The organism is Methanolobus sediminis, from assembly GCF_031312595.1.
GTDB classification, from domain to species: Archaea; Halobacteriota; Methanosarcinia; order Methanosarcinales; family Methanosarcinaceae; genus Methanolobus; species Methanolobus sediminis.
Genome location: NZ_CP133592.1, coordinates 1,268,775 through 1,384,117, shown reverse-complemented (window position 1 = coordinate 1,384,117; position 115,343 = coordinate 1,268,775). Strand labels below are relative to the sequence as shown.

The following is a 115,343-nucleotide window of genomic DNA, read 5'->3' as shown; positions in this document are numbered from 1 at the left end:
GTTGGAAGTTCAACTGCATGGTACTTCTTTTCCACCAGTATACCGTTTTACGTTTCAGTTGCAACCATTGCACTGCTTCTGGCGGCTGAGATCAACTGGTTCACCTCGGTTAAGATGACCTACAAGTTTGCAATACTGCTTGTTATCGTCACCACACTTGCAATATCAGGACTGTGGCATCTTATTGAATGGCTGCTGGACATCTATCTTGGGACCAGCTATCTACTTAGCGGTCTTTCACCTGATGCGATCAACGATGCCGTTATGCAACAGTTCATCTATGCCACAATAGCCGGAGTTGCTGCAGGAGTTTTGTTCGGGTGGTATTTCATGTCAGCCGGAAATTCATATCTTGTTGACGTGCCAACTCACATTTCAGTAGAAACTGATGATTATATCACACACAGGCCACCAGCTCCCATACGAAGACTTCTTGGCATTTCTGACAAAACACAAGTATTAGCAGTCAGAATGCTGCAAGGTGGATTAATACTGCTACTGCTGTTTGGAATTCTCAGAAAGGACCTGTCCACCACAATAAATGCAACAACCGGACTTATCCTCACTTTTGTACCTCATATGATCACACGCAAATATCATATCAAGCAGGACACAGGACTGGTACTATGGCTCACATTGGCTATCTTCCTGCATACTATCGGAACTTTTGAATTCTACAACTACATCGACAACTGGGACCACGTAACCCATGCACTTTCAGCCAGTGTGGTTGCTGCTGCCGGATATACCCTGATAAGAGCCATTGACATCTACGTTGATGAAATCTACATACCTCCAAGAGTGCTTTTTATTTTTATTCTCATATTCGTACTTGCAATGGGAGTAATATGGGAAATTATCGAGTTCCTTAGTGACGAACTCACATCGACACTTGGTTACAATGCCATACTTGCCCAGCATGGAATTGGTGATACTATGCTGGACCTTGTGTTCGATCTTTTAGGAGCGATACTTGCAGCAACCTGGGGAACTGCTTATCTTTCAAATATATCCTACAGGCTTGCAGATAAGTTTGAGGAGCTGGCAGATAAGAAGAATGCCAGATAAAACATCAGCGTTCCAGAGCCATAGGTTTATATCGTTCCTGCATGATACTATTTTTAGGGACTTTATTCTGCATTCCTGATAATATTTAATCTAAAATATGCTCAGAGATGCGTATCAGGGGAGATACCATGCAGATTTGTCTAAGATATAGATTCTCTGTAAATAATACAGGGGGAGTAGTTGGCAGACTTTGATATGAGCTTTGGCTATCAATAGTTTGCAAACCGGGAGGAAATATGACTAAAGAATTGTATAAGTTACCTGAACTGAAATATGGTTATGCAGACCTTGAACCATATATTTCAGAAGAACAACTCCGTATACATTATGAAAAGCACCATCAGTCCTATGTCAATAACGTTAACTCATTATTGCAAATGATGGATAAGGCTGTAGAAGACGGAACAGAATTCGACTCCAAGACCGCTGCAAGGTCTTTATCGTTCAATCTGGGAGGACATGTGCTCCATAGTTATTTCTGGTGGGAGATGACCCCTGCAGAAAAAGCAAGTGAAGAACCTGTAGGTGAATTATATGACGCGATAAAGGAGAGTTTTGGAAGCTTTGAAAGGTTCAAGAGTGAATTTACAAAGGTAGCCTCAAGTGTAGAGGGCTCTGGCTGGGCTGCACTGACTTTCTGTAACGATACTAAGAGATTAGGTATCATGCAAATAGAGAAACACAATACAAATCTGATACCGGATTTCCCAATCATTATGGATATAGACGTGTGGGAACACGCTTACTATCTTGACTACAAAAATGCAAGGAATGAATTCATAGATGCCTTCTGGAACATAGTCGACTGGGAGGCAATAAACCAGTGGTTTGTCAAGATAAAAAATTTCAGTATGGAATAACTGAAAATCTCTGATGAATGCTGTTTTTCCTAAGGTCTGGATTCCAACAGCAACAGAGATTTATCACCTTTTTGATTTAACCCAGTCCAAGAGCTGCAAATCCGGCACTTATTCCATTGCGGATAAGTTCCTGAGGATCAATTCCTGTGATCTGAAGCATTACATAAACGCCAAGGAAAGTACCGATCATACTTCCAAGATTGGCAAGGGCTGCCACAAGGACAACACGGAAGAGATTGTTCTTCATCATGTCTTCAGTTGTTTCAATCTCAATAAGCTCCTTGAAATTATCGGTTGTAGGAGGGCGATATTTTGCTTCGGTCAGACCTGCGAACCATCCTGCTGCCATCATCGGGTTAAGGGACGTGAGCCATGCGACTGAAAAAGCCGTCAGAACCGAATAAGGATGACCTCTGGCCAGAATTGTACCTGCTGCACTCAGCACTCCATTTATGATAAACCACCAGGCAAATGCAATTGCAAGTGTTTCCAGTGGAACTCCGGAAAGAATCAGCAATACAAATGTTCCAAGAGCAATTGCGACCACCAAAGCGCCGAAAAGCTTCATGATGCTGAATTTCTTCTTCGGGGCCTCGACTCCATAGTTAATTCTGGGAATTGTCTTCGGGTTCTCAAGATAACGCTGGATACCTGCCCTGTGACCAGCACCAATAACAGCTACGATCTTCTTGTTGCCGCCCATTGCTGCCTTTACAAGATTGTTGGCCATGTATGCGTCTCTTTCGTCAATAAGAACCTTGACAGCATTTGGAGATGTATCTCTGAACTCTTCCACAAGCATGGAAACTATATCCTGATTGGTTATTGTCTCCATGTCGATATCCTGAGTGCCACCAATACCAAGAACAGCAGCAATAAGTCCGGCGAGCATCTTCAGTTTCTCTATGAAACCCATCTTGCTCCAGAAACGTTGCAACGTTACCTGAACATTCCTGTCAATGAGAAGAACCTGTGCGCCACTGGCTTCAGCAGCCTCAATGGCACTGATCATTTCAGCACCTGGCTGCACACCCATCTCATCCGCGAATTTTTTCTGGATATGTGCCAGCAGCATATGAACAAGATAGAAATAGACCTTGCCTTCTTTGAGAAGCTCCTTTACCGGAATGTCAGAATTCTGAACATTACCTTTGAGAGCTTCATACCTGGCATGGCAGAGTTCAACTGCAACTATGTCCGGCTTTTCACGCTCGATTGTAGCATTAACTTCCCTGACACTTTTTTCAGAGACGTGGGCTGTTCCCACAAGAATGATCTCGCTGGGCCTGTCAGTATTTTCAGGTTCACCTTCAGATACAGGTTTTTCAGGTACATCGCCTTTGATAACCTCTTTTATAATCTGGATCTCAGAAGGCCCTGAACTGGAAAACGATGAACTCTCAGAATAGTCCTCAGAATACATATCATCGTTTGTTGATGTGTAACTGTAATCCGAAGAGCTTTCCTGGGAATCACTTAAATTATCATGTTTCAATGTAGATCCTCTTTAAGATTGTAGAACTACCTGGTCATTCGGTCAATAACATCAGAGATTTCATAAGATCGGTTCTTGAAAGGATGCCTGTAACGTTATCGCCATCCATAACCAGAATCCGTCCTATATTATTGATCGTCATAACTTTGAATGCTTCTGCCGCACTGGCACTTGATGGCAATGTTACAACATCCTTTGTCATGACATCGGATACAAGAACCGCATAGCGCTCATGTGGCAGTACATTACGTATGTCTGTAAAGGTTACAATCCCTTTTAAAGAATTGCCCTTTATTACAGGATATCCCAGATGTTTGTTCTCAAACATAAAATGCGAGAGTTGCTCAACTGTCATCTCCGGTTCAACTGAGATCACATCTTTAGACATAACATCTGAAACCTTATAATTCTCAAGACTGACTGTAACAGTAGTCGACTTGTCTTCTTCTGAAGCACTGAAGAAAACAAAAACAGCTATCAATATAAGCCATGGATTGTAGAACCATCCAATTACAGCCATCATGAAAGCGAACATCTTACCAAAGGAAGCAGCAAAATGAGTTGCCTGTACATAGTTCATCCTCTTCGCTAACAAGGCACGCAGAAGTCTTCCTCCGTCCATAGGAAAAGCAGGAATGAGATTGAAAATTCCCAGTATTATATTAATAGAAGCCAGGATGCCTACCATTAAAGACAACCAGGTTGAACTGTAAGACGGCACGTAAGCAGAAGCAACTACGTTTAGTCCCAGAAGAACGAAACCTATTATCAGGCTTACAAGTGGTCCTGCAAATGCCATCTTGAATTCCTGGGAAGGCTCCCTTGGAATTTCTTCCATAGATGATACGCCACCCAATAACATCAGTGTTATATCTTTAATCTCAACACCGTAGCCTTTAGCAATGTAGGAGTGACCAAGTTCGTGGAGCAGTACGCAAACAAATAGTAGTATGGTTGTTAAAAGCGACAATCCATAGGTCATTGCAGTCGAACCAATATTCGCAAAACCGTAAGGCTGTGGGTTTGTTGCGAATACAAGCGCAAAAATAGGAAGAATGAACAGAAAAGTGATGTGCACTTTTATGGGTATTCCCATTATGCTCCCGATCTTATATGAAGAATTCATGACAGTATTTTAGATGGGTTAATATTTAGTTTTAACTTATTTCTGAAAATAATCATTATTTTCTCTAAATTTTCCCTGAAAATTGTTCATGAGGACTTCTGAATACTTTCACTCCGCTTGGCTCAGGAGTATAAGTAACAAAGACATACTAGAATTTAGAACAGGCAAGATGAACACACGCCTTACACGCTTCAAGGCCAGGTGTCATCAAGCCTCATCCCCTCAATTTTTTGTTTTGATTTTCATTATTTCCTCTCTTTTTTTCTGTTTTGTGTTTTGCATTCTGGAAACTCATAAACAGAAAATCAAAGAGGATTTCAAAGAGTGTCAAGGACTTTTTTCAGATCAGAAACAAAAGAGTCTATCATTTCAAAACTGACATGTGGCATGATAACAAGACGAAGTCCGTGTGGATTCTGGGTTATGGAGACCTGCCAGTTGAATTCCTTCGCCAGCCTGCTTCTAACAATATCGCATTTTGGAACTTCCAGTGCAACTACATTCATAACTGGTTTGATAAGCGGATGAATATCCATCTCTGCAAGTTTATCCAGAAGATAATCAGTAAGCTCCATACATCTGGAAACTGTTTTCCTGTAACCTGCTTTTCCAAGATAGTTCATAACAGCATATGTTGCTGCAACTGCAGCCCCGCTTCTGGTTCCGGTTAATGTATACTGTGTTGAAACAGTAAGATATGGGGTATCAGCTTTAAGACTTTCAAGCTGATGAGAATCACGGAAAAGAAGAACCCCTGCCGGAATTGTGCTAAGACCCATTTTATGAGGATCAATAGCTATGGATGTTACTCCAGGTAATTTAAAGTCAAACTCATAATTTTTCTCCATGAAAGGAAGAACAAAGCCTCCAAATGCTGCATCGACATGAAGGAAAATATTTTTTTCTAGGGCAATATCCGAAAGTGTTTTTATAGGGTCGACCTGACCGAACTCTGTTGAACCTGCAATTGCAACGAGGCCAATGGTGTTCTCATCAATTAATGACTTTACTGATTCAACTGAAACCTTTAGCTCATCATCAAGACTTGCTTTTCTGAGTTCTACATCAAGAATATCTGAAACCTTGTCAAATGAAAAATGAGCTGAGTCTGGTACCACAAGATTTGGTCTTGCGCATTTTTGACCGTTGCTCGCAGATTTCTGATACTCTGGACTCTGTAAAAAGAGATTTCTCATTGAACGAATAGCCTGAATATTTGACTCGGTGCCGCCTGTTGTCATATAACCTACAGCATTGGTCTTATGGAGCAAATCTCCAATTGAACTCAAGATCTCTTTCTCAAGATTGTACGTTCCCCTGAAAAGACCAAAGTCACCCATATTTGATTCTATGAACTGCATGTGGGCTTCAATAGCTATTTTGTGCGGATAAGTGCACATGGAACTCAGCACACGTTCGTATTTCAGGTCCTTACCTTTAGAATCGTTTAAGATTTTACGTATTTCCTCTTCAGATAGGCCGGTTTCGTTCATTTGCTATATGAATAAAAGAAGATGCTTAAAAAAATTGTGTTACAAAATGGATTGAAAGAAAGAATTGGAAAGATTTTGTTATTTCTAATTGACTTTTTGATTTGGTTTAATGATATCATTTATTCTATCAGACTAACCCCATGATTTCAACTGGAAATCCGGATTTCAAAACATTTTTTTGATTTTTCTGTTAATAGGACTGACTATCAAATTTTATTTTCTAAATACTAATGGATTTTTATGGATATGTGCTACCCCATTATTTCAACTGGAGATTTCTAATTTAGCCTGATTTTGGAAAACTCAGTTAACTTCAACTATTTTTGATTTATTTTCTATAATTTATTTTAAAGTTAGTTGTTAAAATTAACTTAAAATAAAGAAAAGCTTATATAGTAATATATCGATACATACACTGCCATCTTTTTTTATAAATTTAAAAAAAAGATAGTCATATCTTTTTTTCAGCTTCCATACGAAATCATAGGGTCTCTGTTCTTTATAAACATTCCAGTCGAAATAAAGGGGTTTACTTCCACATGAAGTCCTCTCCTTTATAATCTTGTCATTTTACAAGTCAATAATAAAGTCCACTGATATCTTTTTCAAATCATTATGATACTTTTATATAACATTCCAGTTGAAATGGAGGGGTCTAAACCATAAACATTAATAAGCACCACTTCCATTGTATCACTTGGAATTGAGAGAGTAAATCCAATCAATCATTTCAATCATGCAATTTGATTTATATTTTTCAAATCAGATTTCAGTTGTTTTGATTTGTCTTGGTTGGTGGTTCTTATCCAAAACAAATCGGATGTTTGAGTTCGGTTTGTAAGTTTAAGGATAGGGTGAAATAAGTAAATGCAAAGTAAATCATTAGATGGCCTGTTCCAGGAATTACTGGAAAATGAACCTATTTTTAAAAATAAAGAGGTTTTAAGACATTCATACACTCCTGATTCGCTTGTCCACCGTGACGATCAGATCAATAGCCTTGCGTCTATTCTTGTTTCAGCGCTCAGGGGAGATACACCTTCTAATATTCTTATCTATGGAAAGACCGGCACAGGAAAAACAGCTGTAACAAGACATGTTGGAATTGAACTTGAAAGAAAAGGAGAATCACTTGGTCTTTCTTGTAAAGTTGTCTATCTTAACTGTGAAGTTATTGACACTCAATACAGGCTTCTTGCGAACCTTACCCGCCAGTTCGGTGAAGATGTTCCAATGACCGGATGGCCTACAGACCAGGTTTTTTTTAAATTCAAGGAAACAATCGACAACGAAAGACAGGTTGTCATTATAATTCTGGATGAAATAGACAAACTGATCAAAAAAGGCGATGACGTTCTTTACAACTTATCAAGGATCAACACTGATCTTGAAAATGCAAAGGTCAGTATGATCGGAGTTTCCAACGATCTGAAATTCACAGAATTCCTCGATCCAAGAGTAAAGAGTTCCCTTGGAGAGGAAGAAATAATTTTCCCGCCATATGATGCTGATCAGATTAGCGATATTCTTCATGAAAGAGCTCAGATCGCTTACAAGCCTGATGCCCTTGATGAAATGGTCATTCCTCTCTGCGCTGCTTTTGCAGCTCAGGAACACGGTGATGCAAGACGCGCTCTTGATCTTCTCAGAGTTGCAGGAGAAATTGCGGAAAGGGAAAATAAATCCCATGTCGAGGAACAGCATGTTAAAGGCGCTCAGGAAAAGATTGAAGTCGATCGTGTCATTGAAGTTGTGCGCACCCTTCCTACCCAGTCCAAACTTGCACTCTACAGCGTAATGCTTCTGAGGAACAACGGTTACAAGAACGTCACGACCGGGGAAGTCTACAATGTTTATCGACAGCTATGTCTTCAGGTGGATATGGATATTCTAACACAGCGCAGGGTAACAGATCTTATGTCCGAGCTTGATATGCTTGGTATTGTAAATGCTGTCGTTGTAAGCAAAGGAAGATACGGCAGGACAAAAGAGATTGTATTAAGTGTCCCGATAAACAGTACTAAAAAAGTATTGTTTGAGGATTACAGGCTTAAACCACTTGAGTTCTTCAAACCTGTCCTCACAACACAGTTGCATCTTTAAACTTAAATCTAAGTTTAAAGATCACAACTTTTATATTCCTGATTTTTTGATCTGATGTTCCTATTTTTCAGCTTTTTAGTGTTTAGTTCCTGATTTTCTATTAGAGACCGGAAAGTAGCAGTCTCAAATATCCTATATATGGAACTTTGTAGCGTGCAATACCTATTACCCATTCTTCCTTAACAGGCATCAGGTAACTCACCTGTCCCTGCTGGTCATAGTATTTATTGGTTACCTGGTTGTCACCTTTTGTAATATAACCGGCATAAGGCGCGGCAGGCCCACCGTCCCACATAGGCTCTCCTTCTTCAACATAATACATAGCCCTGTGAATAATTGGTGTCACACCTTCCTGTCCGTAGGGTTTGTAAAGAATTACATTACCGTAATTTTGGAAGGTAGTGTAGTTGTTATTCATGCCTTCTTCGTAAGTAACTATTTCAGTCCTGTCGATGTTCTGGATGAATATTATATCACCGATATTCATATGGGGTTGCATGCTTCCGGATTCTACCGCAACCATAGGTGTCCACATACCGAAAACGATCTGAGAGAAAGTTGCAAATATCAATACAGCTAACAGAACAGTCAGGATGTCCCGGGCAAGCGAAACAAAGAAATTGTCACTTTCTTTGAAAACATGGTAGGTTTCTTTTAAATTCATATTCTTACCTGTCTTCCGTCCAAATCAATGAAAGAATCTATTAATGAGTTATGGAATATAATTGCAAAAAATAAAATGTTTCCCCTTATAAAACATTTCTCATATTTTTATTAAAACAAAATATACTTGAATGCGAATCTCATCACCATGAATGAAATTGATGTCCTTACAGCCTTTATTGAAGAAGGCTATCAGATAAGTCCTGAAGCAGTGGACCTTATATGTTCTCATTGTTCCCCCGGGGAACTTGTGGCTTACGTACTTGAGCATATAGATCTTTCAGTGCTTGTTATTGATGTTGAGCACATCGATCTGGAAGGTTTCAATTCTTCCCTTCATGTAAATGAAGAAACCTTTAAGCTATCAGAAGAGCTTTCCCCGGAACCAGACAGTTCATTCGATGATTCGTATGATACATATGATTCATATTCTTCTTACCAGTCAACTTCAATGTATTCAGGTTTTAAGAGTAATTACTGTAATGTAGACAGTCCTCTTTCTGTAGTTTCTGATATTAGCGACAATTCAACATGTGTCGGTGAATACATGGAATTCGTTCAGTTCTTCAGGAACAGGTACACAAGACTCAGCGATATAATCCGTGGAAGAATAACGGCCCGCCCTATTGAGAGCCTGAAAAAAGGTAAAGGAACGAATTTCAGGGGCAGCCGCGAGGCAGGAGAAGTTTCCATTATCGGAATGATATCTGATATGAAAAGCACCAGCAATGGTCATAAGATCCTTGAGGTCGAAGACCCCACAGGTTCATTTTCCGTTCTCATACGCTCGGCTGACAAGGAACTTTATGAGCAGGCCAGTCACTTTGTACTGGACGAGGTTGTGGGATTTACGGGAACTCTCACAAATGACGGCAATCTTATGATAGCTCAGAAAGTCACACTTCCGGACCTTCCTGCAGTGAACCCGAAAAAGACCGGAAGCTTTGGAAAAGCGATTCTTACATCAGATATTCACATAGGAAGTAACACTTTCCTTGAAGAACCCTGGGACAGGTTCATTGATTTTCTAAACGGCGATACCGATAACGAAGCTCTGCTGGCAGTTTCAAAAGAAATACGCTATCTTCTTGTTGCAGGAGACCTTGTAGACGGCGTTGGCATCTATCCCGGCCAGGAAGAGGAACTTTCGATCATGGATGTTTACGACCAGTACAAGAAAGCTGGTGAATATTTCCATATGATCCCAAAACACATCAAGATCATTATTTCTCCTGGAAACCATGATGCAGTACGTCAGGCTGAACCGCAGCCAAGACTGCCCGAATGCATCAGGGATTATTTCCCTGAGAATGTCACTTTTGTAGGTAATCCATCCATTGTTGACCTTGATGGTGTAAAAGTGATGCTCTACCACGGACGTTCCATCGATGACCTGGTGGCTTCAGTTCCGGGTGTATCATACACCGATCCTACAAAGGCAATGGTGGAAATGATGAAGTTCAGGCACCTGTCACCAATCTATGGAAGTCGTGTTTCTATTGCACCTGAAAAAAGGGATTATTTTGTTATCAGTAATGTACCGGACATTCTCCACTGCGGTCACGTTCATACAGTGGGAGTTGAATGGTACAAGAATGTCCTGTTGATAAATTCAGGCACCTGGCAGGACCAGACTGAATTCCAGAAAAGAGTAAATGTTGTCCCGACACCTGCACAGGTGCCGGTGGTGGATCTTGAGACCCTTAAAACAACAATTTTGAAGTTTAACGAATGATCTGATAACCCGTCAATTTCCAGTGGAAACTTAATGATTTATCATTAACTATTCCTTTATCTTCAACAATGAATGTTTCATTGTCTGCTCAGGACAGATCGTTACACAACGTCTGCAGCTCGTACCAAGACAATGCTGACTATCGATATTGACGATCCTTGCACCGTTTTCCTCAATTATTTCCAGTGCATCCTCGGGACATTCTTCCACACACTCCTGACAGAGTATGCATTTTTCTACGGGAGCTTCAAGTGTGATTCCGATATCCTTTACAATATCAAGACCTAGATAGCCCACATCGTCGATATCTCTTGAAACCCTTTTTTCAATATCCACTTTTTCCAGGTCCTGCGGGAATACAGGAATACCATACATTTCCAGCATCTGAGCATACATCTCGGCAGGCATTCCATGCTGCCATGTTGAAAGTTCACAGACGTATATGTCCTTGAATGTCTCACTTGTGGCCATCATCAGATGGTCAGCCTGTATCTTCTTTGCAATATCTATGACCTCATCAAGCTTGGATCTGTCAATGGCTATCTTCCTTGCAAGGCCTATGGAGGTGTTACCGAACTGGACTATACCTTTTGAGAAACCGGGTACTGAACCGATATGTCTTGCCTTGTCAGCATCCACATAGGTACCTGTTGCTCCGGACATGTAGGAATATCTCAGGTCCTCATATTTCATTCCGGATTCCACCATAAGTGTCATGTGTGCGGCTCTGATAGCTCCGATAGCCTTGCCCACCTCCTCCACATCCTTATCACTGATAACGATATTATTTCCCAGTATGAGCTTGCCATTGGGAAGATGTGGCAGTTTTTCTATAAGTCCTTCCTTCAGGGCAAGTGCTATTGTAGAGATAACACCAGTGCCTGTGATTCCCTTTGGCCTCACAATACACCCTTCGATACAATCTCCGGTAATAGGGTCAACAAGCGGCCCCTTAATGGGAGTCATTGTATCATCCAGTATGGTGAGCCGCCACCAGTCACCTTCGCTATTCACATCACTGATAGCTCCCGGACCTGCAAGCATTCCGCATGCAATTCCCTGTCCCTCTATTGCAGGACCAGCGGCTGCACTTGCAGTTATTATTCTCTCGCCAATTTTGAGTGCCATCTCGGCATTGGTGCCGTAATCAGTAACAAGACAGGGTTCAGTCTGGTGAATAAAATCAGTTTCCAGCATCATTGCAAGGGCATCTGCACCTATCTCATGCTTGATGGCAGGTGGGACTATTATCTCACAGTTATCCATTGGATAGATATCCCCGAAGAGCTCGTTGGCAGGGAATATCCTCGCATCCCTTTTCACATCCTTGACTCCAAGAGATGCCTGTTTGTTCTCACCTGCGTATGCAAGGTCTCTTATCTCCATGTTCTGGAAAAGTGAGAGTTGTATGGGATTACCGCAGACCGCTATGCGCTGTATCTTCTCAGGCTCGACATTGAATTTTATCAGTATCTCCTTTACTGTTTCGATCATCAGCCTGTGGGCTACATCCGTTCCGGTGACAATAGCGAAATCAAGGTGGTCCATTACATTTCCACCAGGAAGCGGGTGTCCCATTGTGATCACAGTCTTTACAGTTTCCTGTTTCTCAAGATCGATAAGCTGTGACCTGAAACCACTTGTTCCAAGGTCAAGGGAAATCACATACATTTTCTCAGCACTCCATTTCCAATTTAGACTTAATACTTACAATTTTAATTCTGGATCACAGAATACAGCATTGAAGCCACTCCAATTACAAGAGGCTCCATTACAAGATCAACATGATACTTCTGTCCGATTTCAGGTGGAAGTCCGCAGGGAATTCCAGGGGTTGAGACAAGACACCTTTCCTCGATCATACCTTCGGATATGGTGTTTGCATTTGGTGTTGCCTCAAAGACCATTGAAAACTTCTTCCTGTCATCGCTGCAATAGGGATTGATTCCCAGTTCATTCACAGCCTTCTGCAGGAATTCCTTGTTCGGATCGCATGCATAGACATTGAATCCCTTATTCACAAGATGGCAGGCACCTGCATAACCTACTCTTCCGAGTCCGATTACAAGTATATCTTTTGATGTGGCTTCCTTGTATCTGGAAGCGATATCAGCATATACCACACCAGTTGCAACATGATTGCTAACTATCTTTTCATTTCTCAGGTTGTGGGCGGTGAAGATGTGGTCATCTGCCATCATTATAATATCAGCACCCTGAGAAACTGCTTCATAATAGCCTGTGACATCAGGGTGTTCTGTTATGAAACCTTCAAAGCCGAAATACCGGACTATGAACAGGAGTGAAGATGTGAAATTACTGATGACACCATTACCAGCAGTGATTGGAATAATTCCTACTTTCTCAGTACCGGGTTCTGTACCGTATAATGCTTCGCATATACCTCTGATATCAAGACCAGTAACCCTTTTTGCAATCTCATCGTTCTCTTCAAGTTGCATTGAAAGGTTCTCAAGGTCTTCCGGTGTTAAAAGTGCCATTTTTATTCCTCCTGTTCTCTGTTCAGGAAATGACCGATGATCATTTCCATTCCGCTCTGTCTTATTTTTTCAGTCTCTTCCCTGTCAGTTCCGTAGCTTATCAGGGTGAAAACACTGTTCTTGTTCTCTCCCTTGGATTCGAATATCTCAAGTCCTTCTGATTCATGGAACTGCACATATTCGTCTCCCTGTGAGAGCACATGCTCTCCAACAGGTTTCAGTTCTCCATTTTCAAGTAAAAGGTGCTCGTAAATGCAATAGTTAGTTTCAGGAACCATGTCAGTTTCCTGAACTTCTCCAAGAAATGCCTGCATGAGCATCTCCACAAGATTGACCCCGGTAGAATGATAAACAGCTGTGGGAGTCTGGCTTGGGAACCTTGCATCTATTTCCAGTACCTTGAGTCCCCTGGAGCTGTCTATTGCTTCAACGTCCATTATTCCCCGGAGATTGAGGTTCTTTGCGAGCTCATAGGTTATTTTCCTGAACTCAGGATAATTATCAATAGGAGTAACCATGTGGCAGTCGTAGGTGCCATCGATATGGATCTTCGTTTCCTTTACAACTGAAAAGTGAGTTCCATCACCAATCACTTCAAGGGAAATCACATCACCCTCAACATATTCCTCGATGAGCATTGAAGGGTCAAGTCCTTCCAGACCCTCGTCATCATATATTATAGATGTCCCGATGCTGCTGCTCTCACATGGAGGCTTCACGAAATATGGCGGGCTTGTTGGCTTGTCCGCAGGAGTTGGTATATTGATTGACTTAAAATAGTCCTTAGATCGCTTCTTGTCCATACTGATATGATAGGCATCAAAATCAAATAGCACAGGACATGCAAGCTTGTCCTTTATATCCCTGAGGAACTCTATTGTCTCAAGGTTCTCATTCACAGGGATGATAGCATCCACATTTTCTGAGAGTTCTATCAGTTTTTCAGGTTCTTTGACAACATCAAAGCATTGAAAACTGTCAACAACCTTGCGTATGAGAGGCTTTTCCCTGCGGTCCACAAGCACTACATTCATACCTGCCTTGTGTGCAAGATAAGTGAACTCAAAACCCTGGAGCTTGCCACCTATTATGCATATTGATGTCATAGTGCGGCCACCGGGATTCTTACAGGAGTTACATGCTGCTTTTCGAGTATCCTGTTAAACTCAGCCTGGCTTGCAGGTTCCATACCCATGCTTTTCAGGCGCTTGATAACGCTCTTTGAGTCCCTGTCCCTTTCCTCAAGTTCCCTGTCATAGTTGACAACGCCTTCAAGTGAGGAATCTGCGGATATTATAGATGTGACAACATTTGCACCTGCATTCAGGCGGTCTACCATGCCATCGATTCCTTCAAGGTCAAGGGATGCAGGTATGAGTTTGTCAGGGAACATCAGTCTCAGGACTGAGATAATCTTCAGCTCCGCAAGGCTGGACTGCTGTGTCACCAGTTCAAGAGGTGTTCCTTCCTGTGGAACAAAGGTCATGACACGAACCATGTCAGGATTTCCCTTTTGCATTCCTCTAAGTGAAATTATGGTTGATTCGATATCGTTTCCAACACCTGTGAGGATTCCGTCTTCAACACAGTAACCGTTGGTTCTGGCAAATTCCCTGGCATGGTTCCTTTCATCAAAGGATTGTCCTACCCTCAGTTTCCGGTAGAGTTCTTCATCATGTGTTTCCTGATAGAGTGCAAGGAAATTAGCACCGCTTTCATGCAGCCTGCTGAGAGTTCTGTCATCCATAACTCCAGGAGAGATCATTATTGGAAGACCTGTTTCTTCCTTTACTGCTTTTACAACATCAACGAACTTTTCAGGATTATTATGGAAATAAGGGTCCTCTCCCATGGTAAGGTCTACCATGTGGATGGTTTCGTTCTTGATGGCTCTTGCTATGCTGCGGATCTCTTCCAGATCAAGGCGATAGCGCTGTATTTCGTTGCATCTGTTGTAGTAACAGAAAGCACAGTTGTTCTTGCAGTGGGTTGAGAAGTAAACAAAGCTGTAGAGGAATACCCTGTTCCCGAAATAGCGTTCCTTCACTTTTCTTGCAACGTATTGCAGCTTTTCGATGTCTTCTTCTTCTGTCAGGGAAAGGAGCTCTCTTAGGTTGTCGTCGGTGAGCTTCTGTCCGTTTATTATATTTTCAGCAATAATGTCAAGATCCCAGTAATTAATATCCTTTATCATGGTTCCACCTCAAAGATTGATGCTTATTCCGTTGTAGTATGATTCTGACCTGGCTGCACGCTTTATGTTCTTGAAATCATGCTTTGCTTTAAGCAGTCTTTCAAGACCAAAACCGGCTCCTATCCAGGGTTTGTTTACTCCCCAGTCCATATCCATTGGAACGGGGCCAACAACGGCGGATGAGAGTTCCATATCTTTGTGCATCACATCGATGGTGTCACCATAGACCATGCAGCTGTCTGCAACGATCTCGAATTCAATTCCCAGGAAATCCAGGAGTTCCTTGATCAGGTACTCAAGTTCATCTCTGGTACAGTTCGATCCCATCTGGCAGAAATTGAGCATTGTAAATTCTTCAAGGTGGCTGTTTCCGTCAGATTCCTTACGGTAGCAGGGACCGATCTCAAAAATCCTGACAGGATCAGGAAGTACATTATCGAATTTTCTCAGGTGGTTGTAGAGTCCGGGAGCAAGCATTGGACGCAGACACATGTTGTCTCCGACCCTGAATATCTGCTCTGAGAGTTTCTTGTCCTCACCAACTCCCATCCTTTCCATGTATTCGAAAGGAATGAGTATCGGGGACTTGACCTCAAGGAAGCCCATGTCAACGAGGAACTCAGTAATTATTCTCTCAAGTTTTCCGAGATTATTTTCACGACTGTCCTCGTACATTTCCCTGATGTCCTTCTTACGCTGGAGGGTCAGGGTGGATTCAAGTTCTGCAAAGGATCTCTTCTCCTTTGAGAATGAAATCATTTCTCCGGGACCTAAAAGTGAGAGTATCCTGTTCTTTTGCAGTGGTGTGAACTCAGTCTTCTTTGACTTGGGTTGCTGTGGCTGGAAAGATGTTTTCTTAGCCTTAGTGTTGGAGTTAGCACTGGCATTAGAATTAGGTTTTGAAGGGCTGGAATCGCTTGTGTTGTGTTTCGAAGCTGATCTGTGGTAGGTGGAACTATCGGCAGTCACTCCAGCCCGTGATTCATTATGAATGTGAGTTGCAGGTGTATTATTTTCAACAGCTGCTGCGGGTTTTACGTTAACAGTCTCGGCAGGCTTTTCAGGTGGAAGTCTGAACGAGCGAACGATCTTGATCTCAGTTTCATCCCTTGAGATCTTCTTTGAGAATTCGTTAATCCTGTCATCTGTCAGACGACAGCGTTTGCAGGGTTTGTGGAACTTATGGTTCCTCAGGGCCCTTGCGGACCTGCTTGTTCTGGAATTGCGTACAGTGATAATCTCTCCGCAATCCATTTCTATTCTTACATACTTCTGTGATGTCTCACACTTCTTCACCCCGTGAAGATGTCCGTTGCGTGACACCCATAATCCATTTTTGCTAATAAGTGTATCAAGTGGCTTTCTTTCCATGCTAACAGCTCCTGGAGTCTAAGCTTTTTTCCGATCAATTCCTAAAATCCTAGGAATGCCAGTACCCAGTTGTGGGTTTTGTTGTAGTGGTTCATGATTTTGCTTCCGTTGATTTTGTTATCGGGTTAATTTCCTGAATCTTGTCAGATTACAGGAACATTTTAATCTTAGTCATCGACATATATATATATTGCTCATAATCTTCTGTATTTAAAGTTTTCTAAATGCAGAAAAATATTGTAGTATATATAGTTTTTGATTACGTTTTTTATTTGACTGAGATCAGGTCTGTTGCTACCGTATATTGACGGAAAAACCTGATCATTACTACTAAGAAGTAGAATCGTTTGTGGCTATTTATCCTAAACCTTACTTAAGATTACAACGGCGTTGTAATCTTACAAAGGCGGTTTAATATTTCGCTGCTACTGTCAAAAAACATGTGCAGTAGACTTTTTCTATACAGAGGATGAGAACACAATATCATATTTTACTTCTATAGAAAGGAGTATATAGTTATTCTTTCGTAATCCTTAAATATTAATGAAAGGAAGCATATATCCGCAAAATATAAGTAGTGTACTGGACATCGACTTATATATCTAGCGTTATTGAATGCTAATTGATTATACAATCATAGATTCTGAGGTAGAATTATGAGCAAAGAAACAACTATGAAGGAATTCATGGACTATGATGTCCTTGAGAATTGTCTTGTAAATGGAATATAGTTTGAAAACGGCAACCCGATGGGTATGCCCTTCTTATGCAACACAGGTGCGGAGTATCCCGGGGTGTGTGCATGAGCAACAAAACAGATTCATCCCCGGGAATAGACTGGGAACACGGTGCCCAGTGTGCTAAGAATATATGTGACCCACAGGAACTTGAGAGGTCAATTGACTGGAAACAGGGTCTTGCAATAGCACTTGGTGTTCCTTTGCTTATCCTTCCTTCCATCGGATATCTTACAAGTTACGTGTGGTCTTTTGCAATAGTTATCTGGGGAGCAACGGTTCTTCTTGGATTTTTGCAGAATTTCGCGTTCGGAGAACTTGCAACTGTCTTCCCAAAAGCTTCGGGTCTTCCAGGTTATACCCAAACTGTCTTTGGTTCAGATAAGGACAAGAACAACAAAGGAAAGTTCAAATTAGGTAAGTTCATAGGCGGTTTCAGTGCCTGGAGCTACTGGTTCGGCTGGAGTCCTGTCCTTGCTATCTATGCAATTCTGATCTCAGATTATCTTCAGGGAATGGTCCCTGCAATTGCAGGAATAAACTCAACACTTATGGCACTTGTAGTAGGAGGTTTCATTTTCGGTACCCTTGCGATCATTAATTCAAAGGGACTCAAGAACGGAGCAGCCGCTGGAATGATCTTAGCTGCTATTTCCCTGGTGCCTCTTCTGGTAATCACTATTGCACCATTCTTCACAGGCGATTTCCAGATGTCAAACATCACAAGTTCATGGTTCCCAACAGACTGGAGCTGGGACTGGGAACACATCCTGATCCTTCTCGGACTTCTTGCAATGGCTGAATGGAGTGCTGCTGCATGGGAAACCGCTGCTATCTATGGCCCTGAATACAAGAAGCCAAATTCCGATATTCCAAAGGCACTTCTTGTTTGTGGAGCAATATGCCTTGTTCTTTATGTACTCGTACAGACATCCGTAATCGGTGCTCTTGGAGTTGACGGGGTTCTTGCAGAACCTATCTCACCAATGCTTCCACTGGCAAACATGGCACTTGGTCCTATTGGTGCTTCCATTTCAATTATAATGCTGATAGGTGCAATGCTTCTCATTATCCAGACAGCTTTCCTTTCATCTGCACGTTCCATATATTCAATGTCAGTTGAAGGCAACCTGCCAGTATTTTTGAGTAAGTTGAACAAGCACGGCCATCCAATGAACGCAATGATAGCTGATGCAGCTTTCAACATGTGTCTCATTCTTCTTGGAACGCCAACAGCTATCCTTGCAGCCTCTGCCATCGGTTACATCTGTGCCAATGGTATCAGTCTTTACACCTATGTAAAGGTCAGGAACGACCCTGAACTTTCAAAGCTGGACAGACCTTTCAAGGCTCCAAGAGGATGGAAGGGTGTTGCTCTGGCAACTACTATACTGAACACACCATTCTTCCTGATAGGTATCATCTACCTTAACAGTCTTGAACTTGGATGGGCAACAACTGGTGTAGGATTCTCCATGCTCTGTCTCTTTATCCCACTCTGGATATACTCCCAGCGTGAGAGAAGGAACAGAATGCCTGCTGTTAGTGCAGTACACAGGGAGCATGGAATATTTGAACCAGAACCTGTTCCTGTAGAAGACTAAAAATAAAAAGAGTAACACTGAATCCTGATATTCAGTTATCAGGCACTTTTTCTTTTTTAAACAGCTATAAGTCATCAAAAGACAGAATTCTAGAATAGAATCAGTTTTTATCAACTACTTTTGACTTATCTTTGTAGTAATCGAATAGTTCCCTACTCCACTCAAGTGCATTGCTGTCAAAGCTCATGAGTATGGTGTGGTCGTATTGTCCCTGTTCGTTGAAGAAACAAAGGAACAGGAAACGGTCTGTACTTACTAAGGTTGCAAGTCCGGACTTTTCGTTGGAAACCCTCAGTTCTGTGGTTTCAAAACTATTGAACTTTGATATCTCCTCTGCAAAATCCTGTTGCATTCTCTCATAGACAGAATCTGTGAAAATAAGTGAGATATCGATTCCCTTCTCAGCAAGTTTAGAGTACATAGCAGGATATTCTGGATGGAAGTAGGCATTGAAAGCCATGATATATTCTGATTTTGCTATGTTCTCAGTGAACTCTTTTGGGAATTCGAACAGGTAATTCAGGTCAGGTTCTATAATTAAGCAGTTACCAAGTTCGCCGAATCTCTTCAGCAGTGGCTTGGGTATTCCGTTAAGATTGCGGTTCTGCCAGTAATCACTGTTTTCCTCAAAGACCTCTACAACATTCAGAAGTGGCAGCATGTTCTCTACAAGAACTTCTCCCATATTTGTCAATATATAGTAGTCTCCGTTCTGTATAACAAGCCCGTGTTCTTTGAGTATCTTGATCTGCGGAATAAGTGCAGTGGAAGTCACATTCAGACTTGTTTTGATCTCCTCACGGCTCTTCTGTCCTTCAATGAGGAGCAAAAGAACGTTCTTGCGTTTTTCAGAATTGAGGATAACATCGACAAGGGAACTTTTCATTAGAACCTACCGTCCGTTTCTTGAATTGGTAATTTAGCTGTCATTCCAGTTAAACTATTCCACGTTTTCCTTCCGGCCCATCCCAAACCTGTAAAGGGCTATCTCGATATTGCTTTTCAGATCATTTGCCTTGAACGGCTTGACGATATAGCCGTATGGTTCTGTTTTCTTTGCCCTTTCCAGCACCTTATCATCAGAATATGCTGTCAGGAATATGATAGGAATATCAAATTTCTTGCGTATCTCCTCAGCAGTCTGTATTCCATCCATATCACCTTTGAGCCTGACATCCATGAGTATCAGGTCAGGGAAAGTTATCTCTGCCATCTTTATAGCTTCCTCTCCTGTGGTTGCCATAGCCGGTACCGTATATCCGAAACTCTTCAGTTTCTTCTTAATATTCAGGGCAATAATGCTCTCATCTTCCACTACTAAAATCTTTACATCCTTTGCATCTTCCATCCTATCACCTTTTTATGATGCTTTTTATCTCATTTGTTTTTAATTATTCAGTTAATTTGTAATCTGTTTCTGAGCTAGTTGCTTAATTCATAATTATTTCAGTTTGATCCTGAATCTGGTACCCTCACTTCTGTCAAGTTCTATGGTACCGTTTATCTGTTTTGTCAGGGTCGTTACAAGCTGCAATCCAAGGGAATCTGTCTGTGTGAAGTCTATATCTTCAGGGAATCCTGTGCCGTTATCACCAACAGTCAGTGTGAGTTTACCATCTGTGAGGTCAAGATCAACTACAATCTCTCCCTCTTCTCCCGGAACAAACGCGTGTTTCAGTGAATTGGAAACAAGCTCGTTCACTATCATTCCCAGCGGAATTGCAGTTTCCATATCGATGAAAACAATATCAAGATCCAGTTTGACCTTGATGTTCTCTTTTTCTATCATATATGAGTATGAAAGCTCGTTCACAAGTTTCATCAGGTAGTCCGAGAAGTCGATACTTTCCATATCCTGTGACTTGTATAGTTCTTCATGGACAAGAGCCATTGAAATGACACGATTCTGGCTTTCCCTGAAAGCTTCAATTACACTATCATCGTTGAACTTCTCAGATTCAAGGTCAAGAAGACTTGAGATTACCTGGAGGTTGTTCTTGATACGGTGGTGAATCTCTTTTTTACGCACCTCTTCCAGTTTCTTGCGCTCTTCCATTATCTGGGCAAGAGTTATCCTGGTTTCCTCGATTCCTTCTGTCAGTATGCCAAAGTCACCTTCACCGTGAACCTCTATTTTCTGTGAGAAATCATTGTGCTGAAAGGCTGTAAGTACCCTGTTGGAATCCTTTATCATTGTATCCAGGGATTCTGCAAAGTTGTCCAGTGTATTGGATAGCTGCTCGAACTCACCCTTAGCTTCCAGTTTTGAACGTTCGGAAAGTTTACCCTCTGAAAGTGCTTTTGTGAGGGAGATCGTGTCATGTATTGGGTTGATAACTGCATCAAGGATTTCATTCAGACCTATGGGTATCTCCTTGAAGTCCTCTTCAACATCCGTCTTTGCTCTGGAATAAAGTCTGCCCATTACAGCGTCCTTTGATATCTTCTTGAAATCGTAGACGATCTCTTCAATGGTATTTGTAAATGAGAGTGCTATCAGGTAAGAGAAAACTCCCATGAAAACAATAGCTACCAGCGATATGAGCATCAGTTTGTGGGTGAGGTTCTGCACACCTGCGAATATCTCATCCCTTGGAACCACAAGTATGAATGAGAAACCACCTGCCTGGACAGGTTCGTAGAACATCACGACATCTTCTCCGGTATTGGAGTCCACTGTTTCCAGGTGGCCACTTCTTCCGTTGTAGATGTCATCAGCTATCAGTGAGTAATCATCTATTCCAAGGTCATAAAGTGTCTTTTTACCTATCCAGTCCTTGTTGTAAGGATATGTGACAAGTACTCCTTCCTTATCGACCACAAAAGCATATCCGGTATCAAATGCCTTTACGCTACTGATCTCTTCGTCAAGGTAATTGAGGGATACGTCCACACCTGCAATTCCGACAAACTCATCGTTCTTCAATATGGGGGAAACATAACTGACAATAAAGAGCTTCTCATAAAAATAAGGCTCAGTAATTACGTTTTTCTTCGTTTTCTTTGGTCCCTGATAGTAACTCAGGTCTTCATAATTGATAAGTGGGTAGAGCTTGACAGTTCCTTCCATTGTGTTCCAGTATGGAATGAAGCGCCCGGTTTCATCATGGCCGGTTGTATTAACATAAAGACTGTCCTGCCCATCAAACGCATTTGGTTCATAACCTACATAAACTCCGACAAGCTGGGGATGAGTCATCAGAGTTTCCTTGAGCATTGCATTTGCTTCATCCCTGCTTAATGAGTCAAAGCTTCCGACAGAGGCTGCAATTGTTTCTGCTATTGCCTGGTACTCTTCCATGTCACCATTGAAGTCGTTGGCGTATTTTCCTGCTATCTGGACAGCCTGCTCATAGGCAAGTTTCTCTTCCTGGCTTGTTACTGTGGAAATTGTCATGGCGGTGCTGGCTGCCAGCACTATCATGGTTCCGACCACAATGTACAATATAAGTTTGAATTTAAGGGACATATTTTTCCATATCATATGAACGAGTCTTACTTGCAATTCTTTGAACTTTAAATACTCGCATGCAAACGTTGCATTAACATAGTATCATTACAACGGCGTTGTAATCATCAAACGATAGCGCAATATTTTCTTTGTAAACACATATTCAGTCAAAGCGGATGCATTTTGCTGAGTTTATGATATATAATGTCTTTGACTATTGAGAATTGTCCCTTCAAGGCTCAAACCTTGAAAAACGTATGACTGGGACAAAACGGAGGCTAAACATGTCAAATCAGGAAATGTTAGACACACTCAGAGACACAATCGTGACTCAGAACATCAACGGTTGTGCCGAAGCTACAAAGGCAGCACTTGATGCAGGACTTACTGCAGTTACAATCATAAACGATGGTCTTTCACCAGGAATGAAGATCGTCGGAGACAAATTCGAAGCAGCAGAGATCTACCTCCCACAGATCATGATGTCTGCAAAGGCAATGAATGCAGCAATGGAAATTCTCTTACCAGTTCTTGAAGAGGAGAAGGGAAACACTGACGGTGTAGGTCTTGCAATCACCTACGTTCAGGAAGGAGACATTCACGATATCGGTCACCGCCTCGTAACAACCATGCTTGAAGCAAACGGTTTCAAGATCGTTGACATGGGCGTAGACGTACCAAACGAAAAGGTTGCAGAAGAAGTTGCAAAGAACAAGGGCAAGAAACTCCTGCTTGTCGGTTCAGCACTCATGACAACCTCAATGCTCGGTCAGAAGGACACAGTATCCATGCTCGTAGAAGAAGGTCTTAGAGATTCAGTTAAGATCATGTTCGGTGGAGCACCAGTATCTGACGCATGGATCGCAGAGATCGGAGCAGACGCAACCGCAGAGAATGCAGCAGACGCTGCTCGTGTAGCACTTAAGCTTATGCAGTAATTGAGGTGAAATAATATGACATTCGCAAGATCACTTGATTGTTTTGAGTTCTATGAGAGAGCAAAGAAGGGAGAGAAGACAACCCAGGATGACTGGGACCTTATGACAATCCCAATGAAGGCAATGGAACTCAAGCAGAAATACAACCTTGACTTCAAGGGCGAGTTCGTACCAACTGACAAGGACATGATGGAGAACCTCTTCAAGGCAGGTTTTGAGATGCTCCTTGACTGTGGTATCTTCTGTACAGACACAAGCCGTGTTGTAAAATACACAGAGGACGAGATCTGGGACGCTATCAACAACGTCCAGAAGGAATTCACACTCGGTACCGGCAGAGAAGCTGTAAGGGTACACAAGAGAAGTGTTGGTGACAAGAGAAAGCCAATAGTTCAGGGTGGTCCAACAGGTTCCCCTATCTCCGAAGACGTATTCATGCCAGTCCACATGAGCTACGCTCTTGAGAAAGAAGTAGACACAATTGTTAACGGTGTCATGATGACAGTCCGTGGCAAGCCACCTATCCCAAAGAGTCCTTACGAGGTCCTTGCAGCAAAGACCGAAACCAGGCTCATCAAGACAGCAGCAGCAATGGCCGGAAGGCCAGGCATGGGCATATAGGGACCAGAGACTTCCCTGTCCGCTCAGGGAAATATCTCTGCTGACTGTGCCGGTGGCATGGTTTGCAGTGACAGTCACGAAGTATCTCAGCTCAACGAGCTTAAGATCGACCTTGATGCTATCAGTGTAATGGCACACTATCAGGGTAACAGTGACATCATCATGGATGAACAGATGCCTATCTTTGGTGGCTACGCCGGCGGCGTAGAGGAAACCACAATAGTCAACATCGCAACCCACATCAACGCTTTTGTAATGAGCAATGCAAGCTGGCACCTTGACGGTCCGGTCCACATCCGCTGGGGATCAACCAACACCCGTGAGACCCTCATGATCGCCGGATGGGCATGTGCTACAATCTCAGAATTCACAGACATGCTTTCCGGTAACCAGTACTACCCATGTGCAGGTCCATGTACCGAGATGTGTCTGCTTGAAGCATCCGCTCAGTCTATCACTGATACAGCATCCGGCCGTGAGATCCTCTCCGGTGTAGCATCTGCAAAGGGTGTCGTCCAGGACAAGACAACCGGTATGGAAGCAAGGATGATGGGAGAAGTTGCAAGAGCAACAGCAGGAATGGCTATTGAGGATGTAAACAAGGTCCTCGACCTCCTTGTAAGCTCCTACGAGGGCAACTATGCAAATGCACCACAGGGTAAGACCTTCCAGGAATGTTACGATATTGCTACCGTCACACCAACTGACGAGTACATGAAGGTCTACGATGATGCACGCAGGAAGCTCGAAGAGTTCGGACTTTCATTTTAAGATGAATCGATAAGACAGAAAAACGCCCTCCAACCCCTTTGATGGCTGGTAACCGTTTGCCAGCCATCTCTTCTTCAGGAGCTAAATCATGTCCGAATATACCCCAAAAGAGAGATTATCCCGTGCACTCACCGGTCAGTCTGTTGACAGGATGCCTGCTGTTTGTGTTACCCAGACAGGCACAGTTGAGCAGATGGAAGCCTGTGGTGCTTTCTGGCCAGAGGCTAACAGCGATGCAGAAAAGATGGCAACACTTGCCGAAGCAGGTCACACCGTAGTAGGTTTTGAGGCGGTCCGTGTGCCTTTTGACATAACTGCGGAAGCCGAATTCTTCGGCTGTGAGATCAAGGATGGAACAATGGAGCAGCAGCCATCCGTAGTTGGCCATGTAGTAAAAACAGTAGAAGACATCGAGAAACTCAAAGGCTATGATCTTGACCATGGAAGAATCGGTGTTGTCTGTGACGCTATCAAAATACTTGCAGACAAATATGCTGATGAACTTCCAATCATGGGAAGCATGATCGGTCCTTTCTCACTCGCACAGCACATCAACGGTGACGAATGGTTCATGGCAATCTTCACAGACGAAGCTTTCGGACTCGCACTCATGGAATTCACAACCGATTTCTGTGTTGCTTACGCTCAGAAAATGGTTGAGAACGGTGCTGACACAATGGTCATCATCGACCCAACAGCCAGCTACCAGCTCATAGGTGCTGAATTCTACGAAAAGTTCGTAGTTCCTTTCCACAAGAAGATCATTGATGCAATGCACGAAGTCAATGTACCTGTAGTACTGCACATATGTGGTGACACTACCCAGGGTCTTGCACTCATGGAATCCAGTGGCGTAGACGCTATTAGTGTTGACCAGAATGTTGATGCAGCTGCAGCGGTTGCAAATGTAGAAAAAGCTGTAATTGTCGGAAACCTTGATCCTGTTAACATGCTCTGGAACCAGACACCTGAAACTATCAGGGAACAGTCACAGAAGGTCATTGATGCAGGAATTGGTCTGCTTGCACCGGGATGCGGTACTGTAAGCAAGACTCCAACAGTCAATCTCCAGGCAATGATAGAGGTGGCAAAGAGTCACAAATATTGAAAAACCAAAGCATTTTAACGTTGTATCTCCGGGCCGAATCCTTCTGTTGAATTATCCCTCCTTCTCCCGGAGAACCTTTTCCTTTTTTACAAGTCTGATAATAGCATACTGATTATCTATGTATGAATCTAATTATCCGGTTTTTACTAATATATTATCTACTAATAGTGACAAGATGAAAGAAAAGATTCTGTCATAAGTGATAATTATGGAAAATTCAAGGGATTATATCAGTGATTTTTTCGGCTTTATGAAAAAAGCAACAACACCTGTCCAGACGGTGGATACTATAATAGAACGTCTGGAAGCTGAAGGCTTTTCAAAACTGGATATGAATGAGCAATGGACTCTTTCAGCATCAGGAAAATACTGGCTGTCACCTTATCCTTCTATGATTATTGCTTTTAATACTGGAAACAGTGAGTCTCTAACAAAAGGTATGAGGATCGTTGCTGCTCACACAGATAACCCAGCGTTCAGAATAAAACCGAATCCGGAAGTGAATAGCGAAGGAATGCTGACACTTAATGTGGAACGCTATGGCGGGCCAATTTTTAATACATGGTTTGACCGTCCTTTATCAATTGCCGGCAGGATTGCTGTAAAGTCAGATGAAGTTCTCAAACCAAAAGTAATTCATCTTGATTTTCAGAGACCAATACTTACTCTGCCAAACCTTGCCATTCATATGAATCCGGGAGCTAATCAAGGTACCGAGATCAAGGTACAAAAGGAAATGCAGCCGCTTTTGACCCGGTTGATCGAAGATGAAGTAAAAGATAATTATCTGCTTGACCTTGTTGCAAAGGAAGCAAGAGTCAATAGTGAAGATATTCTTGACATGGACCTGAACGTTTATTGTTGTGAGGAAGGAATGCTTGTCGGAGCAAAAGGAGAATTCATATCCTGTCCAAGAATTGATGACCTGTCCATGGTCTATGCTGCACTGGAAGCTCTTGTAACCTCAGAAAACAATGGCGGAATAAATATAGCAGCATTCATGGACAATGAAGAGGTTGGTTCCATGACAAAACAGGGTGCAGATTCTGTACTTTTGAGCACCATTCTGGAAAAGATACGTGTTGCAATTGAAGGAATGGAACAACGATCTGAATGCCGGATAAAGGATTATTTTGTTATTTCAGCTGATGGTGCACATGGCTTGCATCCTAATTACGGCGAAAAGACCGATATAACCAACAAGCCAGTAATGAACAAGGGTATAACAATTAAGATCAGTGGAAGCCGTTCTTATGCCTCGGAAGTTGAGACAATTGCAGCTTTCCAGCAATTGTGTGATAAAGCCGGTGTGAAGTATCAGAAATTTGTGAATCACTCCGATCAGAGAGGAGGAACAACTCTTGGTCCGATTCTCAGTAAATATCTGCCAGTTCATGTTGTAGATGTGGGTGTTCCGATGCTTGCGATGCATTCAACCAGGGAACTTATGGGTAAACAGGATTTCCTTGATTCCATAGAGATTTTCAGGACATTTTTCCAGCTAAAATGATAAAAACAAGCTGCTAGCTCAGGTGGGTAAAACAAAAGAAAAAAGATTTTGTCATTATGTGACTTTGATCACACAATGAGACACATATGGCGGAAACCTCGGGAATTTAACCCGACTGAACGGATTTAGAGTCCATTCGATCAACCTGATCTGATTTCCAGAATGATTGGTTGAATCTAATCTTTAATTAGGAGTTATAGTATTTATATTTATCTACTAGTCTTTTCCTTCCGTTCTTATATGTCAGTGTCTTATCCTCATGTTTTTATTGTTACTTTAATATTTCACTCCAAAACATAGATATAGGAGATTTTTCATGAAAGATTCATTTTCCTTTCCGTTTTATTTGATTTTCAATTCGATCCTTCTTTACTTGCCTGAATTGTGTATTTTTCATAATTTATCATGTGATATAAGAAGACTTATAAACTATAACCATTCAAATGTAGTATTAGTTCTTACTTGATGATAGTTCCTATATGATAATAATTATTATCTGATATTTAACATCATCAATACAATATAGTTATTATGCCAATAGAATGCGAATTCTGGTTGTTCCCGGAATTGACAAAAACGAACAAAGTAAAAGTAATAAATAGGGGTATAAAGAATGTTAGAATTGTTATATTTAAGCCGTCTGCAGTTTGCTATAACTGTAGCATTCCACTTCCTGTTTGTTCCACTAACACTGGGACTTGCACTACTGGTGGCTTACATGGAAACAGCCTATTACAAAACCAGGGACGAAACCTGGCGAAAGATGGCTGATTTCTGGGGAAGGATTTTCAAAATTAATTTTGCAATAGGCCTTGTTACTGGTCTTGCCATGACGTTCCAGTTCGGTACGAATTGGGGTCCATATTCAGAATTCATGGGTGATGTATTCGGATCACCTCTGGCAGTAGAAGCACTAATGGCTTTCTTCCTTGAAGGAACCTTCTTTGGTGCATGGATATTCCTTGACCGCAACAGACAGAAGCTCAAGGCATTTTCCATGTGGATGGTTGCTCTTGGAACAAACATCTCTTCACTCTGGATCATCACAGCAAACGGGTTCATGCAGAATCCTGTAGGATACGAGCTACTTCCTGATGGAAGTAAGGTCATAATGACAGATTTCTTTGCACTACTTACAAACAGTTATGTCTGGTACATGCTGGTTCACACACTACTTTCAGCTTATCTGCTCACGGCATTTGTTATTCTCGGAATATGTGCCTATCAGTTCCTCAAGAGGAATGACAGCGAAGTATTCAAGAGATCATTCAAAATTGCAGTAGTAATTGCACTTGTAACTGCAATTCTTCTTCCTGTTCTCGGACATGGTTATGCACAATATGTTACAGAAATTCAGCCAGCAAAGGGTGCTGCAATGGATGCGATATGGGAAACCGGTTCATCAGTTCCGATGTATCTAATACAGGTTCCGGATGCCAGTACAGGTTCTAACAGCATAGAACTGCTTGGAATCCCTGGCCTTGCAAGCTTCCTGTATACCGGAAGTTTCAGTGGTACAATTACCGGTCTGAACCAGATGCCAGCAGACGAGATCCCACCGGTTGGAATGGTATTTTGGAACTTCAAGCTCATGACAATGCTCGGATTCCTGTTCATAGCAGAAGCACTTGCAGGTCTATATCTGCAAAAGACCGGAAAGCTGTACAAGTCTGATCTGTACCTTAAGTTGATGCAGTGGTCTATCCCACTTCCGTTTATTGCCATAATAGCCGGATGGAATGTAGCAGAGATAGGAAGGCAGCCATGGATTGTATACGGACTGCTTAAGACAGAAAGTGGTATTTCAACGGTTCCGACATCTGAAGTCCTCCTGAGTATCGTGCTCATCACCGGATTCTATCTGGTCCTGTGGGCCCTTGAGTATTACCTGATCAAGAAGACAGTTGTCAATGCAGCAGGAGTTGATTAAAATGCTGGAATTCCTGACACAGGATTTGCTTGCTAACATCTGGTTCTTCCTCTGGTGTGTAATATGGGGAGTCTACTTTATCGTAGATTCATTCTCCCTGGGTGCAGGTCTTATTACACCGTTCATTGCATCAGACAAGAAGCAGAGAATCCAGATCCAGAAATCAGTCGGTCCCTTCTGGGGCGGAAATGAGGTATGGCTCATACTGGCTGCAGGTGGAACATTTGCCGCTTTCCCACTGGTATTCTCAAAGATGTTCACATTCCTCTACCTTCCAATGATGCTCTTGCTTATTGGACTTATAATGAGGGGGATCTCAGTTGAGTATCTCCACAAGGATGATAGTCCGAAGATACAGAATATTCTCATGTGGGGATGGTTCACAGGAAGCCTTGTGATCTCGCTTGTACTTGGAGTTGCATTTGCAAACTTCTTCAAGGGACTTGCAATTGCTGACAACCTGGTTTACCAGGGAACACTTCTTGGACTCTTCAGTCCGTATGCATTGATCGGAGGCCTCCTCTTCGTGCTTATCAGTGCAACATCAGGTGCTCTCTGGATAAAGGTCAAGACAGAAGGTCCGATTGGTACAAAGGCAGGAGAGTTAGCAAAGAAGAGCAGCATTGTAGTTCTGGTGCTTGCACTTGTGTATCTTGCATATTCCTTTGCAGGAATTGCAAACTTCACAGTTAACTACTCTGCAACACCTGCATTCTATGTATTTCCGGCACTTGCAGTTATAACTGCCATCCTTGCAGTTGTATTTGCAAAGCAGGAAAAGACATTCCTTGCCTTCTGCTGCAATCTTGGAGTAATTCTCTTTATTGTAGAAACCGGCCTTGCAAGCATATATCCGTACATGCTCAAGTCATCCATTGCACTTGAATATGGTATTGACATCTACCAGGGAGCTTCAAGCCAGCTTACTCTTACAGTAATGCTGCTGGGAGCACTTGTGTTCGTACCACTGGTCATCATTTACCAGCTCTGGGCTTACACATTGTTCAGGGAAAAGATAAGAGAAACAGAAACGGTTGATTACTAACCGTTTCAACATTTTATTTTTTGTTTATTTCAATTTTCATTTAATGTTAGAGTTACACTTGACTTTCTTTTTAGTTCTCTTTTTCAGGCATTCCGGTACCAAGGAAAATCAGTTTTGTTTCTATCGGGGTACCATCATCACCATCAGTCATTGTGATATCTTCTCTTTTAATGTCAATATTCACATTTTCAGGTTTCAGGTCAGATTCCTGCATATATTCAAGTATCAGCTTTTTCCCGTGATCGGTTGCGTATTCAAGAGCTTCTGAATAAGTCGGGAAATCCCTTCTTTCCACTGGAGAAAACACCAGAATGCTTCTTTCTGTCTTCTTGTAAAATGACTTCACAAGTATCTCTATAGTCTTGACACCTTTACCCACAAGAGCTCCCACAGCATTTCCGACATCGGCATGTTCAGGAACGATAATATCGGCAACAATAAGCCTGTTAAGTTCTTCAACATAGCAACTTACAGGTCCTCCGAGAAGCACCACCGGAACATTCACTTTGAACTGTGAGAGGAAATCCCCGCGTATCATCTTCTCGATCTCAGATTTTGAAACTCCCTTATACATGAAGCTCATGAGGTCCAGTGCCATATTGATAGCAACTTCCTTTTTTATATGCCTGCAAAGTTCAGTTTCATCCATTGAGATGTGCCTTGAAAGGATCTTAGCTCCTGTAAGTGAGGCTTCACGGTCCCATTTCGTGTATTCTCCAAGTACATGGAGAGCATCAGTTGGAGTAAATCCGATTGCCTGAACCAGTCTTTTCTGTATAAGTGAATCAACGCTATCCGGGGATATTGGCTTCCCGATCTTCCAGAATATGTCGTTCAGTGAGACAGGATCATAATTTATTATTTCCATGAGCTCCTTCTCGAATGAACTAAGATTTGGGGCTTCTTTTCCTGTTCTGACAAAGAATTTAGTAGGCTGAACATTTTCAGCAAGCTGGATTCTTGAAGGTGTCCTGCCGGATTTCAACAGTTCCATAAATCCCGGATATTTTATGGCAGCAAGACAGAGTGGAATCACCCTGCGTGGTCCGATATTGACGTTTCGGCTCTTTATCCACACATGACTGTCACCGCCCATTGCAGATGTTTCCATGCGAATGGCTTTGACTTTCGTATGCCAGCCACCGACAACGGCTCCTGTATCCACAAGTTCGGGAAGGCCATCGTAGTTCAGTGAGACATCGGTGCTGGTTCCTCCAACGTCGATAACTGCACAGGTATCATTTCCTGAAAGAAAGGATGCGCCCATAAGACTTGCAGCAGGTCCTGAAAATATAGATTCGATAGGTCTTTCCATAGCTTCATGGATGCCTATTACTGACCCGTCACATTTGAGCATCATAAGCTTTGCATCGATACCACGTTTTTTGATATCAGTCAGTATTGCATGGATGAACTGGTCAGCAATTGGAAGCAATTGCGCGTTCAGGTAAGCTGTAACACCTCTTTCGTATGCCCCGAGGTCCTGTGATAGTTCGTGTCCGCAGACAATTGGAAGTCCGGTGAGTTCCAACAGCATATCTTTCACTTTTACCTCATGTTCAGGGTTGCGAATGCTGAAGTATGAGGATACTGCAAAAGCGGAAACCCTGTCTTTGACTTTCAATGCATATTCCCTGACAGCTTCAATATCAAGGACATCATCTTCAAGTCCTGCTACGTTGTGTCCACCTTTTACAACAATGAAATTCTCTATGGGGATGTTTGAAGGAAGGGTATGTTTTCCAATAAGAATAAGAGCAACCGGATAACCTGTTTTTTCAAGTATTGTGTTGGTTGCAAGGGTTGTTGAAACTGAGACTAATCCGACATCAGGCAGGTATTTGCTGTCCAGTCCATCAATTGCATTCTCAATTCCTGTTAAAAGGTCAGGATATGTTGTCAGTGCTTTATTGGAATCAACAACTTTCCTGTCAGAATCCCTGACAATGACTGCATCGGTGTATGTACCACCGGCATCTATTCCAAGACTGTATTGCATTATTCTACCTCCGTTTTTCTGTTCTTTCCAGCTTCTCCAATGCCAGAAAAACTGAGTCTTGTTTCCACAGGAAGTCCGCCTTCATGTGTAACTATATCATTTCGATGCATCTCGATACTAACATCAGCGGTGTCCAGTCCGGCATCACTCATGTAGTTCATTATGAGCTTACTGCCAATCTCTTCCCCGAATTCCAGGGCTTCATGATATGATGCGAATTCTTCCCTTCCCCCCGGGAAGAAAGTAATAAAAGAAGATGTTTTGAGATTGTATTTCGATTCGGTGTAATTTGCCTTAATTAGAACTTCCAGTTTTCTGGAACCTTTTCCTGCCACTGCTCCGACAGCATTTCCCACATCACAATATTCAGGCAGGATTATATCTGCATCTATAAATTCTGCAAGTTCTTTTTCATAGGCTTTCACAGGTCCTCCAAGAAGAACTACAGGAAGATCAACTTTGAATCCTGCAAAGAACTTTCCATTCAGCACTTTTTCTATTTCTTCCCTGCTGACATTTTCAAGCAGGAATGAAATAAGGTTCAATGCCATGTTCTTTGCAACTTCTTTTTTTATTCCAAGACAAAACTCATTTTCATCAGTTCCTGAGAGTGCAGCCAGAATGCCAGCTCCAAGAACTGAAGCTTCCCTGTTCCACTGAGTATATTCTCCCAGTACATGAAGTGCATCGGTGGGAGTGAAACCAATTGCTTTGATGAGTCGTTTTTGTATCAACAGGTCAAGAGTTCCGGGACTTGGAAGTCTCTTTTCGTTCCAGTAAATTTCGCTTACTGTTAGTGGTCTATCCTTAATTCTGGAAAGCAGTTCTTCTTCATCAGGACTTATATCAGAAGCCTCAAGTCCTGATCTGAAAAAGAATTTTGTAGGCTGAAGATTCTCGCCTATCTGGTTGCGGAGGATTACCTGGTTCTGTTTCAGTTTTTCAGTTATCTCAGGATATTCAACAGCAGCCAGGCAGAGTGGGATTACCCTGCGAGGTCCGATATTTGTCAAATGGTTCCTTACCCAGACATGGCTGTCACCACCCATTGCGGATGTTTCCATGCGAATAGCCTTGACCTTTGTCTGCCAGCCGCCAACTATGGCACCGGCTTCGCTTAGTTCAGGAACTCCACGGTGAATCAGGGATACATCGGTGCTGGTTCCTCCAACATCAATGACCGTGCAATTCTCATTCTTTGAAAGAAAAGCAGCTCCTACAAGGCTTGCAGCAGGTCCTGAGAATACGGACTCAATTGGTCTTTTCAATGCTTCACTGATGCCTACAACTGAGCCATCACATTTTAGCATCATAAGTTTTGCATCAATGTTCCTCCTTTCCATTTCGGAACTGACGGCTTCCATGAAATGACTGGAAATTGGTATAAGTCTGGCATTGAGGTATGCAGTGACCCCTCTTTCGTATGCACCAAGATCCTGTGAAAGTTCGTGTCCGCAGACCACCGGAAGTCCGGTTAGTTCGGTAATAACTTCCTTGATCCTCAGTTCATGGTCAGGATTGCGTACACTGAAATATGATGAAACTGCAAATGCTGAGACTTTATCTCTTACTTTAAGGACAAAGTCACGTACAGAATCCAGGTCAAGAGGGCATACTTCATTTCCTGCACTGTTATGTCCGCCACTGACAAGAGTGAAATGTTCTATTTTTGACCTGTTGGGGATGTCTGTGTTATTTGCAAGAATGAGTGCAACCGGATAGCCTGTTTTTTCCAGGACGCTATTTGTTGCAAGAGTTGTAGAAACAGATACGTAATGTACATCTTTGAGATACAGCTCATCCAGTCCGTCCAAGGTGTTTCTGATTCCTGTTAAAATGTCAGGGTATGTTGTGAGTGATTTATTGGAATTCAGTATCTTTCCGTCTGAGTCTCTGATAAGCACTGCGTCAGTATAGGTGCCTCCGGCATCTATTCCAAGACTGTACATCAGAGCACCTCCTAGCCTGAAATAACAAATGTTGGGTAAATAGTTCTTTTAAATGAAGACATTTTTTGACCTCAAAAAACAAATCAATTTGCAGGAAATTCTTGCTCCATTCTGTTTTTGTGGAGAAAAACAGAGGAGCAATTGAAGGAGGTAGTAGAATTTCCTCTGAGATTTCAGCCATGATATAGACCCATTTAAATCAAGGCAAGTTGTTTTATCTCTATTTCTCAGTATGGTCTATCTAGTACTTATATTTTATGGTTACTAATTGAACACATGTTTTTGCCTTTAACCTAATAATAGCTTTGTTGATTCTGTTTTTTTCCATTCTGTCCGCAATCATGGGGTTTGCAAGTAATTAGAAAGTTATATATAGATAATGTTTGTAGTTTTGCTACAAAAGAGTTTTAACCTTGAGTAATAATGGCTTTTTCTTTTTCAAAGGAGTGTTGCGACATTAATCATCTTACATATTTACAAAATGAGTCCAAAAACACTATTATTTATATTTTGTCATGTGCTTTATTTATCAAATATTCCGAATAAGAATAATTACTTTAATCATTTATATATAGAATACACTTTATGCGTTATATTTCACATTTCTGTCATAACTTTTATGTAATATGTATCTAAACTCCTAACCGACATTATTATATACTCGAAAACAACTTCCTCTGTAAAATACAGGTAATCAACAGAAAATCCTATATACGGGAGTTGAGTTTGATTGCAATACATTCCGTAAATACTATCATCTAAAAGATATGAATGCAAGTTCAGGAGTGATGAACATTTCAACTAACAGACCAGGAAAGACCAAGGCCGGGGAAGAAAACACATCTACTTCTATTCCTATTGACAAAAAACTGGAAGCTGTTTACAACAGTAGCCCTGTTATCTCTTTCATTTGGAAAGCAGAGGGAGAATGGCCGGTAGAATCAGTTTCAGGTAACATTACACGCCTTGGTTATACTCCTGAGGATTTCCTTTCAGGGAAACTACTTTATGGGGATATAGTTCATCCTGACGATCTTGACAGGATACACTTCGAAGTAAAAAAGCACTCTGAAAAGAAGAACACTTCATATTTTTCCCTTAATTACCGTGTGCTCACCAAAGATGGTGACGTTCGCTGGGTAACAGAGAGGTCTTTCATTAAAAGAGATGAAAATGGTGATATCACTCATTTCCAGGGCATAATCATCGATAACACCGAGCTTGAAGAAACCGAGCGTGAGTTGCTAGAAACCGGAAAGAAGTACCAGATCATCTTTGAAAGTTCACCTGTTGGTATCATTTACTTTGATGAGAATGGAATAATCACTCACTGCAACAAAGCATTTTCAGATATAGTAGGGGCCCCTGTAAAGAAGATAGCAGGTTTTAGTGTGCTCTCCTCTCTTAATGATGAAAACCTGAAAAGTGCTGTTGACCTTGTTTTCCTTGGAAATCCCGGTTACTATGAAGGTGAGTATTTCTCTGCCATAAGTGGGAAAAAACTCATGGTAAAGGCCAGTTTCACTCCAGTACTTGATAACGACGGCTCACTGATTGGTGGTATCGGCATCATGGAAGACGTTGAACTGAGTAAAAAGGCTCAGGAGATCATAAATCTGAACGAGATGCGTCTTGAAGCCCTTCTGAAACTCTATCAGATGCAGGATTCCCCAATGAGTGAAATTGCGGAATATGCCATAGAAAAAGCAGTGAAGCTTACTAATAGTAATATTGGTTACCTTGAATTCCTCAATGAGAATCAAAATGTTCTTGAAACATATCACTGGCCTTATGATTCCCATGAATATTATTCAGAAGAACCATTTGTACACCCTGTCCGCTCAACAGGTTTCTGGGGAGAGGCTATAAGGGAACGCAAAGCAGTTATTGTGAACAGGGACTATGACACAGAGCGTGTGGATGAGATATATCCAGGGACAAAAGAGAAAATGCTCCGCCATATAACTATCCCTGTCTTTGATAATGACCAGATAGTTGCTGTTGCAGGTGTAGCCAACAAAAAAAGCGATTATGACGAATCTGATGTCAGGCAACTCACACTTCTAATGGAAGGAATGTGGAAACTTGTACAGTACAAGCAGACAACTGAAATCCTTTATGAAGCATTGAGGATGCGCAGAGTCCTTGAATCTATCATGAGTTCAAGTCCGGCCATTGTTTTCTTATGGAAACCGGAGCAGGACTGGCCTGTAGAGTTCGTATCAGATAATATCGAGCAGTTTGGTTATACTGTTAATGATTTCATAACAGGCAAGATCATCTATGGAGACATCATTCATCCTTCTGACCTACAGAGGGTCAGGAATGAGGTTGAGAGGGCCTCCAGAGAAGGATTCTCGGATTTCAGTCAGGAGTACAGGATTCTCACAAAATCAGGCGAAGTCAGGTGGGTTGATGAAAGGACCATGCTTCATTATGACCAGAGAGGCATGGTAGATTATCTTCAGGGTATCATTGTTGACATAACCGAACGCAAGCAAGCTAATAATTTCATGCGTGTGGAATGTGACCTTGATAATGTTCTCGGTGATACCGGCAGCCTTGAAGATACATTTGATAAGCTACTTGATTTTACCCTTGAAGCTAAATCAATAGATTCGGGCATCATGTATGTAGTAGATAAAAAGACAGGGGAATTTGATGCTGTATCCTATCGTGGACTTTCAAAAAGTTTTGTAGATTCGCTTTCTCATTTCAAGCCTAATACGCTTATGGCCCGCATGTTCAGTACTGGTTTTCCGGTTTATAAGTACTTCACAGAGATCAATATGATGCTTCCTGCATCAAAACTTGACTATGAAGGTTTGCAGGCAATGGCCTTCATTCCTATAAAACACAATGATGAACTGGTTGCAGCCATGGTACTTGGTTCCCATTCCGAACTTGAGGTTCCTGCCAGCTCGAGGAATCTTATAGAAACCATTGCAAATCAGGTTGGAATAGTGATCTCCAGAATGAAGAAGGATTCCGGATTGCAGAAAAGCAAGAACCATATGAATTCACTTCTGAATGTACTTGATGAAATGGTCTTCATCATGGACCTGCAGGGAAGCATTCTGCATGTGAACTCCTCACTGGCCGATACTCTGAACTACACATTCAAAGACCTTGAAATGAAAGATTTCCTCATGCTTTATCCTGAAGGATGGGAGGATGATGTTCTTTCAACACTTGATGAGATCATGGCAGGTAAATCCTCAACTTCTGAGATACCATTAATAAGTAAGGAAGGTATACTGGTCCCGGTAAAATCAAAATTCACAATTGGGGACTGGGGAGGACAGGATGTCCTCATTTCAATTTCTTCCCTTATAAAAGAGCCAGGAGTTTAACAGCACTCCTGTTCTGTATTTCTATTTCCAACTCCAAGGATTACTAACTTTGTTTCCATAGGAGTTTTCCAACCCTGGGGAATCACTTCTTCTTTTTTCACATCTATTTTTATGTGGTTGGAATCAAGCCCGGCATCCTTCATATAACTCAACACAGTAGTTTCTCCGAGATTGACTGCATAGTCCAGAGCTTCCTGATACTCATAGAAGTTGCTCCTTCCGTGTTCGGAGAACACAAGGAATTCCCAGTCAGGAGCAGCCATTGATGCAGGTCTTATGAGTACTTCAAATCTCCTGATACCTTTTGCAGCAAGTGCACCGGCAGCATTTCCGACATTGGAATATTCAGGAAGGATGATCTCTGCATCAAGTATTTCCTGCATCTCCTTCACAAAAGCACTAACAGGTCCACCTATCAATACAATCGGGACCTCTATCTTAAACTTAGCAGGTGACTGAATATCAAATATCTTCCTGATCTCAGTTTTCTCAACTCCTTCAAGGAAGAATGAAACAAGGTCGCATGCCATGTTCTTTGAAAACTCTCTCTTGATATATCTGGCAAACTCCTGCCTGTCCATATCAACAATAGAACCAAGCATGTCCGCACCCACGTTAGCAGCTTCCACATTTCTTTCTGTGTATTCTCCAAGCACATGAAGTGCATCGGTTAGTGTAAATCCGATTGGCTGCAGCAGTCTTTTCTGGATAAGGCTGTCAAATATCTTGCTTGCAGGGTATTTCTTTATGCGGTTGAAGATCTCGGTTGTTGATGTTGGCTCCTTCTTTACGGCTCCAAGGACTTCCATTTCTTCAGGACTTGCTTCTATTGCCTGGTAGTCAGTCCTGAGATAGAACTTGGTTGGCTGGTAATTGATACCAAGTCTCATTTTAGATGGAATCGGATTTGCTTTGAGCTGCTCAAGGAAATCAGGGTAGAGTACAGCAGCCCTGCACAGGGGAATAACCCTTCTGGGACCAATGTTGATGTCTTTTCCCTTAACCCAGACATGGCTGTCTCCTCCCATGGCTGAAGTTTCCATTTTTATTGCTTTAACCCTTGTTTTCCATCCTCCTACAACAGCACCGGCATCACTCATTTCCGGTACACCGTTGTAGATAACTGAAATATCGGTGCTGGTTCCTCCGACATCAATAACTGCGCAGGACTCACTTTTTGCAAGGAATGATGCTCCTACAAGACTTCCTGCAGGACCTGAAAATATGGATTCGATAGGTTTTTTCAGGGCATTTTGTATTCCAATAACAGAGCCATCACATTTGAGCATGAATACCTTTGCATCAATTCCTCTTGACTTGATCTCAGCTTCAACTGTTGTCATGAACCTTTCTGTTACAGGTATCAGTTGGGCGTTTAGGAATGCTGTAACAGCTCTTTCAAATGCACCGAGGTCCTGTGAGAGTTCATAGCTGCAAACCGCAGGAAGGCCGGTGAGTTCTGTAATTATGTCCTTGGCACAGAGTTCATGGTCGTGATTCCTGACGCTGAAGTATGATGATATTGCAAATGCTGATACATTATCTTTGACTTTAAGGACGAACTCTTTTATTGATTCAGTATCAAGGGGATTTGTTTCGATTCCATTGTGGTCGTGTCCTCCTTTTACCTGCAAATAGTGATTAGTTGGGAGTTCTTCTTTGATATCGAAGTTCCCGATGAGTATAAGCGCCACAGGTGATCCGGTTCCTTCAAGAATGCTGTTAGTTGAAAGGGTGGTTGATACTGAAACCACTTTAACTTCTTTGAGCCTGTCTGGATCAAGTCCTTCAATAGCTCCACGGATCCCTTCAAGTGGGTCCGGGTAGCTTGTAAGCGATTTACTTGATTCGATTATAGTTTCATTTTCGTCATCAAGAAGGACCGCATCTGTATATGTTCCTCCTGCATCTATGCCAAGACTATAACTCATATTGTGAACTCCTTATTTTTGTGTTATTTGTGTGGAAGTTCCAATATTATATTATATATATTTTGTGCATCTGGAATTAACGCCGTTAACTAAAAAATAGTTATCAATAGACATGTTTTATGATGGGATCATTTCTTCATGATATAGGATGATAGAAACAATTATATAGTATTGTTTTCAGTCAAGATGCTGACATTAGTCAGTTACCTGAGAAATTCATGGGTGATTCATGTTAGATTTCTAGCAATTTACAGCAAAATATGTCTTAAATAGAAATACTTAAATATGAAATCAAAACCCCTTTATATGGTAAAGTACATATATGAGAAAGAATCCTTAGGATTTTAAGGAAAAACCTTTAATTTTGTCAATCTTCAAAGATTCATGTTTAGCAATGTGTTTTTGTAATTTTCTTATAATATTATCAATCGTTATCTTTTTATATTGAATCTCAAAACCGTGCAATAGTAAAATATAAATACTAGATTAGTAAGAAAAGTTTATATACTAGCGTATTCTACCTATCAAACAGGAACATACTGCTTACAAGGCAGGTTCAATCCTTCGGAATATCTTGGAGGTATTCCGGATACATAATTCAAATTGGAGGCTAAGAAAATGGTAAACCACTATTACCCAGGTAGACGTCCATTAGACGGTGTAACTCTGGAATTCTTCTCAGAAGATGACCTTAGAGCTCTTCACTACGCTACAATGGATGTTTTCATAAACACTGGTATCCAGGTATCAGATGCTGAAGCTAGAGCTATCTTCAAAGAGGGTGGCTGTTTAGTTGATGAAAAGACAATGGTAGTAAAGATCCCTGAATACGTAGTTAACAGGGCACTTCGTGACTGTCCATCAAAGTTCGTTCTCTGGGGACGTGACAAGAAGCACAACACAAAGCAGGAACACAAAGGAAAGGTACACTGGACCTGTTTCGGTACCGGTGTCAAGATGTGCAACTACCAGGCACCAGGCAAGTACACCACTGTTGACTCAACAGAAAAGGATCTTGCAGACACAGCAAAGATCTGTGACTGGGCAGAAAACATTGACTATTATTCACTCGCAGTTTCCGCAAGGGACTGGGCAGGCAAGGGTGCACAGGACGTACACGAGACCCTGACCCCTCTGATGAACACAACAAAGCACTTCCACCACATCGACCCTGTAGGCGAGAACGTAGACTACTACCAGCAGATCGCAACAGCATACTATGGTGGCGACGACGAGGAAGCACGCAAGAAGCCAATTTTCTCAACACTTCTCTGTCCAACAAGCCCACTTGAGCTTAGTGTCAACGCATGTCAGGTCATCATAAAGGGTGCAAGGTTCGGAACACCTGTAAACGTACTCAGTATGGCAATGGCAGGAGGTTCATCACCAGTACACCTTGCAGGTACACTCGTTACACACAACGCAGAGGTACTTTCCGGTATCGTACTCGCACAGCTGGTCCAGCCAGGTGCACCAGTATGGTATGGTAGCTCCACCACAACATTCGATCTTAAGAAAGGAACAGCACCTGTAGGTTCCCCAGAACTTGGAATGATCAGTGCAGCTGTTGCAAAACTCGGTCAGTACTACGGTCTGCCAACATTCGTCGCTGGTTCGTAGGCTGATGCCAAGATACCTGATGGCCAGGCTGGTCATGAGAAGACAATGACAACAATTCTTCCCGCCTTCGCAGGTGCTAACACCCTGTACGGTGCAGGTATGCTTGAGCTCGGTATGACTTTCTCACTCGAACAGCTCGTTCTTGACAACGATATGATCACAATGACAAAGAAGGCAATGCAGGGAATCCCTGTAACCGAAGAAACATTGGCAGTTGAGTCTATTGACAAGGTTGGTATTGGTAATAACTTCCTTGCACACAAGACAACAAGACAGAACATCGACCTCCCATCCAGCCCAATGATCATTGACCGTCTCATGTACGGTGACTGGGAAATGGCAGGTGCAAAGGACATCGCAACGGTTGCTCATGAAAAAGTCGTTGACATCATGAAGAACCACGAAGTCCAACCAATTGACGCTGACCTGCTCAAGGACATGCAGGCAGTCGTAGAGAAGGCTGACAAGGCTTTCAGAGCCAGCATGTAAACAGGAGGTTTAGAAATGGCAACAAAAGAAGAGATTATTGCAAAAGCAAAAGCAGCTATTCTTGATTTCGATGAAGAAGCAGCAGAAGAGGCAGCACAGGAAGGTCTTGCTGCAAATGTAGATCCAGTAGATCTTATCCAGGACGGTTTCACAGCAGGAATGAACGAAGTTGGTGACCAGTTTGAAGCAGGTACCGTATTCCTTCCACACGTCATTGCAGCATCAGAGGCAATGAGTGCAGGAGTAGCTATTCTTACACCAGCTCTTGAAGCAAAGGGTGCAGAAACAGCAAGCAGAGGTACAATCGTCATCGGTACAATCGAGGGAGATATCCACTCAATCGGTAAGGACATTGTAGCAACAATGCTCAAGATCGCAGGTTTCAAGGTTGTAGACCTTGGAAGAGACGTTGCTATCAGCAAGTATGTAGAAGCTGTGAAAGCAAACAAAGCTGATGTCGTTGGTTCATCTGCTCTTATGACCACAACAATGGTCAGCCAGATCCAGATCGAAGAACAGCTCAAGGAAGCAGGTATCCGCGATTCCGTTAAGACAATGGTCGGCGGTGCACCTGTAACACAGGACTGGGCAACAAAGATCGGAGCAGACATCTACGGCGAGAACGCTACAGATGTAGTTTCCAAGCTTAATGCTATGTTCTGAAACCAGAACCAAAACAAGAATGAAAAGTTGCGAGGATGTACTAGACATACATCCTCACAATCTGAAGACAATCTTTGCACTTATTGTCTTCAAATAATTGGTGCTAACGGAATATTAGTTTTCCGTCAAACAGCACTTCACAAAAGATGTTAACTGCAGCTGATCGGTGCTGAATGTTTTCATCTTTAAGCATCACTTTCCAGAAATGTCTGGAATCATCAACATGCCATGTGCTGGCATGTCACTTTAGAAGGTTTGAAATTGGAGGTATTGACTTTGGATTTAAAAGCTTTAAAAAAGCAAGAACACCAGAAGAGGGTCAAGTATGGTTACATGTGGGCTTTCTTCTGTGCAGTTCTCTGGGGAATGTGGTATATCCCCGGTACTACAATATGGGTTTTGAACCCATTCGATGAAATGTATGCTGATATCGCTGCAGGAAGCGGCGACGGTATGGCACTTATAATCGTAGCAGTTTTGATCACAGCATTTAATGCATTAACAGTTATGCTGGCTCTTACCGTCTGGAATGGTGCTCTTGGTAAGTTCGGTGAAATGAAGAGAACAGTGAAGGAATTCCATCCCTGTTCAAAGTGGTTCTTCCTGGCATCTATTTTCGGAGGACCAATGGCTATTCTGGGTTCATTTATCGCAATGGGATTTGTTGGCGGTGCTTTTGCAGCGGTTGCAGCTCTTATGTATCCGGTTGTAGGTTCTATTCTTGCCCAGAAATGGTATGGTGAAAAGATATCAAAGAGAGCTTATCTTGGTATTGCTTTCATTATTACAGGTGGTATCACCATATTCGGTGGCGGACTGCTTACTGAGCTTGGAAGCGGAAATGTTGCATGGATCGGCTACCTTGGTGGTCTCATGGCAGCAGCCGGTTGGGGTATAGAAGGTGCAATTGCAGGAAAGGGTCTTGATATTGCAGAACCTGATGTTGGTCTGACACTGAGGTTCCTCGGTGAGAACATCATCTGGTGGATAATTATAGTTCCTATACTGGCAATTATTGGTTTCCCAATGTTCAAGTATGCATTCATGGCATTTGAGCCACTCACACTTCTGGTACTGATATTTGCAGGTATCACCTTTGGTTTCTGTTACGTTACATGGTATAAGTCCTTCCCGCTTATCGGTGTTGGAAGGGGTCAGGGTATCGGTAACCTGTATGGTCTGTTCGCTGTAATATTCATCTTCCTTTTCTTCGGAGATGTCCCTGCATGGACTATCCTTCTGGGAGGTGCACTCTGTCTGGGAGGTAGCTCAATCATGTTCTCTGAAGACACCGGTGAAATGGAATCTTTGAGAGGTGACTGAAATGGCAGGAACTCGCCCAATAAAATTCAGGATACTTGAGCTGTGCAACGGTGGAAAATGGAACTACGAGATTGTAGGCCAGATCCAGAAAGAGTACGGCCTTAAAGGAAATTTCCAGAGGGATTCCATAAACTTCGATATCATTGAACTTGCATCCGGAGGAATGTTGAAGGATGTTGAGGTCAAGGTCGATGAAGAAGGTATCTACAAGAAAGGTTTCCTTTTGCACAAGTATGAACTGACAGATTTCGGAAGAGCAAGGGCTGCAGATGCCTGTTTAATGTATGTATAAGGAGGGAACAGAAAATGGTACAAACACAAGCTGCAATGGAAGCTTACAATGCTTACTGGGTTAACTCCCCTCTGCCAGCTGCTAATGTATTGTGGATGGTTGCCATCATTATAGTAGCAATACTGGCACTCTGGCAGGCAAGAACATTCGTTTCACAGTTCTAAGGAGGAACTTGAAAAATCTAATCAGTTGAGTAGACAGATGCAGTGAAGTTACAGGCTCTTATCCCATGGTCATGAATGTAATGGATCTGCTTCTGTTCATATTTATTTATTCTCCTGAAGGTTTGCAAAGCACTATGGTAGAAAAATATATATACTAGGTACTATGAGGATACATGAGTAACATTTAAATAGTGTACTTTAAGGCAACATATATATGTATCGTTTTACAATGCAAATTAACCTTCAGGTTATACCCCAATTTCAAACCAATATAAAGTAAAAATTATCAGGACTAATAAAAAAGAATGAGGTGTACAAATGAGCAATGAAGAAATGTTCAAAGAACTCGCAGACGCTGTTGTCACATGTAAGAAAGATGTTGTAACAGCAGCTGTTGAGAAGGCAAAGGGCGAAGGAATCCCTGCACCAGAGATCATTGAAAAGGGTCTCGCAGCAGGAATGAACGAAGTCGGTGTCCTTTTTGAGAGAGGTAAGTTATTCCTTCCTCACGTAATGATGGCAGCAGGCGCAATGGAAGCAGGTGTAAAGCTCCTTGAAGCAGACCTTCCTGCAGATGCTGTAAGCAAGAAACTCGGTGTAATCGTAAACGGTACCGTTGAAGGTGATGTCCACGACATCGGTAAGTCCATTGTATCAACCATGCTTCAGTCCGCTGGTTTTGAAGTCCACGACATTGGAAGAGACGTTCCACTTCAGGACTTTATTGACAAGATAAAAGAGACAAATGCAGACATGGTAGGTCTTTCAGCACTTATGACAACCACCCTCCAGGGTCAGAAGGATGTCATTGAGATGCTCAAGGAACAGGGCATGAGAGACAACATCAAGGTAATGGTCGGCGGTGCACCTGCAACCCAGAACTGGGCTGACAAGATTGGTGCAGACTGCTATGCAGAGAATGCAAGTGAAGCTGTCCTGAAGGCAAAGGAACTCCTGCTCTAAGCGAGGTATTATCATGGCAACAGAATACAAATTGAGAATGGGAGACGGAAAGCGTATCTACATGACAAGGGAGCAGATCGAGGCTGACCTTAAAGAAGGTATGGCAGACGCTGCAGACCTTGGTACAATTCCTGACCTCAGTGCAGATGAAATAGACAAGCTCATAGACATTCTCACTATGCCTTCAAGGATGGTAGGTGTCGAGCAGGGTAAGGAAGTTCCTGTAACCCACGATATCGGAACCATCAGACTCGATGGTGACCAGGGTAACAGTGGTGTAGGTATTCCATCCAGCAGACTTGTCGGTATCATGATGCACGAGCGTGCCTTTGGTGCTGACACAATGGAACTCGGTCACATCGACTACAGTTTCAAACCAGCAAAGCCAGTAATTGCACAGGAAATGCAGACAATGGAAACCTGCCAGGCAAACACAATTGTTCCACTGCTTTACGGTGCAATGCCAAACATGGGTCTTTACTACACACCAGACGGACCATTCGAGAACCCTGGTGACCTCATGAAGGCATTCAAGATCGATGAAGCAAGAGAGTCCATGGAACACTCTGCAAAACACCTTACCAGAGACATTATCTGGATCATGCAGAGAATGATGGCATCTGGTTCTGATGGTGTCAACTTCGATACAATCGGTGCTGCAGGTGACGGTGACATGTACGCATCACTCCACGCAATCGAAGCACTGAGAAAACAGTTCCCTGACATCTACATTGAAGCAGGTATGGCAGGAGAACTTATGCTTGGAATGCACGGTGAGCTTGAGTACGATGGTACTACCCTTGCAGGTCTCTGGCCACATGAGCAGGCAGCACTTGTTGCAAAGGCAGGAGCAAATGTATTCGGTCCTGTAGTTAACACAAACACCAGCAAGAGTGCAGCATGGAACCTCGGAAGAGCTGTTACATTTATCAAGGCAGCTGTTAAAGCTTCCACTATCCCATGTCATGTAAATATGGGTATGGGTGTCGGTGGTATCCCAATGCTTGAAACCCCAACTATTGATGCTGTATCAAGAGCTAGCAAGGCGATGGTCGAAATTGCTGGCGTGGATGGTATATAGATAGGGGTCGGCGACCCGATGGGTATGCCGATCTCCCACATAATGACCTCCGGTATGAGCGGAATCAGAGCTGCTGGTGACCTTGTTGCCAGAATGGAGCTTTCAAAGAGCATGAGAATTGGAGAAGCAAAGGATTACGTTGCAAAGAAACTCGACGTAACCACAGATGACCTCAGTGACGAATATGTAATGAGAGAACTGAGAGAAGAGCTTGGTATAGGGGTCGTCACTTCAGTTGCAGGAGCTCCAAAGGGAATTGCAGCAAAGATGAACATCGAGAAGCTTCTTGATATCAACATCAACAGCTGTAACAAATTCAGAGGACAGTTGAAGTAAATATTTCTGGTAAATTGATCTGGGTTCTACTGTTAGTGGAACTCACTTCATTTTAATTACCATTTTTTCACTAAGTAAAAAACGAAATCACATTTGGAGGCTAAATATGTCAAATCAGGAAATGTTCGATAAACTGAGAGACACAATCGTCACTCAGAACATTAATGGCTGTGCAGCAGCTACCCAGGAAGCCCTGGATGCTGGTCTAACAGCAGTTGAGATCATTAACGAAGGTCTTTCAGTAGGTATGAAGATAATCGGAGACAAATTCGAGGCAGCAGAGGTCTATCTCCCACAGATCATGATGTCTGCAAAGGCAATGAACGCTGCAATGGAGATTCTTGTTCCTATACTCGCAGAAGAAAAGGGAGCAGATGACGAAGGTGTCGGTCTTGCTATCACCTACGTACAGGAAGGAGACATTCACGATATCGGTCACCGTCTTGTAACAACCATGCTTGAAGCAAACGGTTTCAAGATCGTTGACATGGGCGTAGACGTACCAAACGAAAAAGTTACAGAAGAAATTGCAAAGAACAAGGGCAAGAAACTCCTGCTTGTCGGTTCAGCACTTATGACAACCTCAATGCTCGGTCAGAAGGACACAGTATCCATGCTCGTAGAAGAAGGTCTTAGAGATTCAGTTAAGATCATGTTCGGTGGAGCACCAGTATCTGACGCATGGATCGCAGAGATCGGAGCAGATGCAACCGCAGAGAATGCAGCAGACGCAGCTCGTGTAGCACTTAAGCTTATGCAGTAATTGAGGTGAAATAATATGACATTCGCAAGATCACTTGATTGTTTTGAATTCTATGAGCGTGCAAAGAAGGGAGAGAAGACAACCCAGGATGACTGGGACCTCATGACCATCCCAATGAAAGCAATGGAGCTCAAGCAGAAATACAACCTTGATTTCAAGGGCGAGTTCGTACCAACTGACAAGGACATGATGGAAAACCTCTTTAAAGCAGGTTTTGAGATGCTTCTTGACTGTGGTATCTACTGTACAGACACCAGCCGTGTAGTAAAATACACAGAGGATGAGATCTGGGATGCTATCAACAACGTCCAGAAGGAATTCACAATCGGAACCGGCAGGGACGCTGTAAGGGTACAGAAGAGAAGTGTTGGCGACAAGAGAAAGCCAATAGTCCAGGGTGGTCCAACAGGTTCCCCTATCTCCGAGGACATGTTCATGCCAGTTCACATGAGCTATGCTCTTGAGAAAGAAGTCGACACAATTGTTAACGGTGTCATGATGACAGTCCGTGGCAAGCCACCAATTCCAAAGAGTCCATATGAGGTCCTTGCAGCAAAGACCGAAACCAGGCTCATCAAGACAGCAGCAGCAATGGCCGGAAGGCCAGGCATGGGCATATAGGGACCAGAGACTTCCCTGTCCGCTCAGGGAAATATCTCTTCAGACTGTGTCGGTGGCATGGTTTGCAGTGACAGTCACGAAGTATCACAGCTCAATGAGCTTAAGATCGACCTTGACGCTATCAGTGTAATGGCACACTATCAGGGTAACAGTGACATCATCATGGATGAACAGATGCCTATCTTTGGTGGCTACGCCGGCGGCGTAGAGGAAACCACAATTGTAGATATCGCAACTCACATCAATGCATTTGTAATGAGCAACGCAAGCTGGCACCTTGATGGTCCGGTCCACATCCGCTGGGGATCAACCAACACTCGTGAGACCCTCATGATCGCTGGATGGGCATGTGCTACAATCTCAGAATTCACTGACATGATCTCAGGTAACCAGTACTATCCATGTGCAGGTCCATGTACCGAGATGTGTCTGCTTGAAGCATCCGCTCAGTCTATCACTGACACAGCATCCGGCCGTGAGATCCTCTCCGGTGTTGCAGCTGCAAAGGGTGTCGTTCAGGACAAGACAACCGGTATGGAAGCAAGGATGATGGGAGAAGTTGCAAGAGCAACAGCAGGAATGAACATCGAAGATGTCAACAAGGTCCTCGACCTCCTTGTAAGCTCCTACGAGGGCAACTATGCAAATGCACCAGCAGGAAAGACCTTCCAGGAATGTTACGATGTAGCTACCGTAACACCAACTGATGAGTACATGAAGGTCTACGACGGCGCACGCAAGAAGCTCGAAGAGTTCGGACTTACTTTCTAAAATCCAAAATCCCTGTGATAACATAGTTTATCACTTCCCTAACGTAGCCAGTGATTTTTCTATCGCTGGCTCACCCAACTTTTTTTGTACTTGTTTGATTTTTGGTTTCCAAAAGATATTATCTAATTAATACTGTTTATTTAGATAGTAAATATCTAAGGACAGAGTGGTATGGTTAGTGAAGATTTGGATTTATTAAATGATGATTTATCCGCAGACCGAATATTGTCGTTTGTTAATGTTTTAAAAATAGTATCGAAAACAGATGAATTTAAGGAATGGATGAATACTTATCATCATCTTGAAGTTGATGATGATATTTTTGTAGGCTATAAATTTTTCATGTCGGTATGTATTCGGGGCATTATAAATTCAGTTATTTATGAAGATTCACTAGGGTTAGATGAGGATTTCACTTTTTTTAGAGCAAGATTTGTTGGTGTAGATCTCGAGGATATACCGAATACATGTGAAAAGACAATATTCATAAAAAGTATCTGGCCAATATCTAGGCAAATTAAGAAGGCAAAGAATTGGGAAGAATTACATAAAAGCACAGAACCTATTAATGAGCTTATTTTTTTGTTCGATAAATTTTTTGAAGAAAATATTTCTGAAACAGAACCACTAGATAAATTTGAGTGTCTAAAAATAGTAACAATAATTTATACTCATATATTTTTGAACGACACCAGCGAAGGAATTCCTCACATCTACCGTTTAATCCCAATATTAAAAACAGATGTCAAAGAGCAATATATGAGCAAAGCCTATCTAGGCTATGTTTATACTCTTCAATATCTATGGTTTATTCTTTTGGGAGAACAAATATTTAAAGAGACTTCTTTGAAAGAATTGCATGAGGCACATATTCTTTACTCGAAAGATGTAGCTGAAGAGTTTAAATTACCATTCGAATTATCTGAGCTTGAATCAGTTGTGCAAAATCAAGATATTATAGATGAAGATAGTCTCCATTTTGAAACTTTGAAGAAATGGTTTGCATTAGACAGATTTTTTGGCAAAATCAATGAAGAAATAGTTTCTCCAATAAAAGAAGAATTAAAGATTGATCTCATTTTTCATCCTCTTTTAAGCGTCAAGCCAGATTATGACAAAAAATTGTTTGAAAAAATCCTGCTGAAAGATAAACTATCAGACCCTACTTATCTAAAAGATTATGATAACGATAAATTGACTGAAAAAAGACTCAATTATCGTTTTTTTTGGTATGATGTTAATGTTTTAGATTCACAAGAATTCACTTTGTTTAATGGTCTTCCTAGTTTTATTTCTACACTTCTGGGAACGATAGAATCTTCAAAGATTTTTGCACAAGGGGATATAGTATCTGTATTGAAATTTAAGCATCCAGTAGAAGGAGCAAAAATATATGATTATAGTTATGCTATTCTTATTCATGCTTCAAGTGGAATGGGCATTTCAGATTACTCTGGATGGCTAGTATTTTATGATTGTGCCAGCGATTCTGGATCAAGTGAATTATTATTCCTTCAGGCAGAGGATTTAATCAATACTTTTGTTGAAGGATCAAAAATAGAACTTCAGACCGAAATTGTTGACAAAGAAGAATTTAAGAAATATTTACTAAAAAAGGATGTTTCTTCTTCGTCTGATGAATTAAGCCTCTCTGAAGTAAAAACAAAAGTTGATATTTTTACTGCTGATGCAAAAGGAAAATTGTTCGAATATGCTTTTTGTAATTGGTTATTTGAACATCATTCAATTATTAATTCTCTCATCAAGTTTGATGTTCAAGTGAATAATGAACAAATCGATGCATATGAAGAATTTGAAGATAGAATTGAGTTGTATGAATGTAAAGTACAATTGCATACTGAAAAGTTAGATGACATCATCAATCAAGTACAAAGAAAAGTAAAAGCTTTGCCTTCAGATAAAAAAGTCATTCGCAATTTAGTTATTTACATGCCGTGTTCTATTAAAGACAAAAATGAGCTTAAAAAAGCAAAGATATATGTTCATGATGATTTTAAAGCAAATATCTTTGAAAGATTAAATCCAGAAAGTAAGAAAAAGCTATCTTTGGTACTTGAATTCAAAATAAATCAAATAACAGAGAAAAAGCCACATTATAGATTTTAATAAGAATAAATTGCCTTTTTTTCAAACAGGTTCCCCTGGAATATCACCCATGATCTCATACGAGATCTTCCTGTAGAGTGTCAGGTATTCCTCGGTGGGTTCCATGTCGTATTCAGAACGGATGTTGTAGCATTTTTCAAATGGTTTGCCTTCAGGTGGATTTTTGAGGCGGTCGGCGTATTTTGAGTATATTTTGGCTACAAGGGTGTTGGCTTCTGAAAGTGTCAGGTGGGTTGCCATCTGTGCCATTTCTCCCATGAATCGGGATTCAAGGCCGGAGGAATGATCTGAGACACTTCCAAGGCGACCACTTGGTCCAAGAAGCATATTTCTTCCGCAAACAGTATCACCGATTGCCTGTGCAGCAGTTTCATAGAACATCATATCAGTACAGATGCCGGCTGCATTCCAGTAGTATCTCGCAGTGTAGTAGTTCATGTTTCTGGAAACAGCAAGTGATGACAGGTTGGATGCCCACATTATCTCTTTGGCTGAGGATGATCCGGTGTCAGCATGGACTGCTCCTGATGCATGTATGCTGGAGTGTGCCAGCACTTTGGATTGTAGTGTTTCAGCAACGTCTATTATTGCAAGTCCCTCGGGAGAACCGATACATGGTCCTCCAAAGACTGGTACCTGGCCTGAAATATAGTGGTTGCCGTGCTCCTGATGGTAGATACATTTAGAAAGTGTCTCGTAATCCACTTTAAGGTCATCCATGTAAACTTCCTGTGGATCGGCACTTGAATAGAGTTCGTCTGATGAAACAAGTAAAGATGATGTTGTGAGTGTCGGGGTGCTTGGTCCCATAAGGGCAAGTCCTTCCCTGCCGGCTATTTTTGTTGCCAGCCTTTCATTTCGGGCTGCTTTCAGGACTGCCAGCATTTCAAGTGGACTTTTTGGATGGATATATTCTCCTCCAAACTGTTTCATGGCTCCGCTATAGATTCCCTGCACAACGTTTTCCTGAACTGAGCTTAAGTTTATGTAAAGAAAATTCTCTTCAGATACGCTTCCTCCCATAGGTCCGCCAATGATCACAGGCGGGAAGGATACCATGGGATAACGCTGTGGAACAACCACTTTTTCCTTGAGTCTGCCGATTTCAAGGGGATTTGTGGTATTGAGCGCTTTAAGGATGTCCTCTTCGTCAATATCGATGACACGCTGGGTGCTTCTGCAGAATATTCCTATTGAATGCAGGAGCTCAATGCCTGCTTCAAAGACAGCATCTGCCATCTCAAGGTCATCAGGGATAAAAATCCTGGGATCGTATTCTATTCCGTATTTAAGAGCCAGCTCTTCAGATTTTTTGAATACTTTGATGTCATGCTCTCTTTCTGTGCGTTTTTCCCCTCCTATTGCATATTTGAGGTACTTGTAGATGTTTTGCATGACGAATCTCCTTCAAAATAAGTTGTTAATAAAGCGTATTTGAGTATCTATTTTTGTAGATATAAAGATGAATGAGTACTATTATTTATATTTTCCCACATTTTATGAACATATAGTGACCTATAAATAGATATTATGGCAATTGATTCGGATTTATTCAATGATTTTACGAATTTATAAAGAGTTTTACAGTAAATATTATATGCACTAATATTGCAGCAAGTAAAGATACTGAATTACTTTTTCTTCTAAGGGGGTACTTTTATGTGTTACTTTTTGTCTTCAACTTGCCCGCTTCAAACAATTACTATTTATATTTTATGCTAACTCTGACTGGTCGAAAAATTGTATGAATTTAGAGGAGGTCTAAACTTATAATGTATGTGCTGCTTTTTTTGACAAGTACTTGGCAAATACCTTTGTCTTGAAAAACAATATCATTAGACTTTATTTATTGCTGGTATTCTTCATTTGTATTGATGCATGAATGTGTCTGTTAATCTCCTATTTATCTCTTTCCAGCCTTTTTCGATTGATCATATTATATAAGGTTACCGATGGGCTATGGAAAAATATATATGCATGTGAATTGAATTTAGAAATAATCACAATACGGAGATTGATTTTATGGCAGAATATACCCCTAAAGAAAGATTATCCCGTGCACTCACTGGTCAGCCAGTTGACAGGATGCCTGCTGTCTGTGTTACTCAGACAGGCACTGTTGAGCAGATGGAAGCCTGTGGTGCTTTCTGGCCAGAGGCTAATAGCGACGCAGAAAAGATGGCAACACTTGCTGAAGCAGGTCACACCGTAGTAGGTTTTGAGGCAGTTCGTGTGCCTTTTGACATTACTGCAGAAGCTGAGTTCTTCGGCTGTGAGATCAAGGATGGAACAATGGAGCAGCAACCATCCGTAGTTGGTCACGTAGTAAAAACAGAAGAAGACATCGAGAAACTCAAAGGCTACAATCTTGACCACGGAAGAATTGGTGTTGTCTGTGATGCTATCAAAATACTTGCAGACAAATACGGTGAAGAACTTCCTATCATGGGAAGCATGATCGGTCCTTTCTCACTTGCACAGCATATCAACGGTGACGAATGGTTCATGGCAATCTTCACAAACGAAGCCTTCGGACTTGCACTCATGGAATTCACAACCGATTTCTGTGTTGCTTACGCACAGAAAATGGTTGAGAACGGTGCTGACACAATGGTCATTATTGACCCAACAGCCAGCTACCAGCTCATAGGTGCTGAATTCTACGAAAAGTTCGTAGTTCCTTTCCACAAGAAGATCATTGATGCAATGCACGAGGTCAACGTACCTGTAGTTCTTCACATCTGCGGTGACACCACCCAGGGTCTTGCACTCATGGAATCCAGTGGTGTAGACGCTATCAGTGTTGACCAGAATGTTGATGCTGCAACAGCAGTGGCAAACGTTGAAAAAGCTGTCATTGTCGGAAACCTCGACCCTGTAAACATGCTCTGGAACCAAACACCTGAAATTATCAGGGAACAGTCACAGAAGGTCATTGATGCAGGAATCGGTCTGCTTGCACCGGGATGCGGTACTGTAAGCAAGACGCCAACAGTCAATCTCCAGGCAATGATTGAAGTGGCGAAGAGCCACAAGTACTAAAACAAGTACTAAAAGATGTGTAATTTTAGTTGAAATGAGCTAACACCTTGTTTCCCCCTCCGTAGCACCGACTCGCTTTAACATTTCCGGGTCGGTGTCTGCTACCTCCTTCTCTCGGATATATTTAGGCAAAATTCTTCTTTTCCACACATTTATATATACTGAAATTCTACTAGACCCAGAGATGCCTCGCAGAAGAAAGAACAAAAATAAAGATTCAGGCGATGACGAAGCCGGAATCACCGATTTCAAAAGCCTGTTAAAGAAACAGGGATATAGTCTTGCAGGCAGGCATAGTGCAGTCAAAACTTGCATGTGGCTTCGCAGGTCAATAAAAGATGAAGGCGAATGCTACAAATCCGTATTCTACGGAATCACATCCCATCGCTGTCTTCAGATGACCCCTACTCTTATGTGCAACCAGAAGTGTCTGCACTGTTGGAGGCCTACGGAAGTAGATGTTCCCATGCCTGTTGGATGGGACTCTCCAGTGGAAATAGTGGGGTCTTCAATAGAATCCCAGAGAAAGCTTTTAACCGGTTTTGGACACTCTGCACCCCTTGAACGCTGGAAAGAAGGTAACGATCCAAAGCATGTTGCCATATCTCTCTCAGGAGAGCCTACTCTCTTCCCTCATCTTGACGAACTGATCGATGAGTTCAAAGCACAGGGATTCACCACTTTTGTTGTAAGCAACGGTACTGTTCCTGAAATGATGGCAAAGATAAACCCTGCTCAGTTATATATGAGCCTTGATGCACCTGACAGGGAAACCTATGAAAAGGTCTGCCGTCCGAACTCTCCTTTACTCTGGGACAATATTCTCAGATCCCTGGAAATACTCAGGGACAAGGAAACAAGAACAGTTATCCGTATCACGCTTGTAAAAGGCGTCAATATGTTTGATCCCGAAGGTTATGCTAAACTCATAAAAATAGCAGAACCTGATTACATTGAGGTCAAAGCCTATATGCATCTTGGTTTTTCACGTAAGAGATTACCACGTGAAGCAATGCCTTCACATGATGAGGTAATGCAATTTTCAGAAGAACTGGCGCAACATCTTGGTTACAAAGTAGCCGGTGACGTTGAGGTCAGCAGGGTAGTTTTATTGTCAAAAGATGGTTCAGTTACACATCTTCTTTGACAAGATACATTTTTTTCTACACGGAGTCAGGACTATGTTTAATACATTCTACTATTCTAAGTCTCATCATATCGGTAATTACTATAGTTACTACAGTTTGTGCCACAACCTCTGTCACAATCTATATTTATAGCAACGGCATAGATAAGCAACCAAAATAATCGAAGATATAGATAATCACTTTATTCAAATGGAGTATTCACACAATGTCAGAACAATCTGCTCATTCAAAATATGAATTTAAAAAATCATTAGAGGAGCTCCGTACCAAAAAAGGACGTGGTACCGAACTTATCTCTCTGTATATCCCCCCCACAAAGCAAATATCAGATGTAACATCACAGCTCAGGACCGAGCACGGTCAGGCTGCTAACATCAAGTCCAAAGTTACACGTGATAATGTGCAGGGTGCACTGGAATCCCTGCTTTCAAGGCTCAGATATGTGGAAGTTCCTGAGAATGGTATTGTTTTTTTCACAGGTGCTGTGGATATCGGTGCAAACAAGACTAACATGGAAACACGCATACTCGAACCTCCTCAGCCAATTGTCACATACAGATATCACTGTGATTCCGCATTCTTCCTTGAACCACTTGAGGAAATGCTTAAGGATGCAAAGACATACGGTCTTCTGGTTCTTGACAGAAGAGAAGCAACAGTTGGTCTTCTTGTAGGAAAGCGCATAGAAGCTCACAGAAACCTGACATCTACTGTTCCGGGAAAACAGAGAAAAGGAGGTCAGAGTGCTCACAGGTTCCAGCAGCTCAGGCTTATTGCAATTCATGATTTCTACAAGCGTATAGGTGATGCTGCCAGCGATGTTTTCCTGACAATAGACCACAAGGACTTCGAAGGTGTCCTTATCGGTGGTCCTTCCCCTACAAAGGAAGAGTTTGAGTCAGGAGAGTTCCTGCACCACGAGATCCAGAAAAAGGTACTTGGTCTCTTTGATGTAGCATACACCGATGAATCAGGTCTCAATGAACTGGTGAACGCTGCCAGCGAAAGACTTTCAGACCTTGACCTTATGGTTGAGAAAAAGCTCATGCAGCGTTTCTTTACAGAACTTGTTTCTGATTCCGGCAAGGCTGCATATGGAGAAGCCCAGGTCCGTGAGAACCTGAATATCGGCGCAGTAGAGATTCTTATGATCTCAGAGGGATTAAGAGCTGAGAGACTCACTCTTAAATGTCCCAACGGAGATTACGAAGGTGGAATCACCCGAAATTTCAAACCGGGAGAAGAGGATACTTCCAACATTCCATGCCCTGTATGTGGTTCCAATATGGAATTAATAGAAAGAGTGGATATCGTAGATGAACTCTCAGAGCTTGCTGACCAGATGGCAACACAGGTTGAGTTCATATCAACCGACTTCGATGAAGGTTCCCAGCTTCTGAATGCATTCGGTGGAATAGTAGCCATTCTGAGATTCAGTACCGGTGTCTGATCTAATTATTAGTGTAGGTGTTATTTTTGTTCCTAGAATTTAAAAGACAGGTTACAGAGGCTCTTGACATTGCCCTGAAATCCCTTGGATATGAAGTAGATGACCTTGGGCTTGAGCCATCACAGCATGCGGATATTGCTTCAAAGGTGGCTTTCAGGCTGGCTGCACAGGCAAAGTGCAACCCAAAAGAGCTTGCTGACAAAATAGTCGCTGCAATTGACTTACCTGACGGTTCCCTGATAGGTGCTATCAAAACCGTTGGTCCTTACATCAATATTGATGCAGGTCGCAATTATGTGGACAATACTGTAAAAGCAATCCTTGAGGAAAAGGAAAACTTCGGCGGTAATTTCTGTGAAGGAAAAATACTTCTTGAGCACACTTCTGCCAACCCTAACGGTCCGCTTCACGTAGGTCACATACGCAATTCCATTATCGGTGACACACTTGTCAGAATCCTCAAGAAAGCAGGTTATGAAGTCGAGACCCAGTACTATGTCAATGACATGGGTCGCCAGATCGCTATTGTTTCATGGGCACTCTCACTTTTTGAGTTCGACACATCAAAGAAGCCTGATCACGCTATAGCAGATGTTTACATCAAGGCAAATGTTATCCTTAACGAAGAACCTGACAAGGTTGCAGAAATTGACAAACGCATGCAGCTTGTTGAAAGTGGTGATGAGGAAACCATTAAGAGCTTCGCTGAAGCCGTGGAATTTGCTGTAACAGGCATCAAGCAGACCCTTCTGAGAATGAATGTCAGTCATGACAGTTTCCCACATGAATCCGGTTTTATCCGTTCAGGTGCGGTTTCCAGGATAGTCGAGGAGATCAAGGCAACCGGAAGAACTTCAGATGACAACGGTGCTCTTGTAGTAGACCTTGCAGATTACGGTTTTGAAAAGACCCTTGTTATCCAGCGTACTGACGGAACTTCTCTTTATACAACACGTGACCTTGCTTACCATGAGTGGAAAGGCGAGCGTGCAGACAGGATGATCGATGTTCTGGGTGCAGACCACAAACTCATTTCAGGACAGCTTAAAGCAACTCTTAATGCTATAGGCAAGAAAGAGCCTGAAATTGTAATTTTCGAGTTCGTCTCACTTCCAGAAGGTTCCATGAGTACCCGCCGTGGAAAGTTCATTTCCGCTGATGACCTGCTGGACCAGATAGAGGAACGTGCTTATGCTGAGGTCGACAAGCGCAGACCTGAGATGGAAGACGAGTTCAAAAAAGATGTTGCCAGCATGGTCGGTATCGGTGCTGTCAGGTATGATATCGTGAAAGTATCACCTGAGAAATCCACTGTCTTCGACTGGAAAGAGGCACTTGACTTTGAGAAGCAGGGAGCTCCTTTCATTCAATATTCACATGCAAGGGCATGCAATATTCTCAAAAAGGCAGAAGAGGAAGGCAAGTGGAACCCTGCAGAGGAAATTGATCCCTCACTTCTTACCGAGGATACCGAGGTTGACCTTATCAAGAAGATGGCAGCCTTTGATAGTATCATTGATGTATGTGCAAAAGATTTGAAACCACATACAATAGCCATATATGCCAGGGAACTTGCAGATGCATTCAACCAGTTCTACAGGTTCGTGCCTGTGGTAAGTGCAGAAGAGGATGACATCAGAGCAAGCAGGCTGGCTCTTGTGAACTGTGCAAGGATAGTCCTTGCAAACGCTCTTGATACCCTTGGTATCGGTGCACCTGAATCAATGTGAGAAAGTTAATCTTTCTCATATCGTTTCCTTTTTTAAAATAAAATCTCATTTTTTAGGTCAAAGACCCATCTGCTAATTCCGGGTGCCACATTTCCACATCTTCGATGGAACAGGACTTCAAATCCCATACTTTCATATCTTTTGATGAGTTCCGGAATCTTCTCTTTTGGTTTGAAGGTATAGAAATGAATGAATCCTCCCTTTTTTACTAGTGGAGAAATGGTTTCAAGAAAATGATCCATGCCATAGGGTGTCGGTATTATTGCCCTGTCAAACTCAGTTTTTAGTAGATTTGGTATGCTGTTGGCATCGGCATTGATAATATGTATTTTATCTTCAAGTCCATTGAGTCTGCGGTTTGTTATAAAAGACTTGCAGGCGGCCCGGTTCATTTCCACTGCAACTACACTGGCAGCAGACGCAGCAGCAGGTATAGCAAAAGGTCCTACTCCGCTGAAAGGCACAAGTATATTTTCTTCTGGTTTTATCAGGGATGCCACTCTTTTTCGCTCATAAGAGAGCCTACCATTGAAAAAAGATTGTCTGAGGTCAATTTTGTAAGAGAACCCGAACTCTTTGTGGATGGTTTCTGTGCTGTTTCCTGCAATGATCTCAAAACCTGCAACTCTCCTGTTGCCTTCAAGTTTTGAGACTTTGTTCAGCACATTTTTGATATTCTGCATCCTTCCAGTGATAGCACAGGCTATATCTTCTTTGTAGCTTTCCAGCTCATCAGGTATGGATACAACAGCAATGTCCCCTACAATATCGAAACGGTTGGGCAGTTTTTCAAGTCCCTTTTCAGAAATCTTTCCCTTAAGCTCGTCCTTCAGGCTCATTTTTCTGTCTTTTTGCTCTAACGCAATGAAGGATTAAAAGTATTGGCTTAATGCCTAGTCTTATTCACTGGAATAGCCGGGAGTAACTTTTTTCTCAAGCATTGTAAAAGATGCATCTATCATTATTGCAAGCATGATAGCAGGTATAGCGCCTGCAAGAAGGGTAGTTGTGTTGTATCCTATAAGTCCCTGGAATATTATTTCTCCGAGACCGCCGCTGCCGATGAAAGCAGTGAGTACTGCAATGCTGTTGGTTGTGGGATTTTTCCAATGTCAGATTATCCTTTTATTGATTGTGATTTTGGCGCATGTGTTTTTCATATTCTTCCTGAGTGGGGAATGTCATCTTACAGACTTCACATTCAAACTTATTTCTTTTATTATGTGTATTTGTTTCCATTAATCTTCACCTCACAATATGCCTATCAATGCATAATCATCTGCTAAGATGGGGTCAGACAAACGATTTTTGTTTTTCAATATATTTATTTAAAGTATCCACAAATTCTGCATGACTCCATGTCAGGGGAGCTACTGACAAAGGTTCCCCTGTGAAAGGGTGTACCTGTTCTGGCATAATTCCCGTCTCAAGGGAGCAGTTTGCCACCCATTTGATAAGTTCAAGTGGTTTTGCAAGACTTTCGGGATCCTTTGCTTTTGCGATGTACCATTTGGCAAGCCATAGAGTGCAGATGATCCACGGATTACCGGGAATCGTATCACTTTGACGATGGTACTGATCGTTCTCATACCGTGCAAGGCCGCCCTTTTGTTCCACCCACAGTTTTCTCTCCATTTTTGTCATTGTACTTTCCACCCTGGGATCATCTGCGGGCAGGACATTGAAATCAAAAACAGCATAGACACTGCTGTCAGCAGTATTGTCTGCTGTTTTTTTATCGATGTCACCATCCGTGTAGTTGACACCTCTAAGGAATATCTTATTTTCAGAATCATACAGCTCCTCAATTATACCACTCCTTAAACCCAGGTATGTATCCCTGCAAATAGTGCAGGTTTCATGGTCTTCGAAGAGATCAGCTAATTTCTCTCCTGCCGTTAATCCCGCATAGACAGCGGAAGCAGTGAATGTGAAAACACCCCTTCTTTCCTCCCATAGATCATAGCTTTCACGAGGCAGTTCGTTGGGATAGCGGTAACTGTTCATAAAAAAGACTGCCTTTTTTATCAGAGGTTCATAGAGCTCCTTTATAAAATCAATATCTTTCGTTGCTTCGTAGTATTGCCATAGGGCGTGGATAACAAGTGCTGTTTCATCTTCCTGAATTGGTAAAGAGGGTTTACCAAATTCTACCCAGGGATGCCAGCTACTTCCGAGTGTCCTGTCGGGGTTGTATTTATGAAGCATACAACCTGGCCACCAGAGCACATCTCTGCAAAAAAGGAAAAAAGGCTTTGTGAATTCAGGATAACCTGCTTTTATCATTGCAACAGCAGTCAGTGCCCCATCCCTGGACCACATATAACTGTATGTGTCCTTATTAAATTGCATGTTATCGGAATCGTTTGCAGCAAGAATAGCCCCTCTCTTGTCGGTTTGTGTTTTTATTATGAGAAGAGAACGTCTGTATAGTTCAGAGATATTCTGGTCCAGACCGGATATGTCTATTGATATTTTGGATAACCATGAAAGATTGTCTTTCACGGTTTCTTCCAGAATATTCTGTGGTCCTTTTTCCCTGATGAAGCTGTTCAGTTCATAAATATCCTGGAAATTCTCTCCTGCTATAATATAATAGTACATTGCTTTTTCCGCATCAGCAGGTATTTCAAAATGAATACCTATGGTAGAATCAACAGTTCCCTGTGCCACTGGATTTCTGGAAAGGATCCCATCTTCCGCATCTTTAAATGTTCCCTGTAGACCCTTGTATTCTGCCTTTCCAATGGCAAAATCGTCAATATCGCTTGTGATATCTTCACTTCTGTCAGATTTCAGTGCTCCTATGAGAAAGTATCTCGAATTCTTATAATGTACGATTACATTGTGATTCATCTGGTAGATTGCTGTATCTCCGATACCGTTTCCATAAAGGTGAAAATCCTGATTGAAAAAAAGGCGTATTTCTCTCTGATAATCCCTCATATTCTTTATAATGACTTTACGCAGGAATATGTTATGTTCAAAATGAACACACTCTTCAAGTACGATCTCAATTCCAATATGTGGATTTGTGGCATGGTTTTCTGATATAAGTGTGCTTTTGCGGTAGGCAAGTTTTCTTTCCCATCCGGGATCATTTATCCATGAAAGATTCCCGTCAACATATACCCCGATCTTCTGTGCATGCCCTGATAAGTGATTTTCCTGTCCTACATAGGGAAAATATATGTCTCTGACCTGTAACCATTTGTCAATGTTTACAAGAAGGGACTGGTTTCCAAGAACTATATGCCGGGTCATGTTAAATCCCTTTCAAATCAATTGTCACTGTTATTTCCTCCCGATTTTGTCGAAAACAATTTCGGATATCAATGTTATGGAAATTGCTGATCATTTTAACATGTAGTTTAAATCATATGCTACGCTTGGATATGAAAATACCATTGATCTTAATTGAGTTGCTGTCAGGCCATATCTCATGGCCATTGCAAAAAGATTGATGACCTCTTCTGAATTTGGTGCCAGCAGATGTGCTCCCAGTATAAGATCACTGGACTCATCTATTATTACTTTGGAGGCAGCATATCCGGAATTAATTCTTCTGGAAGAATACCACTGGCTCATGTCATAGAAAAGTACCTTGTGGTCCTTTGATGAATCGCTTTCCGTGATACCTACGCCTGACAGAGGTGGTATCGTGAACACTGTGGAAGGTATGACAGTGTAATCAGCAACTTCTTTATTTCCTTCAAGTATATTCGTAGCAGCAATATCTGCCTGGAAGCTCACAACAGGGGTGAGAGCAGGACCCGGACGTATGCAATCGCCTGCTGCATATACTCTGGGGTTGGAAACACTCTGGAAATATTCGTTAAGGGATATGTTCCCTTTATCAAGTATCACATTGCCTTTATCAAGCTGTAGTTCTTCAATAGCCGGAACTCTTCCCAGACCGTGGACGATCATATCCGCAAAGAATATCTCATCTTTTTCACCGTCCTTACAGCAGGTGGTCACCTTAAAACCATGAGATATCTTTTCTATATTTTTGAGTTCTTTCCCTTTGATCACATGGATGCCTGCTTCCTCAGAAGCTTTGACGAGCATGTTCACAAGGTCATGGTCGAATTGCTTTAGTACTCTGTTACCTCTTTGTAAAATTGTTACGTCACATCCGGCTCTTGCTGCGATATGAGCGAACTCAAAGGAAATGTATCCACCACCGGCAAATATGATCTTTTTTGGCAATTCATCAAGTTCCATGAACTCTCCACTTGTGACAAGATATTCCTCACCCGGGATGTTAAGTCTGCGAGGTTTTGAACCGGTTGTGATAATTATATATCTGGAAGCGATCTTTTTTTCTCCCACGGACAAAGTGGATTCATTCTCAAAACGTACGGTTCCGTGATATGCATCGATCCCGTTGTCAGTGTATCCTTTTTCACTTTGCAGAGGCTGATCCTCAGTAAAAGTTCTTTTGTAATCTACAAGTGAAGACCAGTCAATGAAAATTTTATCGCCTTTAATACCCTTACCAAGCATTCTGTTGTGTTCATCAACTATATTGGACACACCTGCAAGTACTTTCTTTGGAATACATCCTCTTAAGGCACAGGTACCACCATATTCTCTGTTGTCGGCGATTCCTACTTTCCATCCGGCAGCATTTAATTTATATGCAAATGTTGCCCCGGCAGCCCCAGTACCGATTACAAAAGCATCATATTCTTCTTTCATCGAGGTCTCCCCATATTCGACATTTTAAATATGTGGATCTCATATGTTAAATTTAACTTATATTTCGCAGAAATTGTGTTTCAATTTCTCTGTAAGCTTTATGTTCTCAGAATAGTCCACAGGAACATCCAGAATCCAGACACCGCCTGCCTTAAGAGCCTCTGCAAGCTTTGGTTTTAACTCTTCAGCACTTTCAAGCCTTACTCCTTTAGCACCAAAACTCTCTGCCAGCTTAACAAAGTCAGGATTAGTAAACTCGATTCCCATGGTCTCGTTGAAGGCTTTTTTCTCATGCCATTCAATAAGTCCATATTTTGAATCGTCAAAAATAACGACAACAAAATTGCAGCCAAGCCTTACAGCAGTTTCAAGGTCCTGAAGATTCATAAGGAAACCGCCATCCCCTGCAATAGCAACAACCTTTTTTTCAGGTTTAATAATACTTGCTGCAATGGCACTTGGAAGTGCAAATCCCATGGTTGCCAGTCCGTTTGAAATGAAAACCGTATTCGGTTCGTATGCAGGGAAAAGTCTTCCAATCCACAATTTATGAGCACCGACATCGCTGATGAGTATATCTCCACGGTCCATGGTTTCTCGTACATCTGAGAGTATCTTCTGTGGTTTCATAGGGAAAGACATGTCTTCGGCGTAGTCCTCAATTTCTGCTTTCATCCTGGCGCGAACCTTCTGGAATCTTTCATGCATTTCCTTTTCAAAATCACATTGCTGCCTGATGCTGAAAAGCGTCTGCCTGATGCTTCCAACAAGCAGTATATCAGGAATATATGTTTCATCAATTTCGGGGTGGTCTGTGTGGATGTGAATTATCTTCTTTGATTTGTCAGGGTTCCAGAATTTAGGAGTGTACTCGACATAATCAAAACCCACACATATTACAAGGTCAGCCATTTCAAAACCACACATTATGTGGTCATGATCCTTGATTCCCATCGAACCTAGATAGTGAGGATCATCGGCAGGTATTGCACCTTTTCCCATGAATGTTGTAACAACGGGAAGTCCTGAGAACTGGACAAGTCTGCTGAGTTCACTGGCTGCATTCTCTCTGAAAACTCCATTACCAGCAAGGATTATTGGCATTGAACTTTCTTTGATCATTTTTGCAGCTTTCTTAAGCTCACTTTCATCAAGAAGACTAATATGAGGATAGTTCTTCTTTATTATGGGTTCTTTTGATGTTTCTTCTTTGGCCACATCCTCTGGAAGCTCGATATGAGTGGCTCCGGGTCTATCTGTTGCAATATCAAAAGCCTTGTGAACGATCTCCGGAATGAAATCAGGTCTTGTAATTTTTGAATTCCAGGTTGTGAATTGCTTGAAAGCCGTTACAATGTCGATATATTGATGCGATTCCTTGTGTGTTTTTTCAAGGGCAGACTGTCCGGTGATCGCTACAAGGGGTGCCCTGTCAAGCTGGGCATCTGCAATACCGGTAATAAGATTTGTGGCTCCTGGTCCCAGTGTTGCAAGACACACCCCTGGCTTGTGGGTGAGCCTTCCATACATGTCTGCCATGAAAGCAGCACTCTGCTCATGTCTTGTGGGGATGAATTTTATCTTTGATTTTCTGAGTGATTCGGTAAGGTCGATGGTTTCCTCTCCCGGCACTCCGAATATGTATTCTACTCCCTCGTTTTCAAGACATTTCACAAAAAGATCGCTAGCTTTCATTTTTAATACACCTTCATGGATTTCACGTTCATAAATTCCAGCATCCCATGGCGGTACATCTCCCTTCCGATTCCGCTCTTTTTCATTCCTCCGAAAGGAAGCCTTGGATCAGATGATACAATGTTGTTGACAGTTATGACACCGGCTTCGATGTGTTTTGTCATTTTCATGGCTTTCTGCTTATCCCTGCTCCAGATGCTGGCTCCAAGCCCGAATTCAGTATTGTTGGCTATTTTAATAGCGTCTTCCTCATTATTGAAAGTTATTATGGGTGCAACAGGTCCGAACGTTTCTTCCACGACAACAGGAGCAGTCTCATTTACATTACTGAGGATAACAGGTTTGTAAAAATATCCATCCTCATCTGTCCTGCCACCTTCAAGAATTATTTTTGCTCCTGATCTCATGCTCTGTCTGATCTGCTCTTCCAGGCTCTCTATTTGAATTTCACCTGCCATAGGTCCTATATCCGTAGCAAGGTCCATAGGATCTCCAATTTTGAGATCTTTTACATGATTTGTGAATTTCTCTGTGAAATCTCCGGCAATTTTCTCATCAACTAGTAAACGTTTGGCTGCAATACAGCTTTGTCCGCAGTTCTGGAATCTGGCTGTAACCGCTGCTTTGGCTACTTTATCAACATCTGCATCTTCCATCACTATCAGAGGGTCGCTGCCACCAAGTTCAAGGATGAACTTCTTGATGCTTTTTCCTGCGGCTTCAGCTACCTTTTCTCCACCGGGACGACTTCCTGCAAAAGAAACAGCGTTTATTTCATCCCTTGAAATCAGTGATGATGCAGTGTTGCCATCTACCAGAAGTGTCTGGAAAACTCCTTCTGGAAATCCGGCTTCAATAAAAATGTTCTCAATTTCAAGAGCACACATGGGAACATTACTGGCATGTTTCAGCAACACAGTATTTCCACCAGCAACAGCAGGAATACCAAATCTTAATGCCTGCCAGAATGGAAAATCCCAGGGCATTATACTGAGTATAACTCCCACCGGTTCATAGATATACCCGGATATTTCAGCGTCAGTTTCCACAAATTCGGATGCAAGAAAGCTTTCAGCGTTCTTCGCGAAATAATCACATGTCCATGCGCACTTTTCAATTTCCGACAGTGACTCCCTGATAGGTTTGCCCATTTCTCTTGTTATAAGCTCTGCAAGCTCTTCTTTTCTGTCTCTTAGAACCTCACCTACGCATTCGATGGAAAAGGTTCTTTCAAAAAGAGGTTCGTTTTTCCATTGAGCAAATGTTTTTCGGGACTCTCCTATCTTCTGATCCACAACCTGCTGAGAATAGAGGTCAAATTCTTCGTTCAATTCCCCTGTTGCAGGATTAACAGACTTAATTTTCCCCAATTGGAATTCCTCTCACTTATTATTGGAATAAAGGCTTTAACAAGCCAGATTCATTCTTTTATATAATAGTTGACATGATATATAATTGCTTAGCAAGCCTTTCGCATCTAAGGAATCTAATGTTGTCTATAGATATTATTGAGACAAGGACTTTAAAAGATTAGCACAATCTTATGATTGTGAGTAAATCTTTGTTTCTTTCATTTTTCTTTTTTTAGACAATGTTCTAATTATGCATCTTCGGGTTATGTGGAGAAAGGGAAATGAGTGGTATTGAAATTGTAGAGCTCACGCCGAATAACATTTCTGAATATAGTGCGTGCGGTTACTTATAATAAAAGAAAAAATGAGACTAAAGTCTCTTTACATCAGCTTCACAGACTTAATATTCATAAACTCAAGGAATCCATGTCTTGAAAGCTCTCTGCCCATGCCGCTTTTCTTAACTCCGCCAAATGGCAGGCATGCCTGCGGTGTGCAGAATGAGTTCACTCCTACCATTCCGGTTTCAAGCTCAGATGCAATTCTCATAGCCCTGTCACGTTTCTGGCTCCACACACTTGCACCAAGTCCGAATTCGGAATCGTTTGCAAGTTCGATGGCTTCTTCTTCGGTTTTTACAGTAATAATCGGTGCCACAGGTCCGAAAGTCTCCTCTGTCATTACTTTCATGTCTTTTATAACTCCGCTGAGAACAGTAGGAGAATACATGTAGCCTTCACCTGCAATTCTTCCACCGGGGACAAGAGGGCTTGCACCTTTTGATATCGCATCCTTGACCTGTTCTTCAAGTACAAGCATCTGCTCATTTCTGACCATTGGGCCAATGTCTGTTTCAGGTTCCATTGGGTCACCGATCTTCAGATCAAGAGTTTTTTCCACAAACTTTTCCGTGAACTCTTCAGCAACCTCTTCCATGACTATAAAACGTTTGGCAGCGATGCAGGTCTGTCCGGTATTTATGAAACGGCTTGGAACAGCAACCTTCGCTGCCATTTCAACATTTGCATCATCAAGGACTATGAAGGGATCACTTCCACCAAGTTCCAGCACGAATTTCTTCATGTTATGGGCTGCAAGTTCAGCAACCTTCTGTCCTGAATCGTATCCTCCTGTGAATGATACGGCTTTCACTTCATCCCGTGAAATAAGTGAGGATGCAGTTTTTCCATCCACTATCATTGTCTGGAAGACGCCTTCAGGAAATCCGGCATCAAGGAAAATATTCTCGATTTCAAGGGCACACAGGGGAACATAACTCGAATGTTTGAGCAGCATTACATTTCCACCGGCCAGCACATGTGCTGCTGCACTGAGAACCTGCCAGAACGGGAAGTTCCATGGTTTTATCGCAAGCACAGTTCCCATTGGTTCGTAGTGGATCATCTGGTCGCATGCTCCTTCTTCCGCAGGCTCAGGTTCAAGCATCTTCTCGGCATTATCGGCAAAATAATCAAACATGGTGGCACATTTTACAACCTCTGGAACAGCCTGCTTCATTACCTTACCCATCTCGGTAGTAATGAGTTTCCCATACTCATCCTTGTTTTTCCGTAAGATCTCAGCAAAGTTCTTCAGAAGCTCATTACGCTCTGAAACATCAGTTCTTTTCCATTCCCTGAACGTTTCAGCAGATTTTTTAAGCATCTGGCTCACCTGCTCATCAGTATGCATTTCAACTTCGCTGATAACTTTTCCTGTTGTTGGGTTAATGGATGAGATCGTGGTCATGGTAATCATCTGATGGTATAATGATCGAAATATTACATATTTGCTATTGTTGATTCAATTAAAAAGTGAGTATCCATTAATTTCTTACATCATAGCTATCTGTACAACACTCAGATACTTCTTCATAATTGTATAAGCTATGGACCTGCCAATCCATAATTTTCCCTGTTGCATCCTTCTCATTTTACTCATTTCCCCCAAGATCTGTAAAGCTTCAAGAGCTATGGGGTCATTGAGATAACAACTGTCAGGAACCCTGTTATCTGAAAAAAAGATAATGGGTATCTTTAGGTTCCTTTGCAGGTCGGTTGGCAGTTTATTTCCCAGTTCTTCCAGTATATCTTTATCAAAGACATGTTCGTTTCCTGCCTTTGTTCTGGATACAGGTCTTTCTTCCGTTAATAGCTGGGCAAGGCTCTTACGTTCAGAAACAAGTCCATCGTTTAGTTTTCCTACTTCAATTCTCATCCAGAGTGTCAGGATGGATTCATCAGAAACTGGAATTCTGCCGGACATAATCTTCAATAATTCTATGTGACTTTTAGTTAAAATCGGTTTTGAGTATTTTTATTTGCATATGCAGTCGGTAAATAATTTAAAGCTGTAATTTCTAAAGAATATAATTATCTTATATACAAAATCATTATAGGAATCAAAATGGCTGAAAGATCAGAAGTATTCGATTTATCAATACAAAAAGTCAAAGCTGCTGTCCTTCAGGCTTTTGAAAATGAGGATGTCAGTATATTCCTGTTCGGTTCAAGGGCAAAAGGAAATGCTCATAGTACATCCGATATTGATATTGGAATCCTGTCGGCCGGTTGTTTTGACAGAAAAAAGATAACTGTTTTGAGAGCAGAATTAGAAGAGATGAACATTCCCTATACTGTGGACCTTGTAGACCTTTCCGCAGTTTCTGAGGATTTCAGGCAGCAGGTGCTTAAAGAGGGAGAATTATGGAAAGAGAAAGGGAAATGCAGTGTAAAATCGGAATGAAAGCAAAGGTTGCAAAAAGAGCCCTTGAGACTCTTCAGGAAATAATGGACGAACCATATTCCGTAATAATCAGGGATGCTGCTATCCAGCGTTTTGAATACACCTTTGAAGCCATCTGGAAACTTGTAAAAGAGTATCTCCTGGAAAGGGAAGGAGTGATATGCAATTCTCCTAAATCATGCTTCCGTGAAGCTTTCAAAATGCATCTCATAAATGAGGATGAGAGCATGCAGGCGCTTTACATGACCGATGACCGGAACATGACAACTCACACATATCACGAGGATGTTGCAGAAGAGATATACAAGGAGCTTTCAGGATACTATGCTCTTATGAACAAGATCTATACAAGCATAGTTACAGAATGCTTGTGATTAAACTCTCTTTTTGTTTGTTTAAATCCAATTAATCCCATTTTTCAAACTCATATGAGTTCGTCAAGATGGTCAAACCTGAGTTTATAGTAGGTCCCTCTTCCGGTTCTTCCTACTTGTATGAAGATTTTTTTCTGAACCAGGTCCTGAAGGTCACGTTTTGAGGTTGAAACACTCAGATCACATAATTTCTGATGTTCCTTGTTAGTGATCTTTCCCATCTCACGGGCAAATTTGATAGCTTCCAGCTGGCGATCTTTCAGTCCGGTTTGGATATATTTTCCAATGGTTCCGTAATCACGGCTGATATTCAGCACCGCATTCTCAACCCTTGAGACCTTAAGGGCAAGTCCATAGAGATAATATTCCAGCCATTCATTGATGTCAGGTTTACTATTCCCTCTTCCTTCAAGTTTTTCAAAATAGTCCCTTTTTCTCTGGTTGAAGAATTCCTCAATGGTGAATAGTTTCTTTGCTTCCCTGAAATTCTGTGCAAGCATATAGGACGAAATACTAGTGGCGATGGTGCAGTTTCCTTTTTCAAAAGGATGCATCCGATAAAGCTCAAAAAGGACTATACCTGCCTTCAGTGTTGGAAGTATGTCATCTGATTCCTCACCGTATGCCCACTCCAGCAGGTCCCTGATGCAATATCTGACTCTTTCTGGTTCCATGAAACCTTCAGCAATGGTGGTACGATATTTTCCTCTCTCCTCATCAGGAACCATATCCTTCATGGCAATTCTGTGAAGTGTGAATATTGTATCCTCGGTTATTTCATCATAATCCATTTCCTGCAGGTATTCATTTAGTTCCAGGAAGTTCAGCACCTGTTTCTTATCAGTCTCATCTCCGAAAATATCCTGCCCGTTTACAAGTTTTGTAACCTGCCTGATGGAAAGCCCGTTCTCTTCAAGACTTGTGGCATGGTATGTAAGTCTGAAAAGATTGTTGATCTGTAGCCTTCTTTCCCATGCAGGCGGTACATGTGTGTTGAGAATTATCTCTCTTGCTGCATGTATTCGTGCTAGTAGTCGCACTATTCTGTCATTATACTGGAAATCAGGCTGGTACATGCTTCATGTCTCCGTTTTTTACCATTGATTGACTGGCTAAATATAAATTCTTTGACTACGACTTATAAATATGAATGCTATGGAAGACCTGAATACTACAGCAGAGAAGATAAAGACGATGGAGATCAGGGGTGCCGGAAGAATTGCAGTTGCAGCTTCTGCAGCACTGAGGGACTATGTAATGACACTGAAATCACTTCCTTTAAGTGAGTTCAATGTAAAGCTGGAAGAAGCCGCAAAAACACTTGTGGACACCAGACCAACAGCAGTCTCTCTTCCAAATGCAGTTGCCCTTACAAAAAGGCACAGTGCAACCAATGTTTATGACGCGATTGATGAGATTGCAAAGAACGCAGAGAAATTCATAACAAATGCAGATCAGGCACTTGGTAAAATAGGAAAGATAGGTGCAGAGCGCATCCATGATGGCGATGTCATAATGACACATTGCAATTCCCATGCAGCACTCTCAATCATCAAAACAGCCTTTGATCAGGGTAAGGACATTTCAGTCATAGCCACAGAATCCAGACCCCGAAGACAGGGTTTCATCACTATCAGGGAACTGAACGACTATGGTATTCCTACAACTCTTATCGTTGATTCAGCTGTGAGGCTGACAATGAAAGAAGTTGATCTTGTTGTAGTTGGTGCTGATTCAATTTCCGTTAACGGAGCACTCATAAACAAAATCGGTACTTCCCAGCTTGCATTGGCAGCTCAGGAAGCCCGCAGGAACCTTATCGTGGCTGCAGAGACCTATAAATTCAGCCCTCGCACTCTCCTTGGTGAGATGGTTGAAATTGAGGACCGTTCCAGCGATGAGGTAATAGATGCTGATATTCTTAAGGAGCTTCCGAATGTAAAAGTCAGGAATCCTGCATTCGATGTAACCCCGGCAGAGTACATTGATCTCATTATCACTGAAGTCGGTGCTTTCCCGCCTGCAATGGCTTTCACGATTCTCAGGGATTATCTGGGTCTTGAAATTGAAGTGTGAATAGTAAAAATGAATTAATGAACTGATTTCTGGAAAGTCTCAGTCTTTCCAGTTCCACCATTTTAAAAGTTCAGGGTCATGCTCATCATTTGATGCAAAATAAACCGCTTCCCTGAAAACATAGAGCATGCACCTGTCTACATGCATACCCTGAAAATCGCATAATTGCTGGTATAGTTCTTCCGGGTCTCTGTCCTTAAGCTCTGAAACACTGCGGATATCGAGATACCAGAGGTCGTCTGCAATTGTTTTTCCAACACCTGGAATAATCATAAGTTCTTTTGTGACGGTTTTATAGTCATCACTTTTAGCATTGGGATTATCCTCCTTTTTTGCAGCCATTGCATCCTCATCTTTCACTTTTTCCCCACGGTTGCAACATAGATCACAAACTCGTTCTCACCATCGATTCCCATTACAGGATTCATCTCTTCATCAAGGAATGCTGCAATGGCACAAACACCACAGTTCACGGATTCCGCACTTAGATAGAGGTTCTGGCACACGTGACCGGCATCGAGATGCAGGTACCTGTAACCTCTCTGCCCGTATCTCCATGTCATTCTGTAGGGAACTGCTGTCCAGATGAAAGTAGCAGCACTGGTGGTTACAAAAGCCTGATCCAGACATCCACGTCTGATCTTTGTTGCAATGTCCTTTTCTGTGTTTATTTCCACAAGTTTGTGTTCGATGGGAAGAAATCTGTAAAGCCCTCTTTCAAGTCCTTTGACATTGTTTGCGAGAATATATGTTTCCAGAGCGTGTCTTGCTCCTGCTGACGGTACTGTCCTGAAAGTTGCAGCGGTTCTGACGACTTCCTTCACTCCCTGGGTACACCAGAGCAGGTAGGAAAGTTCTTCCAGTGAAAGCGGTTCTGAACTGTAGTTTCTGACACTTGTTCTCTTTTCTATCGCTCTTCTGAGGTCAATATTCTCAACTTTAATGTCCGCTGGCAAAGGAAGATCAATTACTTTGTCCTTCTCTTCTGCGCCAAGTTCCAGATCAGGGTTAGGATATCCCATTGACTGATCTGACCTGTCCAGATAACGGTACTGTGTTTTTTCCATGAACTCTTTCCCTATTTTCCCCAAGATATTCTCCTCCTGCTATCTACATAAAAAATGTTCATTGCTTCTTTATACATCTTGCTTTTAGAACTACAAAGGAACCTCTTCTAAATCCTTCCTCTGCCTCTTCCGGCTGCTGAATTAGATTCAGGGGCTTGAAAAGTGTCTGCATGACAGTTATATCACCGAACCCGTGTTCTTTCAACATTGCTATAATATCTTCTGTAGTGCGAAAAACAACATTTCTGTAGAACCTGCTTTTTGATGCTTTTTTACGATACTTCTCACCGAGAATACTGTTCTTTTCGACAAAAGCGATAATAAAGTCTCCTTCAGGAGTCAGGATACGATACACTTCTTCCAGTGTCAGGTTTGCCTCCATTAAACAGAAACTTGTAACTATCAGGGCAAGTCCCATGGATGAACTTTTAACAGGAAGCGATTCAGAAACTCCTTTTATGCATCTGATCTGCCTGCTTGCTGCTATTTCCAGCATACTGACAGAAGGATCGATTCCGCAGTTGATACCAAGTTTCGATGCAAACCGGCCTGTACCCACTCCTATCTCTATGCTGTTTTTTCCAGAAACAGGTGGTATCAGTTTTTGAATGGCTTCTATTTCCGAAGCGTAGACAATAGGATTCCTGTCGTACCAGCTATCATAGTTCTTGGCACTTTTATCATAAACGGTTTTCTTCATGCCCACCATTCCCATACAGGATTCTCTAAAAGAAACTATAAAAGCTTTGATATCTCTCTGAAATATATGAAAGTTAGATGTGAGTGGGCTGAAACAAACGAACATGAAATTGAGTATCATGATACAGAATGGGGAGTTCCTGAACATGATGACAGGAAGCTTTTTGAGTTTCTGATACTTGAGGGTGCACAGGCAGGACTTAGCTGGGACACTATCCTGAAAAGAAGGGAGAATTACAGGAAAGCCTTTGATGATTTTGATTTCGAGAAAGTTGCTGCTTATGATGAAAAGAAGGTTGCCGAACTTTTGCAGGATCAGGGTATCATCAGGAACAAACTGAAAGTGCGTTCTGCTGTCAATAATGCAAAGGCATTCATTGAGACCAGGAATGAGTTCGGCTCTTTTGATGCTTATCTCAAGACATTCCTGCCTGAAGGGAAACCAATACAAAACTCATTGAAGTCCATGCAGGATATTCCTGCAAAAACTGAGCTTTCTGAAAAGATAAGCAAGGACATGAAAAAGAGAGGATTCAATTTTGTGGGTCCCACGATAATCTATGCTTTCATGCAGGCTGTGGGAATGGTAAATGACCATCTTGTGGATTGTTTCAGGCATGAGGAATGTCGGAAAATGCAGTGAGCTTTATCCTCCATTTTACATCACAATTCAATCTGCAAGCAGACCATCCTTTAGAGTAATCACCCTGTCAACATAATCCAGATGCCACTCCTCATGGGTGACCATGACGATGGTCTGCTGGTTCTTTTTGTTGAAGTTGCTGAAAAGCTCGAGCACCTGTCTGGATGCCGTACTGTCAAGATTGGCGCATGGTTCATCGGCAAAAAGGATTTTCGGCTCATGCACCAGTGCTCTTGCAATCGAAACTCTTTGCTGCTGCCCACCGCTCATTTCAGATGGGAGATGATGCATTCTATCTGCAAGGCTCACGGCTTCCAGTATATTCGTTGCCTTTTCTTCCAGCTCTTTTTGTGGATGACCCTGCATCATCAGTGGAAGATACACATTTTCAAGACCTGTAAGAGTGGGAATGAGCGCATAATCCTGGAACACATATCCAAGGTTATTGAGCCGGAATCTGATCTTCTCCCTGTCGGTAAGTTCCGATATGTTTGTAGAGTCAATAATGATCTCTCCTGATGTGGGTGTATCAAGAATTCCAAGCTGGTTGAGCATTGTTGTCTTGCCGCTACCACTTGGGCCAACAATGGCAATAAATTCTCCTTTCTCAATGTTCAGACTGACACCTTTCAAGGCCTGTACTTCCACTTTTCCCATCAGGAAAGTTCTTTTGATATCTTTAGCCTCAATCATCAGTTAGAACTCCATATAAGGTCGAGAAGACTTCTTTTTGTCATCTGGTAGGATGGTATCAAGGAGCCAAGTACTGCTGCTATGAAGAGCATCATGGCACGAATTACAGCTTCTGAATTGCTGAGGTCAAGGCTGACATTACCGATTGGAGCGCTGATGGGATGTGCCTGAGTATATCCGGTTATGACAAACTGCATTAGGGAATATCCAATGACCATCGCAATAAAAGCATAGAACATCGCCTGCAGTACAAAGGATGCAATTATCACTTCCTCTTCTATTCCGATGGCTTTCTGAACACCAATTTGTCTTTTCTGGCTTACGATGTTGACAAAAATGACCACGAAAATGATAACAAAGGCAACAATAAGACCAACTGCTGTGAAGATATTTCTCACCATGGATAACGTGCCTTCTATTATCTGCAGGATGCCGGCAAATTCAGTCCACGAGCGTACTTCTTCCTTTACTCCGAGGGACAGGATCTCATTCATCACAACATCTTCATCTGATCCATCCTTAAGTTTGATAGCAATCTCCTGAGCTTTATTATCTGCATTAAGTGCCTCTTCAAGGTCTGCAATGTTTACAAAAGCCGAAGAATCAGACATAAAAAACAAAGTACTGTAAATTCCTTTGACCCTGAAATTCATTTCCTGACCATTTATCAGGACAGTTACAATGTCGCCAACTTCCACATCTTCAAGGGATCTGGTCTGCATTACTGCTCCATATCCTCCTGATACTTCCCTGCCAAGTACTATTTCCCCCCTGTCCAGCTTGCTTATGAATTCTCCTTCAACCATAGCAGATGAGAAATCAGTTACAAGTTCCTCTTCTTGTGGGTCAATGCCATAGATTGTGGCACCAACTTCTTTTTCTTTGTAAGATACGCTGGTTTTCAGCCGCAGCCGGGGAGAAACGCCCATGACTTCAGGTATGTGTTCTATCTTTTTGCTCAGGGCATCGACATTTGTTATGTAGGCTTCATCCTGTGCAGGCTCAATAACGATGTTTCCTGTCTGGTAGTCCACAAGCACATCGTTGAATTTCAGTGTCACACCGCCTATGACACTGGAAAAGAAAACAAGTTGAATATACACCAGTGTCAGGACTATGATAGTGAAAAAAGCGATTCCTCTATTTCCTCTGAGTATAGATTTTGATGCAAGGAAAAATGAGACCTTTGCTTTTTCAAACATGTTCTACTCATTCCGGTTTCTTAAATTTGAGACGGTCCTTGAAAGTATAGGCTACATATCCAAGAGCCAGCAGCACAATTATCACCAGCAATATTCGATATGGAGAAGTGCCTGTTACATTCATGGTGAGTTTCTGTTCTACGGTGTGATTCCCAAAGTCATCTTCATATTCGATTAAGGCCGTGTAATCCTGATCACCGCTCTTGCCCGGGATAAATGAAAAAGTTGCAGGGGCATCATCATCTGCATCAAGTTTTCCGATGAAGGCTTCTTTTGTTCCTGACATGTCAAGTCCCACAAGGCTGACCTTAACAGATCTCGCTTCGCCTTCACCTACATTCTCTATTCTGATTATCTGGGTTAGTTCCTCTCCTTTTACAGGCATTGTAGGACTATTTTTGACATTTGCAATATCGATCTTTGCTTTGCCTTTAGCATCAAAACCGATTGTCTCCACTGAACTTATATTCAAACTTTCAGTATCATCAACCGCCCTTATAGAAATAGGGATATTGTATGATGTAATTTCAGCATCTTTTCCAAGACTTAGCTCAAATGCTATCTCTTTTTCTTCCCCTGCATCGAGCGTGTGAATGAAGGCACTGTTATCGTTAACAGCGACAAGACCCGGTACATCTTCAATTTGCAGGCTAATTTTTATGTTCTTGGCATTTCCACTTCCGACACTTGCAACGGTAGTGTATAGGATGAAGTCATCTCCGGGAGAGATTCCTGTCTTTGAGAAGGAAGAGTTCATGAGGGCAATTTCAGGTGTGCCCTCTACTTCGATGGAGATTGTCCTTGTGACAAAAACATCATTTCCATCTGAGAGTTTGAACGTAACATGATATGTTCCGGTCCTTGCTTCAGGGTCGATGAGGAAATTGTAATTGATCTCAACATTTCCGTTTGAGCTGATCCTATCTATTCTGAAACTGCTATTGGAAATGCTCTTTACACCATACTCTTTTTCAGAGAACCTGAGAATGAGAGGAAACTGGTTTTCGACATCAAGAATGATATTGCTGACAGTTGTATCGTCATAGTTTGCAACACTCACTTTTACAAGCAGTTCTTCTCCAGGTCTTACTGGTTGAGGTGAGACCTCTGCTGCAAGTATGTCGAGTTTGTCAGTCCTTACCTGCTCAAGACCAAAAGCAGGACATGATGTGCATAGAATACAAATTATTAATAAAACCAACATGGATTTGAGAAATTTGCTCCCGAGCATTGGTAACTCCCTCTCGAAATAACTTTTATTTTATAGTATAAGTCTGGCTCAAATTGACTTATACTTTTTGTAAGGAGTTTTGTATAAGCTATCTAAACTCGATTTCTGTATCTGTGAATGAATATTGCAATTGCAGGTAAAAATGAGACAGCACATAGTGCATATATTGTTCCGGAACTCAAAATCCAGAGTAATGGATTGGCTGATAGAGGCCAGAGTGGAGTGATGTCCGTGTACAGTGGTGAATCCAGAATCACATGACTCCAGGTTCCGATAATTGAACCAATTATGATTGAATTAAATGAGTAACTCTGTTCAACTCTCAGTATATCACTAACTTTCTGCAACCACGTTCTTTGAGAATAAATGAGCCATGCAAGTAGTAGTCCTACGATAGTTGCAGCCAGAAATGTATGAAGTGGGCCGTGCAAAGGACGACAGCCTGCAAACAGACAGTAGGTTGCACGAACATCAATTATGATACTTCCAATCAAAATAGAAAAAAGATTGACCTTTTTCTCAAAGACTTCTCCGAGAAGAAAGGCTGGTCCTAAATGAAAAGGTGTGAAGGGCATTTACATCAGGTTAAATAACCGAATGGGCTGTCTTCGTAGTAATACACCAGTTCTGCGGTTTCAGCTGCGTCAGACTCAGAGCCGAAAAGCAGGCTTGAAAGTGTTGGCTTGTTCATGTAGACTATTGTTGGATCATCTATTCCTGCAAGATCTGCTGCCATGTCAATGGCATCATAGAAATTACCCAGTTCATCTACAAGTCCGAGCTCCTTTGCTTCTCTTCCTGTGTATATCCTACCATCTGCAAGGCTTTTCACCTCGCTAATGCTCATATTCCTGCCTTCTGCCACATCAGCAACGAAATTGCTGTAAACTTCTGCTACAACCTTGTTGGCGTATTCCTTCTCATCGTCAGAAAGTCCTCTTGCAGCATTTCCCATGTCCTTGAACTCACCGGATTTTACAATATAATATTCCACACCTTCCTTGTCATAGTATTCTGACAGGTTCTGGAATTGCCATATAGTACCTATGCTTCCGGTCATTGTTGACGGGTTAGCAACTATCAGGTCTGCTGGTGATGAAAGGTGGTAGGCTGCGCTTGCCGCTGTGCTTCCCATTGAAACTACAACAGGTACGCCGCTTTCACTTGCTTTTTTAACTTCTTCATATGCCTCTTCACCAGCTGTTGAAGATCCTCCACCACTGTTGATTCTCAATACTATGGCTTTCACATCTTCATCCTTCAGGGCTTTTCTGATATTATCAGAGATCTCTTCGGAGCTTGCGTAACCAAGTCCACCAGGTACACTGCTTGTAACCATGGTTCCTTCTATGTAAATTACAGCGATCTTATCGTTTGAAGAGTAAAGATTGCCGTTGAATGACTGGTAAATAGCTGCAAAACCTATACCGATAACGAATAGGAGAACCAGTACAATGGCAATATACTGCCATTTGCGGCTTTTTTTCTTTTTAACGACAGGAGTTTCACGGGGTGGATCATAATAACCTGTTCCGACTCTCGTTGCAGGTTCTGCTTTTGTTTCCCTGACAGGTGTTTCAGGAGCAGCATTTACAGGTTCACCACTCTCAGTGTCGTTTAAAGTACCCTTATCTACCTGGTTTACGACTTCTTCCTGAACAGGTTCAGAAACTTCGGCTATAACAGGTGAATCCTCTTCGGATACGACGCTGGTCTGGACCTCGTCCCTCTCGTTTTTATCATAACTATACGGGTAAAGATGATATTCGCTATCATCCTCTGTGTTTTTTTCTGAATTATCTCCGTTCATCTATTCGCTCCATCCCTCATCTAAAATGTATTTGCACATTCAAAAACCTTGCCTTATGCCCTGCGAGCGAATATATTTTATAATTGCACGCAATGCAACACAGTATATATCGATCATATTTTTAGTGGAGAAATTAAATGTCAAACATTCCTTCTGATAAACCCGTGCTTGTGACATGTGGTCTTCCGTATGCGAACGGAAAAGCGCATGTGGGGCACCTTAGAACATACATTCCCGCAGATATTTTTGTGAGGTCTCTCCAGAAGAACTCACAGGAAACAACATTTGTCTGTGGTTCCGATACCCATGGTACTCCTATCGTGGTAAATGCCGAGGAACTTGGTACAACACCCAAGGAACTTGTGCAGCAGTACCATACACATTTTGATGAAGTCTTCAAGAAGATGGGTGTGAACTTTGATGCATTCGGAACAACCGATGATGAAGAGAACCACAACCGAACAACCGAGATTGTTGACAAGCTTATTGAGAAAGGATATGTTTATCCAAAGGTAATCGAGATAGCTTACTGTCCTCAATGTGACCGTTTCCTCCCAGACAGGTATGTTGCAGGAACATGTCCTCACTGTGGTGAAAAAGCACGTGGAGACGAGTGTGACCAGGGTTGTGGAAAACACCTGGAACCTGGAGAGCTTAAGGAACCCACCTGTACTATTTGTAAAGGCCCTGCTGAATATAAGGAACAGGAACACTTTTTCTTCAAGCTTTCCGAATTCAAGGACTTCCTCATGGAACACCTTGAGAACCTTGGCGGCACACTGAACGCACGTAACTATGCAATGGGCTGGATAAAACAGGAGCTTACTGACTGGTGTATCACAAGGAATCTTGAATGGGGTATAAGATTCCCTGGACACGATGATCTTGTGGTTTACGTCTGGGTTGATGCTCCAATTGGTTACATGGCTTTCACAGAAGAGTGGGCAGAAGCAACTGGTGGCGACTGGGAAAAGTTCTGGAGAGGAGATTGTCCGATCGTCCACTTCATTGGTGGAGACATCATCTATCACCACTGTATTTTCTGGCCTGCAATGCTCAAAGGAGCGGACTACAGTCAGCCATCTGCAGTTGTTGCTTCAGGTATGCTGAAAATTGAGGACAAGACATTCTCCAAGAGCCGTGGATATGTTGTATGGGTTGAGGAAGATTATCTTGACCATGGCTTCCACCCGGATCTGCTCAGGTACTATCTTGTAAGCTATACTTCACACACCAAGGAAGTCAACTTCTCATGGAAGATATTCCAGGATAAGATAAATACCGAGCTTGTTGGTGTATTGGGTAATTTCCTGTACAGGAACCTGCTCTTTGCTTTCAAGAACTTCGGCGAGATCCCTGAGGGAGATATTGACCCTGAGGTCATAGAGAAGATCAATTCAACAATTGAAGAGGTTGTCAGGGCAAACTCCGAGTATGAGTTCAAGAAAGCTGCTGATACTGCAATGGCTCTTGCATCATACGGAAATTCATACTTCCAGTCAAATGAACCCTGGAAGCTCATCAAAGAAGATAAGGACGCCTGCGGAAAGGTTGTAAAGAACTGCATACAACTTGCCAAGGCACTTATCCTGCTGTTCGAACCAATGACACCAGGCAGCATGGAAGTTGCATGGAAGCAGATCGGCATGGATTCAGATGTCCATGAAGTTACATACGAAGAAGCGACAGTTCCTGTTGTAAGCGGAACAAAACTTGATGTACCGGAGATCCTGTTCACAAAGCTTGAGGATGACAAGATCGCACAGATGGAAGCAATATCATCAAAACGTGTAAAGGCTGCAATGGCAAAGGAAGCAGGCATAAAGGAAGTAGAAATAATGGAATACAAAGACGAAATAGAATATGATGATTTTGCAAAACTTGATATCAGGGTTGGTAAGATCGTTACCGCTGAGAAGATCAAGAAATCAAAGAAACTCCTGCGTCTCCAGGTTGATATCGGAGATGAGGAGCCAAGACAGGTAGTTGCAGGTCTTGCAGAGCACTACGAGCCTGAAGAGATGATAGGTAAGGTCGTGAATGTGCTTGTAAACCTGAAACCTGTAAAGCTCTGTGGTGTTGAGTCACAGGGAATGCTCCTTGCAGCAGATGCCGGTGAGAGAGTTTCTCTTCTGACAACTGATAAGGAAATGGGACCAGGTTCCTGCATCAGATAATTTTGTTTTTTTGTAGGGTGCATCCTGCACCCGTTTAAGTTTTTTATTTTGATTTTGCTTCTTTTTATATTTGTATTGGTTACTTGAGGTCACCAAAATGGAAATGGAAAAAAGGAATCTTGCTCTTGTAAAGAAGTTCGTTGAAATGCACGATGGCAGGGTCTGGGTGGAAAGTAAACTGTGGGGAGGCTCTTGATTCTGTTTCGAGATTCCTGTTGATGAGAATGAATGATAGGTTTTTAAGAAAATATTTGTCAAAAACTGTTCTTATTTTCATCTATGTTAAACGATTAAGATGTTCTATAGTTACTCATCTTATTTTCTTTGTTTTGGGTACTACTATATAGTAAAGTGAGTATAATGAATATCAAGATAGACATATGTCTACTGGGAAGGTAAGATGAGTGATGAATTGATTTGTACTAAATTGGCGGAAATTATCCGTCACGGATATTCTATGATCCATAAACTAGGCACAGGAGGCAGTTATTGGGACAATGAGTATCAAAGAGACATAGTCTGTTTTAATTCTGCCGCTAAAAATATATTGTTAATACGCTTTGGAGAGGACTCTCATTTTTATACTGATTACGATCAAATAAAAGTAAAAATTGGCGAATTTGAGAGTGAGTATAGTTATTATAGGCGATATGTACGAAGAAAAATTGGATTACTCGAAGCTGTACTTGATGCACTGAAATCGGGTTTAACAGATGATCAGTTTTATCAAAGAGAACTATTGGTTTTTAGTGACATGCTAACTCAGGCATTTGAGTTTCATGATAAAGGGCTTTTGTTAGCTGCTGGGATATATGGAAGAGTTGTTTTAGAAACTACGATAAAAGAATTTGCAAAGAAAAATAATGTTGAATTCACCCAAAAATTTGATCAAATAATAATTGCACTTCGGCAAGAAAACCTAATTAATCACCCTTTTGAGATAAGTCTTAGAGCAAACTATAAGATCGGCTCACTCGCAGCACATGGGAACGAGGAATTCAATGATTTGAATGACAAAGAAATACTAGAGTTTTTGAGTTTTATAAGAGATAAAGTGCTTACATTGAACTAGCAACTTACCCTTAAATTGTTGGTATAAATGTAGCTACTTTAGGGGAGTTTTTTCCAAAACCATTTCAAGATAAGATGTCCTGATGGAATCCTCTTCTCCAATTCCAAACTTCTCCAAAAATGAGAATATCTTCTTTCGGTGGGTTTCGATATCAGATTCTGCACCGATCTCTACTTCCATGAATTCGCCAAGTCCATTGACTTTGTCAAGGCAGATGGTCATATACTTGTACTTGTAGACATCTCTTGTCTTCTTCACAACACCGGATTCGTAGAATCCGAGCGCAAGCAGGATGCTTCGGGTTGTTCCACCGTCTACCTCGGTCTCGAATTCCTCTCTTGTTTTGGAAAGAGTATCCAGTTTTTTGCCTTTGTAGGTCATGACCGACCTGCCGTCAACGGAGCGTATCCTAAGTGCTTCATCCGTTTTGGCAAAATCCCTGTCCGGGGAATTAAAATAGGTGTCGCAGTGGTGCTGGACACCCACAAAAACAGCACCCATGGCCGACAACTGCTCTTTTACCTGCTGATGGTCGGCACGGGTCTTAACTTCTATTTCTAACATTTATCTGCAACTTCTGGTACGAACTTAGTACCGTAGTAGATCATACCACGCTCTCCGGCCTGTCCGAGCTTCCTGAACACAGGTTTGACCTTCATACCTATTTTCACATTTGAAGGGTCACATATTATCTGGCTTGTAAGGCTTGGTCCTTCGTCCAGTTTTATTATTGCGAGGACATAAGGTGTCTGGTTCTCAAAACCTTCAGCAGCAGTATGGATCACAGTGTACGTCACAACTTCTCCTTTCCCGGAGAATTTGTACTCCTCTATCTCACCTTCACGTCTGCATGCAGGACACATGTTACGTGGTGGGTAGAAATATTCATCGCACTTCTTACAGTGTGTACCTACAAGGTTGTACCTGGCTATCTGTTTTCTCCAAAATCTTGGTACGGACATGATAATCACCTGTTCCTCGAGAATATGTGTACAACAGCAGTCGCTCCGGAACCTCCCACATTGTGGGTCATTCCAATTTCTGCTCCGTCAACCTGTCGCTTTCCAGCCTCTCCGCGAAGCTGTTCGACTATCTCAACAGCCTGCTTTACACCGGTAGCTCCGACAGGGTGTCCGCATGATTTGAGTCCACCTGATGTGTTAACAGGTATCCTTCCGCCAATTGCAGTCTCACCGTTCTGCGTTACAATTCCACCTTCACCTTTCTTAGCAAAGCCAAGGTCTTCAATTGCACATATTTCAGCAATTGTGAAACAGTCATGGACTTCTACAAGGTCAATGTCCTTTGGCTGCAGGCCTGCCATTTCATAGGCTCTCTTTCCTGCTGCAACACTGGCATCAAGGGTCGTAATGTCCCTGCGGTCGTGCAGTGCAATGGTGTCTGATGCCTGTGCAGTTGCCTTTACGTAAATTGGAGTGTCTGTGTACTCATGTGCAATATCTGCGGGTGCAAGCACAACAGCAGATGCACCATCTGTGATCGGTGAGCAGTCGAATATGTGTAATGGGTCTGCTACCATAATGGATTTCAGTACTGAATCAACGGTAATTGGTGTCTTGTACTGAGCTATAGGATTGTGCTGACCGTTCTGGTGGTTCTTCACAGCAACCTGTGCAAGCTGTTCGCTTGTGGTTCCGTACTTATGCATGTGCATCCTTGCGATCATTGCATAAAGTCCCGGGAATGTTGCACCCATGATACCTTCCCATTCCCTGTCAGCTGCTGCTGCAAGGGCTGATGATGCCTTTGCAGAAGGTACATCTGTCATCTTCTCGGCTCCGGCTGCGATAACAATGTCATCCATTCCTGAAGCTACGGCATAAATTCCCTGCCTGAGTGCAAGTCCGCCTGAAGCACAGGCAGCTTCAACACGGGTTGAAGGTACATGAATATCCTTTGCAAGGCCTGAATAATCAGCAATTAGAGCACCGATGTGTTCCTGTTCTACGAACTGTCCACCGCTCATGTTACCGACAAACATTGCATCGATCTTCTCGCCTACAACACCGGCATCACTTACAGCACCTACACCGGCTTCAACTACAACATCTCTGAAAGAGCGGTCCCACAATTCACCGAATTTTGTGTTTTTAACACCTATGATTGCTACATCTCTCATTTTCCACACCTCATGCTATCTTTATCTTACCCTTATGCCTGGCGTACGTTGCGTAGTCTACATAGATCGGGTCTGCAAGAAGCTCTTCGACTTTCGGTGCATTGTCACGTATCTCATCTATCTTGTCGGTGACTGTTATGCTGAAAGCATCTCCACCGGCACCTGAACCGAATGCGGTTGCAAAGATACGGTCTCCCGGTTTTGCCTGGTCAAGTGTTGCTGCAATTCCCATCATACATGAACCTGAGTATGTGTTTCCAAGTCTTGGAACTACAAGCCCAGGTTTAATCTGTTCCTTGCTGAATCCAAGCATCTTGGCTGCACGGCTTGGGAACTTTCCGTTTGGCTGGTGGAATACTGCATAATCGTAATCTTCAGGTTTTGTGCCAAGTTTGTTCAGAAGTCCCTTTGCAGCGTTTGTTACGTGCTTGAAGTATCCTGGCTCTCCTGTGAATCTTCCACCGTGTTCAGGATATGGCATTCCTTCACGTCTCCAGAAGTCAGGTGTATCAGTTGTAAATGAATATGTGTCTTCGATAATTGCCACAAGTTCAGATTCCTTGTTACCGATGACATATGCTACACCACCTGCTGCGGCAGTATATTCAAGTGCATCTCCCGGTGCACCCTGTGCCACATCGGCACCGATAGCAAGTCCAAGGTCGATCATACCTGAGCTTACCAGACCCATACATGCCTGAACCGCTGCGGTTCCTGCCTTACAGGCAAATTCAAAATCAGCTGCAGTCAACACCGGAGTTGCTCCAGTTGCTTCTGCTACAATAGTACTGGTAGGTTTTACGGCATAAGGGTGGCTTTCAGAACCGGTGTATACTGCACCTATTCTCTGCGCATCTATGTCTGACCTGTTTACTGCAGCCCTTGCAGCCTCCACTGCAATAGTCGCTGCATCTTCATCAACATCAGGAACTGCTTTCTCATTGACCATCAGTCCTGACTTGAGAATCTCTGCATCGTCTCCCCATACGCGGGCGATGTCTTCCACTTTAATTCTATATTTTGGTACATAGGCACCATATGAGACTATCCCTACACTCATCTTAACACCGTTCAAATGTGTATTTAGTGATATTTACTCGATTACATGGTATTCGCTGTATTTCTTCAGCGCTTCTACCATTTCGTCAATATCCATTGTCGTTGCGAGAAGGGGAATCCTGTCAATCTCAGCCATTTTTTTAGCCATCAGATGTACTTCATTTCCTCGCAGGCCATGCATTACAACAGCCCCGGGTTTAAGGTTTGTAACCCTTATGGCGACCATTGGTGATTTTCCAGTCGTGACCTTGGTGAATATCATTGCACGTTCAGTACTCCATCCGTAGAGTTTCTGGAACTCATGGGATGAAAGTTCAAGAATAGCCTTTTTACTGTCGACAACAGTAAAACCGTAAAGCGGTTTCTCTATTCCTTTGTTAACGATGTCTGCCTCAATGATATTGGCAAGTTTTGCAACCTGCATGGGAAATGTGTATTCGTAGGTGGCGTAAATGGCCTTAGACTTCTTGTCTGCGAAAAGTATCCCCTCATAAGCATGAATTTTCTGTCCTCCCCTCTGTGAATCAATCTCAAGGAGCGCATCGACTATTCTGCTCACAATTAGCGTACCCGGAGATTTTCTCCTGCCGCTCTCATAGTCGCTGATGACCGAAGGTGAGACACTCAGATAACCCGAAAGGTCGGTCTGTGCGATCTCGAAGTTCAATCGCCATTTTTTCAGGGCTTCGCCAGGCTTCTCAGACAGCGTTATCTCGCCTGCCATCTTTTCTGCAAGACGCTGGCGAACCATATCATGCGATTCGTCTTCACTCATGCTTTATATTCCTAAGGGTAGATTACCATATATATTTAACGAATACAAGTTCGTCTATTGTCGATACATTTCGATTCAAAACATTTCTTTATTTATAGTATGTTATATATCAACTATAAAAATATGTTTCTTAAAAACGAAAAAATAAAAATAACCGTGTCCGAATTATCCATGTATTTTTCCTGTGCAAGGAAATTATATTATTCATGCCGCGGCCACGAGCAGTTCCATTCTTCCTCTCTAAGCTATATAGAGCACCTTGTATTAAAGGAAATGGCTATGACGTATTCTGATATGTTGAAGAGCTCTTCGTCAAAAGACGATGTGTTATCTGTAGACTTTGATTCCCTGCTTTTGCAGACAATGGATGATTTGAGTATTATCTATCCTGACGAGATGGCAGGTGTTACGGCAGAAGAAATTAGTGAACTTGCAGAAACTGTCCGTTCTTATCTGGCAGAGATTCAGCAGAATCTTACTGAGCAGATTGAAGACACGGAAATATCCGAAATATCCATAATTGCAGACCTGATATCCTCATCTGATAATGAACCATATCTCCATTCTGAAAAACTGAATGTGACAGGCGTTCCTTACAGACTTCTCAACATGAATGATTCGTTTGTTCCCGTGATGATAAAAACATCCAAAGCGCCTGAAAATGGTGTCTGGAACAATGACCGGCTGCATATTACTTCTCTTGCTATGCTTGCGGAAGAAACCCACGGAATTCCTGTAAAATCCGGTCTTGTTATATATGCAAAGTCGGGTCATTTCAGAAAGGCCAATATTCATTCAAATGACCGCAGGCAGGTCTTAAAAGCAATCAGCCGTGCAAGGCAGATCAAGGATGGCAAGATGCCGGATAAAAATGAGAGTGCACTGTGCTCCAGTTGTGAATTTTCAGAGATGTGCAATGTGAAAGCCTCGCTTGCTTCAAAGTTCTTCTGAGCCATTGAATCAGAGGATCAGATGATCTAAATTTCAGATTCTGGGTTTTGGGCTCTGTAGAATTCATGTAAATATGAGTGACACAAATGTTGCTCATTTTTTATTCCACAAAAACAACCTGTAATCTAATACAAAGTAACCATCCGCCGAAGGCGGTGTATTCATATGCTGCTTTCCAGAATTTATTACATTTATACAGGTAAATCTAAAAGAAACCATGCGATAAGAAATTACAATGTATTTGTACATAACTTTGTTTTGTTTTATAGGAAAGTGCCGGCCTCGCCGGTCTCATTCAAGTTATTCCTAATATACGATAGATCATAGTGGTAGAATTTTGATAGAGCCGAATTTGCCAAAAAGCATTTAAGACTTAAATATCTAGGATGACAGAATGTCCAAACCTCTTTACCTCGGCGAACTGCTCCTTTACTGGTGCCCTTCATGTAACGTTCCTGTACTTGGAAAAGAATGCTCCTGCGGGGCAAAGACCAAACAGGTAACTATCACTCCTCCAGGAGACATCAGACCTGCTTTTCCGTATGAAATTGAGCTTATCAATAAGATTTCTGTTGAACAGTTCAATGCACCGCTTATCACAGACCAGCGCACAGTAGTACTTAACAAATCTCCCTATGACGACCGCATGGAAGAGGTTATTGTAGACGGTGAGGTCATAGGCAGCATACGTTTTGAGCTTGAGCAGCTTAAATGGACCCTTCTTCTGAGGATGAATGGTGCAAGGCGCATATTTGGTAATGTGGATTATAAAACCCTGAGTAACTGGGTTATGATAGACGCAGGTGCTGAGAAGTTCATATTGGGTGGTTCCAGTGTGCTTGCTCCTGGTATAAAGGATGCTGACCCATCCATATTGGAAGCTGAAGAGGTAGTTGTTCTTACACATGAAGGAAAAGTCCTTGGTGTAGGCCGCACCCGCATGACCGGGGAAAAGATGCTCGAAAGAGGAAAGGGCGTTGGAGTAAAAGTGAGGTTCAAGGAAGATCCTGCTAATATTACACTTACAGTTCCTGAGGGTGGACAGACCTGGGACGATGTTGTAAAAGCTAATGAGAACTACATGAATGATTTCATTGAACGTTCCCACAAATTCATTAAAAATGTATCTTCATCAGTAGACCGTCCGGTCACAGTATCTTATTCAGGAGGAAAGGACAGTCTTGCGGTTCTGCATCTTGTAAGTGAGTGCCTTGATGAGTACGACCTTCTGTTTTCAGACACAGGCATTGAGTTCCCGGAAACCGTAAAGAATGTGCATGATGTCGCAGAAGCTTATGGTAAACCTTTGAATATGCTGGACTCTGGAAATGCTTTCTGGGATTCTGTTGACAGTTTCGGTCCTCCAAGTGTTGAGGTCCGCTGGTGCTGTAAGGTCTGTAAACTTGGGCCGATAACCCAGATCATCAATGATAATTACGATAACGGTTGTCTCACTTTCATCGGACAAAGAAAGTATGAATCAGACACCAGGGCAAAGAGCGAACGTGTATGGAAGAATCCATGGGTAGGTAACCAGGTAGCAGCCGCTCCCATACAGAACTGGACTGCAATGCATGTCTGGCTTTACATTTTCAAAAATGATCTGCTTTACAACCCGCTTTACGCTGAAGGTTTTGACAGAATCGGGTGCTGGCTATGTCCATCATGTTCCGTTGCAGACCTTTACAGACTCAGGGAAACCCATCCTGAAATGGAGAAAAAGCTCAACGATTACCTGCTTTCCTATGCAGAACGCATGGGTCTTTCTGAGGACTGGGTTAAGCACGGTTTCTGGAGATGGAAGGACCTGCCTGCTCCGTTGAAAGAGATTGCAAAGAAAAAGGGAATCAATCTTATTCCACAGAGTAAGAATGAGTACAGTCTCAATTTTGCTGTGACAACTGGTTATCGTCCATGCAAGCAGGGTGGAATATCCGCAGAAGGCGGCTTTGATGGTTCTGTTGACATTAACAGGCTGGAACTCACTGGAATGCTGGAAGCAGTTGGAAACACCTCCTACATGGAAGGTGTTGCGATGGTAACTGAAGATGAAGACCGTGCCCAGGTGTTTGCTTCAGGTAGCGTAACTGCCAGAAGTGATTCTGACAAGTCTGCGCGCAGGCTCATGAGAAGGGTTGAACTTTCTGTCAGAAGGGCTCTTCTTTGCAGTGGCTGCGGGGTCTGTGTTGGTAAATGTCCAGAAGGTGCCGTAAAAATAAAAAAGGGACTTGCTATCATTAATGACAGATGTACACACTGTGGTCAGTGCATAAGTGTTTGTCCTGTTGTCAAATTCAATTCCTGATTCCAACCAGAAACCTTTTAGTATATATTCACCTCTTTAATACGGTGATTTTTTGGTAAAAAGAGCACTGCTCAGCGTTTCTGATAAAACCGGAATTGTAGATTTTGCTCGTGGACTCGAAAAACTGGATATACAGATCATCTCTACCGGCGGAACTGCCCGTATACTTCGTGACTCAGGTATTGAGGTCATGGACGTTTCAGACGTCACGGGCTTCCCTGAAATGATGGGCGGCAGGGTTAAGACTCTCCATCCAAGGATCCATGGTGGAATTCTCAGTATAAGAGATGACCATGACCATATGGGAGAGGCCCAGAAAGCAGAAGTAGAAATGATAGACCTTGTAGTAGTCAACCTTTATCCTTTTGAGATCACAGTTTCAAAAGAAGGCGTATTGCTTGATGAAGCTATTGAAAATATCGACATTGGCGGACCTGCGATGCTCAGGTCGGCAGCTAAGAATTATCGTTATGTAAGTGTTGTATGCGACCCTGATGATTATGGTCATGTTCTAAAAGAGATCCGTTCCACAGGCGTCGTGTCCCAGAAGACAAGAGAAGTGCTTGCTGTAAAGGCTTTCAGGCACACAGCCGATTACGATGCCACCATAGACACATATCTTAGTAAGGAACTTCTTGGTGAAGAAGTACTGCGCCTCAGTTACAAGGACGGAGTTACCCTCAGATATGGAGAGAACTGGCACCAGGCTGCTAAGTTCTATAAAGAGGATGGCATAACCGGCCCTTCACTTGCCAATGCAAAGCAGCTTCATGGAAAAGAACTTTCCTATAACAATTATATTGATGCTGACAATGCCCTCCAGACCGTTAAGGAATTATCCTGTTCCAATGCGGCAGTGGCAATTGTAAAGCACAACAATCCATGTGGTCTTGCAACCGGCAACACACTTTTGCAGGCGCTCGGCGCAGCATGGGACGGCGATCCAATATCCGCATACGGAAGCATAATCTGCACCAATACTGTTTTTAGTCTTCAGGCAGCAGAATTCCTCAATGGTAAATTTGTTGAAATAATCCTTGCTCCTGGATTTGAGCCGGATGCTCTTGAATATCTTAAGAACAAGAGTGCAAATCTCCGTTTGCTTGAATTGCCTGAAATGAACGAACCATTTGAGGTTGAGAATACCTATAAGTTCGTTATCGGCGGCATACTGGAACAGTCCCGCAATGTAGGTATCTATGACAAATGGGACTGCGTAACTGAAACTCCATATCCTGAAGACCTTCGCGCAGTTTCTGAGTTTGCCATGCATGCATGCAAATGTGTGAAATCAAATGCAGTTACTCTTGCGTTTGAGTATACCGATGGCTGCTACATGATGCTCTCAATGGGTGCAGGACAGCCAAACAGGGTAGATTCCATCAGGAAACTTGCTGCAACAAAGGCACGTGAAAATCTTAAGGTGATGTATGACCGTGAGATTACTGACATGTCATACGAGGATTACTGCAATGATGTATTCGCAAAATGTGTAATGGCATCTGATGCATTTTTCCCATTCGATGACAGTGTTGTGCATGCAGAAGAAAATGGTATAATGTATATTCTTTCACCCGGAGGTTCCATCAGGGATCAGGAAGTCATTGATACGGCTAACAGATTGGGCGTATCATTGGTATTCACCGGAATGAGACACTTCTTACATTGAAGTGTTTCTCTCTCTTTTTTATGTTAAGTTTTCTTTATTTACCACCGGATTATGTTTTTGCATTTTTCTTTTGATTAAAGTTTATAATCATAGCAATTAAAATTTATATTTTATTTGTAAAAATTATCTTCTGCTACTTTTTACGCGAAAACACTTATAAATCATTAACTAACTTTTATATTAATTAGTTGCGTTTTGCTTATTGGTTGGTTGGATACATAATCAATATATATTGAGGTGGAAAATTGAAGTCTAAGGGGCTTTTAAGTATACTGACATTTTCGGAAAAAAGGAAGGACATACTATTCCTGCTTGAAGAAAAATCATGTACATTATCCGATATCAAAGATTATTTTAACGTATCCTCTCCGGAAATTTCCCCACGAATTAAAGAAATGCTGGAACACAACCTGATTGAAAAAACAGAAAAAGGCTATCAGATTACCCCTATTGGAAAAGCTATAATCCACCATTTCAGACCTTTTCTGGATATTATTGAAACAATAGAGAAAAATGAATCTTTCTGGGTAGAACATTATCTGGGTGATATACCCCAGCATTTGCTCAACGATCTCATAGCTTTGAAAGAATGCAATGTCGTGTCAGGTAGCATAGAGAATATCTACGAATCCCACAAAATATTTGTGGAAAATCTTCTCAAATCGACAACTATCAAAGGAGTATCCTCAATATTCATACCAACATATCCTGATTTTGTAGTGGAACTTGCCAAAAAGGATGTACCGACCTCCTTGATATTGACTGAAAATGTGTTTCAAAAGGTGAGGGATGAGCACCGTGAAAAACTGAAGTTCTATTTGGATGCTCCAAAAACCGAGCTTCATGTAATAGATGATGTAAAGCTTGCTTTCGTAGTTACTGATGTATTCTTCTCCATGTCCTTGTTCTTCAATCCTGACACCTATGACCCGAGGGATGATATTGTAGGGTATGACCAGGCTGCATTAAAATGGGGAAGTGACCTTTTCGATTATTACCAGGGTAAATCCCGCAAGGTCACATCTATTTGATTTTTCAGGCTAGTAGTCCGCTTGCAATTGTCCTGAGTCCGACTATGGTGGTTGACTCACCATCTATCATGAACAGCCTTCTGGCAAGTCTGTTCTTCGTTTCAACCTCCACAGGCTCTGCAAAGTTCTTAATGTACAGCAGTCCGATAATGAAACTGTAAGCAAGTATTACAGGTTCAAACGCCAGTGTTCCTGTAATTATGGACGTTAATAGTATTATGTGGGATAGTGTATGCAAGCTGAATAACATTATCTTAGCTTTTTCCTGTCCGAGTACTACTGGTAGTGTTTTAATTCCTGCCAGAGTGTCGCCTTTTATGTCCTTGAAATCATATATGGCGGAATTAACAAAGAGCTTGAGGCCAAAATAAAGGAAAACTATTACAGGTGCAAACATATCGGTTGCATAGATGCCGGCAATGCCTGCTATGAATGCTCCCCATGTTGTGCCGACAACAATATTCTTCATTCCAAGTCCGCCTTTTAGCTTGAGATTGAATTTACCGATTTTGGCACCTTTACTGTAAAGATAACCTGTGACAAGAGGGAGAAAAGCGAAGAATGTAAGACCATTTACCGTAAGGATTGCAGCTCCGATCAAAAAGCAGATGAGCGAAATTATCAGGGCAGTCTTCTTCGAAGCTCCCTTCAATTCAGGCCTGTTGGCCAGATCTTCTTCAGAATCCAATGCCCTGTCTAAAGTGTAGACTGCGTAAATGATCAGTCCTCCTGCAAGGCAATTCAAAAAGACAGACTGTATATGGAGCAACAGGAATGCAATATGTATTCTTAATGCACCTGAAAATGAGACCAGTATGGAACTTTTGAGAAGATTGATAGTAGGAGATGGATTAATGCGTGGCTGGCTGTACTTTTGTTCGTATTTCTTTACTGAAAGACCCGGGAGAGCTATTGTGCAGTTCGAGTTCATATCAATAAAAGGACTCAAACCATCTAATATTATTTTTTGAGTATAAGATTATACTATTAAACTACTAAAGCCAAAGCTATAATCATACAGACCAAAATACAAACCAGCTATAAAAGGCCTGCACTATTTGTTTGTACCTATATTATGAATGCCTGGGATGGCTTCATCTTTGTAAACTTCTATAATTATTATGGTATTAATATTAAAGTATATATAATTTTTGTAACTGATGCTTATACCAGTGCTAAAAAAAGGTCTATCAATCTATTATTAGTGAAAATCTACTATATATACGACTAGTTTCATTTTACAGCATACTTGCAAAGTTGGCAGATATGAGTAACACCATTGAAATCTGCCATTTTATTCATCAGGATTATGGTATAGTGGTATATGGCGATGATATTCTGGATTTGCATATGGCTCCCATGTGCAATTTAGCTTTGAGAAACAGGTGTGTAGCTCCTCATTACAATTCAAATATTTGTGGCCTGTCATTGCATTTTTGTCTGAAAGGTTCGGAAAATGGGGAAATTATTACTTCCATAAGCAACTATATAGTTGATGTCCTGCAGTCTGTATATCCGTTTGACAGGTCTTTTTTATCCTCTTTCTCTTCCCGGTTGCTTTATGAGGTAAAAAAACTTCCACTTCATGTAAACGGACCACGCATAATGGTAGCTATCATGATAGAATGGATGTCTTTTGCTGCATTGATAATATCCTCCAGAAAAATGACTCCTGCAAATATTAAAGTCCGGATCAATTCAATCGACTGTGTCATTTCTTCCGGCTTGCAATAAAATGTATCCGAACACCCAAAAAAAGAGAGGAGCTATTGGAAGTGTTTTGAAACTGCTGTTCCATACTGCAAGGGAACTTATCAGTGAAAGGATACCGCATAATATGAGTATGTAACCCGCAGTCTTTGTATCTATATCTATCTCGATATTGTCTTTGAAGAGTTCATAGGCAGCCAGTCCTATACAGGCAAAAGATGCAATAACCCATCCAAGTGTCCTTACAGATGGCAGGAATCCACCCATTGAGAGTAGTTTCATCTGCTTGATTATGCCGACAAAGATCGTTCCGTAAATTATGTCAAAATTAGCATAGAATACAGAGAATTTGATTCCCCACCCCTGGGAATACGCAGAATAAAAATAAACTTCCCAGGGTATAGCCAGACATATAAATGGCATTATTTTTCTCAAAAGCTTCATATCATCCGGTTTTATTTTCAAATTTCTCATAGCCCTATATTGTATAATCTCAAATATATATTTTTATGCAAAGGGAAGTGCCTATATATTACCTTGTGTTCTATATATTCAAGTAATCTATAACATAAATGAGGGATTTCAATAGAAACCAGAAAAGTTCAGCAAACAGGTGGTTCCACATATATTATTTCTCTTCCAAAAACCTGGGCAGACAAAGTTGGCATACAAACAGGAAGTAGAGTCACTTTACAGCCCCAGCCAGATGGTAAACTGGTACTTGATCCTATACATGATGCTCCTCCGGTGAGGAAGATCCAGATAGATGTTAGCGGGCTTATGGGTGATGCCCTGACAAGGGATATGATAGCAGCTTATCTTGCAGGTTCTGACATTATTGAGGTAAAAGCAGACAGGATCCTGGCGGAACAGAAGAATATTATTCGCAGTATGTGTTACAAGCTTATTGGACCTGAGATCATAGAGGAAACTGCTAAAAAGGTGGTCATTCAGGATCTTCTGAACCCTGATGAAATATCCATAAAAAAGAGTGTAAGGAGAATGTATCTAATCTCTAATTCCATGCACATTGATGCAATAAAAGCCATCAAGACACTTGATGCGGATCTTGCACTTGATGTTGACCAGAGGGATGATGATGTTGACAGGCTATTTTTATTGATCTCAAAACAGTTCCGTGCAATATTACGTGGTGCAAGGCTTCCTGATGCGGCAGAGACCTCGATTGATGAATATCATGACCTCAGGATGGCAGCAGGTCCTATTGAGCGTATAGCAGATCACGCACGTAAGATCGCAAAGGTTACAACCGCCCTTAACGAACCAATTCCCGATGATATTATGGAAATGATAGAATCGACATCTGAGCTCTCCAGAAAGGTTGTAGAGGATGCAATAGATGCACTTTATAATTCTGATGTCGGGCTTGCAAACCAGGTTATTGACAGGGTTGCCCGCATGTCTCCTATGATCAACAAGTTAAATGCTTCTATTCTCAAGATAAAATCTTACGGAGCTGTAGTTGCCCTTGGTACAGTTGTTGACAGTATTGACAGAACAGGTGATTACGGCTCAAATATAGCTGAAATTGCTATAAACTCTGCAATGTCGAAGAACATATAATTCAAAAAGATAGCCTGAATATGATAAAAACAGACAATTTACAGATTCAGATAATAAAAATTATATGTCAATGAGTGTTTATACTACTAAAATTATCCATAATAAAATATAATGCTACTTCACGGAGGGAATGAATGGGCGTAATCAGATCGTTCAAGAGGAATTTTTCAGACCTATTTAAAAAACTGTTCAAAAAGCAGAATGCCCGAATTGGAATATACGGCCCGCCTAATGCGGGAAAGACTACCCTTGCTAACCGGATATTAAGAGACTGGACCGGCGATGCAATGGGATCTGTATCACACATTGCTCACGAAACAAGACGCGCAAGACGCAGAGAAGGTGTGACTATCAAGACCAACGGAAATTCCATTACTCTTGATATTATTGATACTCCCGGACTTGCCACAAAGATCGATTTCCATGAGTTCATGGAACAGGGTATGGACGAAGCAGAATCCAAAAGGCGTGCAAAGGAAGCCACAGAAGGTGTCATTGAAGCTGTTAAATGGCTTGAGAACCTTGATGGTGTAATTCTTGTTATGGACGCAACTGAGGATCCGTTCACCCAGGTCAATGTGACTGTTATTGGTAATATGGAAGCAAGGAGTCTTCCACTTCTTATTGTCGCCAACAAGGTGGATCTTCCGGAAGCTTCTCCTTCAACTATCAGGGATGCTTTCCCACAGCATCCAATGGTTTCAATATCTGCCCTGGAAGGTAAGAACGTAGAAACATTCTACGAAGAACTTGCAAAGAGGTTCGGGTGATCGCAATGCAGGGCTTCCAGATGGATCTTGTATCAGAGCACAGATTATCCCAGATGTCACCTGTGGAAAAGGTCAGGTTTATTATTGATGAGGTAAAAAGCGGAAAGATACTGGTCCTTGAAAAAGGTTTGAGTCCTGAAGAGGAGGCAAGCCTTATTGAGATGACAATGACTCTTATTGAGCCTGACGGATTTTCCGGTATCGAGATGGAAAGTTACCCGTCAGAAGTGGACACCTCTTTCATAGGAAAGATCCTCAAAAAGAATGCTCTTAAGTCACGTCTGACTGTAATCGGACCTGCTGATCAGTTAAAGACCCTGAAAAAGGATCGCAATATGATCAGTGCACTTATTTCCACAAACAAGTAATTTGCGTGAAGCAATAAATGGGTCAGAAATCAAGTAAAGAATATGAAATATCACCTAATCTCTCCCTTTCTTCTTTTGAGATGGGGAGAGATGATGTGAACGTAGTTTGTACCTACGGTAAAATCTCCATATGGTTTGGAAGGCAGGCACCGGATATAGTCATAGGACAGATACTTCTTGGTATATCCAACATTGACAATTCGGCTGTCCATGAACTTGAACTCATATGTGATTTTGACGAAATAATGGAATATGAAAGCCACGGTTACGTCCTCGTGTCGTATGCAAAATCAAAAAACGGCTACAGGACAACTTTCAATGTTCCTTTTTCCAGCAAAAAAGCTCTTTTTCATCTTGCAGGTTCTATCACCGAAGAACTTAAAGACAAGGACACTATCTTAGACTGCTACTGGACCGGAGATGACTCTGACATCATGCGTTTGTATGAAGAGTTGAGTAATATTGAAGGTTGGAAGCTTAAAGGCATCAATTATAAGGATGATGCAAAAGAAAAACAAAGTGATATCATAATTTCTGATTGATTTATTGAGGAACTCTTATGAAAGAAATCCACTTATCTGAATGTAAATACTTAACTTCTTCTATTTTATTGATGGCTGAGCACCTTGAAAATATGGCAAATAAACTTGACAGGGATTCTGTCATACAGATGATTGAGGACATAATGGCTGCAAAGCGTGTCTTTGTCATGGGTGCAGGACGTTCAGGTCTTGTAGGAAGGGCATTTGCCATGAGACTTATGCACCTTGGACTCGCATCCCATGTAGTCGGTGAATCCACAACTCCTGCTGTCAGCAAGGATGATGTTGTCATAGCGATCTCAGGCTCAGGCCAGACCCGTTCCATTGCAAACCTTGGAAGAGTTGCCAAAGAGATAGGTGCAAAACTTGTTACCATCACATCCAACAAGGAATCCGTTCTTGGGGAGCTATCCGATACAACAATAGTTCTTCCGGGAAGGTCAAAGGATGACGCAGGTGGCTATGTTGAACGTCACATGCGCGGTGAATATACTTATCTTACTCCTCTTGGTACTTCTTTTGAAACCTCTTCAAGTGTTTTCCTTGATGGTGTTATTGCTGAGCTTATCTTCATAACCGGCGCTTCAGAAGAAGATCTCAAGTCAAGACACACAAATATTGAATAAAATTAAGTGATAACATGCCTGATTCGAAGTTCGCACAGAGGGTTCTGTGTATAGATATTTCCGGTATAAGAAAGATGTTTGAGGGTGCAGGTCCAAATTCTATTAATCTTGGTCTTGGACAGCCGGATTTTGATACTCCGCAGCATATTAAGCAGGCTGCTATAGATGCTATCAATGAAGGTTTTACAGGTTACACAGCAGGACCGGGAATTCCTGAACTTCTTCAGGCTTTGAGTTCCAAGTTCAAAGATCAGAACAATTTTGAAGTTTCACCAAATGAGATTATCGTCACATCAGGTGCTTCAGAGGCTCTGGAGCTTGCAATGGCATCCCTGGTAGATCCGGGAGATAATGTGCTGATAGCAAATCCGGGTTTTGTGTCATATAATTCTCTTGTACATATCATGGGTGGAACTGTAACTCCTCTGCCTCTTGAAGACGATCTTACAATAAGTCCTGATGTTGTAATGGAAAATATAGCTCCGAAGACAAAAGCTGTCATCATTAATTCCCCTGCAAACCCCACCGGTGCCGTGCAGAGCAAAAGTGACATGAAAGCATTTGCAGAGATTGCAGATGACCATAATATAACAATAATCTCCGATGAAGTGTACGAGCATTTCATCTACGAAGGTGAACATGTCAGTCCTGCCCAGTTCACAGACAATGTGATCACAATCAATGCAGTGTCCAAGACATTCTCTATGACTGGATGGAGGATTGGTTACGTTGCTGCAAGGAAGGAATATACCGAGCAGATGATCAAGGTCCACCAGTATGTGCAGGCATGTGCTAATTCCATTGCCCAGAAGGCTGCATACGCAGCAGTTTCAGGCCCGATGGATTCTGTCTATGCAATGCGTGATGAGTTCAAGGCTCGCAGGGATATGCTTGTCGAAGGTCTGAACTCAATCGGACTTAAATGTGAATCTCCAAAGGGTGCGTTTTATGCTTTCCCTGAAGTTCCAGAGGGAACTACATCAGGAGAAATCGCTTCAAAATTAATATCAAACGGGGTAATAGTTGTTCCCGGTACTGCCTTTGGTGACCGCGGAGAAGGACACATACGCCTTTCCTACGCTTCATCCATGGACAACTTAAAACAAGCTCTTGATATAATGGAAAAAGTATTGTGATGACTTTTAATAGTCATCCATTATCTCATTTTCTTCAACTACTTCTTTTTCTGCGATAGCTTTTTTGACCATCTCTATAAGTGTTGAAGTAACTTCTTCGATGCCTTCTCCGGTAGCAGTTGACATTTTCATATCAACAAAATCAAGATCCCTGAACTGTGGTAAGTCTGCCTTGTTAGCTGCTACGAGAACCGGCAAGTTAAATCCACTGCGAACTTCTTCAAGCATGCGTTTCTGATCCTCTATCTCATATCCGCATGTTTCAGTTGCATCAATAATGAAGAGGACAACAGCATCGAGATTCTTAAGAGCTGTAATTGCCTGAAGTTCAATTTCATTGCGCTCTGACATTGGTCTGTCAAGAAGACCCGGTGTATCCATTACCTGATACCTGTCATTGTCAACAAAGAAATGTCCTATTGATACTCCTTTTGTGGTAAAGGGGTAAGGAGCTATCTCAGGTGTCGCTCCGGTAACCTTTGTAACAAAACTGGATTTTCCAATATTCGGGTATCCTGCAACAACAATGGTCGGCTCATCATTTACTGAAGGCAGTTTTCTGAGCTTATTGCGTGATTCGTTGAGGAATAACAGATCTTTGTCAATTGAGCGCATAATGGATGATAATCTTCCAAAACACTGTTTTCTGACTGACATAGGTTCTCTTGCTTTTCTGATCTTGCCAACATGATCCCTTGTTACTTCATGTATCTTTGCGCTGGCCCAGTCAAGCCTGCTCAGGGATTTTCTCATATCGTCAACGCCTACCATAACATCTGCAAGTTCGTAATAGAAAGGTGGCAGATTCTCAAAAGTAGGGAATCTTCTAACGATGTTCTTCAGGTTATCCGTGAGTATGTTACCAGCAGTCAGCATCATTGATTCGTTAGCCTCAATTGCTGTCTTTCTTCCACTGATAGTCTTTCCGGACATGGCTCTGGTTGCTCTTCTAAACGCCTTGTCAAGTAATTCCTCGGATGTCTGGACTGTATTAATTTTCTCAAAGATCATGTTTCTTCCTGTCGTGGCTTCAAATCACTTCAACATATAAATCCCTATTCCTATAAATAGAATCTTTTAAAAAATGTAATTCTCCTGCAATACATTTCCCAGATTCTCTAACTGTGATTCTATACTATGTTTTATATATCTCTTAAGAGTTATCTATAAACTATATTGAGTTTATGGACCCGGTGATTTTGTGGAACTGACTCCTATTCAGAAAGATATTCTTATTGCATTGATCAATCTCCAGAGAGAAAAAGATCGAGCTGTTAAAGGCGAAGAGATTGCAGAGCTCATTAGCAGGAATCCTGGTACTGTCCGGAATCAGATGCAATCTCTGAAAGTTCTCGGTCTTGTTGAAGGTGTTCCTGGTCCAAAAGGTGGATATAAAGCAACAGGCGAGGCCTATGAAGCTTTAAGTATCACAGCAATGGACCATGAAGCAAGTGTTCCTATTTACAGGAACGACCAGCTTGTGGATGGGGCAACAGTAGCCGAGATCAGTTTTACCACTGTCAGGCATCCTGATCTTTGTCATGGTATGCTAAAAGTACTTGGCAATATTAAGGGATTTGAACAGGGTGACCTTGTTCAGGCAGGCCCGACACCTGTGAACAAACTTGTTGTTCGTGGTGAAATAGTAGGAAGGGACGATACCCAGAACACTCTTGTCTTCTCAATTAATGAGATGATCTCCCTGCCAAAGAAACCTGTTAAGAACTATGCCCGTACAAATATGATCTCAATAAGTGAAAATGCTTCCATTCAGGAAACAGCACGTATACTTGTTGACAATGGTATTCATGGAGCTCCTGTAATGGATGGAGAGGTTATCCTTGGTGTTGTCACCTTCACTGATATTGGTGATGCTGTAGCAAGTGGAAAAATGACTGCAAAGGTCAAGGAAATTATGACTCGCGACCTTATTACAATTGATGCTGACACATCTCTCTATGATGCTGTAAAAATGTTTGATACTCACAATATCGGTTTCCTGCTGGTGTCCTATGATGGCGTACCAAAGGGAGTTCTTTCCAAGAAAGATGTATTCCACGAACTTGTGTATTAAAAATAGTTAAGAAATAGTTCTAAGAACTATTTTCTTCTTTTCTTAAGTTCGGTGGCGATCTCTTCAAGGGTTATTCCCTCAGCCACAAACATTACCATGAGGTGGAAAAGCAGATCAGATGATTCGTATATGATATCTTCCTTTTTCCCGCTTTTCACGGCAAGTATGGTTTCAACTGCTTCTTCGCCGACTTTTTCCAGTATCTTGTCAATACCTTTCCTGTGGTTAAGCAAAGAGCACACATATGAATTCTCTACAGGATTCTTTTTCCTGTCTTCTATGATCCCATAAAGTTCGTCAAATATTGAAAGGTCAGTGTCCGGCATGATTTATCCCTCTCACATATATGGTAATCATATTACATCTTTATGGTGCATAGCTCAAACGGGCAACCTACGCGGTAACTTTTGAAGGCAACAGATAAAAAACAGTTATAGTGACGTTGGTTGTAATCCACACACAATATGACGGGATAGTGTTGGTTATACCAACGTCTGGAACTATCATATTAATTTGTTTAATATATCTTTTGTGGTCTAACAGTTGAAAAAAAGAACGAAAAAAAGGGAAATCAGATCTTTCTCGGATCTGTGATTTCTCCTGTGAGTGCTGATGCTGCAGCGGTTGCCGGTGAGCTCAGGTATACGAAGGACTGTGGGCTACCTTCACGTCCCTTAAAGTTACGGTTGGATGTTGCAAGTCCTACCTCACCATCACCGAGAAGTCCGAAAGAACCTCCCATACATGGACCACAACATGGTGCTTCCACAATTGCGCCTGCTTCCATGAACTGCTCGATGTAGCCTGCTCTGAGTACCTTCATGTACTCTGTTCTGGATGCAGGGATAATAAGAAGTCTTACTCCCTTTGCAACAGGCTCATCACCCATCATCTTTGCGACAACTTCGATATCCTCAAACCTTCCATTTGTACAGGAGCCTACAAAGATCTGGTCAAGCTTTGTGCCTTCAACTTCTGTTACAGGCTTTACGTTGTCTACGTTGTGTGGGCATGCGACCTGTGGCTCAAGATTGCTGATGTCATACTTGTGAAGTTCACAGTCTGCACCTTCATCAGACTTCCAGTATGGGTCAAACTCATAGTCTGGTATTCTTTCCTTGAGGTATGCTTCTGTAACTGCGTCAGCTTCGATGATACCTGCCTTACCGCCCATTTCGATAGCCATGTTGGAGATGGTCATACGCTCGGACATTGGAAGTGAGCTGATAGCTGAACCTGCGTATTCTGCTGCCTTGTATCTTGCACCCTCTGCACCTACATCTCCAATGAGGTGGAGAATGATGTCCTTTGAGTAGACGTGCTTTGGAAGTTTTCCTTCAACCTCAAACCTTATGGTCTCAGGCACCTTGAACCAGAGTTTTCCTGATGCAAAGACTGCAGCCATGTCAGTTGAGCCGATACCTGTTGAGAATGCACCGAGTGACCCGTATGCACAGGTGTGTGAGTCAGAACCTACTACAAGGTCTCCTGGCTTTACATGTCCCTTTTCAGGCATTACCTGGTGGCAGACACCTTCATAAACGTCATAGTTGATGATGCCCTGTTCCTTTGCGAACTTCCTGAGCATAATGTGATTCTGTGCAGCGTTGAGTGAGTCTGCAGGAACCTGATGGTCGAAAAGAATTACGATCTTGCTTGGATCCCATACCTTCTTTTCTTCCTTGTCTCTCATGATCTCGTAGAATCCTTCTACTGCAAGAGGTCCTGTGATGTCGTGGGTCATTGCCCTGTCTATATTGGCCAGTACGAATTCTCCGGCTTTTACCGTCTTTCCGGCAGCCTTTGAAAAGATCTTCTCAGAGATCGTCATAGGTTCATTATTAGTGGACATGTTTATTCCTGCATAATGTTTATTTATTATAAATCAATCGATAAACTGAAATTAAGTGTAATTTTAAGCCTAATTTAGGGGTAATTCAGATATTTTTTGTTATCCTGTACGTTCCCTCACTATAATGGACGATGTAATTTAAGTATCCTTGCTTCAGGCAAGAATCTGCAATAATTTTACTATTTTCTCCTGTTTTGAAGCCATTGTAGTTCTTATAGGTGAGAATAGTATCCTCTAATTCCACAATGTATCTTTTCAGCAAAAGCTCTGCAAGTTCATAACTTTCTTGTTTATCCATGGCTCTTCCAATACCTTCGCATTCAGATATATTGAGCTTAAGTCCTTCCATATAGAACGGGTATGTACTGCACAAAAGAGGTCTTAGGTTGTAGATCCTGCACTTATGGTCTGTGGTATCATCAGGGATGAACGAACAATCATTATTCTCCTTTCGATGCAGCATCCATCCAAATGTATGTATATTTCCGTCCTCATCAATGAGCCCGTCTGCGGCATTAATCTCGCATTCTTCTTCCGGGGTTTCGGATTCCGCTACAAAAGGATCTGCAATTTCCTCCCATCTGAGATTACAATTATCTTTAATTGTATGTATCTCAGTAGCAGTTATCGCTACCCTGTTATCGCCACACTCTCTGCGACAGCATTTCCCACACATCAGGCATTTAAATCCGATATTGTGAATCTCATCGGCAATTTGCTGCACGCTTATCTCTTTAGCAGCAACAAGTTCTGCTACAAGTTCATTGATAAGGATTTCCTTCAAATTATCATTCATCTGCTTATCTGAATGCTCTGATCATTTATCTTTCATGGGGTTGCACTTTCCAGTTCATGTTCTTTCAAAAACCGGTTGTGTTGTTTATGTCTATGCATTTTTTCAATAAGATGGCAGTATGAAAAAGGGTAATGTCCTTCATTTAAAGTATGATTTTGTAAGCGTATGTGTTCTATGCTGGCTAATATGTAATATTTTGTATGCCCACGTATGGGCTTACTAATTATTACTATTATGTTTGTAAAATATGGACGGTTATGTGTGGAAATTACTATATTTCTTTGATATATGTATATGCAGGTATATGGATGTTGCAATATATTCTCTATTTCATATATATTATTATATATGTTTTATATTGTGCATAACTTCGCATCTGCTTCTAATTGCAGTTTAACAAAAAACAGTAACGGAAGAGTCTATTCGTCGGCCTCTTCCACACCGACAGCTGCCAGGAATCTTTTTACGACAGCTTCATTAACAAGTCTTAATAGTGTCTGGCGGTCCTTGGATGCACTGAAAACTCCAAGAGGAATCTGCGCGGCCGCTGCAGTTGCATGTCCTCCGCCTGCGTCTTCCCCAAATGCTCTTTTCATTACATCTCCAAGGTTGACTCTTATATCGTTACTGCGACCGGATATGTAGATCTTATCTTCAGTCACTCCGAAAACGATCGATGTTGAAATACCTTCAAGGTTAAGCAGATAGTCTGCTGCTTGCGGCAATGTGTCCCTGTTACGGATACTTCCCACATTTGAGAGCAGATAACTTCCAATTACCTGTCTGCTGTTAATGGCTTCACCAAGCACATCCAGTGTTTCAATTGACATCGAAGGACGTTCCAGTTGTTCCAGTATATCATGGTCAGATAAAGGATAGAGATACGAAGCTGCAGAAAGGTCTGCTGAATCCGTATTTCTCTTGAAGTCAAGGGTATCTGTCCTTATGCCGTAGAGCAGCGCAGTAGCAAGTTCACTGTCAATATCGATATTGAGTTCCTGCAGGTATTTTGTAAGAATTGTAGCAGATGCACCGACATGCGGTCTGATATCGATAAAGTCCGCATCTATATCTGCATCAGGAAGAGGATGATGGTCTATAATGATATTTACATGGGTATCAAGAGAAAGCGAGTTATTTGCACCTGGCATTGAACAATCAACCAGCGCAAGGTTCTCGTAATTTGCAAATCCAACATCTTCCGATCTGTAAAGATCAATGCCAAGCAGGTTCACAAAAGCCTTGTTTTCCTGATGTCCTATCTCTCCGTGATATATAATGTCTGCAAGAACATTGAAAGATGATGCAATAGTTTTCAGTGCAAGGGCACTGGATATGGCATCAGGATCGGGGTTATCGTGGACAACAATTCCAAGTTTCTTTCCCTTGTTTGTTTCAAACCACTGTGTGAGCTTGTTACCTCTGCGCATAGCTTCTGCGCGCTCCAGTGATCTTGAAAGGGACTTTGCCACCATTCTTGGCGGCATAATTACAAGGTCTGCTCCAAGGGTTTCCATCTCCTGCATGTTGATCACATCAGGAGCTCTTACTACAGAGTAAATATCAGGTGATACTTTTTCCTTGATATTTTTGAGGGCTATTTTGTTTGCCTTTGGATCAGAACTCAGGATAAGGATACCTGCAAGGTTCTTGGTGTTGATTGTGTCAAAAAGGTTTGGGTCGCTGACATCACCAACCATGGCTTCATATGCTTCCTCACGCAGTGTTTCAACCTTCTGCGCATCCTTATCGACGATAATAAGCTCTTTGTCAAGTTCCCTGAGTTCCTTGGCTAATGCAAATCCAAAACTGCCACTACCAAGAATAAGGTATGTGGGCTTGATTTTAGTTTTGTCAGTTGCGTTAATCTCCTTTGCAACGTTGTTAATAGAATAACCTCCATCTGGTTAAGGGTCATATTTGCATAAAACAATTTTCAATAAAATTACAGAAATAATACATTAACTGATAAATAGAATGCAAACTAAGGAATAAATAGGTAACTATGTCTTCCATCACTTCTTCCAAAATGCGTGCTATCGATGCTAATTGCACATATCTTGGCTTAAGCCCTGTGCAGCTTATGGAAAATGCAGGTGCTGCCATTGCCCGGGAAATTATGTCTAAGATAAGTTCCGGTAAAGTCCTTTTTGTTGCAGGCAGGGGAAACAACGGAGGAGATGCCTTCGTTGCTGCACGTCATCTGGCAACGAACACGAATTATGAAGTAAGACTGATACTCCTTGGTCATTCTTCCCGCATAAGGACAGAAGAATCAAAACAGAACTTTTCTCTTCTCAGTTACAGCGGCCTTACAGAATTAAAGGAAATAGCAGATTCAAAGGAACTTGAAAAATATTCAGGATGGAAGGACAATGACATTATTGTTGATGGGGTACTGGGTTCAGGAATAAAAGGCGCTCCAAGGGAGCCTGAATCAACTGCAATTGCCCTGATCAATTCTTCTAACTCATTCATAATTTCCATTGACTCCCCATCGGGGTATGATCTGGATGGTGGAGAGGTTGTAAAAAGTGTGATTGCAGACATGACGATTACTTTCCACAGGATGAAAACAGGTCTTGAACTTCCCGGTTCTGAAAAATATTCCGGTCTGGTAAAAGTTGCTCCGATCGGTGTTTGCAGGGATGCAGAGGAATATGTGGGGATGGGAGATCTTATGTCCCTCTCACGCAGGAACAGGGATGCCCACAAAGGCAATTCAGGACGAGTACTAATTATCGGCGGCGGTGCGTACTATGGTGCTCCTGCCCTTGCAGCTCTGGCAGCACTTCGAACTGGTGCGGATATAGTAACTGTGGCAGTACCGGAGAATGTTGCAGATACCGTTGCTTCATTTTCACCAAATCTCATAGTGATACCACTTAAAGGAGACCGGCTTAATCCATCAAATATTCCTGTTCTCAAAAATCTCTTAGAAACTCATGATGTTGCTGTGATCGGTCCGGGCCTTGGCAGGGAAAAAGAAACTCTGGAAACGGTGGAACAGCTTCTTCCTCTATGCAGGAAAGCTGTTGTTGATGCAGACGCGCTCTTTGAGCTGAAATTGCCCATAAAATCTGAGGGTAAATTCATTCTGACGCCACATTCTGCAGAGTTTTCACGTCTTTACGGTTCTGAAATTCCAGAGGAACTTGATTCTAAAAAGAATGTTGTCAGCAGTTTTGCTTCAGATAATGATGTTACAGTAGTTATGAAAGGAAAGGTAGATGTCATCTCGGATGGTTCAGTCGCCCGTCTTAACAGGACAGGTAATGCCGGAATGACCGTTGGCGGCACAGGAGATGTTCTGACTGGAATAACCGGTGCCCTCTTTGCAGTTAATGATGCAATGGATGCGGCTTCATGTGCGGTTTTCATAAGTGGTGCAGCCGGCGACCTTGCGTTTAAGAACAAAGGAAATGGCTTGCTTGCGACAGATATAATTGCTCGGATTACAGATGTTATATTAGGTGTATTATAATGGAGCAGGAAAGCAGAAAAATTAGTGTGGATATTGAAAGAAAGTGGATACGCATCATTGTCAGCCATGGCAAGGATGAGGAAATACTCAAACTTACAATTGATGAGGCACGTATTCTGAAAGAACAACTAAATACTACTATTGAGGATTACCTGCAGAGACAAAATATTAGAATTGATTAAAAACGGTGATTAATTGGAAGCTACATTCACACATATCGAGAACGACCGCGCGGTCATGGTAGACATCAGTAAAAAGGATATAATTGTGAGAAAAGCAATAGCTTCCGGCGAAATAGTCCTGAGTGATGCAACCATCGGGAAGATACGCACAGGTACTGTTGAAAAAGGTAATGTGTTCTCCACCGCGCGCGTGGCTTCGATTCTTGCGGTTAAGAAGACTCCGGAACTTATTCCTATGTGTCATCAGATCCCAATTACCAAGGTGGATGTAGACTTTTCAATTCATGAGAACATCGTTCGTACAACTGTAGAGGTGCGTTCTGTCGGAAAAACAGGTGTTGAGATGGAGGCACTCACAGGTGTCTCAGTTGCCCTGCTGACTGTGTGGGATATGGTCAAATCTGCAGAGAAAGATGAAACTGGTAATTATCCTGCAACTGGAATCCAGAATATAAAAGTTCTTGAGAAAGTCAAAATGAACCAAAACTAATGTATTTGAGGGATGCATTAGAAAGCACTCTAATCACTCTGATCAATTATCCAAAATTAAATATTAATTAAATCTTAAAGAGGTAAATTATTTGAAAATTATAGGGGGACCAGCATCTCAGGCTCTTTCATCAAGGGTTGCAAGAGAACTTAATATTGAGCCTACTGTATGTGACTTCACAAAATTCCCGGATGGTGAACTCTATTCACGCATACTTGATGAGGACGTGGATGAAGTTACTATTATCCAGAGTACAACAACTGATTCTGATCTTGTTGCCTTATTACAGCTTATTGACGCCTGTGAGGATTCACCTGTCATAAATGTGGTTATACCTTACATGGGCTATGCCAGGCAGGATAAAAAGTTCAAGACAGGAGAGCCAATAACTGCAAGGGCTATCGCAAGGACGATCAATGCAGACAGGATCTTTACAGTAAATATACATGAGGCAAGTGTTCTGAACTATTTTAATGCCGATGCATTCGATCTTGATGCTTCACGTCTTCTGGGTTATCACATAAGGTCACTGAACCTGTGCAATCCTCTGATTGTCTCGCCTGACAAGGGTGCAATCAACCTTGCAGAGAATACAGCTACCGATGTCGGACTGGAATATGATTACCTTGAAAAGACAAGACACTCCGGTGATTCAGTTACTATCAAGGCAAAGAATGTCGATGTAATGAACAGGGATATAATCATCATCGATGACATGATCGCAACCGGTGGAACCATGGCAGAATCCATCAAACTGCTGAAATCCCAAGGTGCAAAGGATGTGTACCTTGCATGTGTTCACCCAGTTCTTGCAAGGAATGCGGTGTTGCGCCTGTACAATGCAGGGGTAAAAGATATTATAGCTACCGATACAATAGAAAAGGTGCAGAGTTGTGTCAGTGTGGCACCTCTTATAGCCAATGCTTTAAGAAGTATCTGAACATTAATATATTGAGGTTTGATCATGACGTTGCCCGATATTTGTCCCAAAGACGGAGTTTCCCAGTGTAAGAAAAAAGCCTGCCACCTTTACGTAGTAGAGTGGCGTACAGGGGACGAACAATGTGTGATCGGGTACCGCTCAACTCACAAAGAGCTTTCAAGATCCACTCCTATGGTAGATACCTATGCCGAAAGCACGCGCATGAGGATTCAAAAGAAAGCTCCTGTTGAAAGAAAGTCCTGGCCTGAACCAGAACAAAGTACTGAAAGGCGTCAACATCTTAAGCGACAGCCAATTTCTGCAGAAGCTCCCACAGAGATTGCCGGGCTTCCTCCTAAAGAACCAATGTATCCTGTAAACCGTGAAGAGGTTGTGGTAAATGACAAGGACACTACGGTTTTTGAAGCTCGCAAAGATGTCCAAAAGGAAGACAAAAAGAGAAAGTCTCTGGATGAATTAATGGATCTGGACCTTCCGGATGATTATGAAGAAAAATTCTGGGACTAACTCTTCTGACATGTCATGACGGCTGGAATACTTTGCAGGGTATATGATCTGCTTCTTGATGAACTCGGACCCCAATACTGGTGGCCTGCTGATACGGCATTTGAAGTTGTTATCGGGGCCATGCTCACGCAGCAGACAAAGTGGACCAATGTGGAAAAGGCCATTGAGGGCCTGAAGGATCATGGTCTTCTGGAAATAGAGCCTCTTGCTGAAGCTGACACTGAGCTTATTGAAGAACTTGTGAGATGCTGTGGTTTCTACCGGCAAAAAGCTTCCAGGTTAAAGGGAATAGCGGCTTTTTTTGCAGAAAACGGTATGGATAATGTTTTTTCCCTTCCTGTGATGGAACTCAGGAAAAACATATTGTCTATTAAAGGAGTTGGCAACGAAACTGCCGACAGCATTGTTCTTTATGCTGCCAACAAACCCAAATTCGTCATAGATGCGTACACGACCCGCATGATGAAATGTATTGGCATAGAGGGCGACTATCTGCAATTACAGCAGAGATTTGAAGCAGAACTTCCCGAAAACGTAGATATCTATAAGGAATACCACGCCCTCATAGTTGAATATTCAAAAGCCTATTGTGGCAAAAAAAGATGTAATGAATGTATTCTGAAGGATTTGAATGAGAATGGATATTGAGACTTATAATAAGATATATGAGAGCCTTGAGAGCGTAGATGACGTGAAGAATGTATCCCGGCAGTTCTCACAGCCTATAGGTACCATCCATTCAATATTGAACCAGAAAACTGTCACAAAGGTAAAGAGAAATTTCTCCAGGGTAAAGAGTAAGTCCCCAAGGCATCTGAAGCAATGGAGGAAAGGAAAAAGTATCATTGAGATAGCAAAAAAGAATGATATTCCTGCAACTCTTATGGTTTCCATGCTGCTCAAGGAAATGGGTATTCCTAAAAAGGGTTTTATCAGGAATCTTGAAGATCAGCCTGACGGGCGTCTGAAAAGAGAAGTAATTGCAGCTACGGAATCTGATTTCTTCTTCTCTCCGAAAGCTCATGCTCTTCATGCAGAGAAAGGTGAAATGGGAGAATCCATTCTTTCTGAGTGGCTTGATGAGCACGAAATTACATACAGGTCAGAAAATGACCTGAGGGAAGAGGGTTTTTCAAAGACTCCGGATTTTCTGCTGGACTCAGAGATCGTGATAGATGGTATCGATATTTTCTGGATAGAAAGCAAGGCTCTTTTTGGTGATGAAAAAGAGCATGACTACTATATTAAAAAGCAGTTCAGGGAATACGAAGAGAAATACGGTACCGGTATGATCGTTTACTGGTATGGTTATATAGATACTCTTAGTTACAATGGGAATCTGATAAAAGATTACAGGTTCTTTGATAAGAACCGTGATACGATAGAAGAACTACTGAACTTCAAGACATACTGGTAACTATTTACCGACTATTTGCTTTTTTGTATATTTTTCAGTTCGGACATGACCTTTTTTGTATACACCTGATACACACCTTCGTCATCATACACAACAACTTCCTTGTTGATGGTGGCATGATTTGCGTGGACTACGAGGAATGGCCAGAGCTCATTATTGTTTGGATCACGCTGGTTTTTCATGTTGAAAATATCCTCAGAGGCGCATAATGAGATCCTGTGCATATTTTCAGTAATGCGAGTCATATTAAAATGAACAGTAATTTTTTATTAATACCTTTCGTATTGAAATTATATGAGGCGGGAATCTGTCCGCAAACGGACAAAATACTCTTCTAAGATTCCTTTCAGGAATTTCGTCTTAAGCAAAGATTATAATAGTAACAATCATCTAAGGTTACTGACTCCGGAGCATCCGGACATTACTATATTCTCATCATAGATCGGTGAAATCATGGCAGATATTACACATTGGGCAGATGTCATCGCAGACGAGGTGCTGGCAAAAGGCAAAAAGCACCTGGTTGCAACAGGCATCACACCCTCAGGTCACATTCATATTGGTAACATGCGCGAGGTCGTAACTGCAGATGTAGCATTCAGGGCTCTTGAAGATAAAGGCGCTGATGTTGAATTCATCTACATTGCAGACACATACGACCCATTAAGAAAGGTCTATCCTTTCCTTGACGATAGTTATGCGCCCCACGTTGGCAAACCACTTTCTGAGATTCCATGCCCATGCGGCGAACATAAGAATTATTCCGAGCACTTCCTTGAGCCATTCCTTGCAGCTCTTGAACACCTGGGAATCCATCCAACTGTTTACAGGGCAGATGAACTTTACAAGGAAGGTGTCTATGTAGAAGCTATCAAGCAGGCTCTTGTGAAAAAGGATGAGATTGCAGCGATCTTGCAGAAGAAATCCGGCAAGACCCCTGTAGATACATGGAGCCCGTTCAACCCGATATGCAATGAATGTGGAAAGGTAAACACCACCATTGTGACTGGTTTTGATCTTGATGCTGAAACAGTGAACTATGAATGTTCATGCGGAAGCAAGGGTACAGTCTCAATGAAGGGCGGCGGAAAACTGACGTGGCGTGTTGACTGGCCGGCAAGGTGGAAGGCTCTTGGTGTTACGGTTGAACCATTCGGTAAGGACCACGCTTCAAGAGGCGGTTCATATGACACCGGCGTTGATATTACCAGGGATATTTTCGGCTATGAAGCACCACATCCAATAGTCTATGAATGGATCATGCTTGGTCAGAAAGGTGCAATGTCATCATCAACAGGTGTTGTTGTTTCAATTGCAGATATGCTCAAGGTGGTGCCACCTGAGGTACTGCGCTACCTTATCATCCGTACAAAGCCTGAAAAGCACATCAGATTCGATCCTGCTTTGCCACTTCTCACACTTGTGGATGAGTTTGAGCGCCTTCAAACAAGTGAAAATGCTACATCCTATGATAAGAGGATGATCGAGCTTTCACATGCAGCAGGGCTCTGCCACACTGACATTCCGTTCAAGCACATGACAACGATCTACCAGGTTGCTGCAGGTGACTTTGATAAGATAATGAATATCGTGAAGAGAGCAGGATACGACACCAGCAGCGAGAAATGCATACGTGAGCTTGTTGACAATGTTGGAAACTGGCTTGAGATGTACGCTCCTGACAATGCAAAGTTCAGTGTCCAGGAAGAGCTTCCTGTAAGTACTTCACAGCTCAATGATCTTCAGAGAGCTTTCCTCAGTTCCTTCTCAGACATACTGGACAAGAGCGGTGAGCTCAACGGTGAGGACTACCACAACCTTGTATATTCTGCAAAAGAAGCAGGTTCCGAACTCAATACAATGATCGCTGGTGCACTCAATGTGGATGCAGCTTCACTTGAAGTAAATCCAAAGGAACTTTTCAAGGCAATATATGTCTCAGTACTCGGACAACCTTCAGGTCCAAAAGCAGGTTGGTTCCTTTCCTCACTTGAAAAGGACTTCCTTGCAATGCGCTTTAAGGAAGCAGCAGAGTATAAGCCCTGACCCTGATTATGGCAAACAGTTCATTCCCGGGCAATGACCTTCAGGGCAAGTCCCATTTCCTTGCCTGGGATGAAGAATACAAACATGTGACCTGGGGGGGTCCCAGGTCGATATCTATGCTGGAGGGATTAATCTCTTCCAGTTCACTTGTTCTTGACCTTGGCTGCGGGAATGGCAGGTTCCTTTTACCACTTTCCCGTAAGTACAATACAATCGGTACTGATGTTTCAGCAACTGCAGTCAGAAGAGCCAGAGAGTATCTTTCAAAAAGCAATGTTGGAAGCGATAAAAGAGCCGAATGCCTTGCTTCGAGTATAACATCAATTCCTTTTTCTGATAATTCATTTGACGCAATCCTGTGTCTTGGAGTTTTGCAGCACTTGCTGGAAGATGAAAGAAAGCAGGCAATTTCTGAGATTAAAAGGGTGATGAAAAGCGGTGCGATTTTTGTGCTGGAAGTTTTCGGAACTGAGGATATGAGATACGGTGGCGAGTCTGTGGAAAAAGATACTTTCATCAGAAAAAATGGTATCATATACCACTATTTTACACGTGATGAACTGGAATCACTGCTTGAAGGATTTGAAATCTTAGAAATGAAAGACCTGGTATCAGAAAAAAAGTATCATGGCGAACTTCACAGGCGCCATCAGATAAGGGTAATTACACGTCTTTAGAATGCTATTCCAAAGTAGTTCAGCACAATTATAAGAAGTGCACCAAACACTCCTGCAATTGCACATACAAGGATCACAACCCAGGTATATGCGATATTCAGGCCGAGCACCAGGTTTGCAACAACCAGCACCACGAGTCCTAAAACAGTGTTAATCGCCATGTTCTTGACGGTTTTCAGTACTTTCCAGAGAATTATTGCAGCAATGATAGCTACTATAAGAAATACTATTTCGGTTACCATAATCACCATTTTTATATTACTATGATAAGTATTTAATCGTTGCTAAAAAATTAGAGTTTGTTTGCATCACTCAGGAATTTACTAATCTCTTCTTTCATTTCATTAATATTGTGATATTCTTTACAGATTATTCTCTTATCACCAAGAAGCATTGCAGATACATTAGCTTCAGGAACATTCAGACACATAACCGGAATCCCTCTCTGAAGCGCACTGCAAATCTCATAACCAACGCCAATTGAAGGTGTGCTGACCTCTGCTATCACACATTCGCTCTTTTCAAGAAATTCCATGTCCCTGATGTATATCTCTTCTTCGGAAAGCAGTGATTCTGTTTTTTCAAGTTCAGGGTCCGCAACATGCCAGCTCAGAACTTCATGGCCGCTGTCCTGAAGATAATTACACATCTCCATGTAAGTGGATAGCATCTGCCTACCACCCCTGATGGAGGCTGAAAGGAATACTCTCATTGCACACCTCTATGATAATGTCCTCTGGTGTGGAACTCGCTGACATCACTTCCCTGCCATATATGCCTGGTGTCACCTGAGTAGTATGCATCGATATTGGCTCTGTATGCTCTAGTGACCATACCAACATTGTAATCATCCATGTTTCTGGCGTCTATCCTGAGTCTGGAAAGACCTGCTTTGATAAGCTGGGGAATATCATCCAGCAGGCAGAGTTCTCTTGAATTGAATATATGGGTTCTACATTGTGAATCGGTCTTGATTGGGAATTCAAATCCTTTTTCATCGATTATCTCAAAATTGCCACTCTTACACTGGGATCCACAGTTAAAACCATTCTCATCTTTCTCTCCAAGAACACCGCCGATGAGACAGTGTTCAGATTCCATGATCTGAATCTGACCATGTGCAATATATTCGCAATCACCATATTTTGCAATATCAATTATTTGTCCAAGATTCATTTCAGTTGAGAGTGTAACAGCATCAGCACCTTTTTCTTCAAGTGCATGAAGACTGTGTTTATTGAACACATTCAGGGAACTGTCAGTCAGTATTTTAAGACCTGCAGTGCGTGCAATTTCAAGGACGCCGAGATTGGCTGCAATAGTTCCTTCAAATCCCAGTTCCTTTGCAATCTTAATTGTTTCTTTCACATTATGGAATTCAGAGTCTTTCATAATGATTGGAGTGTGTAAATATACAGGAATATTCTTTTCAGCTGCAAGCTCTGTCATTACTTTCCATTCCAGAGTTTGAAGCTCTTTTAATGATACGTCAATGTAAACAAGATCTGCTCCACTTTTCAATGCAGAATTGAACTTTTCCGAACTATTGACACTAACTGAAAGCAGTATTTTTTTCTCCTCACTTTCAGCACCAACATCTGTTTCCTTTTCTAGAATTTCAGAACTTCTTTCATGTGCTGGCCTTCTGAACTTTTCGATTCTAATCCTTTCAAGTTCAGTAGTAGCTTCGGTCCTCGCATTGTTCAGTTCTTTAATCGGAATGAATGCATCATCCGGCAGATCAACTTCAATTTGCTGAACTTCAAAAACTGTGTTTCCGGTCTTTGCAAGCTGCTTTTTCACATCATCTTCTGTTGTGGGTCTTTTCTGTGATCTTTCAACAGTGTAGTCAGAAATAACAGTTGATGTGTTATTTTCATTATCAGAAATTGAGAGCTCGAGTTTCTCTCCGATGATTGCTTTAAATTTGATAGAAACCGGAACCTTACGTATTGGAGCAGGAGAACTGTAGGAAGCCTGCAATTCTTTCATCAGGGAATCATCAAGTGTTCTGTAAACAGTTGTACCGGTTTTAGGAGGCTGGTCAAAATTGATAGTTATAATATCTCCGCTGTCCGCTTTCTTTTCCAGTCGGTTTCCAACGTAGATTCCTCTTACTATTGTACCGGCATCCCTGCTGCCTTCAAAACCAATCCCATCGCCGACTTCAAGCTCGCCTGTAAGCGTGATCTCCATTCTTTTAAACTTATTATTGTATCCGCTGACCTTTCCAACCACAATTCCCTGGTTATGAGGTCTTTCCCGGCTCATCAGGTCCCCAGCAGGATCACCCTCGAAGTATCCGGTGGTGAACTCCCGGTTGAATAACTGTTCCAGATTCTCTTTTTCTTCATCGGTTACAAAATAGTTATCAGGGTCTTCTGCAAACCTGTCAATAAGACTGCGATATATCCTTACAACACCTGCAACATATTCCGGGCGTTTCATCCTGCCCTCGATCTTGAATGAATCTATTCCCGCTTTAATGATTTCAGGCAAAATCTCAGATGTGTTCAGGTCTTTAGGACTC

Annotated in this window: 97 protein-coding genes and 4 pseudogenes (2 of these 101 cut by a window edge); 53 read left to right on the top strand and 48 right to left on the bottom strand. The window is 42.0% G+C overall.

What is annotated here, in order from left to right; genetic code table 11:
* Together RE474_RS06645 and RE474_RS06640 are read left to right on the top strand one after the other, a co-directional pair.
* On the top strand, positions 1-1,068 hold the 3' portion of the coding sequence (locus RE474_RS06645; protein WP_309312176.1) for a DUF2238 domain-containing protein. The gene continues 240 nt to the left of window position 1, outside the view; only the last 1,068 of its 1,308 coding nucleotides appear in the window; its start codon lies beyond the left edge, outside the window; it ends in the stop codon at positions 1,066-1,068.
* Positions 1,069-1,304: 236 nt separating this feature from the next.
* A complete protein-coding gene (locus RE474_RS06640; RefSeq protein WP_309312175.1) occupies positions 1,305-1,928 on the top strand; it encodes a superoxide dismutase in 624 nt (207 codons plus the stop codon).
* A 76-nt stretch (positions 1,929-2,004) separates the two neighbouring features.
* Here RE474_RS06640 and RE474_RS06635 read toward each other — a convergent pair whose 3' ends face one another.
* The 3 genes from RE474_RS06635 to mfnA all read right to left on the bottom strand — a co-directional run bounded on the left by RE474_RS06635 (position 2,005) and on the right by mfnA (position 6,042).
* Positions 2,005-3,423 (bottom strand): TraB/GumN family protein, encoded by a 1,419-nt coding sequence (locus tag RE474_RS06635; protein ID WP_438861583.1) that lies wholly within the window; start codon positions 3,421-3,423, stop codon positions 2,005-2,007.
* Positions 3,424-3,457: 34 nt separating this feature from the next.
* Complete coding sequence (locus RE474_RS06630; RefSeq protein WP_309312174.1) at positions 3,458-4,549, bottom strand: CBS domain-containing protein; 1,092 nt, start codon at positions 4,547-4,549, stop codon at positions 3,458-3,460.
* Positions 4,550-4,866: 317 nt separating this feature from the next.
* Entirely contained in the window at positions 4,867-6,042 is a 1,176-nt protein-coding gene (gene mfnA, locus RE474_RS06625; protein WP_309312173.1) for a tyrosine decarboxylase MfnA, read from the bottom strand.
* Positions 6,043-6,909: 867 nt separating this feature from the next.
* Between mfnA and RE474_RS06620 the strand changes: the two genes are divergently transcribed.
* Entirely contained in the window at positions 6,910-8,145 is a 1,236-nt protein-coding gene (locus tag RE474_RS06620) for an ORC1-type DNA replication protein (RefSeq protein WP_309312172.1), read from the top strand.
* Between the two features lie 100 nt (positions 8,146-8,245).
* Here the strand turns inward: RE474_RS06620 and RE474_RS06615 are convergent, their stop codons facing one another.
* Positions 8,246-8,809 (bottom strand): S24/S26 family peptidase, encoded by a 564-nt coding sequence (locus RE474_RS06615; RefSeq protein ID WP_309312171.1) that lies wholly within the window; start codon positions 8,807-8,809, stop codon positions 8,246-8,248.
* A 147-nt stretch (positions 8,810-8,956) separates the two neighbouring features.
* On the opposite strand from RE474_RS06615, the gene RE474_RS06610 reads away from it, so the two are divergent.
* Entirely contained in the window at positions 8,957-10,543 is a 1,587-nt protein-coding gene (locus RE474_RS06610; protein WP_309312170.1) for a DNA-directed DNA polymerase II small subunit, read from the top strand.
* Positions 10,544-10,591: 48 nt separating this feature from the next.
* Here the strand turns inward: RE474_RS06610 and RE474_RS06605 are convergent, their stop codons facing one another.
* From RE474_RS06605 to pylS, 5 genes are read right to left on the bottom strand one after another with little or no spacing between them, the layout of a single operon-like run.
* Positions 10,592-12,214, bottom strand: coding sequence for a methylamine methyltransferase corrinoid protein reductive activase (locus RE474_RS06605; RefSeq protein ID WP_309312169.1), 1,623 nt, complete (start codon positions 12,212-12,214; stop codon positions 10,592-10,594).
* A gap of 44 nt (positions 12,215-12,258) precedes the next feature.
* Positions 12,259-13,044: a 3-methylornithyl-N6-L-lysine dehydrogenase PylD gene (gene pylD / locus RE474_RS06600; protein WP_309312168.1), complete on the bottom strand. Its 786-nt coding sequence runs from the start codon at positions 13,042-13,044 to the stop codon at positions 12,259-12,261.
* Positions 13,045-13,046: 2 nt separating this feature from the next.
* Positions 13,047-14,150, bottom strand: a complete 1,104-nt coding sequence (gene pylC, locus RE474_RS06595) for a 3-methylornithine--L-lysine ligase PylC (protein WP_309312167.1) — start codon at positions 14,148-14,150, stop codon at positions 13,047-13,049.
* A complete protein-coding gene (gene pylB, locus RE474_RS06590; RefSeq protein ID WP_309312166.1) occupies positions 14,147-15,238 on the bottom strand; it encodes a methylornithine synthase PylB in 1,092 nt (363 codons plus the stop codon). Before pylB ends, pylC begins: the two co-directional genes overlap by 4 nt.
* Positions 15,239-15,247: 9 nt before the next feature.
* Positions 15,248-16,609, bottom strand: a complete 1,362-nt coding sequence (gene pylS, locus RE474_RS06585) for a pyrrolysine--tRNA(Pyl) ligase (RefSeq protein WP_309312165.1) — start codon at positions 16,607-16,609, stop codon at positions 15,248-15,250.
* 802 nt (positions 16,610-17,411) lie between these two features.
* On the opposite strand from pylS, the gene RE474_RS06580 reads away from it, so the two are divergent.
* Entirely contained in the window at positions 17,412-18,950 is a 1,539-nt protein-coding gene (locus tag RE474_RS06580) for an APC family permease (protein WP_309312164.1), read from the top strand.
* Positions 18,951-19,050: 100 nt separating this feature from the next.
* Here RE474_RS06580 and RE474_RS06575 read toward each other — a convergent pair whose 3' ends face one another.
* The 3 genes from RE474_RS06575 to RE474_RS06565 all read right to left on the bottom strand — a co-directional run bounded on the left by RE474_RS06575 (position 19,051) and on the right by RE474_RS06565 (position 22,419).
* Positions 19,051-19,836 carry a helix-turn-helix transcriptional regulator gene (locus RE474_RS06575; protein ID WP_309312163.1) on the bottom strand — a complete coding sequence of 262 codons (786 nt, stop codon included), beginning with the start codon at positions 19,834-19,836 and terminating at the stop codon, positions 19,051-19,053.
* Positions 19,837-19,890: 54 nt separating this feature from the next.
* Entirely contained in the window at positions 19,891-20,298 is a 408-nt protein-coding gene (locus tag RE474_RS06570; RefSeq protein WP_309312162.1) for a response regulator, read from the bottom strand.
* 93 nt (positions 20,299-20,391) lie between these two features.
* Positions 20,392-22,419, bottom strand: coding sequence for a histidine kinase dimerization/phosphoacceptor domain -containing protein (locus RE474_RS06565; RefSeq protein ID WP_309312161.1), 2,028 nt, complete (start codon positions 22,417-22,419; stop codon positions 20,392-20,394).
* Positions 22,420-22,685: 266 nt separating this feature from the next.
* Between RE474_RS06565 and RE474_RS06560 the strand changes: the two genes are divergently transcribed.
* The 6 genes and pseudogenes from RE474_RS06560 (at position 22,686) to cydB (ending at position 30,324) form a co-directional block, all read left to right on the top strand.
* Positions 22,686-23,339 (top strand): methyltransferase cognate corrinoid protein, encoded by a 654-nt coding sequence (locus RE474_RS06560; RefSeq protein WP_309312160.1) that lies wholly within the window; start codon positions 22,686-22,688, stop codon positions 23,337-23,339.
* Between the two features lie 15 nt (positions 23,340-23,354).
* Positions 23,355-24,731: pseudogene (locus RE474_RS06555) on the top strand (monomethylamine:corrinoid methyltransferase).
* An 88-nt stretch (positions 24,732-24,819) separates the two neighbouring features.
* A complete protein-coding gene (gene mtbA / locus RE474_RS06550) occupies positions 24,820-25,839 on the top strand; it encodes a methylcobamide:CoM methyltransferase MtbA (RefSeq protein ID WP_309312159.1) in 1,020 nt (339 codons plus the stop codon).
* Between the two features lie 208 nt (positions 25,840-26,047).
* Complete coding sequence (locus tag RE474_RS06545; RefSeq protein WP_309312158.1) at positions 26,048-27,349, top strand: M18 family aminopeptidase; 1,302 nt, start codon at positions 26,048-26,050, stop codon at positions 27,347-27,349.
* A gap of 613 nt (positions 27,350-27,962) precedes the next feature.
* Positions 27,963-29,279, top strand: coding sequence for a cytochrome ubiquinol oxidase subunit I (locus RE474_RS06540; RefSeq protein ID WP_309312157.1), 1,317 nt, complete (start codon positions 27,963-27,965; stop codon positions 29,277-29,279).
* Complete coding sequence (cydB, locus tag RE474_RS06535; RefSeq protein WP_309312156.1) at positions 29,260-30,324, top strand: cytochrome d ubiquinol oxidase subunit II; 1,065 nt, start codon at positions 29,260-29,262, stop codon at positions 30,322-30,324. Before RE474_RS06540 ends, cydB begins: the two co-directional genes overlap by 20 nt.
* Before the next feature lie 70 nt (positions 30,325-30,394).
* Here the strand turns inward: cydB and RE474_RS06530 are convergent, their stop codons facing one another.
* On the bottom strand, positions 30,395-32,323 hold the full coding sequence (locus RE474_RS06530) for a hydantoinase/oxoprolinase family protein (RefSeq protein WP_309312155.1): 1,929 nt from the start codon (positions 32,321-32,323) through the stop codon (positions 30,395-30,397).
* Positions 32,323-34,275 carry a hydantoinase/oxoprolinase N-terminal domain-containing protein gene (locus RE474_RS06525; protein WP_309312216.1) on the bottom strand — a complete coding sequence of 651 codons (1,953 nt, stop codon included), beginning with the start codon at positions 34,273-34,275 and terminating at the stop codon, positions 32,323-32,325. Before RE474_RS06525 ends, RE474_RS06530 begins: the two co-directional genes overlap by 1 nt.
* Positions 34,276-35,039: 764 nt before the next feature.
* Between RE474_RS06525 and RE474_RS06520 the strand changes: the two genes are divergently transcribed.
* Positions 35,040-37,625 (top strand): PAS domain S-box protein, encoded by a 2,586-nt coding sequence (locus tag RE474_RS06520; protein ID WP_309312154.1) that lies wholly within the window; start codon positions 35,040-35,042, stop codon positions 37,623-37,625.
* Here RE474_RS06520 and RE474_RS06515 read toward each other — a convergent pair.
* Positions 37,622-39,556, bottom strand: a complete 1,935-nt coding sequence (locus tag RE474_RS06515; RefSeq protein WP_309312153.1) for a hydantoinase/oxoprolinase N-terminal domain-containing protein — start codon at positions 39,554-39,556, stop codon at positions 37,622-37,624. The two genes, RE474_RS06520 and RE474_RS06515, sit on opposite strands and share 4 nt — an antisense overlap.
* Before the next feature lie 618 nt (positions 39,557-40,174).
* Here RE474_RS06515 and mttB point away from each other — a divergent pair.
* The 10 genes and pseudogenes from mttB (at position 40,175) to RE474_RS06465 (ending at position 50,769) form a co-directional block, all read left to right on the top strand.
* A pseudogene (mttB, locus tag RE474_RS06510) lies at positions 40,175-41,665 on the top strand ([trimethylamine--corrinoid protein] Co-methyltransferase).
* Between the two features lie 15 nt (positions 41,666-41,680).
* Entirely contained in the window at positions 41,681-42,328 is a 648-nt protein-coding gene (locus RE474_RS06505) for a corrinoid protein (RefSeq protein WP_309312152.1), read from the top strand.
* Positions 42,329-42,604: 276 nt separating this feature from the next.
* A complete protein-coding gene (locus tag RE474_RS06500) occupies positions 42,605-43,651 on the top strand; it encodes a DMT family transporter (RefSeq protein ID WP_309312151.1) in 1,047 nt (348 codons plus the stop codon).
* 1 nt (position 43,652) lies between these two features.
* A complete protein-coding gene (locus RE474_RS06495) occupies positions 43,653-43,943 on the top strand; it encodes a hypothetical protein (protein WP_309312150.1) in 291 nt (96 codons plus the stop codon).
* 14 nt (positions 43,944-43,957) lie between these two features.
* Positions 43,958-44,107 (top strand): hypothetical protein, encoded by a 150-nt coding sequence (locus tag RE474_RS06490; protein ID WP_309312149.1) that lies wholly within the window; start codon positions 43,958-43,960, stop codon positions 44,105-44,107.
* Positions 44,108-44,425: 318 nt separating this feature from the next.
* Positions 44,426-45,070, top strand: a complete 645-nt coding sequence (gene mtbC / locus RE474_RS06485; protein ID WP_309312148.1) for a dimethylamine corrinoid protein MtbC — start codon at positions 44,426-44,428, stop codon at positions 45,068-45,070.
* Positions 45,071-45,083: 13 nt separating this feature from the next.
* Positions 45,084-46,487, top strand: a pseudogene (gene mtbB / locus RE474_RS06480) ([dimethylamine--corrinoid protein] Co-methyltransferase).
* Positions 46,488-46,593: 106 nt separating this feature from the next.
* Positions 46,594-47,250: a methyltransferase cognate corrinoid protein gene (locus RE474_RS06475; protein ID WP_309312147.1), complete on the top strand. Its 657-nt coding sequence runs from the start codon at positions 46,594-46,596 to the stop codon at positions 47,248-47,250.
* 15 nt (positions 47,251-47,265) lie between these two features.
* Positions 47,266-48,642, top strand: a pseudogene (locus tag RE474_RS06470) (monomethylamine:corrinoid methyltransferase).
* 171 nt (positions 48,643-48,813) lie between these two features.
* Entirely contained in the window at positions 48,814-50,769 is a 1,956-nt protein-coding gene (locus RE474_RS06465) for a hypothetical protein (protein ID WP_309312146.1), read from the top strand.
* A 21-nt stretch (positions 50,770-50,790) separates the two neighbouring features.
* Here RE474_RS06465 and RE474_RS06460 read toward each other — a convergent pair whose 3' ends face one another.
* Complete coding sequence (locus RE474_RS06460) at positions 50,791-52,164, bottom strand: monomethylamine:corrinoid methyltransferase (RefSeq protein WP_309312145.1); 1,374 nt, start codon at positions 52,162-52,164, stop codon at positions 50,791-50,793.
* A gap of 627 nt (positions 52,165-52,791) precedes the next feature.
* Between RE474_RS06460 and mtbA (RE474_RS06455) the strand changes: the two genes are divergently transcribed.
* From mtbA (RE474_RS06455) to argS, 4 genes are all read left to right on the top strand, one after another.
* The gene (gene mtbA / locus RE474_RS06455) at positions 52,792-53,811 is read left to right on the top strand and encodes a methylcobamide:CoM methyltransferase MtbA (RefSeq protein ID WP_309312144.1); all 1,020 of its coding nucleotides are present in this window, start codon (positions 52,792-52,794) and stop codon (positions 53,809-53,811) included.
* Between the two features lie 184 nt (positions 53,812-53,995).
* The gene (gene twy1, locus RE474_RS06450; RefSeq protein WP_309312143.1) at positions 53,996-54,958 is read left to right on the top strand and encodes a 4-demethylwyosine synthase TYW1; all 963 of its coding nucleotides are present in this window, start codon (positions 53,996-53,998) and stop codon (positions 54,956-54,958) included.
* Positions 54,959-55,164: 206 nt separating this feature from the next.
* Positions 55,165-56,409 carry a peptide chain release factor aRF-1 gene (gene prf1, locus RE474_RS06445; RefSeq protein ID WP_309312142.1) on the top strand — a complete coding sequence of 415 codons (1,245 nt, stop codon included), beginning with the start codon at positions 55,165-55,167 and terminating at the stop codon, positions 56,407-56,409.
* A 26-nt stretch (positions 56,410-56,435) separates the two neighbouring features.
* Complete coding sequence (gene argS, locus RE474_RS06440) at positions 56,436-58,139, top strand: arginine--tRNA ligase (protein WP_309312141.1); 1,704 nt, start codon at positions 56,436-56,438, stop codon at positions 58,137-58,139.
* Positions 58,140-58,171: 32 nt separating this feature from the next.
* Here the strand turns inward: argS and RE474_RS06435 are convergent, their stop codons facing one another.
* The 7 genes from RE474_RS06435 to RE474_RS06400 all read right to left on the bottom strand — a co-directional run bounded on the left by RE474_RS06435 (position 58,172) and on the right by RE474_RS06400 (position 68,155).
* Positions 58,172-58,978: a class I SAM-dependent methyltransferase gene (locus RE474_RS06435; protein WP_309312140.1), complete on the bottom strand. Its 807-nt coding sequence runs from the start codon at positions 58,976-58,978 to the stop codon at positions 58,172-58,174.
* Positions 58,979-59,432: 454 nt separating this feature from the next.
* Positions 59,433-61,403: a glycoside hydrolase family 15 protein gene (locus RE474_RS06425; protein WP_309312139.1), complete on the bottom strand. Its 1,971-nt coding sequence runs from the start codon at positions 61,401-61,403 to the stop codon at positions 59,433-59,435.
* Between the two features lie 90 nt (positions 61,404-61,493).
* Positions 61,494-62,843 carry a dihydrolipoyl dehydrogenase family protein gene (locus RE474_RS06420; protein WP_309312138.1) on the bottom strand — a complete coding sequence of 450 codons (1,350 nt, stop codon included), beginning with the start codon at positions 62,841-62,843 and terminating at the stop codon, positions 61,494-61,496.
* A 57-nt stretch (positions 62,844-62,900) separates the two neighbouring features.
* The gene (locus RE474_RS06415) at positions 62,901-64,538 is read right to left on the bottom strand and encodes an acetolactate synthase large subunit (RefSeq protein WP_309312137.1); all 1,638 of its coding nucleotides are present in this window, start codon (positions 64,536-64,538) and stop codon (positions 62,901-62,903) included.
* A gap of 2 nt (positions 64,539-64,540) precedes the next feature.
* Positions 64,541-65,908, bottom strand: coding sequence for an NAD-dependent succinate-semialdehyde dehydrogenase (locus tag RE474_RS06410; protein WP_309312136.1), 1,368 nt, complete (start codon positions 65,906-65,908; stop codon positions 64,541-64,543).
* Between the two features lie 363 nt (positions 65,909-66,271).
* Positions 66,272-67,639: an NAD-dependent succinate-semialdehyde dehydrogenase gene (locus tag RE474_RS06405; protein WP_309312135.1), complete on the bottom strand. Its 1,368-nt coding sequence runs from the start codon at positions 67,637-67,639 to the stop codon at positions 66,272-66,274.
* Between the two features lie 84 nt (positions 67,640-67,723).
* Entirely contained in the window at positions 67,724-68,155 is a 432-nt protein-coding gene (locus RE474_RS06400; RefSeq protein ID WP_309312134.1) for a DUF61 family protein, read from the bottom strand.
* A gap of 141 nt (positions 68,156-68,296) precedes the next feature.
* Here RE474_RS06400 and mntA point away from each other — a divergent pair, with 141 nt between their 5' ends.
* Together mntA and RE474_RS06390 are read left to right on the top strand one after the other, a co-directional pair.
* The gene (gene mntA, locus RE474_RS06395) at positions 68,297-68,635 is read left to right on the top strand and encodes a type VII toxin-antitoxin system MntA family adenylyltransferase antitoxin (protein ID WP_309312133.1); all 339 of its coding nucleotides are present in this window, start codon (positions 68,297-68,299) and stop codon (positions 68,633-68,635) included.
* Entirely contained in the window at positions 68,596-69,009 is a 414-nt protein-coding gene (locus RE474_RS06390; RefSeq protein ID WP_309312132.1) for an HI0074 family nucleotidyltransferase substrate-binding subunit, read from the top strand. Before mntA ends, RE474_RS06390 begins: the two co-directional genes overlap by 40 nt.
* 50 nt (positions 69,010-69,059) lie before the next feature.
* Here RE474_RS06390 and RE474_RS06385 read toward each other — a convergent pair whose 3' ends face one another.
* A complete protein-coding gene (locus RE474_RS06385; protein WP_309312131.1) occupies positions 69,060-70,085 on the bottom strand; it encodes a Fic family protein in 1,026 nt (341 codons plus the stop codon).
* Positions 70,086-70,164: 79 nt separating this feature from the next.
* On the opposite strand from RE474_RS06385, the gene RE474_RS06380 reads away from it, so the two are divergent.
* Positions 70,165-71,085, top strand: a complete 921-nt coding sequence (locus RE474_RS06380) for a ribose 1,5-bisphosphate isomerase (protein WP_309312214.1) — start codon at positions 70,165-70,167, stop codon at positions 71,083-71,085.
* A gap of 39 nt (positions 71,086-71,124) precedes the next feature.
* Here the strand turns inward: RE474_RS06380 and RE474_RS06375 are convergent, their stop codons facing one another.
* The 3 genes from RE474_RS06375 to RE474_RS06365 are packed head-to-tail and all read right to left on the bottom strand — an operon-like array spanning position 71,125 to position 72,867.
* A complete protein-coding gene (locus RE474_RS06375) occupies positions 71,125-71,445 on the bottom strand; it encodes a helix-hairpin-helix domain-containing protein (RefSeq protein ID WP_309312130.1) in 321 nt (106 codons plus the stop codon).
* Positions 71,442-72,176, bottom strand: a complete 735-nt coding sequence (locus tag RE474_RS06370) for a SagB/ThcOx family dehydrogenase (RefSeq protein WP_309312129.1) — start codon at positions 72,174-72,176, stop codon at positions 71,442-71,444. Before RE474_RS06370 ends, RE474_RS06375 begins: the two co-directional genes overlap by 4 nt.
* 34 nt (positions 72,177-72,210) lie before the next feature.
* Positions 72,211-72,867 (bottom strand): class I SAM-dependent methyltransferase, encoded by a 657-nt coding sequence (locus RE474_RS06365; RefSeq protein WP_309312128.1) that lies wholly within the window; start codon positions 72,865-72,867, stop codon positions 72,211-72,213.
* A gap of 51 nt (positions 72,868-72,918) precedes the next feature.
* Between RE474_RS06365 and RE474_RS06360 the strand changes: the two genes are divergently transcribed.
* Entirely contained in the window at positions 72,919-73,494 is a 576-nt protein-coding gene (locus RE474_RS06360; RefSeq protein ID WP_309312127.1) for a DNA-3-methyladenine glycosylase I, read from the top strand.
* Between the two features lie 27 nt (positions 73,495-73,521).
* Here RE474_RS06360 and RE474_RS06355 read toward each other — a convergent pair whose 3' ends face one another.
* From RE474_RS06355 to sppA, 5 genes are all read right to left on the bottom strand, one after another.
* On the bottom strand, positions 73,522-74,187 hold the full coding sequence (locus RE474_RS06355) for an ABC transporter ATP-binding protein (RefSeq protein WP_309312126.1): 666 nt from the start codon (positions 74,185-74,187) through the stop codon (positions 73,522-73,524).
* Positions 74,187-75,389, bottom strand: a complete 1,203-nt coding sequence (locus RE474_RS06350) for an ABC transporter permease (RefSeq protein ID WP_309312125.1) — start codon at positions 75,387-75,389, stop codon at positions 74,187-74,189. Before RE474_RS06350 ends, RE474_RS06355 begins: the two co-directional genes overlap by 1 nt.
* Before the next feature lie 7 nt (positions 75,390-75,396).
* Positions 75,397-76,620 carry a COG1361 S-layer family protein gene (locus RE474_RS06345; RefSeq protein WP_309312124.1) on the bottom strand — a complete coding sequence of 408 codons (1,224 nt, stop codon included), beginning with the start codon at positions 76,618-76,620 and terminating at the stop codon, positions 75,397-75,399.
* 92 nt (positions 76,621-76,712) lie between these two features.
* Complete coding sequence (locus RE474_RS06340) at positions 76,713-77,114, bottom strand: metal-dependent hydrolase (protein ID WP_309312123.1); 402 nt, start codon at positions 77,112-77,114, stop codon at positions 76,713-76,715.
* Positions 77,115-77,200: 86 nt separating this feature from the next.
* Positions 77,201-78,430 (bottom strand): signal peptide peptidase SppA, encoded by a 1,230-nt coding sequence (gene sppA / locus RE474_RS06335; RefSeq protein WP_309312122.1) that lies wholly within the window; start codon positions 78,428-78,430, stop codon positions 77,201-77,203.
* 137 nt (positions 78,431-78,567) lie between these two features.
* On the opposite strand from sppA, the gene metG reads away from it, so the two are divergent.
* A complete protein-coding gene (gene metG / locus RE474_RS06330; RefSeq protein ID WP_309312121.1) occupies positions 78,568-80,607 on the top strand; it encodes a methionine--tRNA ligase in 2,040 nt (679 codons plus the stop codon).
* 400 nt (positions 80,608-81,007) lie between these two features.
* Entirely contained in the window at positions 81,008-81,679 is a 672-nt protein-coding gene (locus RE474_RS06320; protein ID WP_309312119.1) for a hypothetical protein, read from the top strand.
* A gap of 33 nt (positions 81,680-81,712) precedes the next feature.
* Here the strand turns inward: RE474_RS06320 and cyaB are convergent, their stop codons facing one another.
* Genes cyaB through RE474_RS06295 form a run of 5 tightly spaced genes read right to left on the bottom strand, consistent with a single transcriptional unit; the run spans position 81,713 to position 85,653 of the window.
* On the bottom strand, positions 81,713-82,243 hold the full coding sequence (gene cyaB / locus RE474_RS06315) for a class IV adenylate cyclase (RefSeq protein ID WP_309312118.1): 531 nt from the start codon (positions 82,241-82,243) through the stop codon (positions 81,713-81,715).
* Entirely contained in the window at positions 82,237-82,641 is a 405-nt protein-coding gene (locus RE474_RS06310) for a Zn-ribbon domain-containing OB-fold protein (protein ID WP_309312117.1), read from the bottom strand. Before RE474_RS06310 ends, cyaB begins: the two co-directional genes overlap by 7 nt.
* Before the next feature lie 5 nt (positions 82,642-82,646).
* Positions 82,647-83,819 (bottom strand): acetyl-CoA acetyltransferase, encoded by a 1,173-nt coding sequence (locus tag RE474_RS06305; protein ID WP_309312116.1) that lies wholly within the window; start codon positions 83,817-83,819, stop codon positions 82,647-82,649.
* Positions 83,820-83,829: 10 nt separating this feature from the next.
* On the bottom strand, positions 83,830-84,879 hold the full coding sequence (locus tag RE474_RS06300) for a hydroxymethylglutaryl-CoA synthase (RefSeq protein ID WP_309312115.1): 1,050 nt from the start codon (positions 84,877-84,879) through the stop codon (positions 83,830-83,832).
* Between the two features lie 33 nt (positions 84,880-84,912).
* The gene (locus RE474_RS06295) at positions 84,913-85,653 is read right to left on the bottom strand and encodes a helix-turn-helix domain-containing protein (RefSeq protein ID WP_309312114.1); all 741 of its coding nucleotides are present in this window, start codon (positions 85,651-85,653) and stop codon (positions 84,913-84,915) included.
* 156 nt (positions 85,654-85,809) lie between these two features.
* On the opposite strand from RE474_RS06295, the gene RE474_RS06290 reads away from it, so the two are divergent.
* The 4 genes from RE474_RS06290 (at position 85,810) to RE474_RS06275 (ending at position 91,609) form a co-directional block, all read left to right on the top strand.
* Positions 85,810-86,604 (top strand): CRISPR-associated protein Cas4, encoded by a 795-nt coding sequence (locus tag RE474_RS06290; protein ID WP_309312113.1) that lies wholly within the window; start codon positions 85,810-85,812, stop codon positions 86,602-86,604.
* Between the two features lie 394 nt (positions 86,605-86,998).
* Positions 86,999-88,909, top strand: a complete 1,911-nt coding sequence (locus RE474_RS06285; RefSeq protein ID WP_309312112.1) for a phosphoadenosine phosphosulfate reductase domain-containing protein — start codon at positions 86,999-87,001, stop codon at positions 88,907-88,909.
* A gap of 52 nt (positions 88,910-88,961) precedes the next feature.
* Positions 88,962-90,578 carry a bifunctional phosphoribosylaminoimidazolecarboxamide formyltransferase/IMP cyclohydrolase gene (purH, locus tag RE474_RS06280; RefSeq protein WP_309312111.1) on the top strand — a complete coding sequence of 539 codons (1,617 nt, stop codon included), beginning with the start codon at positions 88,962-88,964 and terminating at the stop codon, positions 90,576-90,578.
* A 245-nt stretch (positions 90,579-90,823) separates the two neighbouring features.
* On the top strand, positions 90,824-91,609 hold the full coding sequence (locus RE474_RS06275; RefSeq protein ID WP_309312110.1) for a helix-turn-helix transcriptional regulator: 786 nt from the start codon (positions 90,824-90,826) through the stop codon (positions 91,607-91,609).
* A gap of 4 nt (positions 91,610-91,613) precedes the next feature.
* Here the strand turns inward: RE474_RS06275 and RE474_RS06270 are convergent, their stop codons facing one another.
* The gene (locus RE474_RS06270; RefSeq protein ID WP_309312109.1) at positions 91,614-92,540 is read right to left on the bottom strand and encodes a UbiA family prenyltransferase; all 927 of its coding nucleotides are present in this window, start codon (positions 92,538-92,540) and stop codon (positions 91,614-91,616) included.
* 335 nt (positions 92,541-92,875) lie between these two features.
* Between RE474_RS06270 and RE474_RS06265 the strand changes: the two genes are divergently transcribed.
* Positions 92,876-93,343 carry a hypothetical protein gene (locus RE474_RS06265; protein WP_309312108.1) on the top strand — a complete coding sequence of 156 codons (468 nt, stop codon included), beginning with the start codon at positions 92,876-92,878 and terminating at the stop codon, positions 93,341-93,343.
* Here the strand turns inward: RE474_RS06265 and RE474_RS06260 are convergent.
* The gene (locus RE474_RS06260; RefSeq protein WP_309312107.1) at positions 93,308-93,793 is read right to left on the bottom strand and encodes a hypothetical protein; all 486 of its coding nucleotides are present in this window, start codon (positions 93,791-93,793) and stop codon (positions 93,308-93,310) included. The genes RE474_RS06265 and RE474_RS06260 overlap by 36 nt on opposite strands.
* A 111-nt stretch (positions 93,794-93,904) precedes the next feature.
* Between RE474_RS06260 and RE474_RS06255 the strand changes: the two genes are divergently transcribed.
* The 6 genes from RE474_RS06255 to RE474_RS06230 all read left to right on the top strand — a co-directional run bounded on the left by RE474_RS06255 (position 93,905) and on the right by RE474_RS06230 (position 98,345).
* Positions 93,905-94,903 carry a PhoU domain-containing protein gene (locus RE474_RS06255; RefSeq protein WP_438861588.1) on the top strand — a complete coding sequence of 333 codons (999 nt, stop codon included), beginning with the start codon at positions 93,905-93,907 and terminating at the stop codon, positions 94,901-94,903.
* A 134-nt stretch (positions 94,904-95,037) separates the two neighbouring features.
* Positions 95,038-95,673 (top strand): Era-like GTP-binding protein, encoded by a 636-nt coding sequence (locus RE474_RS06250; protein ID WP_309312106.1) that lies wholly within the window; start codon positions 95,038-95,040, stop codon positions 95,671-95,673.
* 5 nt (positions 95,674-95,678) lie between these two features.
* Entirely contained in the window at positions 95,679-96,041 is a 363-nt protein-coding gene (locus RE474_RS06245) for a DUF2073 domain-containing protein (protein WP_309312105.1), read from the top strand.
* A 17-nt stretch (positions 96,042-96,058) separates the two neighbouring features.
* The gene (locus tag RE474_RS06240) at positions 96,059-96,583 is read left to right on the top strand and encodes a hypothetical protein (protein WP_309312104.1); all 525 of its coding nucleotides are present in this window, start codon (positions 96,059-96,061) and stop codon (positions 96,581-96,583) included.
* Positions 96,584-96,600: 17 nt separating this feature from the next.
* Positions 96,601-97,209, top strand: coding sequence for a 6-phospho-3-hexuloisomerase (gene hxlB / locus RE474_RS06235; RefSeq protein ID WP_309312103.1), 609 nt, complete (start codon positions 96,601-96,603; stop codon positions 97,207-97,209).
* Between the two features lie 14 nt (positions 97,210-97,223).
* On the top strand, positions 97,224-98,345 hold the full coding sequence (locus RE474_RS06230) for a pyridoxal phosphate-dependent aminotransferase (RefSeq protein WP_309312102.1): 1,122 nt from the start codon (positions 97,224-97,226) through the stop codon (positions 98,343-98,345).
* A 6-nt stretch (positions 98,346-98,351) separates the two neighbouring features.
* Here RE474_RS06230 and RE474_RS06225 read toward each other — a convergent pair whose 3' ends face one another.
* Positions 98,352-99,356 (bottom strand): NOG1 family protein, encoded by a 1,005-nt coding sequence (locus RE474_RS06225; RefSeq protein WP_309312101.1) that lies wholly within the window; start codon positions 99,354-99,356, stop codon positions 98,352-98,354.
* 190 nt (positions 99,357-99,546) lie between these two features.
* Between RE474_RS06225 and RE474_RS06220 the strand changes: the two genes are divergently transcribed.
* Positions 99,547-100,419 (top strand): CBS domain-containing protein, encoded by an 873-nt coding sequence (locus RE474_RS06220; RefSeq protein ID WP_309312100.1) that lies wholly within the window; start codon positions 99,547-99,549, stop codon positions 100,417-100,419.
* A 26-nt stretch (positions 100,420-100,445) separates the two neighbouring features.
* Here RE474_RS06220 and hisE read toward each other — a convergent pair whose 3' ends face one another.
* The 4 genes from hisE to RE474_RS06200 form a co-directional block, all read right to left on the bottom strand.
* Positions 100,446-100,745, bottom strand: a complete 300-nt coding sequence (gene hisE, locus RE474_RS06215; protein ID WP_309312099.1) for a phosphoribosyl-ATP diphosphatase — start codon at positions 100,743-100,745, stop codon at positions 100,446-100,448.
* Between the two features lie 245 nt (positions 100,746-100,990).
* Entirely contained in the window at positions 100,991-102,271 is a 1,281-nt protein-coding gene (locus tag RE474_RS06210) for a 3-isopropylmalate dehydratase large subunit (protein WP_309312098.1), read from the bottom strand.
* 85 nt (positions 102,272-102,356) lie between these two features.
* Complete coding sequence (locus RE474_RS06205; protein ID WP_309312097.1) at positions 102,357-103,067, bottom strand: YkgJ family cysteine cluster protein; 711 nt, start codon at positions 103,065-103,067, stop codon at positions 102,357-102,359.
* A 419-nt stretch (positions 103,068-103,486) separates the two neighbouring features.
* The gene (locus RE474_RS06200; protein WP_309312212.1) at positions 103,487-104,956 is read right to left on the bottom strand and encodes a DHH family phosphoesterase; all 1,470 of its coding nucleotides are present in this window, start codon (positions 104,954-104,956) and stop codon (positions 103,487-103,489) included.
* Positions 104,957-105,072: 116 nt separating this feature from the next.
* Here RE474_RS06200 and RE474_RS06195 point away from each other — a divergent pair, with 116 nt between their 5' ends.
* From RE474_RS06195 to RE474_RS06165, 7 genes are all read left to right on the top strand, one after another.
* The gene (locus RE474_RS06195) at positions 105,073-106,551 is read left to right on the top strand and encodes an NAD(P)H-hydrate dehydratase (protein ID WP_309312096.1); all 1,479 of its coding nucleotides are present in this window, start codon (positions 105,073-105,075) and stop codon (positions 106,549-106,551) included.
* Positions 106,551-106,733, top strand: a complete 183-nt coding sequence (locus tag RE474_RS06190; RefSeq protein WP_309312095.1) for a hypothetical protein — start codon at positions 106,551-106,553, stop codon at positions 106,731-106,733. The genes RE474_RS06195 and RE474_RS06190 overlap by 1 nt, the downstream gene beginning before the upstream one ends.
* Positions 106,734-106,746: 13 nt before the next feature.
* Positions 106,747-107,223 (top strand): cyclic pyranopterin monophosphate synthase MoaC, encoded by a 477-nt coding sequence (gene moaC, locus RE474_RS06185; protein ID WP_309312094.1) that lies wholly within the window; start codon positions 106,747-106,749, stop codon positions 107,221-107,223.
* Positions 107,224-107,314: 91 nt separating this feature from the next.
* Complete coding sequence (locus RE474_RS06180; protein ID WP_309312093.1) at positions 107,315-108,163, top strand: ribose-phosphate diphosphokinase; 849 nt, start codon at positions 107,315-107,317, stop codon at positions 108,161-108,163.
* A gap of 24 nt (positions 108,164-108,187) precedes the next feature.
* Complete coding sequence (locus tag RE474_RS06175) at positions 108,188-108,673, top strand: hypothetical protein (RefSeq protein WP_309312092.1); 486 nt, start codon at positions 108,188-108,190, stop codon at positions 108,671-108,673.
* 15 nt (positions 108,674-108,688) lie between these two features.
* Positions 108,689-109,321, top strand: coding sequence for an endonuclease III domain-containing protein (locus tag RE474_RS06170; protein ID WP_309312091.1), 633 nt, complete (start codon positions 108,689-108,691; stop codon positions 109,319-109,321).
* Entirely contained in the window at positions 109,305-110,090 is a 786-nt protein-coding gene (locus RE474_RS06165) for a C15orf41 family protein (RefSeq protein ID WP_309312090.1), read from the top strand. Before RE474_RS06170 ends, RE474_RS06165 begins: the two co-directional genes overlap by 17 nt.
* Before the next feature lie 11 nt (positions 110,091-110,101).
* Here RE474_RS06165 and RE474_RS06160 read toward each other — a convergent pair whose 3' ends face one another.
* On the bottom strand, positions 110,102-110,335 hold the full coding sequence (locus RE474_RS06160; RefSeq protein WP_309312089.1) for a hypothetical protein: 234 nt from the start codon (positions 110,333-110,335) through the stop codon (positions 110,102-110,104).
* A 208-nt stretch (positions 110,336-110,543) separates the two neighbouring features.
* Here RE474_RS06160 and lysS point away from each other — a divergent pair, with 208 nt between their 5' ends.
* The gene (gene lysS / locus RE474_RS06155) at positions 110,544-112,136 is read left to right on the top strand and encodes a lysine--tRNA ligase (protein WP_309312088.1); all 1,593 of its coding nucleotides are present in this window, start codon (positions 110,544-110,546) and stop codon (positions 112,134-112,136) included.
* 8 nt (positions 112,137-112,144) lie between these two features.
* Positions 112,145-112,813 carry a class I SAM-dependent methyltransferase gene (locus RE474_RS06150; protein WP_309312087.1) on the top strand — a complete coding sequence of 223 codons (669 nt, stop codon included), beginning with the start codon at positions 112,145-112,147 and terminating at the stop codon, positions 112,811-112,813.
* Here RE474_RS06150 and RE474_RS06145 read toward each other — a convergent pair.
* The 3 genes in view from RE474_RS06145 to RE474_RS06135 are tightly spaced (at most 50 nt apart) and all read right to left on the bottom strand, a layout consistent with a single transcriptional unit that may run on beyond the window.
* Positions 112,810-113,055 (bottom strand): pro-sigmaK processing inhibitor BofA family protein, encoded by a 246-nt coding sequence (locus RE474_RS06145; RefSeq protein WP_309312086.1) that lies wholly within the window; start codon positions 113,053-113,055, stop codon positions 112,810-112,812. The genes RE474_RS06150 and RE474_RS06145 overlap by 4 nt on opposite strands.
* A gap of 50 nt (positions 113,056-113,105) precedes the next feature.
* The gene (locus RE474_RS06140) at positions 113,106-113,483 is read right to left on the bottom strand and encodes a nucleoside 2-deoxyribosyltransferase (protein WP_309312085.1); all 378 of its coding nucleotides are present in this window, start codon (positions 113,481-113,483) and stop codon (positions 113,106-113,108) included.
* A gap of 38 nt (positions 113,484-113,521) precedes the next feature.
* Positions 113,522-115,343 carry the 3' portion of a U32 family peptidase gene (locus RE474_RS06135; protein WP_309312084.1) on the bottom strand. The gene runs 653 nt beyond the window's last position, so only the last 1,822 of its 2,475 coding nucleotides appear in the window; the start codon falls outside the window, past its right edge; its stop codon occupies positions 113,522-113,524.

Coding starts and splice junctions, on each gene's coding strand:
- hxlB (WP_309312103.1), top strand. CDS start 96,601: ATGAAAGAAATCCACTTATCTGAATGTAAATACTTAACTTCTTCTATT.
- RE474_RS06295 (WP_309312114.1), bottom strand. CDS start 85,653: ATGAGTGAAGACGAATCGCATGATATGGTTCGCCAGCGTCTTGCAGAA.
- prf1 (WP_309312142.1), top strand. CDS start 55,165: ATGTCAGAACAATCTGCTCATTCAAAATATGAATTTAAAAAATCATTA.
- RE474_RS06260 (WP_309312107.1), bottom strand. CDS start 93,793: ATGAGAAATTTGAAAATAAAACCGGATGATATGAAGCTTTTGAGAAAA.
- RE474_RS06545 (WP_309312158.1), top strand. CDS start 26,048: ATGGAAAATTCAAGGGATTATATCAGTGATTTTTTCGGCTTTATGAAA.
- RE474_RS06610 (WP_309312170.1), top strand. CDS start 8,957: ATGAATGAAATTGATGTCCTTACAGCCTTTATTGAAGAAGGCTATCAG.
- RE474_RS06605 (WP_309312169.1), bottom strand. CDS start 12,214: ATGTATGTGATTTCCCTTGACCTTGGAACAAGTGGTTTCAGGTCACAG.
- RE474_RS06285 (WP_309312112.1), top strand. CDS start 86,999: ATGTCCAAACCTCTTTACCTCGGCGAACTGCTCCTTTACTGGTGCCCT.
- RE474_RS06190 (WP_309312095.1), top strand. CDS start 106,551: ATGGAGCAGGAAAGCAGAAAAATTAGTGTGGATATTGAAAGAAAGTGG.
- RE474_RS06390 (WP_309312132.1), top strand. CDS start 68,596: ATGGAAAGAGAAAGGGAAATGCAGTGTAAAATCGGAATGAAAGCAAAG.
- RE474_RS06250 (WP_309312106.1), top strand. CDS start 95,038: ATGGGCGTAATCAGATCGTTCAAGAGGAATTTTTCAGACCTATTTAAA.
- metG (WP_309312121.1), top strand. CDS start 78,568: ATGTCAAACATTCCTTCTGATAAACCCGTGCTTGTGACATGTGGTCTT.
- lysS (WP_309312088.1), top strand. CDS start 110,544: ATGGCAGATATTACACATTGGGCAGATGTCATCGCAGACGAGGTGCTG.
- RE474_RS06355 (WP_309312126.1), bottom strand. CDS start 74,187: ATGATTGAGGCTAAAGATATCAAAAGAACTTTCCTGATGGGAAAAGTG.
- RE474_RS06205 (WP_309312097.1), bottom strand. CDS start 103,067: ATGAATGATAATTTGAAGGAAATCCTTATCAATGAACTTGTAGCAGAA.
- RE474_RS06310 (WP_309312117.1), bottom strand. CDS start 82,641: ATGTCCGTACCAAGATTTTGGAGAAAACAGATAGCCAGGTACAACCTT.
- RE474_RS06225 (WP_309312101.1), bottom strand. CDS start 99,356: ATGATCTTTGAGAAAATTAATACAGTCCAGACATCCGAGGAATTACTT.
- RE474_RS06565 (WP_309312161.1), bottom strand. CDS start 22,419: ATGTCCCTTAAATTCAAACTTATATTGTACATTGTGGTCGGAACCATG.
- RE474_RS06270 (WP_309312109.1), bottom strand. CDS start 92,540: ATGAACTCGAACTGCACAATAGCTCTCCCGGGTCTTTCAGTAAAGAAA.
- RE474_RS06460 (WP_309312145.1), bottom strand. CDS start 52,164: ATGCAAAACATCTACAAGTACCTCAAATATGCAATAGGAGGGGAAAAA.
- sppA (WP_309312122.1), bottom strand. CDS start 78,430: ATGAACGGAGATAATTCAGAAAAAAACACAGAGGATGATAGCGAATAT.
- RE474_RS06415 (WP_309312137.1), bottom strand. CDS start 64,538: ATGAAAGCTAGCGATCTTTTTGTGAAATGTCTTGAAAACGAGGGAGTA.
- RE474_RS06420 (WP_309312138.1), bottom strand. CDS start 62,843: ATGAAAGAAGAATATGATGCTTTTGTAATCGGTACTGGGGCTGCCGGG.
- pylD (WP_309312168.1), bottom strand. CDS start 13,044: ATGGCACTTTTAACACCGGAAGACCTTGAGAACCTTTCAATGCAACTT.
- RE474_RS06575 (WP_309312163.1), bottom strand. CDS start 19,836: ATGAAAAGTTCCCTTGTCGATGTTATCCTCAATTCTGAAAAACGCAAG.
- RE474_RS06345 (WP_309312124.1), bottom strand. CDS start 76,620: ATGCTCGGGAGCAAATTTCTCAAATCCATGTTGGTTTTATTAATAATT.
- RE474_RS06165 (WP_309312090.1), top strand. CDS start 109,305: ATGAGAATGGATATTGAGACTTATAATAAGATATATGAGAGCCTTGAG.
- RE474_RS06400 (WP_309312134.1), bottom strand. CDS start 68,155: ATGTCCGGCAGAATTCCAGTTTCTGATGAATCCATCCTGACACTCTGG.
- RE474_RS06640 (WP_309312175.1), top strand. CDS start 1,305: ATGACTAAAGAATTGTATAAGTTACCTGAACTGAAATATGGTTATGCA.
- hisE (WP_309312099.1), bottom strand. CDS start 100,745: ATGCCGGACACTGACCTTTCAATATTTGACGAACTTTATGGGATCATA.
- mfnA (WP_309312173.1), bottom strand. CDS start 6,042: ATGAACGAAACCGGCCTATCTGAAGAGGAAATACGTAAAATCTTAAAC.
- RE474_RS06170 (WP_309312091.1), top strand. CDS start 108,689: ATGACGGCTGGAATACTTTGCAGGGTATATGATCTGCTTCTTGATGAA.
- mtbA (WP_309312144.1), top strand. CDS start 52,792: ATGGCAGAATATACCCCTAAAGAAAGATTATCCCGTGCACTCACTGGT.
- mntA (WP_309312133.1), top strand. CDS start 68,297: ATGGCTGAAAGATCAGAAGTATTCGATTTATCAATACAAAAAGTCAAA.
- RE474_RS06320 (WP_309312119.1), top strand. CDS start 81,008: ATGAGTGATGAATTGATTTGTACTAAATTGGCGGAAATTATCCGTCAC.
- RE474_RS06305 (WP_309312116.1), bottom strand. CDS start 83,819: ATGAGAGATGTAGCAATCATAGGTGTTAAAAACACAAAATTCGGTGAA.
- RE474_RS06515 (WP_309312153.1), bottom strand. CDS start 39,556: ATGAGTTATAGTCTTGGCATAGATGCAGGAGGAACATATACAGATGCG.
- RE474_RS06230 (WP_309312102.1), top strand. CDS start 97,224: ATGCCTGATTCGAAGTTCGCACAGAGGGTTCTGTGTATAGATATTTCC.
- pylC (WP_309312167.1), bottom strand. CDS start 14,150: ATGACATCAATATGCATAATAGGTGGCAAGCTCCAGGGTTTTGAGTTC.
- RE474_RS06530 (WP_309312155.1), bottom strand. CDS start 32,323: ATGCAATACAGTCTTGGAATAGATGCCGGTGGTACATACACCGATGCA.
- RE474_RS06405 (WP_309312135.1), bottom strand. CDS start 67,639: ATGACCACGATCTCATCCATTAACCCAACAACAGGAAAAGTTATCAGC.
- RE474_RS06620 (WP_309312172.1), top strand. CDS start 6,910: ATGCAAAGTAAATCATTAGATGGCCTGTTCCAGGAATTACTGGAAAAT.
- mtbC (WP_309312148.1), top strand. CDS start 44,426: ATGAGCAATGAAGAAATGTTCAAAGAACTCGCAGACGCTGTTGTCACA.
- cydB (WP_309312156.1), top strand. CDS start 29,260: ATGCAGCAGGAGTTGATTAAAATGCTGGAATTCCTGACACAGGATTTG.
- RE474_RS06615 (WP_309312171.1), bottom strand. CDS start 8,809: ATGAATTTAAAAGAAACCTACCATGTTTTCAAAGAAAGTGACAATTTC.
- RE474_RS06245 (WP_309312105.1), top strand. CDS start 95,679: ATGCAGGGCTTCCAGATGGATCTTGTATCAGAGCACAGATTATCCCAG.
- RE474_RS06570 (WP_309312162.1), bottom strand. CDS start 20,298: ATGGAAGATGCAAAGGATGTAAAGATTTTAGTAGTGGAAGATGAGAGC.
- RE474_RS06145 (WP_309312086.1), bottom strand. CDS start 113,055: ATGGTAACCGAAATAGTATTTCTTATAGTAGCTATCATTGCTGCAATA.
- RE474_RS06465 (WP_309312146.1), top strand. CDS start 48,814: ATGGTTAGTGAAGATTTGGATTTATTAAATGATGATTTATCCGCAGAC.
- RE474_RS06490 (WP_309312149.1), top strand. CDS start 43,958: ATGGTACAAACACAAGCTGCAATGGAAGCTTACAATGCTTACTGGGTT.
- cyaB (WP_309312118.1), bottom strand. CDS start 82,243: ATGTTAGAAATAGAAGTTAAGACCCGTGCCGACCATCAGCAGGTAAAA.
- pylS (WP_309312165.1), bottom strand. CDS start 16,609: ATGGAAAGAAAGCCACTTGATACACTTATTAGCAAAAATGGATTATGG.
- RE474_RS06150 (WP_309312087.1), top strand. CDS start 112,145: ATGGCAAACAGTTCATTCCCGGGCAATGACCTTCAGGGCAAGTCCCAT.
- twy1 (WP_309312143.1), top strand. CDS start 53,996: ATGCCTCGCAGAAGAAAGAACAAAAATAAAGATTCAGGCGATGACGAA.
- RE474_RS06520 (WP_309312154.1), top strand. CDS start 35,040: ATGAATGCAAGTTCAGGAGTGATGAACATTTCAACTAACAGACCAGGA.
- RE474_RS06540 (WP_309312157.1), top strand. CDS start 27,963: ATGTTAGAATTGTTATATTTAAGCCGTCTGCAGTTTGCTATAACTGTA.
- RE474_RS06210 (WP_309312098.1), bottom strand. CDS start 102,271: ATGTCCACTAATAATGAACCTATGACGATCTCTGAGAAGATCTTTTCA.
- RE474_RS06365 (WP_309312128.1), bottom strand. CDS start 72,867: ATGGGAATGGTGGGCATGAAGAAAACCGTTTATGATAAAAGTGCCAAG.
- RE474_RS06300 (WP_309312115.1), bottom strand. CDS start 84,879: ATGAGTGTAGGGATAGTCTCATATGGTGCCTATGTACCAAAATATAGA.
- RE474_RS06240 (WP_309312104.1), top strand. CDS start 96,059: ATGGGTCAGAAATCAAGTAAAGAATATGAAATATCACCTAATCTCTCC.
- RE474_RS06475 (WP_309312147.1), top strand. CDS start 46,594: ATGTCAAATCAGGAAATGTTCGATAAACTGAGAGACACAATCGTCACT.
- RE474_RS06160 (WP_309312089.1), bottom strand. CDS start 110,335: ATGACTCGCATTACTGAAAATATGCACAGGATCTCATTATGCGCCTCT.
- pylB (WP_309312166.1), bottom strand. CDS start 15,238: ATGATAAAGGATATTAATTACTGGGATCTTGACATTATTGCTGAAAAT.
- RE474_RS06175 (WP_309312092.1), top strand. CDS start 108,188: ATGACGTTGCCCGATATTTGTCCCAAAGACGGAGTTTCCCAGTGTAAG.
- RE474_RS06350 (WP_309312125.1), bottom strand. CDS start 75,389: ATGTTTGAAAAAGCAAAGGTCTCATTTTTCCTTGCATCAAAATCTATA.
- RE474_RS06580 (WP_309312164.1), top strand. CDS start 17,412: ATGAGCAACAAAACAGATTCATCCCCGGGAATAGACTGGGAACACGGT.
- RE474_RS06140 (WP_309312085.1), bottom strand. CDS start 113,483: ATGCTATCCACTTACATGGAGATGTGTAATTATCTTCAGGACAGCGGC.
- mtbA (WP_309312159.1), top strand. CDS start 24,820: ATGTCCGAATATACCCCAAAAGAGAGATTATCCCGTGCACTCACCGGT.
- RE474_RS06495 (WP_309312150.1), top strand. CDS start 43,653: ATGGCAGGAACTCGCCCAATAAAATTCAGGATACTTGAGCTGTGCAAC.
- RE474_RS06265 (WP_309312108.1), top strand. CDS start 92,876: ATGAGTAACACCATTGAAATCTGCCATTTTATTCATCAGGATTATGGT.
- RE474_RS06505 (WP_309312152.1), top strand. CDS start 41,681: ATGGCAACAAAAGAAGAGATTATTGCAAAAGCAAAAGCAGCTATTCTT.
- RE474_RS06360 (WP_309312127.1), top strand. CDS start 72,919: ATGAAAGTTAGATGTGAGTGGGCTGAAACAAACGAACATGAAATTGAG.
- RE474_RS06385 (WP_309312131.1), bottom strand. CDS start 70,085: ATGTACCAGCCTGATTTCCAGTATAATGACAGAATAGTGCGACTACTA.
- RE474_RS06425 (WP_309312139.1), bottom strand. CDS start 61,403: ATGACCCGGCATATAGTTCTTGGAAACCAGTCCCTTCTTGTAAACATT.
- RE474_RS06560 (WP_309312160.1), top strand. CDS start 22,686: ATGTCAAATCAGGAAATGTTAGACACACTCAGAGACACAATCGTGACT.
- RE474_RS06435 (WP_309312140.1), bottom strand. CDS start 58,978: ATGAGCCTGAAGGACGAGCTTAAGGGAAAGATTTCTGAAAAGGGACTT.
- RE474_RS06380 (WP_309312214.1), top strand. CDS start 70,165: ATGGAAGACCTGAATACTACAGCAGAGAAGATAAAGACGATGGAGATC.
- RE474_RS06195 (WP_309312096.1), top strand. CDS start 105,073: ATGTCTTCCATCACTTCTTCCAAAATGCGTGCTATCGATGCTAATTGC.
- RE474_RS06630 (WP_309312174.1), bottom strand. CDS start 4,549: ATGAATTCTTCATATAAGATCGGGAGCATAATGGGAATACCCATAAAA.